The sequence below is a fragment of the Sediminibacterium goheungense genome (assembly GCF_004361915.1).
Classification (GTDB): Bacteria; Bacteroidota; Bacteroidia; order Chitinophagales; family Chitinophagaceae; genus Sediminibacterium; species Sediminibacterium goheungense.
The window spans coordinates 1,211,542-1,326,884 of the sequence record NZ_SNWP01000010.1; the positions used below are offsets into that span (position 1 = coordinate 1,211,542).

At 40.4% G+C, this 115,343-nt stretch carries 87 protein-coding genes and 1 pseudogene (2 of these 88 only partly in view); 27 read left to right on the plus strand and 61 right to left on the minus strand.

The annotated features are described in order from the left end of the window. Positions 1–14 carry the beginning of a hypothetical protein gene (locus tag BC659_RS05155; protein WP_133473596.1) on the minus strand. It extends 583 nt beyond the left edge of the window, so 14 of the gene's 597 nt are visible here — the first part of the coding sequence; it begins with the start codon at positions 12–14; the stop codon falls past the left edge of the window. 48 nt (positions 15–62) lie between these two features. Continuing rightward, positions 63–3,431: a methylmalonyl-CoA mutase family protein gene (locus tag BC659_RS05160; RefSeq protein ID WP_133473597.1), complete on the minus strand. Its 3,369-nt coding sequence runs from the start codon at positions 3,429–3,431 to the stop codon at positions 63–65. Between the two features lie 95 nt (positions 3,432–3,526). On the opposite strand from BC659_RS05160, the gene BC659_RS05165 reads away from it, so the two are divergent. Beyond that, positions 3,527–4,468, plus strand: a complete 942-nt coding sequence (locus BC659_RS05165; protein WP_133473598.1) for an aldose 1-epimerase — start codon at positions 3,527–3,529, stop codon at positions 4,466–4,468. A gap of 281 nt (positions 4,469–4,749) precedes the next feature. Here BC659_RS05165 and BC659_RS05170 read toward each other — a convergent pair whose 3' ends face one another. Next, positions 4,750–5,136 (minus strand): RidA family protein, encoded by a 387-nt coding sequence (locus tag BC659_RS05170; protein WP_133473599.1) that lies wholly within the window; start codon positions 5,134–5,136, stop codon positions 4,750–4,752. A gap of 67 nt (positions 5,137–5,203) precedes the next feature. Between BC659_RS05170 and BC659_RS05175 the strand changes: the two genes are divergently transcribed. The 4 genes from BC659_RS05175 (at position 5,204) to BC659_RS05190 (ending at position 8,450) form a co-directional block, all read left to right on the plus strand. Next, positions 5,204–5,827, plus strand: a complete 624-nt coding sequence (locus tag BC659_RS05175) for a 3-hydroxyacyl-CoA dehydrogenase family protein (RefSeq protein ID WP_133473600.1) — start codon at positions 5,204–5,206, stop codon at positions 5,825–5,827. Then, positions 5,824–6,498, plus strand: coding sequence for a tRNA (adenosine(37)-N6)-threonylcarbamoyltransferase complex dimerization subunit type 1 TsaB (gene tsaB, locus BC659_RS05180; RefSeq protein ID WP_133473601.1), 675 nt, complete (start codon positions 5,824–5,826; stop codon positions 6,496–6,498). Before BC659_RS05175 ends, tsaB begins: the two co-directional genes overlap by 4 nt. 113 nt (positions 6,499–6,611) lie before the next feature. Continuing rightward, positions 6,612–6,947 (plus strand): ArsR/SmtB family transcription factor, encoded by a 336-nt coding sequence (locus BC659_RS05185; RefSeq protein ID WP_133473602.1) that lies wholly within the window; start codon positions 6,612–6,614, stop codon positions 6,945–6,947. An 87-nt stretch (positions 6,948–7,034) separates the two neighbouring features. After that, entirely contained in the window at positions 7,035–8,450 is a 1,416-nt protein-coding gene (locus BC659_RS05190) for an MBL fold metallo-hydrolase (protein WP_133473603.1), read from the plus strand. 75 nt (positions 8,451–8,525) lie between these two features. Here BC659_RS05190 and BC659_RS05195 read toward each other — a convergent pair whose 3' ends face one another. The 13 genes from BC659_RS05195 to BC659_RS05255 form a co-directional block, all read right to left on the minus strand. Continuing rightward, positions 8,526–9,482 (minus strand): lysophospholipid acyltransferase family protein, encoded by a 957-nt coding sequence (locus BC659_RS05195; protein WP_281277230.1) that lies wholly within the window; start codon positions 9,480–9,482, stop codon positions 8,526–8,528. Between the two features lie 18 nt (positions 9,483–9,500). Further along, entirely contained in the window at positions 9,501–11,096 is a 1,596-nt protein-coding gene (gene nadB / locus BC659_RS05200) for an L-aspartate oxidase (RefSeq protein WP_133473605.1), read from the minus strand. Between the two features lie 121 nt (positions 11,097–11,217). Then, positions 11,218–13,227: a (E)-4-hydroxy-3-methylbut-2-enyl-diphosphate synthase gene (gene ispG / locus BC659_RS05205; protein ID WP_133473606.1), complete on the minus strand. Its 2,010-nt coding sequence runs from the start codon at positions 13,225–13,227 to the stop codon at positions 11,218–11,220. Between the two features lie 409 nt (positions 13,228–13,636). Next, positions 13,637–16,399: a glycoside hydrolase family 127 protein gene (locus BC659_RS05210; RefSeq protein WP_133473607.1), complete on the minus strand. Its 2,763-nt coding sequence runs from the start codon at positions 16,397–16,399 to the stop codon at positions 13,637–13,639. 23 nt (positions 16,400–16,422) lie between these two features. Then, on the minus strand, positions 16,423–18,093 hold the full coding sequence (locus BC659_RS05215) for a M1 family metallopeptidase (RefSeq protein ID WP_133473608.1): 1,671 nt from the start codon (positions 18,091–18,093) through the stop codon (positions 16,423–16,425). A gap of 124 nt (positions 18,094–18,217) precedes the next feature. Next, a complete protein-coding gene (locus tag BC659_RS05220) occupies positions 18,218–19,804 on the minus strand; it encodes a RagB/SusD family nutrient uptake outer membrane protein (protein ID WP_133473609.1) in 1,587 nt (528 codons plus the stop codon). A 23-nt stretch (positions 19,805–19,827) separates the two neighbouring features. Then, positions 19,828–22,782 (minus strand): SusC/RagA family TonB-linked outer membrane protein, encoded by a 2,955-nt coding sequence (locus tag BC659_RS05225; RefSeq protein WP_133473610.1) that lies wholly within the window; start codon positions 22,780–22,782, stop codon positions 19,828–19,830. A 303-nt stretch (positions 22,783–23,085) separates the two neighbouring features. Continuing rightward, positions 23,086–24,315: a multiheme c-type cytochrome gene (locus tag BC659_RS05230; RefSeq protein WP_133473611.1), complete on the minus strand. Its 1,230-nt coding sequence runs from the start codon at positions 24,313–24,315 to the stop codon at positions 23,086–23,088. Between the two features lie 87 nt (positions 24,316–24,402). Further along, complete coding sequence (locus tag BC659_RS05235; protein ID WP_133473612.1) at positions 24,403–26,190, minus strand: DUF885 family protein; 1,788 nt, start codon at positions 26,188–26,190, stop codon at positions 24,403–24,405. A 23-nt stretch (positions 26,191–26,213) separates the two neighbouring features. Beyond that, positions 26,214–27,458 carry an NAD(P)/FAD-dependent oxidoreductase gene (locus BC659_RS05240; RefSeq protein ID WP_133473613.1) on the minus strand — a complete coding sequence of 415 codons (1,245 nt, stop codon included), beginning with the start codon at positions 27,456–27,458 and terminating at the stop codon, positions 26,214–26,216. Positions 27,459–27,585: 127 nt separating this feature from the next. Beyond that, the gene (locus tag BC659_RS05245; protein WP_133473614.1) at positions 27,586–28,587 is read right to left on the minus strand and encodes a 4-hydroxyproline epimerase; all 1,002 of its coding nucleotides are present in this window, start codon (positions 28,585–28,587) and stop codon (positions 27,586–27,588) included. Between the two features lie 23 nt (positions 28,588–28,610). Continuing rightward, positions 28,611–30,200 carry an aldehyde dehydrogenase (NADP(+)) gene (locus BC659_RS05250; protein WP_133473615.1) on the minus strand — a complete coding sequence of 530 codons (1,590 nt, stop codon included), beginning with the start codon at positions 30,198–30,200 and terminating at the stop codon, positions 28,611–28,613. Beyond that, a complete protein-coding gene (locus tag BC659_RS05255; protein WP_133473616.1) occupies positions 30,184–31,128 on the minus strand; it encodes a dihydrodipicolinate synthase family protein in 945 nt (314 codons plus the stop codon). Before BC659_RS05255 ends, BC659_RS05250 begins: the two co-directional genes overlap by 17 nt. Before the next feature lie 650 nt (positions 31,129–31,778). Between BC659_RS05255 and BC659_RS05260 the strand changes: the two genes are divergently transcribed. After that, on the plus strand, positions 31,779–32,681 hold the full coding sequence (locus BC659_RS05260) for a helix-turn-helix domain-containing protein (RefSeq protein ID WP_133473617.1): 903 nt from the start codon (positions 31,779–31,781) through the stop codon (positions 32,679–32,681). Between the two features lie 92 nt (positions 32,682–32,773). On the opposite strand, the gene BC659_RS05265 is transcribed toward BC659_RS05260, so the two are convergent. From BC659_RS05265 to BC659_RS05280, 4 genes are all read right to left on the minus strand, one after another. Beyond that, complete coding sequence (locus BC659_RS05265; protein WP_133473618.1) at positions 32,774–35,062, minus strand: S9 family peptidase; 2,289 nt, start codon at positions 35,060–35,062, stop codon at positions 32,774–32,776. Between the two features lie 7 nt (positions 35,063–35,069). Beyond that, positions 35,070–37,646 (minus strand): alpha-L-arabinofuranosidase C-terminal domain-containing protein, encoded by a 2,577-nt coding sequence (locus BC659_RS05270; protein ID WP_133473619.1) that lies wholly within the window; start codon positions 37,644–37,646, stop codon positions 35,070–35,072. A 17-nt stretch (positions 37,647–37,663) separates the two neighbouring features. After that, complete coding sequence (locus BC659_RS05275) at positions 37,664–40,069, minus strand: glycoside hydrolase family 127 protein (protein WP_133473620.1); 2,406 nt, start codon at positions 40,067–40,069, stop codon at positions 37,664–37,666. A 159-nt stretch (positions 40,070–40,228) separates the two neighbouring features. Continuing rightward, entirely contained in the window at positions 40,229–41,392 is a 1,164-nt protein-coding gene (locus tag BC659_RS05280) for an aldose epimerase family protein (RefSeq protein WP_133473621.1), read from the minus strand. A gap of 186 nt (positions 41,393–41,578) precedes the next feature. On the opposite strand from BC659_RS05280, the gene BC659_RS05285 reads away from it, so the two are divergent. The 5 genes from BC659_RS05285 (at position 41,579) to BC659_RS05305 (ending at position 48,008) form a co-directional block, all read left to right on the plus strand. After that, complete coding sequence (locus BC659_RS05285) at positions 41,579–42,283, plus strand: NUDIX hydrolase (RefSeq protein WP_133473622.1); 705 nt, start codon at positions 41,579–41,581, stop codon at positions 42,281–42,283. Positions 42,284–42,366: 83 nt separating this feature from the next. Continuing rightward, positions 42,367–44,046, plus strand: coding sequence for a ribulokinase (locus BC659_RS05290; RefSeq protein ID WP_133473623.1), 1,680 nt, complete (start codon positions 42,367–42,369; stop codon positions 44,044–44,046). 26 nt (positions 44,047–44,072) lie between these two features. Continuing rightward, a complete protein-coding gene (locus tag BC659_RS05295) occupies positions 44,073–44,771 on the plus strand; it encodes an L-ribulose-5-phosphate 4-epimerase (RefSeq protein ID WP_133473624.1) in 699 nt (232 codons plus the stop codon). 26 nt (positions 44,772–44,797) lie between these two features. Beyond that, the gene (gene araA / locus BC659_RS05300; protein WP_133473625.1) at positions 44,798–46,288 is read left to right on the plus strand and encodes an L-arabinose isomerase; all 1,491 of its coding nucleotides are present in this window, start codon (positions 44,798–44,800) and stop codon (positions 46,286–46,288) included. Between the two features lie 34 nt (positions 46,289–46,322). Then, positions 46,323–48,008, plus strand: coding sequence for a sodium:solute symporter family transporter (locus BC659_RS05305; protein ID WP_133473626.1), 1,686 nt, complete (start codon positions 46,323–46,325; stop codon positions 48,006–48,008). A 175-nt stretch (positions 48,009–48,183) separates the two neighbouring features. Here the strand turns inward: BC659_RS05305 and BC659_RS05310 are convergent, their stop codons facing one another. The 6 genes from BC659_RS05310 to BC659_RS05335 form a co-directional block, all read right to left on the minus strand. Next, positions 48,184–48,843, minus strand: coding sequence for an HAD family hydrolase (locus tag BC659_RS05310; RefSeq protein WP_133473627.1), 660 nt, complete (start codon positions 48,841–48,843; stop codon positions 48,184–48,186). 83 nt (positions 48,844–48,926) lie between these two features. Next, complete coding sequence (locus BC659_RS05315) at positions 48,927–49,979, minus strand: ATP-grasp domain-containing protein (protein WP_133473628.1); 1,053 nt, start codon at positions 49,977–49,979, stop codon at positions 48,927–48,929. 9 nt (positions 49,980–49,988) lie between these two features. Next, the gene (locus tag BC659_RS05320) at positions 49,989–50,717 is read right to left on the minus strand and encodes an NRDE family protein (protein ID WP_133473629.1); all 729 of its coding nucleotides are present in this window, start codon (positions 50,715–50,717) and stop codon (positions 49,989–49,991) included. After that, positions 50,705–51,205 carry a DinB family protein gene (locus BC659_RS05325; RefSeq protein WP_133473630.1) on the minus strand — a complete coding sequence of 167 codons (501 nt, stop codon included), beginning with the start codon at positions 51,203–51,205 and terminating at the stop codon, positions 50,705–50,707. The genes BC659_RS05320 and BC659_RS05325 overlap by 13 nt, the downstream gene beginning before the upstream one ends. A 227-nt stretch (positions 51,206–51,432) precedes the next feature. Continuing rightward, positions 51,433–51,843 (minus strand): DoxX family membrane protein, encoded by a 411-nt coding sequence (locus BC659_RS05330; protein ID WP_133473631.1) that lies wholly within the window; start codon positions 51,841–51,843, stop codon positions 51,433–51,435. A gap of 14 nt (positions 51,844–51,857) precedes the next feature. Beyond that, a complete protein-coding gene (locus BC659_RS05335) occupies positions 51,858–52,325 on the minus strand; it encodes a YHS domain-containing (seleno)protein (RefSeq protein ID WP_133473632.1) in 468 nt (155 codons plus the stop codon). 284 nt (positions 52,326–52,609) lie between these two features. On the opposite strand from BC659_RS05335, the gene BC659_RS05340 reads away from it, so the two are divergent. Then, on the plus strand, positions 52,610–54,535 hold the full coding sequence (locus BC659_RS05340; RefSeq protein WP_162847357.1) for a PAS domain-containing sensor histidine kinase: 1,926 nt from the start codon (positions 52,610–52,612) through the stop codon (positions 54,533–54,535). On the opposite strand, the gene thrC is transcribed toward BC659_RS05340, so the two are convergent. From thrC to BC659_RS05405, 13 genes are all read right to left on the minus strand, one after another. Next, entirely contained in the window at positions 54,536–55,828 is a 1,293-nt protein-coding gene (thrC, locus tag BC659_RS05345; protein WP_133473634.1) for a threonine synthase, read from the minus strand. 9 nt (positions 55,829–55,837) lie between these two features. Continuing rightward, on the minus strand, positions 55,838–56,770 hold the full coding sequence (locus tag BC659_RS05350) for a homoserine kinase (RefSeq protein WP_133473635.1): 933 nt from the start codon (positions 56,768–56,770) through the stop codon (positions 55,838–55,840). 4 nt (positions 56,771–56,774) lie between these two features. Continuing rightward, positions 56,775–59,219, minus strand: a complete 2,445-nt coding sequence (gene thrA / locus BC659_RS05355; RefSeq protein ID WP_133473636.1) for a bifunctional aspartate kinase/homoserine dehydrogenase I — start codon at positions 59,217–59,219, stop codon at positions 56,775–56,777. A gap of 212 nt (positions 59,220–59,431) precedes the next feature. Then, positions 59,432–60,682 carry a threonine ammonia-lyase gene (ilvA, locus tag BC659_RS05360; protein WP_133473637.1) on the minus strand — a complete coding sequence of 417 codons (1,251 nt, stop codon included), beginning with the start codon at positions 60,680–60,682 and terminating at the stop codon, positions 59,432–59,434. 51 nt (positions 60,683–60,733) lie between these two features. Next, positions 60,734–61,804 (minus strand): ketol-acid reductoisomerase, encoded by a 1,071-nt coding sequence (ilvC, locus tag BC659_RS05365; protein ID WP_133473638.1) that lies wholly within the window; start codon positions 61,802–61,804, stop codon positions 60,734–60,736. 36 nt (positions 61,805–61,840) lie between these two features. Further along, entirely contained in the window at positions 61,841–62,431 is a 591-nt protein-coding gene (gene ilvN, locus BC659_RS05370; protein ID WP_133473639.1) for an acetolactate synthase small subunit, read from the minus strand. Positions 62,432–62,435: 4 nt separating this feature from the next. Next, on the minus strand, positions 62,436–64,172 hold the full coding sequence (ilvB, locus tag BC659_RS05375; RefSeq protein WP_133473640.1) for a biosynthetic-type acetolactate synthase large subunit: 1,737 nt from the start codon (positions 64,170–64,172) through the stop codon (positions 62,436–62,438). Positions 64,173–64,196: 24 nt separating this feature from the next. Then, a complete protein-coding gene (gene ilvD / locus BC659_RS05380) occupies positions 64,197–65,879 on the minus strand; it encodes a dihydroxy-acid dehydratase (protein ID WP_133473641.1) in 1,683 nt (560 codons plus the stop codon). A gap of 32 nt (positions 65,880–65,911) precedes the next feature. Next, the gene (locus BC659_RS05385) at positions 65,912–66,805 is read right to left on the minus strand and encodes a branched-chain amino acid transaminase (protein ID WP_133473642.1); all 894 of its coding nucleotides are present in this window, start codon (positions 66,803–66,805) and stop codon (positions 65,912–65,914) included. 370 nt (positions 66,806–67,175) lie between these two features. Further along, positions 67,176–68,288, minus strand: coding sequence for a 3-isopropylmalate dehydrogenase (gene leuB, locus BC659_RS05390; RefSeq protein ID WP_133473643.1), 1,113 nt, complete (start codon positions 68,286–68,288; stop codon positions 67,176–67,178). A gap of 9 nt (positions 68,289–68,297) precedes the next feature. After that, entirely contained in the window at positions 68,298–68,882 is a 585-nt protein-coding gene (gene leuD, locus BC659_RS05395; protein WP_133473644.1) for a 3-isopropylmalate dehydratase small subunit, read from the minus strand. A 16-nt stretch (positions 68,883–68,898) separates the two neighbouring features. Beyond that, positions 68,899–70,299, minus strand: a complete 1,401-nt coding sequence (leuC, locus tag BC659_RS05400; RefSeq protein ID WP_133473645.1) for a 3-isopropylmalate dehydratase large subunit — start codon at positions 70,297–70,299, stop codon at positions 68,899–68,901. Positions 70,300–70,368: 69 nt separating this feature from the next. Then, positions 70,369–71,571 carry a 2-isopropylmalate synthase gene (locus tag BC659_RS05405; RefSeq protein WP_246027083.1) on the minus strand — a complete coding sequence of 401 codons (1,203 nt, stop codon included), beginning with the start codon at positions 71,569–71,571 and terminating at the stop codon, positions 70,369–70,371. Positions 71,572–71,749: 178 nt separating this feature from the next. Here BC659_RS05405 and BC659_RS05410 point away from each other — a divergent pair, with 178 nt between their 5' ends. Next, positions 71,750–73,297, plus strand: a complete 1,548-nt coding sequence (locus BC659_RS05410) for a hypothetical protein (RefSeq protein WP_133473646.1) — start codon at positions 71,750–71,752, stop codon at positions 73,295–73,297. 1 nt (position 73,298) lies between these two features. On the opposite strand, the gene BC659_RS05415 is transcribed toward BC659_RS05410, so the two are convergent. Further along, positions 73,299–74,027: a hypothetical protein gene (locus tag BC659_RS05415; RefSeq protein ID WP_133473647.1), complete on the minus strand. Its 729-nt coding sequence runs from the start codon at positions 74,025–74,027 to the stop codon at positions 73,299–73,301. A 126-nt stretch (positions 74,028–74,153) separates the two neighbouring features. On the opposite strand from BC659_RS05415, the gene BC659_RS05420 reads away from it, so the two are divergent. After that, complete coding sequence (locus BC659_RS05420) at positions 74,154–75,737, plus strand: amidohydrolase family protein (protein WP_133473648.1); 1,584 nt, start codon at positions 74,154–74,156, stop codon at positions 75,735–75,737. Between the two features lie 87 nt (positions 75,738–75,824). Here the strand turns inward: BC659_RS05420 and BC659_RS05425 are convergent, their stop codons facing one another. The 15 genes from BC659_RS05425 to BC659_RS05495 form a co-directional block, all read right to left on the minus strand. Then, entirely contained in the window at positions 75,825–78,047 is a 2,223-nt protein-coding gene (locus BC659_RS05425) for a PAS domain S-box protein (protein ID WP_133473649.1), read from the minus strand. 94 nt (positions 78,048–78,141) lie between these two features. After that, positions 78,142–80,007, minus strand: coding sequence for a PAS domain-containing sensor histidine kinase (locus tag BC659_RS05430; protein ID WP_133473650.1), 1,866 nt, complete (start codon positions 80,005–80,007; stop codon positions 78,142–78,144). A gap of 130 nt (positions 80,008–80,137) precedes the next feature. Then, positions 80,138–81,922: an AMP-dependent synthetase/ligase gene (locus BC659_RS05435; protein ID WP_133473651.1), complete on the minus strand. Its 1,785-nt coding sequence runs from the start codon at positions 81,920–81,922 to the stop codon at positions 80,138–80,140. A gap of 49 nt (positions 81,923–81,971) precedes the next feature. Continuing rightward, complete coding sequence (locus tag BC659_RS05440) at positions 81,972–82,241, minus strand: 2TM domain-containing protein (protein WP_133473652.1); 270 nt, start codon at positions 82,239–82,241, stop codon at positions 81,972–81,974. 93 nt (positions 82,242–82,334) lie between these two features. Further along, positions 82,335–83,342 (minus strand): tetratricopeptide repeat protein, encoded by a 1,008-nt coding sequence (locus BC659_RS05445; protein WP_133473653.1) that lies wholly within the window; start codon positions 83,340–83,342, stop codon positions 82,335–82,337. Between the two features lie 10 nt (positions 83,343–83,352). Continuing rightward, positions 83,353–84,588, minus strand: coding sequence for a DUF1015 domain-containing protein (locus BC659_RS05450; RefSeq protein WP_133473654.1), 1,236 nt, complete (start codon positions 84,586–84,588; stop codon positions 83,353–83,355). Between the two features lie 55 nt (positions 84,589–84,643). Continuing rightward, the gene (locus BC659_RS05455; protein ID WP_133473655.1) at positions 84,644–85,585 is read right to left on the minus strand and encodes a phosphatase PAP2 family protein; all 942 of its coding nucleotides are present in this window, start codon (positions 85,583–85,585) and stop codon (positions 84,644–84,646) included. A 1-nt stretch (position 85,586) separates the two neighbouring features. Next, the gene (locus BC659_RS05460; protein ID WP_133473656.1) at positions 85,587–86,903 is read right to left on the minus strand and encodes a DUF4833 domain-containing protein; all 1,317 of its coding nucleotides are present in this window, start codon (positions 86,901–86,903) and stop codon (positions 85,587–85,589) included. Positions 86,904–86,933: 30 nt separating this feature from the next. Beyond that, a complete protein-coding gene (locus BC659_RS05465; RefSeq protein WP_133473657.1) occupies positions 86,934–89,495 on the minus strand; it encodes a DUF5686 and carboxypeptidase-like regulatory domain-containing protein in 2,562 nt (853 codons plus the stop codon). Positions 89,496–89,503: 8 nt separating this feature from the next. After that, positions 89,504–89,875 carry a GtrA family protein gene (locus tag BC659_RS05470; RefSeq protein ID WP_133473658.1) on the minus strand — a complete coding sequence of 124 codons (372 nt, stop codon included), beginning with the start codon at positions 89,873–89,875 and terminating at the stop codon, positions 89,504–89,506. Between the two features lie 3 nt (positions 89,876–89,878). Then, complete coding sequence (locus tag BC659_RS05475; protein WP_133473659.1) at positions 89,879–90,331, minus strand: phosphatidylglycerophosphatase A family protein; 453 nt, start codon at positions 90,329–90,331, stop codon at positions 89,879–89,881. Beyond that, a complete protein-coding gene (locus BC659_RS05480; protein ID WP_133473660.1) occupies positions 90,328–91,653 on the minus strand; it encodes an inositol-3-phosphate synthase in 1,326 nt (441 codons plus the stop codon). The genes BC659_RS05475 and BC659_RS05480 overlap by 4 nt, the downstream gene beginning before the upstream one ends. A 72-nt stretch (positions 91,654–91,725) precedes the next feature. Further along, positions 91,726–92,322, minus strand: coding sequence for a TetR/AcrR family transcriptional regulator (locus BC659_RS05485; protein WP_133473661.1), 597 nt, complete (start codon positions 92,320–92,322; stop codon positions 91,726–91,728). A 73-nt stretch (positions 92,323–92,395) separates the two neighbouring features. Further along, complete coding sequence (serC, locus tag BC659_RS05490; RefSeq protein ID WP_133473662.1) at positions 92,396–93,466, minus strand: 3-phosphoserine/phosphohydroxythreonine transaminase; 1,071 nt, start codon at positions 93,464–93,466, stop codon at positions 92,396–92,398. Between the two features lie 152 nt (positions 93,467–93,618). Continuing rightward, positions 93,619–94,263, minus strand: a complete 645-nt coding sequence (locus BC659_RS05495) for a DUF502 domain-containing protein (RefSeq protein ID WP_133473663.1) — start codon at positions 94,261–94,263, stop codon at positions 93,619–93,621. Between the two features lie 198 nt (positions 94,264–94,461). Between BC659_RS05495 and BC659_RS05500 the strand changes: the two genes are divergently transcribed. The 7 genes from BC659_RS05500 to BC659_RS05530 all read left to right on the plus strand — a co-directional run bounded on the left by BC659_RS05500 (position 94,462) and on the right by BC659_RS05530 (position 103,571). Next, positions 94,462–95,076: a TetR/AcrR family transcriptional regulator gene (locus BC659_RS05500; RefSeq protein WP_133473664.1), complete on the plus strand. Its 615-nt coding sequence runs from the start codon at positions 94,462–94,464 to the stop codon at positions 95,074–95,076. Positions 95,077–95,080: 4 nt separating this feature from the next. Further along, positions 95,081–96,424: a TolC family protein gene (locus tag BC659_RS05505; protein ID WP_133473665.1), complete on the plus strand. Its 1,344-nt coding sequence runs from the start codon at positions 95,081–95,083 to the stop codon at positions 96,422–96,424. A 20-nt stretch (positions 96,425–96,444) separates the two neighbouring features. Then, on the plus strand, positions 96,445–97,635 hold the full coding sequence (locus BC659_RS05510; protein WP_133473666.1) for an efflux RND transporter periplasmic adaptor subunit: 1,191 nt from the start codon (positions 96,445–96,447) through the stop codon (positions 97,633–97,635). A 63-nt stretch (positions 97,636–97,698) separates the two neighbouring features. Continuing rightward, positions 97,699–101,298 carry an efflux RND transporter permease subunit gene (locus BC659_RS05515; protein WP_133473667.1) on the plus strand — a complete coding sequence of 1,200 codons (3,600 nt, stop codon included), beginning with the start codon at positions 97,699–97,701 and terminating at the stop codon, positions 101,296–101,298. Positions 101,299–101,433: 135 nt separating this feature from the next. Then, complete coding sequence (locus BC659_RS05520) at positions 101,434–101,778, plus strand: GxxExxY protein (protein ID WP_133473668.1); 345 nt, start codon at positions 101,434–101,436, stop codon at positions 101,776–101,778. Between the two features lie 135 nt (positions 101,779–101,913). Then, positions 101,914–102,708 carry a TIGR00266 family protein gene (locus BC659_RS05525; protein ID WP_133473669.1) on the plus strand — a complete coding sequence of 265 codons (795 nt, stop codon included), beginning with the start codon at positions 101,914–101,916 and terminating at the stop codon, positions 102,706–102,708. A gap of 92 nt (positions 102,709–102,800) precedes the next feature. Next, positions 102,801–103,571, plus strand: coding sequence for a TIGR02757 family protein (locus BC659_RS05530; RefSeq protein ID WP_133473670.1), 771 nt, complete (start codon positions 102,801–102,803; stop codon positions 103,569–103,571). Positions 103,572–103,606: 35 nt separating this feature from the next. Here the strand turns inward: BC659_RS05530 and BC659_RS05535 are convergent, their stop codons facing one another. The 4 genes from BC659_RS05535 to BC659_RS05545 form a co-directional block, all read right to left on the minus strand. Beyond that, positions 103,607–106,414 (minus strand): outer membrane beta-barrel protein, encoded by a 2,808-nt coding sequence (locus BC659_RS05535; RefSeq protein ID WP_133473671.1) that lies wholly within the window; start codon positions 106,412–106,414, stop codon positions 103,607–103,609. 42 nt (positions 106,415–106,456) lie between these two features. Further along, positions 106,457–106,633, minus strand: a complete 177-nt coding sequence (locus BC659_RS16820; protein WP_162847358.1) for a hypothetical protein — start codon at positions 106,631–106,633, stop codon at positions 106,457–106,459. A 131-nt stretch (positions 106,634–106,764) separates the two neighbouring features. Next, positions 106,765–106,965, minus strand: coding sequence for a helix-turn-helix transcriptional regulator (locus BC659_RS05540; protein ID WP_133473672.1), 201 nt, complete (start codon positions 106,963–106,965; stop codon positions 106,765–106,767). Then, positions 106,962–107,405: a hypothetical protein gene (locus BC659_RS05545; RefSeq protein ID WP_133473673.1), complete on the minus strand. Its 444-nt coding sequence runs from the start codon at positions 107,403–107,405 to the stop codon at positions 106,962–106,964. The genes BC659_RS05540 and BC659_RS05545 overlap by 4 nt, the downstream gene beginning before the upstream one ends. Before the next feature lie 147 nt (positions 107,406–107,552). Between BC659_RS05545 and BC659_RS05550 the strand changes: the two genes are divergently transcribed. After that, on the plus strand, positions 107,553–107,861 hold the full coding sequence (locus BC659_RS05550; RefSeq protein WP_133473674.1) for a hypothetical protein: 309 nt from the start codon (positions 107,553–107,555) through the stop codon (positions 107,859–107,861). A gap of 257 nt (positions 107,862–108,118) precedes the next feature. Here BC659_RS05550 and BC659_RS05555 read toward each other — a convergent pair whose 3' ends face one another. After that, positions 108,119–110,644: a glycoside hydrolase family 9 protein gene (locus BC659_RS05555; RefSeq protein WP_133473675.1), complete on the minus strand. Its 2,526-nt coding sequence runs from the start codon at positions 110,642–110,644 to the stop codon at positions 108,119–108,121. 170 nt (positions 110,645–110,814) lie between these two features. Between BC659_RS05555 and BC659_RS05560 the strand changes: the two genes are divergently transcribed. The 3 genes and pseudogenes from BC659_RS05560 to BC659_RS05575 all read left to right on the plus strand — a co-directional run bounded on the left by BC659_RS05560 (position 110,815) and on the right by BC659_RS05575 (position 112,674). After that, positions 110,815–111,822: a fumarylacetoacetate hydrolase family protein gene (locus BC659_RS05560; protein ID WP_133473676.1), complete on the plus strand. Its 1,008-nt coding sequence runs from the start codon at positions 110,815–110,817 to the stop codon at positions 111,820–111,822. Positions 111,823–111,958: 136 nt separating this feature from the next. Further along, positions 111,959–112,345: pseudogene (locus BC659_RS17020) on the plus strand (GxxExxY protein). A gap of 125 nt (positions 112,346–112,470) precedes the next feature. Beyond that, the gene (locus tag BC659_RS05575) at positions 112,471–112,674 is read left to right on the plus strand and encodes a hypothetical protein (RefSeq protein WP_133473678.1); all 204 of its coding nucleotides are present in this window, start codon (positions 112,471–112,473) and stop codon (positions 112,672–112,674) included. A 70-nt stretch (positions 112,675–112,744) separates the two neighbouring features. Here the strand turns inward: BC659_RS05575 and BC659_RS05580 are convergent, their stop codons facing one another. Beyond that, positions 112,745–113,440 (minus strand): YjjG family noncanonical pyrimidine nucleotidase, encoded by a 696-nt coding sequence (locus tag BC659_RS05580; protein WP_133473679.1) that lies wholly within the window; start codon positions 113,438–113,440, stop codon positions 112,745–112,747. 164 nt (positions 113,441–113,604) lie between these two features. Between BC659_RS05580 and BC659_RS05585 the strand changes: the two genes are divergently transcribed. Then, on the plus strand, positions 113,605–114,303 hold the full coding sequence (locus BC659_RS05585; RefSeq protein WP_133473680.1) for an SDR family NAD(P)-dependent oxidoreductase: 699 nt from the start codon (positions 113,605–113,607) through the stop codon (positions 114,301–114,303). A 189-nt stretch (positions 114,304–114,492) separates the two neighbouring features. Beyond that, positions 114,493–115,343 carry the 5' portion of a UDP-2,3-diacylglucosamine diphosphatase gene (locus BC659_RS05590; RefSeq protein ID WP_133473681.1) on the plus strand. It continues 7 nt past the right edge of the window, so the window shows 851 of its 858 coding nt (coding positions 1–851); the start codon lies at positions 114,493–114,495; the stop codon falls past the right edge of the window.

A 115,343-nucleotide genomic window follows, 5' to 3' on the forward strand; every position in this document is an offset into this window, starting at 1 on the left:
AAACAAGCACGCATTGATCAGCAATTTTTGAGCATCTAATGTAGTAAATCTTTTCTGAAGCTTTACATATTGCGTCTGTACTGGCCACCTACTTCATAGAGGGCATGGGTAATTTGTCCGAGTGAACAATATTTAACCGTATCCATTAAAGCTTCGAAGAGGTTACCGTTTTGTTTTGCCGTTTGCTTCAGCCTATCCAGTGCTTCCGCAGATTTTGCTTCATTGCGTTTCCAGAAAGCATGCAGGTTCTGTATCTGCTGTTCTTTTTCTTCAGTGGTAGAACGGATCACTTCACCGGGTAATATAGTCGGACTGCCTTTTTTATTCAGGAAGGTATTCACTCCTATCAGTGGCAGTTCGCCGGTATGTTTAAGGGTTTCATAGTAAAGGCTCTCTTCCTGAATTTTATTACGCTGGTACATTCTTTCCATGGCCCCGAGTACACCACCTCTTTCACTGATTCTTTCAAACTCCATCAACACCGCTTCTTCCACGAGATCTGTGAGTTCTTCTACTGCAAAACTACCCTGGATAAAATTCTCGGTATTCGCAGATCCCAGTTCGCGGTTAATTATCAACTGTATAGCCATGGCCCTTCTTACACTTTCTTCTGTAGGGGTGGTAATGGCTTCATCGTAAGCATTTGTATGCAGACTATTACAGTTATCATAAATAGCATACAATGCCTGTAAAGTGGTTCTGATATCATTAAAGTCAATCTCCTGCGCATGCAGGCTTCTTCCACTCGTTTGGATATGATACTTCAGTTTTTGTGAACGTTCATTACCCTTGTATTTCTGTTTCATGGCTTTAGCCCAGATACGTCTGGCCACACGACCAATCACACTGTATTCAGGATCCATACCATTGCTGAAGAAGAAAGAGAGATTGGGTGCAAAATCATCAATATGCATGCCACGGCTCAGGTAATATTCTACATAGGTAAAACCATTGGCCAGTGTAAAAGCCAGCTGTGTAATGGGGTTTGCCCCCGCTTCTGCAATATGATAACCACTGATACTTACACTGTAAAAATTCCGCACTTTATGATCAATAAAGTAAGCCTGCACATCTCCCATAAGCTTCAGTGCAAATTCAGTTGAGAAGATACAGGTATTCTGTGCCTGATCTTCTTTCAGTATATCTGCCTGTACCGTTCCCCTTACCTGCGACAGGGCTTCTGCTTTAATTTTGGCATATACATCAGCAGGTAACACTTCATCACCTGTTAAGCCAAGTAAACGAAGACCCAAACCATTATTGCCTTCCGGTAATCTTTCAGGTGAAGATGGGTTATAATAAACAGGTTTAGGGGCCTGCTTGTATTTATGGGTAAGTACTTCTTCCACTTTACCCCATAAACCATTCGCTTCAATATATTTCTCGCACAACTGATCAATAGCTGCATTCATAAAAAATGCCAGCAGAATCGGCGCTGGACCATTGATGGTCATACTTACCGATGTTTTGGGATCACAGAGATCGAAACCGCTGTATAGTTTTTTTGCATCATCAACCGTTGCAATACTAACACCACTGTTACCAATTTTTCCATAAATATCGGGGCGTACAGCCGGGTCCTCACCGTATAAGGTTACACTGTCGAAAGCGGTTGAGAGCCTGATGGCAGGCTGCCCTAAGGATACATAGTGAAAGCGTTTATTGGTTCTTTCCGGTCCACCTTCACCCGCAAACATACGGGTAGGATCTTCACCCTGTCTTTTCAGTTCAAACACACCTGCTGTATATGGGAAGAAGCCAGGTACATTTTCCTGTAACTGCCAGCGAAGAATATCACCCCAGTCTTTGTATTTAGGTAATACTACTTTCGGAATGCGTGTTTTACTTAATGAAGTAGTGGTGAGTGGCTGCCTGATCACTTTATCACGCACTTTATATTCAAAGAAATCAGCTGCATACTTTTTAACCAGTGAAGGCCATTCTTCAATCAGTTGTTTACAATCGGGATGTAATTGTTTTTCGAAAGCATGTTTCACTTCTTCCAGTTCCCTGGCCAATGCATCTTTTACAGATGATAAGGTGCCGGTTATCTGGTACAACTTACTGGCAATTGCTACCTGTTCATTCACCCATGTATCATAAGAACGGTTATTATCTGCAATCTCTGCAAGATATCGAACCCTTTTGGGTGGTATGATCTGCGATTTGGTAGTGGTATCCTGCTTGTGGCCCGTTTTTGAAAAACTACCAAATACTACCTTGGTCTTTTGCTCAATAGAGAGCATGAGTTTTTCGAATAACGCATTTACACCGGCATCATTAAACTGTGCGGCAATGGTGCCTACAATCGGTAGTTCCTCATCTGTAGCAGTCCACAAGTTATGGTTGCGTTTGTATTGCTTGCGCACATCGTGTAAAGCATCCAATGCGCCGGCTTTATCGAATTTATTGATACATACCACATCGGCATAATCAAGCATATTGATCTTTTCAAGCTGTGAAGCCGCACCATATTCCGGTGTCATCACATACAAACTCACATCGCAGAAATCCAGTATCGATGCATCACTTTGTCCTACACCTGCCGATTCGAGGATAATAAAATCAAAAGCCGCCTTTTTACAGATATCAATCGCATCTTGCACATGTGCACTTAAGGCGGTGTTGTCGTCACGAGTAGCAAGACTGCGCATATAAGCACGCGGATGAGAGATTGCATTCATTCTGATCCTGTCGCCCAGCAAAGCACCCCCTGTTTTCTTTTTAGAAGGGTCCACTGAAATAACGGCAATGGTTTTGTCTTCAAAAAGTTGAAGGTATCTTCTTACAATCTCATCGGTAACCGAACTTTTACCTGCGCCCCCCGTTCCCGTAATACCCAAAACAGGAATCTTCACTGTCTCTTTTTCCTTGTCCCCTTGTTCCTTATTGCCTTGTTCCTTCTCCCCATTATTTTCTGCATTGGTAATATGCCTTGCAATGGTTCTGATGTCTTTCACTTCACCTAATGTCATGGGTTGGGTATATACACCATTACCGTTCAGGTTAAAATCGCACTGGCGTATCACGTCTTCAATCATACCCTCGAGCCCCATTTTCCTGCCATCGTCCGGGCTGTAAATACGCGTAATACCATAATGATGGAGTTCTCGTATTTCTTCCGGCAGTATGGTTCCACCGCCGCCGCCAAATATTTTTATATGTCCGCATCCATTCTGGTCGAGCAGATCGCGCATATATTTAAAAAACTCTACGTGCCCGCCCTGATAGCTGGTGATGGCAATGCCCTGCGCATCTTCTTCAATGGCACACTCCACTATTTCAGCCACACTTCTGTTATGTCCGAGATGGATGATTTCGGCTCCTTTCGATTGTAAAATGCGACGCATAATATTGATGGCAGCATCGTGTCCGTCAAAAAGACTGGCTGCTGTTACTATGCGTATTTTATGCTTGGGTTGGTACGACATGTCCTTTCTTTTCACTGAGTGGCAAATTTACAGTTTTCAGCCGAATGGTTAACAATCGTTAGTTTTTTGATGCCTAAGTTTACAAAAACATTCGAATGGCTTTCCATATACAAGAAGAAGGGATTGGCAATGAAAAAAAGCTGATATTAACGCAGGAACAGACTGGCACTAGCGCAGAAATTTTTTGTTTCGGTGCCTTATTGAATGCTTTTACGGTGCAATCAGGTACGGATAAGATCAATGTGATTGACGGATTTACAGATGTGGCCCATGCCAGGGCCGATATGAACAATGGCTTCAAAAGCGCCAAATTAAGTCCCTTCGTATGCCGTATGCACAAAGGCGCTTATCATTTTGGTGAAACGGATTATACCATTGAAGGTTTTTATTTAAACGGACATGCCATTCATGGTCTTTTATGCCATGCAGATTTTTCGATTATAGATAAAGGTGCTGATACCGATAAAGCCTGGGTAACACTACAGCACCAATACAAGGCAACAGATAAAGGCTACCCCTTTACCTATACACTGGTGGTTACCTGGAGCCTGTATGCCCATAACCGGTTAACAGTGAGTACCGTTGCCACCAACCTGCACAACAGTACCATACCTTTTTCAGATGGCTGGCATCCTTATTTTGCAACAGACAGCAGTATTGATGAATCATCTTTATTATTTAACACAGATAGAAAACTGATTTTCGATGCAGATTTATTGCCAACAGGTGCCGAAGAAAAAGATGACAGGTTTGTGAATGGTACTATATTAAAGGGTATTGAACTCGATAATTGTTTTGCATTACCTGCCAACGAAAAAGGCATCTGTGTACTGCAGGGAAAAAAAATCAGTATCCGTATAGAACCAGATACAGCTTATCCATATTTACAGGTGTATACACCGCCTCACAGAAAAAGTATTGCTATTGAAAACCTGAGTGCAGCACCAGATACTTTTAATAATAAAATCGGCATCCGTTACCTGGAACCGGGTGAAACAGCGGTTTTTAGTACGGGTTATCAGGTGGTGCTTTGGTAATTGAGGTTTTACTGAATGGGAATTTTTTTGCAGGTCCAAAGAACTCCTTCGGAGGAGAAGGGGGAGAGGGAGTTGGGAAAACCTGCCTAGCTGAATGTAAAACCCTGTTCCGAATCAAACAGAATAAAAGAGATAGAAATATGGAACACAGATTTTCATGATGATGATTGATCATGAAAATACTTGAAAATCATGAAAATCTGTGTTCTGTCAATACAGCTCCCCTTATTTCCTGATATGAATCGCTGAGACTTTATATACAAGAGAGTATGGGCTGATGATTATAAATCTACCACAGCAATCATGCTGATTTCTACATTTACATTTCTGGGTAAAGTTTTTACAGCCACGGTTTCGCGTGCAGGATAGTCGCCTTTGAAATAAGATCCATACACTTCATTTACTTCCGCGAAATGAGCCATATCACTTAAAAAGATGGTGGTTTTCACTACATGCTCAAAAGTAATATGCGCTTCTTCCAGTACCGCAGCCAGGTTCTGCATTACACGATGTGTTTCTGTTTTCAGGTCGCTGGTTAGTAGTTCTCCGGTGGCAGGGTCAAATGCTACCTGACCACTGAGGTATACCATACCATTGGCTTTTATGGCCTGGTTATAAGGACCAATGGGTGCAGGTGCTTTATCGGTTTTAATGATTTGTTTCGACATAGTCTCTTTTCTTTTGTGACCGGCAAATTGGTGTTTTTCTATCAACTCACCAACCTAAATTTGCGGTATGCAAATAGTGGTAAAAGCCTCTCCTCAGCAACAAAAAGCTTTTCTTTCCAAAACATGGCCTGCCGGCTGCCATATTTATTGGTATGGTACGGATACACTGCCTGAAAAAGCCGATGCATGGTTCGATCTTTCCTGTGAAGAAGAAGGACCCGCTTTTGCCACACGCACCCATACAATCGTCTTTGCCAATGCGGTATTGCTTACCAATGCTTCTTTACCTGAGCACTATGTGCGTATCAATGGCTGGCAGGGCTTTTTGGAAAGACCTGTACTAGAAATAGCAGCAACTGCCCATTTACAGGCTGTACAAGCCATTATGGATCAGCTTAACTGGACTTTTACTGTGGCACCCGATGAACCCGGAATGATTGCCGCAAGAATCATCGCCATGATTATCAATGAAGCCTATTTTGCATTGGGTGAAGAAGTAAGCAGCAAGTCAGATATAGATACGGCCATGAAACTCGGTACCAATTATCCTTATGGTCCTTTTGAATGGTGCGAAAAAATAGGTATCCAGCCTATTTATCGCCTGCTCACCATACTTGCTGAAGAAGATGAACGATACCAGCCTGCACCTGCCCTGGCTGCCGAATTTGCTGAATACAAAATAACTGCATGAGTTATATCCTGAATATAGATACGGCTACTGAAACAGCTGGTGTGTGTTTGAGCCATGATCAGGCAATACTGGCTCAATTGAGCAATACTGATCAAAAAAACCATGCTGCTTTTATTCAGCCTGCCATTGCATCTATCATGCAGGAAACCGATCTAAATCTTACAGATATTGATGCAGTTGCAGTAACTGCCGGCCCCGGCAGTTATACAGGTTTAAGGGTAGGTATGGCAACGGCAAAGGGTATTTGTTTTGCACTTGATAAACCACTTATTACCATCAATACCCTCGAAGTGATGGCACTTGCAGCCATAGAAAGTGCAGACAATGAAGTAACTGCTTTCTGCCCTTTAATTGACGCCAGACGTATGGAGGTTTTCACCGCCATCTATGACCATTCGCTGACTATGCTCCTCGAACCTCAGGCCATGGTGCTGGAAGAACAATCGTTTGCAGACTTCCTCGATAAAAACATTATGCTCTTCTCCGGAAGCGGCATGAAAAAATTAAGCAAAATTTCAGGTCACCCAAATGCACGTTTTACTGAAGTACAGCACCATGCCGCACAGCTCGCCAAATTAGCTCTTAAAGCCTTTAGTAACAAGCATTTCGCAGATCTGGCTTATAGTGAGCCCTTGTATCTGAAACCTTTTTTCGACACTTCAAAAAAATAAGGTTTCACGCATGTTTTCAGGTATATGAAAATTATACAATAAAACTATCAGGAAAGTCGTATCTTTATAAGTGCAATTTTAGTTTGTTAACCCCCCATCATAACTTAATTGTCATGAGTCAATCATTGCAATCCGTTGTATTAAACAACGGCAAAAATGCGATAAAGGTGGACTTCCTTCACACAAAGAAGGCTGCCCTTATCCTCCGTTCAATCAACCACAAGCTCCGACAGCAAATCATTAAATTACTTGACGATCATCAAAAAATGACGGTTACGGAAATTTATGTAAAGCTTCGCCTGGAGCAGTCTGTAGCCTCGCAACACCTTGCCATCCTCCGACGAGCCGGTATTGTAAGTACTACAAGAGACGGTAAATTCATCTTCTACTCCGTAAACTACAGTCGATTAACAGAAGTTGTTGGCTTTGTAGAATCACTGGTTGGTTGACAGTTTAACTGACATTACGCCTGTTTTTCCGTTATTGATAAGGGTCTGGCCTGATCCTTGGTCGTATCTTTGCCTAAACTCGCGAATATGTTTGTAAAACAATTATATACCAGCTGTTTAAGTGAAGCTGCTTATTATATCGAAAGTAATGGCATTGCTGCTGTTATTGACCCTATGCGCGATATTGAAGAATATCTGGCACTGGCCAAAGAGCGTAACAGTAAGATCCAATACATTTTCGAAACCCATTTTCATGCCGACTTTATCAGCGGACATCTCGATCTGGCAGCTGCCACCGGTGCCAGCATTGTATATGGTCCGGGTACAGAAACACGTTTTCCTGTGCATGTTGCCAGTGACGGTGAAATATTTGAAATAGGTAAACTCACTGTTCAGGTACTGCATACACCTGGCCATACACTGGAAAGTAGTTGTTACCTGCTGAAAGACGAGACGGGTAAAGACTATGCCATCTTTACTGGTGATACCCTCTTTGTTGGTGACGTGGGCCGACCCGACCTCGCCCAAAAAACCAATGAAATTACCATGGATGACCTTGCAGGTATGATGTACGACAGTCTGCAACATAAAATCATGCCCTTGGCCGATGAGGTGATTGTATACCCTGCACATGGTGCTGGTAGCAGCTGTGGTAAAAACCTCGGCCCTGAAACCTTCAGTACCATCGGCGAACAAAAAGCCGGCAATTACGCTTTACAACAACAGAGCAAAGAAGATTTTATCAAAGCAGTAACCGATGGATTGGCTGCTCCCCCGCAATACTTTCCCATCAACGCAAAAATTAATAAAGAAGGATACGATAACCTCGATGCCATACTCAGCAAAGGCATGACCGCACTCGATATTCCTGCTTTCAAAATAAAAGCCAAAGAACCCAACGTTATCATTGTAGATACCAGAAAAGCCAATGTATTTACTGAAGGTTTTGTACCGGGTTCTGTTTTTATTGGTCTCGAAGGCCGCTTTGCTGAATGGGCTGGTAGTCTTTTACCTTTTGATCATGAGATTCTGTTGGTAACAGAAGAAGGAAAAGAAAAAGAAAGTATTGTTCGACTCGCCCGTGTTGGCTTTGAAAAATTCGGCGGACACCTGGCTGGCGGTTTTAACAACTGGAAAAAGAATGATCAGCCAATCGATATGATCATCGATGTAGAAGCCGATGAATTGGCCATGGATATGCCTTTTGATGATCAGTTAGTGATTGTTGACGTAAGAAAAGTACCTGAATACGCAGACGGACATATTAAAGAAGCACTCAACATTCCTTTGGATGAACTGGCCGACCCCGGCAGTATGGCCAACCTCGAAGACAACCACAATATTTATGTTCACTGCGCAGGAGGCTATAGAAGTGTGATTGCTGTTTCACTCATGAAAAGACAAGGCATACACAACCTCAGAAATGTTGTAGGCGGCTGGGGTCAAATAAAAGAACTCTCAGATAAATTTACTTTCGAAAAATCGAAGGAAGTATTGAATTGATCGCAGATGTCAGATCTCAGATCTAATATCCCGTATGTGGTATTGTCATAAATCTGATATCTGCGATCTGACATCTTACATCTGCTCCACCATCAGGTGCTTGTACTTTTCGTATTCATGCGACCACTTCCATCTTCTATGGCTCCATAGATAGTTGGCAGGCATTTTGCGAACGGAGTCTTCAACTTTTCTTACCAGCAGTTGGGTAAGTACACCATCTGCATACTCGTTGGGTTCTGTGGTAATTAATTCAAAATCGAGACGGTAGTAGCCACGTTTTACTTTGTAAAAATTGGCATATACAATAGCTGTATGGTTCATTTTGGCACCTTTTTCCGGACCGCGCGCAAAGGGAGCAGGCTTGCCGAAGAAGTGGGTCCAGTAAGCTTTACCGGGATTACCTGGGTTCTGGTCTGCTACCAAACCAAGGGCATAACGGTTTTTGGCATAGAAGTGAAAATTGTTCTTGAACTCATTGGCCGGCACAAGTAAGGTGCCAAATTTTGTGCGCAGTTTATAAATTAATTTATCAAAGATTTTATTACTCAGGGGCATGTATACTCCTATAAAGGGAAATTTACTGTCCAGCGAAACACCCAGGTTCGCAAACTCCCAGTTGAAATAATGTCCTGCAACAATCTGTACATTCTGCTTGCCGGCATATAAATCATTCAGCACCTCGATATTTACCGTAAACCTTTTTCTAAAACTTGTTTCCGAAACAGAAAGCAGTTTAATGGTTTCAATAAAGCTGTCGATAAAATTGTGGTAAAAGTCTTTTGCAATCCTTGTTCTTTCTTCCACCGTTTTTTCAGGGAAAGCTATCTCAAGATTCTGGAATACTACTTTTTTACGGTAGCCGATGATATAATATACCAGCAAATACAACCCATCCGAAATCAGGTACAAAACCCGCCAGGGCAGTAAGGATAAAAGATAAAAAATACCGTAGACGATGGGGTACATAGGGATGTTTGATTTCTTGATCTTTGATTTCTTGATCTTTGATTTCTTGACTGAAAGAAAAATCAAAGATCAAGAAATCAAACATCATAAAATAATATTCTGCAGCAGGCTGCTTTTCGCCTGGTGATCGGTATTATAGTGCAGGCCTCTGCTTTCTTTTCTAAATTGTGCGCCTTTAACAATCAGGTATCCAACGGTAATCAGGTTTCTCAGTTCCGATAGCTGGGGTGATACTTTGGTGGTTCGGTACAGTTCTTCTGTTTCGGCAAATAAAAGATCCAGCCTCTTCATGGCTCTTTCCAAACGCACATCTGTTCTTACAATACCTACATAATCGCTCATGATCTGCTGTAATTCTTTCAGGCTCTGTGTGATCAGGATCATTTCTCTGGGGTCGGTGGTACCTGTGGTTTTCCAGTCGGGAATGGCATCGTTCCAGCGAATATTTTCTACCGCTTTGCTACTATCCAGAAAACAACGATGGCCAAATACCATAGCTTCCAGTAAACTGTTACTCGCCAATCGGTTGGCTCCGTGCAAACCTGTGCTGGCACATTCTCCGCAGGCATAGAGATGAAGAATCGAAGTTCTGCCCCATTCATCTGTTTTAATTCCTCCACAACTATAATGTGCTGCCGGGGCCACAGGTATCATCTGTTGCATTACGTCGATACCGATACTCAGGCATTTCTCATAAATATTCGGAAAATGATGGATAAATTTTTCTTTATCCATATGTCTGCAGTCGAGGTACACATGTTCAGTACCTGTTTTTTTCATTTCGCTGTCGATGGCCCTGGCTACAATATCACGCGGGGCAAGGTCTTTTCTGGAATCGTATTGTTCCATAAAAGCATCTCCGTTTTTATTGCGCAGGATACCGCCATCACCTCTTACCGCTTCTGTAATGAGGAAAGAAGGTGAAGTGCCGGGTTCATAAAGTGCAGTGGGATGGAACTGAATAAATTCCATATTCTCAATCCTGCCCTTGGCCCTGTACACCATGGCAATGCCATCACCGGTAGCAATTTTCGGATTGGTAGTGGTGCGGTAAGCCTGTCCGCAACCACCGGTAGCCAGTAAGGTTATTTTCGAAAGTATTTTTTCAATCTTATGCGTATGCAGGTTCAGTACATACACACCATAACAGGTAATATCGGTTGTTGATTTGGTAACCAGAAAACCTAAGTGGTGTTGCGTGAGTATATCTACCACAAAACAATGGTTCACCAGTTCTATATTCGGCACCTGCGATAGTTCTGCCAGTAAAGCACGTTCCATTTCCTGGCCGGTAACATCTTTATGGTGCAGTATTCTGTTTTCGCTGTGGCCACCTTCTTTGCCTAAACTGTATGCTCCTTTTTCATCCTTATCAAATTCAGCACCGTAAGAAATAATTTCCTTAATTCTTTCAGGTCCTTCCTTCACTACAATTTCAACGATATCCTTATTACACAAACCATCACCTGCAATAAGCGTATCTTCTATGTGTTTCTCATAGCTATCCCTGTCTTCATCCCAAACACCGGCAATACCACCCTGTGCATATTTGGTATTGGTTTCATCGGCCTGTGTTTTGGTGATAACCGTAACTTTTTTATCGGGAAAAAAACGTGCTGTTTTCAGTGCATAGGTTAACCCTGCAATACCTGATCCTATAACTAAAAAGTCTGTCTGCATAAATTATTCCTCTCTCTGCGTAACCCCAGCGTTCTCCTTTCTCTACAGTGAATCCTTGCTAAAAGCAAAGCCATGTTTCATCGCAGAGAACGAGAGATAACGGAGTTTACGCAGGGTTATTTTAGGGTGCGGGTTCAACCCAAGCACCATTTTCTTTTAAAATATTGATCAGTTCTTCCACTGCCACATCACTCTCTACATTTCTTTTTACCACATCCTTACCCTTATACAAGGTAATCTTACCTACACCACTACCCACATAGCCAAAATCGGCATCGGCCATTTCACCTGGGCCATTTACAATACATCCCATGATGGCGATTTTTACGCCTTTGAGGTGGTTGGTAACCGAGCGTATTTTGGCGGTGGTTTCCTGTAAATCAAATAAGGTTCTACCGCAACTGGGGCATGATATATATTCTGTTTTGGATATCCTCGTACGGGTGGCCTGTAAAATGCTGAAGGCGGTGGCATTTACAAATTGCTCAACAGATGTGTTAGAGAGGTAATTGCGCCCGCTTGTGTCTGCACCGGCAGCGGCAGCCTGCTCATAACTTTTAGTGCTCATGCCAAAACATACACCGTCGCCAAAACCATCCAGCAAAAGGGCACCGGCCTCTGTTGCAAAATGAATGAGGTGCTCATCGGTGGTTTGCCAGTTGCTGTCAACTGTGATGATAACCGGGTTCAGTATTTTTTTCTCCTGCATCTGTACAAACATTCGGCGTACAGAAGGCATTGCATGCTGATTGTTGCTACTCAAACAAAGTACGGCTGTTTTGTCGGCAGCCAGTTGCGCTAAAGCTTCATCAGAAGGAATGGTGCCATCATTGTAACAATCAATCATGACAAAATTGAGGGTTTGGCTTTTGTCTGTGCTGCTCAGGTATCCTTCTATATCATCAATCTGATAATATTTTTCCCGATCCTTGAGTTTTTGCCAGATGGGGGCATATACAATCACTTTCAATGTGCCGGGTAAGGCAAAATCGAGTAATTGGTCGCCGGTAAAAATATAATCGGCAGCTGTATCACTGATGTTCCATTTATCGGTGTCGGCATCATAGGTATACCCTACGCTTTGCAAGGTAGCAGGTTTTATCGTTCCGGCTTTACTCAGATCGGCTATTACCACCGGCACCTGTTTGCCACCGATATTGCTTACTTCAAAACTTTCTCGGCGCTGATAATTAAAGGGGTCGTAGGTTAATTTTTCGATGGCCGGAATATGATCATCGGTTCTTACAGGTGTGGTATACCGTTTCACCAGATCGCGGCAAACGGGTATTTCAAATTCGGGGTCCTCGGTTAAGCTTACCCTAACCGTATCGCCAATACCATCTTCCAGTAAAGTGCCGATACCTGCTGCACTTTTTACCCTGCCATCTTCCCCATCTCCGGCTTCTGTTACACCGAGGTGCAGCGGATAGCACTCTCCGAATTCTGCATCCATCTGTTGTATCAGCAGGCGGTATGCCTGTACCATTACCTGCGGGTTACTGGCTTTCATGCTCAGTACAATATTGTGAAAGCTTTCGTAACGTGCAATGCGCAAAAATTCCATGGCACTTTCAACCATACCCATAGGCGTATCACCATAACGGCTCATGATGCGATCGCTGAGTGAACCATGGTTGGTACCGATACGCATGGCGGTACCATGTTCTTTACAGATGCGTACCAGTGGTGTAAACTTCTCCTGGATTCTTTCTATTTCCTCTGCATAATCGGCATCGGTATACTCTATCAGTTCAAATTTCTTTTTGTCAACATAGTTACCGGGGTTCACCCTTACTTTTTCTACAATGCGGGCAGCTATTTCTGCGGCATTGGGAGTAAAATGAATATCGGCCACCAGGGGGGTCGTATAGCCCCTTTTACGGAGTTCATTTTTAATATGCAGCAGGTTTTCTGCTTCTTTTTTACTGGGAGCCGTTATACGCACCAGTTCGGCACCGGCTTCTATACAGCGGATGCTCTGTTCTACCGTTGCCAGGGTATCCATAGTGTCGGTAGTGGTCATGGTTTGTAAGCGTATAGGGTGGTTATTACCCAGTAAAAGATCACCAATACGCACTTCTCTGGTCTTCAACCGTTTGTACTGTGTAAGCGAATGACAGTATGCTTGCATAAATGAGATATGAGGTACAAATTTAACAGGAAAAGGGCAGAATGGTTGGGTGGGGTTTAAAAGGGGTTTAAGAGTAAAAAACGGCTTTATTACCACTTGGCAGATCCAAATCTACTGGTTGTACACCCACTGCAAACAGCCATTTTTCCCCAAAAAACAAGCAAAGCTAATTCGCTTATTATCATGGCTTTACTCAGACCAACAACACAGCAACAACATAGCATCAACACAGTTCAACACTAAAACAATGTTATGGAGTGTTAAAAAAATGTTTTAGATATGTTGTAAAACTGAATAAACCCCCTGCAGTGAGCAAAACTGAATGGGTTCTGACCCATAGATCAAAAAAAGCCTGCATTCCTACGAATACAGGCTTAACGATAAACGCCAAAACAAAATAGTTAATAGTCTATTGCTTCTCTTTAATCCATACAGCAGATGCCAGCGGTCTGTTCTGGATACGCTGTGGTGGTTCATTGGCTTCTGTGGGTAAGGTAGTAGTGGTGGCAGCTGGTACTTTACCATCAATACGGTTGGTTCTGGCATAGTTAGGTATGGCCAGTAAAGGACTGCCATCTTCCCACTGTCCCTTAATCACCAGCATACCACGCAGAAAATTATCTCTCCATTCTATGGCCAATGGTTTTTTGGTATCAATCGCTTTGTTGATGTCCTGTCCATCAGCTGTTTCCACATTATAAATCAATGGCCCAAAGCGTAAAGCTACACGGCCACGATTGGCTTCAATTCTATCATCGGCACGAAACTTCTGTACTTCCATGGGCATTTCCAGTTCTATTTTATCGCCTTTTTTCCAGGTGCGCTTCAGAGCCACATAACCCTTTTCGATGGTTACGGGTACAGGTTTACCATTTACTTTCAGGTATTTCAGTCCTTTCACTTCTTTGTCAGGTGTGTAGAGTTCGCTGGTAGTTCTGTTGGGTACGCGTACATATACGGTAAACTCCTTACTTACTTTCGGGTTCACGGTTATGCCTACCGCACCTTCCCATGGATAATTGGTTTTCTGTACCATTTCCACATCGGTTCCTGCCACACGTTCTACATTGATGGTACTACCGATATACATATTTACATAAATGCCTTTCGGATCGGTTACATAGGTCCAGGTGGGCACCATCAATAAAGTACGCGGAATATTACCTACACAACATGGACATACATGCCAGGGGTCTCTGGGTTGTGCTTCTGATAAACGATTGGTATAATAGAAATTCTTACCATCCAGATCCAGTGAACCCAGCAAGGCATTGTACATGGTTTCTTCATACAGATCCGCATATTTGGCATCATGATAAGCCAGGTTCATTTTATACTGGAAGAAAATTAAACCCGCACTGGAGCATGATTCGCAATAAGCATTGTTGCGCAAAGAATAATTCGGACCAAAACCTTCCGATGTTTCACCACTGCCAATACCGCCGGTGAAATAATATTTTTTGTTGATGAGGTTGTTCCATAAACTCATCACCGCACTCTGGTAATCTACATCACCTGTTTCAGCAGCCACATCGGCCATCGCTGAATAGTTGTAGGTAGCCCTTACCGCATGACCTACAGCTTCATATTGTTGCTGTACGGGCACATGGCTCTGGTCGTACTCGCTACCATTCTTACGGCTATCGAGCAGGTATTTAGCCAGTTTAACATAGCTATCGCCCCGGCCGTTTTTCTCCATATCGTTTACAAAACGACCAAAACGTACCAGCGCCTGTTCCATTTCCTGGTGACCATCGTACCATTCTTTCTGTCCCGGACCTGTTCCGATATTTTTTACCCAGCAGTCGGCCAGTTTTTTGGCAGCATCGTACAAACGCCTGTCTTTACCATTGGTTAAGGTATAGTGGTTAATAGCAGATTCTATAAAATATCCCGCTACATAACCTTCATGATCGCCTCGGTTACGTGGTGCCCAACGGTCTTTCCAACGGGTGGTATCGCGTAAGGTATAAGCTGTATGCAGGTATCCGTCTGGTTCCTGTGCAGCAAGAATAATGGGTATCCATCTTTCCAGTGCTTCTTTCATTTTTGCCTGAGCCGCAATAATTTCTTTATCACCTTGTGGGTCTACCATCAAGGCGATACAAATAGATTCCACGGTTTGGTGCACCCATGCATTCGAGAATACATACCCTTTATGGCGCTCATGTTTTTCACCACGCAGGGCCTTGGCGGCTTCAATAAAATTATCGAGACCTCCCTGACCAATGGTGAGGTCGGTACGTTCGTTCTGTGCAATACAATAAGGTATCCAGTTTACAATCATGGCTTTGGCACGATCGTTCCAGAGTTTATTGTCAATTTTATATTTCTTGGTATACACCACATCCAGTCTGTTCACGGGTGGCGGGTTGTGTACTTTTACTTTGATGCTAGATGTTTGAGACTGATTACCTTCTACAGCTGTCATTGCCAGTTCATAATCGCCTACCGCGCTAAAACTCGCCGTTGCTTTCAGATCAGACGGATTGCTGAACTGTACAGTACCCGGACCCGATACTTTTTTCCATTCCACTTTAGAAACCGGTGTAACCGATTTTACAGATGCATCGAGGTAGGTTTTACCATTGATGATTACATCACGGTCAATACCTGCCGACACCAATGGTTTGGGATTGGCTGAGTTGGGGCTTTTGTTCACCACCCATTCCAGTAAAGTAGTCACGCCACGGTCTGCAGAATCCAGATCAATACGCATACGTGTGGTGGTAATTTCTTTGAAGCTGGTGGTATTGAGTTGGTTATTTTCCTTGCCCATACCCTGTGCATTTTCTACCGGTACAAAAGCGGTACCATTCCAGTAAGAAATACGGTATTGTTCGGGCAAACGAACATTGTTGTTGAAGTTCCACCAGAACAGTGCTACTTCACTGGTGGTAACCGGCTCCTGCCATTCGTATTGTACCCATATATTGGCACGGGGAGGGCGGTTATTATTATTATTAAAACCACGGTTATTGGCGGTATTAACAGGTGTTTTCTGGTCATTCAACCCTTCTACACCAAAACCACCACGGCTGGAACTAACCTTCGCCACCAATGCCAGGTTGGGTTTACCCGTAGGCGATGTTTGTGCATGGGTTAAGGTTACCAAACCCGTTAACAGCAAAACCTGCAGTATTCCTGTTAAAACGAATCGAAATTTTTTCATGAATCTCCGAATTTAAAAATGAATTATTGTATGGGTACAGGGTCTACATAATACATATTCTTTACGCCATCCACTGTTAACAGCGAAAGTTCTGCTGCTGTCAGTTCAGTCGTCTTCCACACATCGGTGGGTAATAATTTTAATACAGTGTTATTGTTTTTTAATACGATCGGTAGGTTAAAACCCGGTATACAATTGGTATAACGGTAACGTGCGGTATTACCAGTGATTTGAAATTCGAATTTAGGTATCGTAATATTTCTCAGGTACTGATCAAATACTTTACTATAATCGAAACCGGCTTTGGCAGATATATAGTTTTCTACCTGTGTGGAAGTAACCGTCTGGTGATAGAAATCTTTATTCAGTCCACGAAGTATCTGCCTGAATTTTTCATTGTCGTTGATGCTATGTTTGATCGCATGTAAAAGGTTGCCACCTTTCGGATACATATCACCACTACCCTGCGCATTTACACCATAAGCTGTTGGTATAATCGGTTTATCGTTGCGGATACCTCTTCTGATACCTACATTGTATTCATTGCCTGCCTGCTCTCCGAAAATATATTCAATGAAAAGTGTTTCACTGTAATTGGTAAAACCTTCGTGCACCCACATATCGGCCAGGTCTTTCGAAGTAATATTGTTACCAAACCATTCATGACCACTTTCGTGTATCACAATAAAATCCCATTTCAAACCCCAGCCCGTTCCGGAGCCATCCCGCTTTCTGTAACCTGGCTGGTACCAGTTACCATAGGCAACTGCACTCTGGTGTTCCATTCCGGTATGCGGTACATCAATGAGCTGATAGCCATCTTCATAAAAAGGATATGGACCAAACCAGTACTCAAAACTTTTCATGGTATTGTGTACTTCCTTAGGGAGATAGCTTTTGGCTTTTTGTTCATTATAATCCAATACCCAGTAAGTAAGGTCGAGTTTACCTTTTTCACCGGTGTACACTTCTTTAAAGCTGATATACTTTCCGATATACGGAATAATATTGTAGTTGTTGATGGGATTGGTTACTTCCCAGCGATAGCTGGTAGTACCATCACCATGTTTTGTTGTTTTTTTCAACCTGCCATTACCAACGGCCATCAATGTATCGGGCACACGCATGGTGAGTGAGGCGCCTTTATCCGGTTCATCACTCTGGTGATCTTTACAAGGGTACCAGATAGAAGCACCGGCTCCACCCTGACAGGTGACAGTCATCCAGGGTCTGCCCAGTGAATCTTTGGTGAAGGTCCACCCACCATCCCAGGGAGCCCGGATGGCTTCGTGTGGGGTACCACTGTAGCGAATAGAGATTTTTCCGTTGGTACCTTTTTGCTGATTAGGGATTTCAATCATCCATACCGATCCTTCTTTTGTAAATGGATATTTTTTGCCGGATGCATCTGTTACCTCATCGATCTTCAATGGATCTTTCAGATCGATCTGCATTTTTGTGGTTCCGTTATTGGCTACTACCGTATAGCTAATGGTATTGGTACCTTTTAATGTTTTCGAAGTAAAATCAGGCTGTATTTCCAGGTCATACCTTGTAAGGTTCCACCAGGCTCTTTCAGGCGTAATGGTACCACGCAATGAATCTTTTTTGGTAAAGCCAGACTGGTTTTGTGCCTGCAACATTACTGTGGTACTCAGAAGGAAAACAAGTAGTAGAAGAAATCGGATTTTCATATGTTATGCTTTTCTCTGGTGAAGATAGGGAGGTATTTGAACAGCAAGACCTGCAATTGAACTGTTTGCAGGCCTTGCTATCACTTAATACCTAAAACCTAAACCTTATGAGAAAGAGACTTGATTAATAGCCTGGATTTTGTTTCAGATTGGTGTTGGTGAGCAGTGAGTTTGCCGGTATCGGGAAGATATTCCGGAAAGTAGCCGATGGTTTATGAGAGAACCAGCTCTTTCTGTGGAACACACCGAAACGGATCAGATCCTGTCTGCGTTTTGCTTCAGCAGCAAATTCCCAACCTAATTCATCCAGCATTCTTCCGAAAGGAATGTCAGCGCCACCTTCTACAGTCGTTTGTGCGCCATTGGCCCACTCACCATATGAGTAACTGCTACCCTGTTGTAACTGAGCAGCGGTTACCGTTGCTTTGGCTGGGTTGCTTGCAAAGTTGCGCTGACGAACCTGTGTAACGATGGTAGCAGCCTGTGCAGCATCACCGGTACGTAATAAAGATTCAGCTTTCATCATCAATACATCAGCATAACGCATCAGCGGGAAGTCTACACTGGATCCACCGCGCATACCTGCTTTGATTTCATATTTACCAATACGATAACCCTGGTTAGATGTACTTGATGCGATGCTGGTAACCGTTTTAACATAATCAATCACCAGTGCACCTGTAGTAGCATTGTACTGAGGGCCCATGATCCAAGTATCTCTCAAACGTCTGTCATCCGGATCATAGGTATCAATCCACTGTGGAACCGCACAGTTACCACCCCATGGCTGCACCTGCATTGGGTATACCAACTGCATCAGTGGATCCAGGGTTTTCATGTGCAGGTTACTTTCAGTAGCAAAAATTTCATCATAAGGAACCGCGAAAATGATCTCTTTTGAGTTTTCGTTGGTAGATGTGAAGTTCTCTTTGTATGTAGTGGTTAATGCGTATTGGTTTGAAGCAATGATATCATTACACTGCTGTATACATTCAGCCCATTTAGCAGTACCTGTATACACTTGTGCATTCAGGTATACACGGGCCAGAAAGGCTTTCGCGGCCCAACGCGTCATACGACCATAGGTTGCTTTAGATACCACAGGTGAAAGATTGGGAATGGCATCTGTAAATTCTTTCACTACAAAATCATATACCTGCTGACGTGTTCTCTGCACCGGTAAACTGGTATCCTTAAAGTCTGTTACAATGGGCACATTACCATGGTTATCTAACAACAGATAATAGTAATATGCCCTTGCTGCTTTTAACTCGGCAATGATGGCGTCTTTACCAGATGTAACAGGTATTTCACCTGATTCAATCTGGAACAATACCCTGTTGGCATTGTTGATACCGGTATAACAACGGTTATACAAACCATTTGGCTGACCCTGTGTGGGTGTCCAAACATGTTCATGCATACGGCGATAGGTACCACCATCTACCCATCCGTTCGGACGGGCAGGTGTTACGATCTGATCGGCCGCCTCTTCCTGCAGATCAAACAATGCCTGCCAGCTGGCAGTATTGGCACGTAACACTGTGTAAACTGGAGCAATCAGCGCGGGCACATCCTGTGCAGTGGCCTGGAAGTTTTGTGCCAGTAATTCAGAATATACTTCTTCATCCAGCTTTGTACAGCTATTCATTAACATGGTACCAGCCAGCGCTGCTGTAAGGAACCATTTATGATTATGATATTTTTTCATGATTTAGCGTTTCTTTTATCAGATTATAAGGTTACCAATGCTCCTAAAGTGAATGTGCGTGTAGTTGGATATTTATCACGGTCATCATTACCTGGTGCCAGTCCACTTCTGTTTACTTCAGGATCAATTCCTTTGTAACCAGTGATGGTGAACATGTTCAGACCAGATGCATAAATACGGAGTGATTTCACATATTTATTGCTCTTCAGTTTTACATTATAACCCAATGTGATGTTATCTATTTTCCAGTAATCACCATTCTCTATATAATGGCTCACATATGCCTGTGGATTGGTAAGTCTTGTTTTACCATACACTTTATCGAAAGCAGATAAGAGTACATTGTAGTTACCCAGAATCTGTGGCTGTGAGTTTTCATAGAACATACGCTGGAAGTTCAGTATCTGGAAACCAAAAGCACCACGCATCAATACACTCAAATCCCAGTCTTTGTAACGTACGGTATTGTTCCAGCCTGCATAGTATTTAGGTAAACCATTACCCAGAATTTTTTTATCTTCCTGACGAGCCTGGCTATATGGTTTGGGTTTTCCATCAGCACCCTCAATGATCCACAATCCATTGGCATCAATATCTACTGATCTGTAACCATGGAAGTTTCCGATAGGACCACCGATATCAACACGGTGCGTATAATCCTGAACGGGTTCTCCGGTACCACCTGTAGTAAAGAAATTGGCCGTGGTTCTGAACTGGTTATTTGATAAGCTCACCAGTTTATTGGAGTTGGTTGAGAAGTTTACACTGGTTTCCCAAGAGAAATCCTTCTTCTGAATGGCATTATAGTTCACCAATACTTCCACACCTTTGTTTTCCATCACACCCACGTTGGCGAGAATGCTGTTGAATAAGTAAGGGGGAACAGGCACGCTGTAGTTATAGAGCATGTCTCTGGTGGTTCTCTTATAAATATCAACGGTTGTGCTGAGTCGGCCTTTCAGGATGGAGAGGTCGATACCGAAGTTAATCTCTTCTTTTTTCTCCCATCTCAGATCCGGATTCGGGTTACGTACAGGAGACAGAGACTGAATCCATACACCATTATCCAGGAAACGTGTTCCATAGTTCAGACTGGTTTGTGATAAATAAGCATCGCTTGGCGCGATACCTGTCACACCAAAACCGGCACGTACTTTCAGGTCATGGATAAAGTTTACATCACGCAGGAAAGATTCGTTCTTTACACGCCATGCTGCTGATACAGCGGGGAAAGTACCCCATTTATTATTGGCACCGAATTTAGAAGAACCTTCACGACGTACACTCGCAGATAATAAATATTTATCACCGAAATTGTAGTTCACACGACCAAAGAAACCAATCAGTTTGCTGGAATTCTGGAAACTACTCATCGAAGCTTCCCCTCTACCCAAAGCATTACCTGCCTGAAGACGATTGTATGAATATTGATCGGTTGGAAAATCCCAGTTAGAAACAGAGAAGTCTTCATAACGCTGATCCTGGTAGCTATAACCAGCCAGTGCTACTACGCGATGTTTACCAAAGCTTTTGGTATAATCTACTGTAAACTCTAACAGATTGTCTTTGCTGGCACTGGTGCTTCTGGAAGCATTACCATTTCTACCGTTTTTAGTAGTAGATACGTGCTTCTTGGTTTCAGATGAACCAGACATAGATTCACTCTGCACATTGGCCACTAATAATTTGGCATTTAAACCACGGGCAATATTAGCCGTAACGCTTGCAGACAAACGTGTTTCCTGTGTTTCATTTCTGGCAATGGTTTCCATCAGGTATGCCAGCGGATTATCGTAGAAATAGATATTACGCTCTTTCCAACGACCCTGAAAATCGTAAATACTATCTGTTGGGTTGCGGATAACAGACTGACGATAGATATAACTGTTGAAACCACCATCATCATTACGCTGACGGCTGATTACATTCAGGTTTACTTTTACCTTTCCATCAAGCATGCTATGGTTCACATCAGCACGCAGTGTAAGCTGGCGGTTTACTGATTTGAGGAACATACCTTCCCAGTTACGATAGTTTACATTGGCGGTATAGCTGGTTTGTCTGTTACCACCCTGGAAAGTAAGGTTATGTGTTTGGCTGAAAGGGGTAGGTCTTGAAATGGTTTCAAACCAGTCTGTATTCAGACCATAATCAATAAAAGGATAGCCTTCTTTTCCAAACTGACGGAACTCATCCGCATTCAGGAAACGAGGGCGTCTTGCGATGGTTTGAATGCTTGCATATGTATTGTATTCTACAACAGACTTACCACCACCCTGAATTTTACGGGTTGTGATGAGGATTACACCATTGGTACCGCGTGTACCATAGATGGCAGCGGCTGAACCATCTTTCAGCACGTCAATTGACTCAATATCTTCCGGAGAAACTGAGTTCAGGTTACCGGGAACACCATCAATGAGTACCAGGGGCGCAGTAGAAGCATTCAAAGTAGTAATACCTCTTAACTGAATCTGTGTACCAGCAGTGGGTGAGCCAGAAGAAGTAGAAACGGAAAGACCGGCTACTTTACCTTGTATTAGCTGAGCAGCATCTCTCACAAAACCTTTTACAAAGCTTTCCTGTTTTACACTTGCTACCGCACTCGTAAGGTCTCCTTTTTTCTGGGTTCCATAACCTACTACCACTACCTCATCCAAACTATTGATGTCTTTATTGAGTTTTACTGTTAAAGCATTCTGACCTTTTACAGGAACAGAAAGCGTAACATAGCCCACAAAAGTTATATCCACTACAGCATCATCTGAAGGAACGGTAATACTGAATTTACCATCGGCATCAGAGCTGGTTACTGTTGTAGTGTTTTTAACCGTTACAGTGGCACCTTGAAGCGGAGCACCGGAAGAGGCGTCCGTAACAACACCCGTTACAGTTCTGGGAGGACTTCCCCAGCGGGCGTTTGCCGCATTTCCAATGAGCAGCAGAAGAAGCAGAAAACTTCCAAGTAGATTTTTCATACACAAGCGTTTTATTAAAGGTCAAATTGACACTTAAAAGTATTTTGTATGATCTACGTTTCAGGCTAATATTTTAACTAATACTAAACATATTTTAACCAGTTTAAAAAATATCGGTGAAATATTGATTATTAAAGGGTTGTGTCAATTATACACGTAATTGATTTTGAAGGATTTCCATGTAATTTTCAGTCGCGGGTAAGTTAATTACGGATAAACTAAGGTTAAAATCTGCAAAGCCATTTGACAAATACCCAAAACAGCGTATCAGATAAAACAAAAATATCCCGCCATAACCACCGGCTATTCATCCCTTACACTCTTCAGGTATTTCGAAGTGGCATCAGGATACTTTGCAATCAGGTGCGAACGAACAAGATTGGCGATACTACCTGCCTGCTCAGATTGGAGGCTGATTAATTTAGAAGGTATGGCGGGCATATGACAGTCGATGCAATTATTCACGATTGTGGCACCCAGCTTTGGTGCCATCTTACAAAACTTTGGACCGTTTTGCTGATGACAGCTCATACAACGGGTAGAAAAAACCTTCATGTCATTTCTTTCCATTTTATGCGGATCATGACAGGTGCCACAGGACATGGTTTCAACAGCACCTTTAAAACATTGGCTCTCCATCAATAACTGATACTGATTGCCATGTACATCCAGGGTAGCGGCTGATTGTTTAACCGTATCGGGTCTGTAGAAATCTTTTAAAAAATTACCCGGCTTGAATAAAAAAGGAGAACGCATGGGTTCACGCAAACCCGAATGACAGGTAGCACAATTCTCCATCTTCTGAATATTCGTAAGGTTTTTATAGGTAAGAATATATTTAGCCAGTTTCTCTGCAGGATGTTCCTGTTGATAGGCCACATGGGCCGCACCAGGTCCATGACAACGCTCACAATCAATACCGTAAATCACAGACTGCTTATTCAGCTGATCAATACGATAACCTTTTTCTTCCCGCATGCCGGTTCTTTCCACAAAAGAAGCATGACATTCAAAACAACCAATCGGTATTACGCGATCAAATCTCACTTTATCAGTCGGATAATTCGGACTGTTGACCCAACACTTGCCAATGACAGAATAGGTAACCGGCAGTTGATAGGCATTACTATCCTGCCAGTATAAAAAAGTCTGAGCCTTTCTTCCGGATCCAATCACAATATCAAATGGAAAAGAAGTTTTTTGCTGACCCGCTTCATAAGCAGTCTGAAAAAACTTTCCCTCTTTTTTTTCCATGACTACTTCCAGATCGGTGCGGTAATGAAAGCGGTTGCTATCATTATGAAAACTGCCTTTTATATTTTTTTCATCCGCAGGTGTTGTAGTGTTGTGGTGTGCTGTTTGTGCGTAAGCAGCTACTGTAGAAGCATGGCAACTTACACATGCTGCTGCGCCTGCATAACCCATGCCTCTGGGGTCGTTAAACAAAGGTTCTGATCGTTGTACACAATACTGGAATAGTATCGTTCCCGCTATCAGGCCAAGCAATATTTTAAACCATCGCTGTGTAAGCATATACAGGTAATCTTTGCAATGATACAGTACAAAATATAAAGCCTCCCTGATAGAATGAGAGGCTTTACAGGTATTTATTTCGATTACTTATTTTTCATTGTAAAATCTCCAGTTGGTCTTAAAGTCTTCTGTTAATGGTTGTCCGGTAAGAATGGCCCTTACCATTTCAACAGGCATGGCGTTCATGGTAATAACAGCATCATGGTACTGTTTGTATGTCATTTTACCGCTGTCTACCAATTCCTTTTTCAAGGCATAAAACTGTCTGCCTCCTGTTAAATAGGCCAATTGATAAAGCGGCGGATACCTGCCCGTGAAAGAACGGCGAACTTCGCCTTCTGCATTGGCTCTTTCATGTCCTACACGGTCAACCAGAAAATCAATACACTGCTGAGGTGTCCATTTTCCCATATGATAATTCAGGGAGAAAATAATTCTTGCGCAGCGGTGCATATGCCAGAACAACATACCAATTCTGTCTTCCGGTGTTTTTGCAAACTGCATATCCCATAAAATCAGCTCCCAGTAAAGCGCCCATCCTTCTGTCCAGAAAGGTGTACCAAAATTGCGGTAGGTTCTGTTACGCGAATTCATGAACTGCTGCAGGTTATGACCCGCTATCAATTCATGGTGCACGGTTGCTTTTGAAAAATGAGGGTTATTACCACGCATACTCATCATTCTGTCTTCATAGGCCATTGTATTCGTGGGATAAGAAATAATGATATCAGCACCTCCCAGAAAAAAAGGATTCACCAATTGACGCTCCGGCGACATCATATTCATGCCCCAGGTTTCTTCTGCCAGTGGTGGTATGGTAATGAGGTTATTCTTTTTGAGAAAATCTACAGACTCAGTATATAGTTTCAGAATCGCTTCAGGTTGTTTACCAGCAGGCACATAGAGATTTTTTACTTTTTCCAGTGCTGCTTTCCAGTTATCACCAAAACCCATTTCCCTGGAAGCTTTCAGCATTTCAGCATCACACCATGCAAATTCTTTATTCGCTATATCAATCAATTCTTCCGGTGTATAAGGAATCATTTCACGCTGCAACTGTTTCACCAGGTTATCCCTGCCGGCCTGCACACCCACAATACCACTGTTATCGGTAGCCGTAAGTCCACTGTTGGCTTTGCTTTTCCATACATTGGCATAAGCTGTTAAGGCTTCATCTAATGATTTATGTACCGTAGGCACCCACCAGGTAAACATGGGATCATAGCCATTGTAGAATTCAAATACGCTTAGCGCAGCCTGTTTAATATTATTGATCAATTCACCCGCTGTAAATACAGATTCAGGGTCGATTACTTTTTCTGCTTTCAGTTTGGTTTGAAGGTCCTTTATTTCAGCTATAATACCTGCCCATTCTTTTGCAACCAACTCTCCATTGGGTTGATGTCCTCTGCGGCGGCTTTGCTCCAGTGCATAAATTTTACCGGCAAAGGGCACCCATTTACTGATCTTTTTTACTTCTGCTTCTTCACTCTGCAATTGTTGCGCCCTGTCTTCCAGGTCGCGTTTAAAAAGAATATAATCCACCTTACATTCCTGAGAAAGTCCTTTGAAATTTACCGCTGCGAGTTTTTTCTGATACTCTTTCACCAGCTGTTGTAAGCGCTGGTTTCTTTCCGGCGACCCTACTGCTACCTCACCGCCACCACCAAAACCACCACCACCGCCTCTGTTAACGGCAGGCGTATAAAACCTGTTTAAGGTTCTGCTATCTGTCGCAAAGCCTTGTATAAGCGAAGGCATTTCCTGACAAGGAACATAGGCTTCTTTTGATACCTGTGCTGCCACTTTTTGTACACCTGTATACAGTGTACTTACTGTTAGCAGCAACAAAAAAGAATAGGTTTGTTTTTTCATATAGCTGTTTTGGGTATTGACAATTAATCAAATCGGGTGGGATCAAATGCTTTGATATCAATCGTTGTGTGTTGATGCGAAGCCAGTTCTGCAATCAGTTTACCGGTAGCAGGTCCAAGGCTTAATCCCATCATAGCATGACCACCTGCATATAACATGTTATCATATTTGGCACCATAACCAATATAAGGCAGCCCGTCAGGTGAACAAGGTCTGAAACCATACCATACTTCTTCCCGTTTGGGCATCTCCAGAGAGAGGCCGGGTAAATAGGCTGGTACCGATTCAACAATACCCTGTACCCGATTCATGTTTACCTGATCATTGATCGGTGCAATTTCCATGGTACCCCCAAAACGCAGATCTTTTCCCATGGGTGTAATGGCTACCCGGGCCTCACATAAAATGGCAGGTACCTGCAATTTGTTATGGGTATTTTTCTGTGTAAAAGAATACCCCTTACCTGGCATTAAGGGCAATTGTAAGCCTGCCATTTGTAATAGTGATGGCATCCAGGAACCTGCCGCCATTACAAATACATCCGCATCAATTAATTGATCACCTGCCTGTATGGAAATGATTTTATTCGCTTTTCGGTTAATCTGCTTAACCGGATTCCCGGTTACAAACCTTACGCCTTTCTGTGTGAGATAGTCAATAAGCTGTTGGTTCAGTTTATTGGGATAGAGATGTGCATCACAACGGTAATGTACAGCTCCCAATACATCCAACTTTACATCCGGCTCCAAAGCCTGCGCCTGTTCAGCTGAAAGCACTTCTACATCGAGGCCCATGGCCCTGGCTGTTTCTGCCATATGTATTTCTTCTTCCCCTACTTTTTCTGATTTGTAGTACATCATGATTCCCTTTTTTTCAAAAGCAAAATCAAAACCGGGAAGACCGCTGAGTTCTTCGTATAATTTTTTACTAAGGAGATTGATATCGGTTAATGGGCGGGCAGATTTTCTAACATTTGCTTCGTTGGCTGATCTGATAAACTTTAATCCCCAGTTAATCAATTGTCCACTCAATGATGGCTTAACATAAAAAGGGCTCTTGGAATTAAACATCCACCGAATACCCTGCGCAACAATGCCGGGTGCAGCCAAGGGCACAAAATGGCTGGGCACAATCATACCCAGATTACCATAAGAGCAACTGTCTGTGAGATCTGTTTTATCAACGACTGTCACATCAAAACCATCCTGTACCAGATAGTATGCTGAACTTAAACCAATAATACCTCCACCTATAATAACTGCTTTCATGTGTTTATCTCCATTGGTTTTAACCACAGTTCATATACCCCAAATAGGGATATTATTTGTCAATCAATACTTTAGTTTCAACAGTTTTTGAACTGGCTGAAATGTATTCATTCTTCCGTTCAGAAAATCAGATTACCTGAAACCCATGCGCGTATGGGTCTTCATCATCAATGATAATGGTATTATACCCCGTTACAATGGCCCAGCCTTCGATGCTTGGCACAATGGCAGGCTGACCATTTACAGTTGTTTCTGCTTCAATTCTTCCAGTGAAAGTGGAACCGATGATACTTTCATGAATAAATTCATCGCCTTTTTTCAGTTTCCCTTTCGCATACCATTGCGCCATTCTTGCCGAAGTACCGGTTCCGCAGGGAGATCGGTCTATGGCTTTATCACCATAGAAAACTGCATTACGTGCGGTAGATGATGATGACAATGTTTTACCTGTCCATAAAAGATGACTCAAGCCCTTGATATTTTCATTCTCCGGATGAATGAAAGTATATTTCTCATTCAATCTTTTTCTGCAAACACGGCTCCATGAAATGAGTTGATCAGCGGTATGATTTTCAATGCCGGTAAAATTGGTTTGCGGGTCTACAATAGCATAAAAATTTCCACCATAAGCAACATCTACTTTAATGGGACCGAGATCCGGACATTCCACTTCGAGATCAGCTGCATACAAGAAAGCAGGTACATTGGTTAGTTTTACCGACTTTACTTTTTTACCCTCCTGCTTGTATTCAATCAGTACCAATCCGGCAGGTGTTTCAATTCTGAGCTGACCGGGTTGTTTGGGTATTACCAATCCTTCTTCAATAGCGATGGTTATGGTTCCGATGGTACCATGGCCACACATAGGTAAGCAGCCGCTTGTTTCAATAAACAATACACCAATATCATTTTGCAGATCATGTGGTGGATACAATATGCTCCCACTCATCATATCATGACCTCTTGGCTCAAACATTAACCCCTTTCTGATCCAATCATATTCTGCGAGAAAATGCAGTCTTTTTTCCATCATGGAGTTTCCTTGCAGTAAGGGTCCGCCACCTGCTACAAGACGAACAGGGTTACCACAGGTATGTGCATCTATGCAGAAAAATTTTTTATGTGCCATTTTGTTAATCGTCAAATTGAATACTATACGATCGCGTCTCGGGTATATACACCGTTAACTTTACGCATGATACCGGCTTCGTTTGCATTCTGCAGGTAAACAGGCAATAAATGTTGTGGGCAGTCCTGGTAACAAACCGGACGAACAAATCTTCTGATGGCCTCCGTTCCTACGGAAGTAGTTCTGGCATCTGTTGTAGATGGGAACGGTCCTCCGTGTACCATAGCATGACAAACCTCAACACCGGTAGGAACATTGTTGAAGATGAGCCTACCTACTTTTTGCTGTAAAATATCAATCGTTGCTGTAAATGCAGTCAGTTCTTCGGTGGTACCGAATAAAGAACCGGTTAACTGTCCGTGTAAACTATTCAATGCTGCTTCGAGTTCTGTTTTATCCTCACAGATTACCAGCATGGAGCAGGGGCCAAACACTTCATCCTGTAAAGATGGGTTCACCATAAAATCAGTAGCAGACACAGCGAATAAGGTGGGACTTGCTTTATAAGATGTCGACTCATCGTTACCTGAATACAACTCTTTTACACCTGCTACCTGTTTCACTTTGTTACGGTCCTTATAATAACTTGTACAGATAGCCTGATTGAGCATAGTACCAGCCGCAGCGTTCGATAAAGCACTGACCAGTGATTCAGCAAAAGTATCGGCTGCCTGCGACTTGATTACAAATAACAATCCGGGATTGGTACAGAACTGACCAACACCCAAAGTCATGGAGGCGGCAATCGCTGCTGCTGTTTCATTGGTTTTAGCAGCCAGTGTTTCAGGTAAAAGCACCACCGGATTAATGCTGCTCATTTCGGCATATAACGGAATCGGTTCTTTTCTCTTTTGTGTAACAGTAGCATACAATGCCATACCTGCCCGGTATGAGCCGGTAAAACCAATGGCTTTTACCGCAGGTTCCATTGCCAGTCTTTGTCCCAGTGTAGCGCCTTCTCCATTTAAAGAGGAGAATACACCATCGGGCATACCGGTTTTTTTAGCAGCAGCCTGTATAGCAGATGCCATCAGTTCATTGGTACCCCCATGTGAGCTGTGGGCTTTTACAATAACCGGGCAACCTGAAGCGAGTGCCGAAGCTGTATCGCCACCAGCGGTAGAAAAGGCAAAAGGAAAATTACTGGCTGCAAATACAACTACAGGACCAACAGGTTGTAAAAGCCTGCGAATATCAGACCTCGGTAAAGGTTTCCTGTCTGGCAGTGCTGTATCAATGACTGCGTCGGCCCATGAACCTTCTCTCAGTAAAGCTGCAAAGAGTTTTAACTGATTCATGGTTCTGTCTCGCTCACCTGTTAAGCGTGCAAGTGGCAGGCCGCTTTCGAGATGGGTTCTTTCCAGTAAAGTATCGCCGATCTGTAAAATTTCTTCAGCAATGGTTTCCAGAAAAACAGCACGCTGTTGAAAACTGGTTTTACTGTAAATGCCAAAAGCAGCTACCGCTTTGGCGATAGCTGCTTCGATCTCTTCGTCTGTTGCTATATGAAATGATCCGGGAAGTGTTGCTCCCTGGAGGGTACTGAATGACTGATAGGTTTCAGTCCCTTTTTTGGTTGTATCGAATCCGATTACATTATGCCCATGCAGCATCCTTCTTATGTTTCAGGTTTAAATAATCTGGCAATACAGGACGTGCTGCCAGTGCTTTCTCAATAACAGCAGTTACTGCTTTCAATTCTTCACCTTCAAGTGGTAAACGTGGCGCTCTTACATGCGCTGTACCAATACCGGTATGTTGTGCAGCAAGTTTGATATACTGAACCAGTTTTGGATGAATATCCAATTCCAGCACAGGCAGGAACCAACGATAAATTTTAAGCGCTTCATCAATCATGCCTGCTTTCACCAAACGATAAATAGCAACGGTTTCAGCCGGGAAAGCATCCACCAGACCAGCTACCCAGCCATCGGCGCCCATACAAAGGCTTTCCATAGCCAGCGGATCAACACCGGTAAGCACACTGAAACGATTACCAAAACGGTTAATCATCCGTGTTACATTCGACACATCACGTGTTGACTCTTTTACTGCCTGAATATTTTTATATGGCATCATTGCTTCGAACATATCCAGTGTAACCATGATTTTATAATCAACCGGATTATTGTATATCATGATAGGTAGAGATGTATTCGTAGCTACCGCTTTGAAGTATTCTAAGGTTTCTTTACTATCTGCATTGTAACGCATGGGAGGCAATAACATCAATCCATCTGCACCATTCGTTTCAGAATCCTGCGCCAGCTGTATGGCCGCTTTAGTGGTTTGTTCTGCTATATTAATTATAACAGGAAAATCTCCGGGTACTATCTCTTTTGAAAAGAATAATAAGTCTCTTTTTTCTTCATTCGACAAAGAACTTGCTTCGCCTAAAGAACCACCAAGAATAATACCATCTACACCCGCATCCATCTGGGCTTGTAAGTTGATTTTGTACACATCAAAATCAACAGAGTCATCTGCTTTAAATGGAGTGAGTAGTGCCGGATAAACACCTTTCCATGTTACATTAGCCATACTGATTAATTTAATAAAAGCAAAACTAACAGGTAGTTTACAGTGCTTGTTTTTCTGTATTAATAAATTCTATACCGATTTTAACTGTTTTTATTGGTGTTGACAACAATCAGGTTATTATACCCATCGTAGAGCCTGATCCCTATGAAAACATTGTACCTTTTATCATTTGACTGAAAGAATAAAATACGGCAATTAACGATTGCGGAAGCATGCTTCGCCAAACTGTGTTACCGTTCATTATTACTACTTCAGTATTACTGACTGACACAACCTTTTTGACTTCGATTCAAGAAGGCTCATTTTCAGCCTTATCCGAAAATGTCATTCCACTACTGGTAGTAAAAGATACCTGATACTACACGTTTTTTCTCCACTCCCCGGATGCGGTCATGAAAATTAAATGCACCTGTTCAAATATATAAAAAAATAAACGTTATTTTGACACTAAATATACCCCATTGGAGTTATACGACAAATAATAAAATCAGTAGATTGATGGAAAATGGTGTTATGGTTAACAAATAGAGCTAAATTATATGTGAAAATTAAGCAGCACATCTAATATCTTAACTGTCTATTTATACTTTAACACAGACAAGAGATAATATTGGTTATTACTATGTCAGAATCTTGATAACCCCCTATCCATGAAAGTTTTACAGTTTACCATACCGGTTCCAGGTGATAAAAATATCATCGTACAACACGACCTCCTGCCGTATTTTTATCCGCATCTACACAGGCATGATGAGATCCAGCTTACCTGGATACAGAAAGGAGAAGGCACCCTTGTAGTCGATAATAACATGTACCCCTTTGGCCCTAACGAAATCTATTATCTTGGAGCCAACCAGCCGCATGTATTTAAAAGCGATCCCATGTACTTCTCGCCAAAAAGCAAAAGAAAAGTACAAGCCATAACCATTCACTTTAATCCACATGGCAAACTTGCCTCCCTTTTTGATCTGGCAGAAATGAAACATATCCAGACCTTTCTTCAGAAACATAATAATGGATTTGTAGTTCCTTCAGAGCAGGTTTCAGATATATCACATAAAATCCAGTTGGTGAGCAAAAGCTCAGGTACCGACCAGATGATTGCCTTTATTGATTTATTTAAAAAATTTACTTCCATACCGAGACTGAAAGAATTGTCGAGTATATCAAATCTTACTACTGTTAGCGAGCACGATGGTATCAGGCTGAGTCATATTTACCATTATATAATGGCGAATTATGCAAAAAATATTACACTGGAAGATGTGGCACAACAGGCGCATATGACACCACAGGCTTTTTGCCGTTACTTCAAAAAAAGAACCTTACACACATTTGTATCCTTCCTGAATGAAGTTCGTATCAATGAAGCCTGTAAGAAATTAACAACCGGCGACAGCGATAGTACCAGTATTTCAACTATCGCTTACAATTGCGGATTTAATACAGTTACGAATTTTAACCGTGTATTCAAAACTGTTATCGGGAAGTCGCCAAGCGAATATGTGGATGACTATTTCAGAAGTACTTATGAGGAAAATACCACTGTATAGCAAAGGCATGATCTATTAGCTTTTAGGCTTTAGCTAATTTGCTTCCACAAGCAAATCATCACTTTACCTGGAAAAGGCTAAGAGCTAAAAGCTTAGTCCTCCGTTGCCAACTCATCCGTATTTCGATCGGGCGGATCAACGCCTAATAAACTCTTCACAAAGAAATCTCTTTTCTTAGCGCGTCCATAAGGCCCGCCATCACTATGGCCCATACCGGGTACTGCCAGAAAATCAAATGTTTTCTTTGCTTTGATCAAGGCGTCTGCCACTCGGTAAGTTGACTCAGGGGGTACATTGGTATCTGCTTCTCCAACGATTAACAATAATTTCCCTTTGAGCTTATGTGCATTGGTAATATTCGATTGCTCGTCATAATGCTTCCCAATCGGATAACCCATCCACTGCTCATTCCACCATTGTTTATCTACCCTGTTATCATGGCAACCACAAGCCGATACAGCAGCTTTGTACCACATAGGATGAAACAATAAGCCTCCTAATGAGTTTTGTCCGCCTGCCGATGTACCATACAAACCTACTCTGGTAGTATCAGCCTGTGGATATTTTGCTGCCATAGCGCGCATCCAGGCGATACGATCGGGAAAACCTGCATCGGCAAGGTTTTTCCAGCATACATCATGAAAGGCTTTTGATCGATTGGCAGTACCCATACCATCAATCTGCACCACGATAAAACCGAGCTCTGCCATGCTTTGCATTTCACCAAATGCGGAAAAAGATTTTGGTACAAAAGCATCCTGCGGACCGGCATAAATATTCTCAATAATCGGGTAACGTTTTTTAGGATCAAAATCAGACGGGCGGCAGATAATACCCCAGATATCGGTTACACCATCCCTTCCCTTCGCATGAAAAGGTTCTGGCAATCTGAAACCAGCTGCTACATGTTTACTGATATCGGCCTTCTCCAGTTCCATCAGTTGTTTGCCATCTGATACACGTCCCAGCACAGAAACAGGCGCCTGATCTACCGTTGAATAAGTATCTACAAAATATTGTTTATCCGGCGACCAGGTTATACGATGGTTAAACCCGGGTTTGGTAAGCGTCACCATATTTTTCCCATCAAACCCAATACGGTAATAATGCAGGAAATAAGGATCTTCACCTTTGTTCATCCCACTTGCCTGGAACCAGATTTCTCTTTTCTTTACATCCACACTATCTACCGAACGGACTACCCATTCTCCCTTTGTAACCACATTTTTAATGGTGGCATTTTTGGCATCCACCAGGTAAATATGTCGCCATCCATCTTTTTCTGTAACCCATAAAATTTCTGAAGTCTCAGGAAGATAATAGGTGAAAATCCGCTGCTCATAAATAAATGTGCTGGTTTGCTCATCTACAATGTTACGCGTACTGCCATCAACTGCATTTACTTCAATGATCCTGAAACGCTGGTGACCACGATCCACTCTTTCAAACATAAAGTGATCATTGTCTCCTTTGTTCCAGTTGATTTTGGGAGCATCAAAGAAATCAATGATATCTGTTTTTACTTTAACAACCGCTTTATCCACTACTTTGATCAGGAACATTTCATAGGTTGAAAAATCATCTCCCGGTTGTTTATAAGGACGCTCTTTCATTTCGCCACGTGTGGTGCCTGGAACTGAAGTGAGCACATAATAAACAGGTTTATCCACTACACGTTTTATTTTGTAGGCAATCAGGTATTTGCCATCCGGCGACCATGTAATATCACCATAAGGCAATGCTGAAGTTCCGTCATTCGTGTATTGAACAGCAGGCCCTCCGCCCACAGGCTCCAGATAGATATTGTTATCTTTTACAGATACATTCCATTGGTTATCGGGCGATGTTCTGGCGCTTCTGTTACGCTGCCAGCGTCCCGCGACACGGGTTAGCGATGGATAGTCTGTTTTATCTACCGGTAAAGAATCAATTTTTGTGGTAGCATAAGTCGACAGGTCCACATCAAAAAATGTACGACCGAGAGATATAGCCAGTTTTTTTCCATCAGGATATAAATAAGCATTCCTGATAGGTAAACGGTTGGCTTCTGCAGCCTTACCCTGTACTGAACTGATGGCTGCAGCCATTTTAGCTGCATCAAATAACGGACGCTTTATATTTTTTACCGGATCAACATACAGGTATTCAGACTGGCTGTCGGGCATTGCATTCCGGTACCAAAAAGCAGAGGGACCGCTCCAGTTAGGTGTTACACTCAATTTGAATGCCGTTCGACGCGCCAGACTATCACGTTGATCTGCGACTTTATATCTTGTAAGCATCTCATTCCGGGAAGGGGCATAAGATGGTAAGGGCTTTTGCTGTGCAGTCAGTGTACTTATTACCGCAAACAAAGATGTTAAGAGTAACAACGGCTTCATTGGGTTGTTATTTTTTAGTGGGTATTCTTATAACAGTAATCGAATATTTGGGAAAACTGTGTACCAGTTTTTTAGCGCCGGAAGTTTTTCCAGTCGTCACTACCGGTACATATTTTTTGGGATCAGCAAATGAATTTTCTGCCGTTGTTTCATCAGAAGCAATGGTATATACTTTATAGGTACCAACAGCTTCTCCCGCACCCTCAAATTCGATTTCGGTTTCTATAGCGTCGTCATTACCATTTACCATCTTAACAATCAGATCACCTGTTTCTTTATCCTTGCCTGCAATACCGATTAATTTTTTGGGTTCAGTATAAGAAAGCAGCAATACATCATCCAGGTAACAATCTACTTTTTCATACCCTACTTCCAGTCTTATTTTATACCATCTTCCTGTTTCAATCGGTTTTGCCAATCTTTTAGTAGGTGATACATTGGCTACAGACCCTTCACTTACTATTTCAAATATGGTACTGTTATTCACCAAAGCACCAATATGTGCACGAAGCATTGAATTGGGGCCATTCACAGCAAATGGAATGATAAAGGCATTGGTACCCGATGTTTTTCTTGCTTCCAACTGCAGTGTATAGGTATCGAAAGACTTGTCTTTCAGTATCATCAATCTTTGTGCGCCCTGTGCTGTTTGTGCCATGGCTCCATCTTTCAACTGCCAGGAGCCCCTTACTGATTGCCATTCATCTGCTTTATTTACAAAATCACTTTTGTAAACCGTTTGTCCATTTTGAATCACTTCGATATTGCGATACTCTGTTTGTGTATCCCAGGTAGCCAAACCAATACCTCCTTTATTTCTGGCTTTCTTTACGGTTGATGGTTTCTGCTGTAACGATACGGTATAGTTCTCGTCTGACCGTTGTTCATTCATTAACTGAATGGTATAATATGATATACGTGCAAAGCTGCTATCAGCCTTATACTTGATAAGATTCACGGGCCAGTGCCTTGTATTTACATTTTCGAATAATGGAGCATAACTCGACATCTTTACCAGATCACCATTATTCTCCATACCCAATATATAAGCTGCATCATTCAATGCTGCCTGCATATTACCATTTCCTACGCCTGCATTGGTAGCATACTCACCTACATATACTTCATAATCGCCCCGTTTATAATTATCAAAGTGATCATAATTGGTGAAGGACCAGAATGCACTTTTATACGCATGTTCATCGGCTATATCAGTTACTTTGATACTATCCAGTGTACGACGGTTAATATCTCCGATACCCATACTCGATACAATTTTAATATCCGGGTATTTAGCCTTAATAGCTTCATGGAATTGATTGTATCGTTTCGCATACCAGGGACCATGTTGTTCGTTACCCACTTCGATATACTTCAGGGGAAACGGCTTCGGATGGCCATTCTGCGCACGAAGCTTACCCCATTTAGAAGTAACGGGCCCAACTGCATACTCAATCGCATCCAGTACATCATTAATAACAGTCTGTACTTCTCCATCACTTATAAATGTACCACTGCGGAACTCACAAGAAACACCGGCGTTGAAAACGTACAATGCATCTGCTTTAATGTCTTCACAAAACTGTAAATATTCATGATAACCAAAACCATCACTCGACCAGTATCCCCATACACTGAATGTACCAGGTCTGTTTTCAAGTGGGCCAATTGAATTTTTCCAGTTAGGGGCACTTTCTACATTTACACCCTCTACAAAACAACCTCCGGGCCAGCGAACGAAAGCAGGTTTTAAATCGGCCAGATATTGCGCCAGATCGGCACGTAAACCATTGGGTCTGTTTTTAAATGTTTTCTTTGGAAACAACGATACAAAATCAAATGAAATTTCACCGGTAGATTCCAACCTGAAAGCAAAACTCGATTTACCATCGGTTTCAGATGGTATCAATGTACAGGTATATTTTTTCCAGTCTTTACCATCAACGGATTTGAAAGTATGTGATGCTATTTCTTTTCCAGCTGATGATAATAAAACAACTGTTAGCGGACCTTTATAAGCCTCATTTGTTTTAGTATAAAAGCTAAGTGTATAGGATTCACCTTTTTTTGCGTTAATACCCCAGAAACCTTCATTAACGAAATAATCTTTTCCGGTTCCCGACAACTGTTCAACTGTAAGCAGTGCCGATTGAGGTGTTGCAGTTGTTAGCGGCTTTTCAGTACTAATGGTTGCATTTACTTTGGCATTGTCTCCCAGTGATAATTTCCAGTAAGGCATGGCAGTTTTAACAGGCCATGGCATGCGCCAGTCGCTCGCCCTGCCATTAAGGTTATAGTGAGGTTTTTTATCAGGGTTTGCATTCAGCATACCATTTTCTACAACAGAACCCGGAGGTATTCTGCTTTCCTCAAAACCGCGGTTCTGGATTAATTCAGCATATAAACCACCTTCCCCGCCGTGGCTGATCTCTTCAAAGAAAATGCCATGCAGGTTGGGAGATACTGTATTTTTTACCTTATCGGTATACACTTTCATAGCTGCACGTTCCTGTGCCACCGGGAAAGATGCTGATGCTAATAAGCATCCCATCAATACCGCACGAAAAGAATATTTGAATTGCATAGCTGCTTGCCTTTTTTTTATTTTACGATCCACTCATGTACACCTGTTGCATGATCTTTCGGTAAACGAATTTTCATTCGTATCGCTGTAGTTTTTACAGGTGTGAAACGAACTGTATTGTATTTATCTTTTGCATTTTCATAGGGGGCTGTTGCCTGTACAGGTACCCACTGATCACCTTGCTTGTATAAAAGTTCCCATGAGGCAGGAATCCGGCAACCGCCAAACGGGCTATCATCGTACCAATATACTTTTGATTCAGACACTGTTTGTTCCTGATCAAAATCGTATTGTATCCACTCTTCTGTATCTTTCTTGGGCCACCAATGCAGGTATAATGCCGATTTGTCTTCTGAGCTAGAAGGCTCGAACTGATCATTTAAGGCATTCAGCATCCTTGGATTATTGATAGAACCGCTGACTTTACTTTTTGAAGCTATTGTTGGAGCTGGCTTAGGACGTGCTGCCGATTCCTGATAAGGAATCCAGACAACCATTTCTCCCGAACCACGGTTATTCCATGAGTAATAAGGAATAGCTTTTACAGTCTGTTCTTTTTTTGATAACTCATCACTATTCAGTTGTCTGGTCGTAGCACTACCAGTACCATTGAGTAATAACACGCCATTCAGCAATTGTGGGTCGTAAGATTCTTTTAATGATGCCTGTTGAGGAACCACAATATTTTGTACGACTTTATCCGCATGATCAGGGCCTTCCAGACAGAATACGATCGGACCTCTTTGCAAGGCGAATTTGCCCTGGTCTTCTTTTATTTTTTCATTCGCCAGTACTTTCTCTATTTCCATCGGGAGGGTGAAACTTACTACATCTCCTTTTTTCCATGTACGGTTAAACACCGCATATCCTTTTTCAAGTGTATATGCTACGGGTTTACCATTCACACTGATTTCAATTTTTGTTACTTTCTGATCCGCAAAACGATATAAGTCACCTGGCACTGCTTCCTGTCTTGCCCATCCGGGTATTCGCACGCGTAAAGCAAAAGGAATTTGCTTTTCCGGGTTCACCACAATTTTTACGCCACCTTCCCAGGGATAAGCTGTTTCCTGTAAAATTTTTATTTTTCCGGCAGGCAATGTAACATCTGCTTCATTGGTCATGAAGAGGTTTACGTATACATTATTCTGATCCTGTGCATACACATAACCAGGAACCGAAGGCATAAAACGTGTGACGTTTGATATACAGCATGCACAACCAAACCAGGCGCTACGGGCATGTTGTCCCATAGATGCAAGTGGATTGGGATAAAAGAATTTTTTACCATCCTGTGCAATACCCGACAAAACGCCATTATAAAGTACACGTTCCATTACATCTATGTATTTGGCATCACCATGCAATAAAAACATTCTGATGTTCCAGTATACATTCGCAATAGAGGCACAGGTTTCTGCGTAGGCCGACATATTGGGCAGTTCGTAAGCTGCACCAAATGCTTCACCCGCACCGGTTGCTCCGATACCTCCGGTGAGGTACATTTTTTTTGTTACCACATCAGACCAGATATTGTCGATGGCTTTGATATAAGAAGCATCCCCGGTGAGTGCGGCCACATCGGCCATACCTGTGTACATATAGGCGGCACGTACTGCATGACCAACCGCTTCATTCTGTTGTACCACCGGCTTATGCGACTGGCTGTATTGTGAACCACGTACCTGACCATTTCCACGGATATCGAGGAAATATTTTGCAAGGTCCAGGTATTCCTTCTTTCCGGTTACGCGATACAATCTTGATAAGCCTGTTTCAATTACCTGGTGCCCCGGAAAATAAGGAGCTTTGCCATACAGAAAGTCCTTTACAATCAGGTCTGCATTTTTGGTGGCAATATTCAGCAGATTCTTTTTACCGGTAGAGAGATAGTGTGCTACCGCAGCTTCATATAAATGACCTGCATTGTACAACTCATGACTCAGATCAGGATCTTTCTCCCAGCGTTTCGGACTGATCCATGGATGCAGCTTTGCAGGCTTCATGGTACGGAAAGTATAGAGATAACCATCCGGCTCCTGTGCTTCTCCAATGATAGTAATTAAAGAGTCGATTGACTTATCCAGTGCAGGATTGGGTTTTACCTGCAATGCATAAGAAGCACCTTCAATCACTTTAAAAATATCAGAATCATCAAATGGGTATTCTGTTAATTTTTCCGGCGGCATTTTACCCGCTGCTTTCAGAAAATTATCTACACGACCTGTTTCTCTGCTTTTTTGTAATACGTACGGAATGGTAACTTCCGCATTGATATTAATGCGTGGCGCCCAGAACTGATCATGTACATGTACATGATTAAATGTTACGGGCTGAATAGGATAATCTTTAACCTGCGCTTGCAGGACAGATGCAGACAATAAAATACCTGCAGCAAAAAATACACTTTTGCAGTTACTCATTTTTCCAAAATTTATTTTTGATCTATTAACGGCTTTATTGGTAAAAGCCAGTTGTCATGCAGCGTTTAACTGTTTTCAAAAGAAATTCAGTCACAATAAAAATACTGCTGCGCTAACGCTTTTCATTTTCAGATATTAACCAATTCTGAGCCGATTTTGTTATTTCTGAACACCAAACTGATAAATGGTTGTTGTCTGGTATTTTTTCCCTGGCTCTAATGTTGTTGATGGGAATGAAAGCTGGTTAGGCGCATCTGGATAATGTTGTGTTTCAAGGCAGAATGCAGAACGGTGACCATATGCTTTCTGCTTTTTACCTATCAATTTACCATCCAGAAAATTACCGCTGTAGAATTGAATGGCAGGCTCTGTAGTATATACATCCATCAAAATACCTGTTACTGTAGAATATACGGATGCAGCTTTCTCCAATCCATTTGCCTGTTTTTTATCCAATACAAAATTATGATCGTAACCCAGACCGTTTTTGATTTGCACATGATCTGCATTAATCTCTTTCCCGATTTGTTTGGCTGTTCTGAAATCGAAAGGTGTACCTTCTACCGTAACAGGATCCCCTGCCGGAATCAATGTTGAGTCAACAGCTGAATATTTAGACGCATTAATGGTAAGCATATGATCGGTAATGGTAGTATCACCCTGTCCATTCAGGTTGAAATAGGCATGATTGGTAAGATTTACTACAGTAGGTTGATCCGTAGTTGCTTCATAATCAATCTTCAATTCATTGGCATCGGTTAATGTATAGATCACCTTAACAGTGAGGTTACCAGGATAACCTTCTTCACCATCTTTTGAAGTATAACTCAATTCGAGAGTATGGCCATCTTTCTGAACAGCATCCCATACCTGGTTATGAAAACCCATGGGTCCGCCATGCAGGCTGTTCACACCATTATTGGCTGACAGTTGATAGGTTTTACCATTCAATGAAAATTTAGCTTTAGCGATTCTGTTACCATAACGGCCAATCAATGCACCAAAATAGGTTTCGCTTCGGTTACGGTAATGGTTCAGGCTATCATATCCCAATGTGATGTCGGTCATGACACCGTTTTTATCAGGCACCACCAATGCCACTACCCTGCCACCATAATTGGTAATAGCAGCCTCAACACCGGATGCATTTCTCAGTATATACAGGTGTACCTGCTTCTCATTTACAGTAGCTTCATAGGCTGCCTTTAATGCAGTTGTATCAATTACTGCAGCTGATGGTTCTGTTGTATCTGCAGGCCTGGAAGTACATTGTACAAAGAGTGTGAGGACTGTGATTACGGCTAAAAAATGTAGCTTTTTCATATGATGCTGATGTGGTTTTGCAATCGGTATAAATATCGAATATTTCTATCCGGGCCGTCCCAAATTAGAAAAAAAATATTAATTGTAAAAAAAACACTTATTATTTTTTACGGATTACTTATATTTAATGCAGAGATTTGTGATTTAGAAAACCCATCTCTCAAGCTTTTGAGATAGTTTATTCTTATGGTCAGGTATCATAAACAGACACGTATATTGGTTGCCATAGATTGTATCATCTTTGGCTTTGATGGCAGCGAACTGAAGCTCTTGCTGGTTCAGCGCGGCCTTGAACATGAAAAAGGTAAATGGAGCCTGATGGGGGGCTTTATTCAGAAAGACGAGGACTTTGTAGAAGGTTCTGCACGTATTCTGAATGAGCTTACAGGTCTGGAAGGCGTGTATATGGAGCAACTCTATGCCTTTGGCGATGTAAACCGTGACCCCATTGAACGAACCGTTTCTGTTGCCTATTTTGCACTCATCGATATACATAAGTATGAGAAACAGTTGAATGAAGATTATCATGCAGAATGGTTTCCGATAAAAGATACGCCCAAACTCATTTTCGACCACCAGCAAATGGTGGATATGGCCAAGGAAAAGCTCCGTTATAAAGCCGCTTTCCACCCAATCTTATTTGAACTCTTACCTGAAAAATTCACGCTGCCACAGCTCCAGAGCCTGTATGAAGGCATTTTTGATTATCAGTTTGACAAACGAAATTTCAGTCGCAAACTTCAGTCTACCAAACTGCTGGTAAAACAAAAAGACAAAGACAAGGAGAGCTCAAAAAAGGGTGCCTTTTACTACAAACTCGATAAAAGACGCTATGCAGCTAACTTCCATGCCTTCCTGAACCTCATTCCAAACCCTGGAAACTTAAAATAACAGGAAAATTTCTTCCTGTTTTTTTTGTTTTCAATTTTTAAGTGTTAATTTGACACGAATTACAGAACGCATATTGCTTGCTAATGAAAAAAAACAACTACGTTATTGGGGTAGATTATGGAACAGACTCTGTTCGTTCGATCATTGTAAATACTACTTCAGGAGAAGAGATCGCCTCATCTGTACACTATTACAGCCGCTGGAAAAAAGGATTGTATTGTAACGCTGCTGAAAGTCAGTTCAGACAACATCCGCTTGATTATGTAGAAGGACTTACAGCAACCATCACAGATTGTTTACAAAAAGCAGGTCTGGCTGTTGCTGAAAATGTTCGGGCTATTGGTATTGATACCACAGGTTCTACACCGGTGGCAGTAGATGCAGCGGGCCAACCGCTGGCATTGAATCCTGCATTTGCAGAGAACCCAAATGCCATGTTTGTTTTATGGAAAGATCATACCAGTGTTCAGGAAGCCGCCGAAATAAACCTGCATGCAACTAAATTCGATACCAACTATTTACAGTTTGTAGGAGGTATTTATTCATCAGAATGGTTCTGGGCTAAATTGCTGCATATTCTTAGAACAGACAAAGCCGTTAGAGAAGCCTGTGTGTCATGGGTAGAACACTGCGACTGGATTCCCTTCCTGTTAACGGGCGGAAAAAATATTGCAGATCTTAAGAGAAGTGTTTGTGCAGCAGGTCATAAAGGTTTGTGGGCTGAGGCTTTCGATGGCTATCCGCCAAACGATTTCTTTACACAACTCGATCCGCTGTTAAACGGATTTACGGATTCGCTGGGTAAGCAAACCTATACCTCTGATCAGTCGGCAGGTACGCTTTCACCTGAATGGGCCCAAAAGCTGGGCTTACCAAATTCTGTGGTAGTTGCTGTAGGCGCATTTGATGCACATATGGGTGCTGTTGGCGGACAAATTGAGCCATACCATCTCAGTAAAGTAATGGGAACATCCACCTGTGATATACTGGTAGCCCCACAGACCGACCTGGGCGACAAAACAGTGAAGGGCATCTGCGGTCAGGTAAATGGTTCTGTTATTCCAGGCATGCTGGGTCTGGAAGCAGGTCAGTCGGCATTTGGCGATACTTATGCATGGTTTCGGGAAATGATTGTAAGACCGGTAAGACAACTAATAAAAGCATCTAACATACTGGACGAAACAACAGCCGCAGAACTGGATAAAGAATTATCCGACAAACTCATACCTTATCTTTCAGCAGAAGCCGCTAAACTCCCTTTACAGTTGGATGACGAACTGGCCATTGACTGGTTTAATGGCAGAAGAACACCAGATGCCAACCAGTTTTTAACTGGTAGCTTACATGGTTTAAATTTAGGGACCGATGCCACGGCTATTTTTAAATCGCTGGTGGAAGCCACCTGTTTTGGTGCTAAAATGATAGTGGATCGCTTCATCAACGAAGGGGTACCCGTTAAAGGGTTAATCGGACTGGGTGGTGTAGCAAAGCGTTCACCTTATATTATGCAGGTAATGGCAAACATTATGAATATGCCGATACGCATTCATAAAAGTGAACAGACCTGTGCATTGGGTGCTGCCATGTTTGCGGCTACAGCAGCCGGCTTATATGGAAAAGTAGAAGAAGCTATGGAACATATGGGACAAGGCTTTGATGCCGTATATACGCCCGATGCAGCCATCGTTCCTTATTATCAGCAACGTTATATACAATACCAGCAGGCTGGCGCTTACACAGAATCTAAAGCCCCTAAACAATAAGGAATCTGCTACTTTAAATGAATAGTATGTCTAAATATGATCAGCTAAAAAAAGAAGCATATGATGCCAATATGCAGTTACCCAAACTGGGATTGGTATTGTTCACGTTTGGTAATGTAAGTGTAGTTGACAGAGCCAACCAGGTTTTTGCCATTAAACCCAGTGGTGTACCTTACGAAGAGCTGAGTCCTGAAAAAATGGTGATTGTTGATTTTGATGCAAATGTGATTGAAGGAGCATTACGTCCGTCATCTGATACCAAAACCCATGCAGTGCTCTATAAACATTGGACTTCAATAGGCAGCATTGTTCATACCCATTCAACGTATGCAACGGCCTGGGCACAGGCTCAAAGGGATATTCCCATATTTGGTACTACGCATGCGGATCATACCACAGCTTTTATTCCCTGCGCACCTCCTATGAGTGACGAAATGATTAAGGGTGACTATGAAACAGAAACCGGTTTCCAGATTTTAAACTGTTTCAAAGAAAAAGCCTTGGATCCGGTTGAAACAGAAATGATGCTGGTTGGTAACCATGCTCCATTTACCTGGGGTAAAAATGCGCACAAAGCTGTTTATAATGCAGCAGTGCTTGAGGAAGTAGCCAGAATGGCTTATCTCACACTACAGATCAATCCGCAGGCCCCTGTTCTGAAAGATGCACTGATCAAAAAACATTTTGAAAGAAAACACGGCCCTGATTCTTATTACGGTCAATAATATTTATATCAACAAAGACAAGCACTATGATTAATCTGAAGCAACTGGAAGTTTGGTTTGTTACAGGGAGCCAGCATTTATATGGCGAAGAAACATTGAAGCAGGTAGCTGCCAATTCAACCGTCATTGCAGATGCGCTGAACAAAGCACAGGGTATGCCTGTGCAAATCGTTTATAAACCCACTGTAAAATCTACGGAGGAAATATTTGCCATTTGTCAGGAAGCTAATAATGCAACGAATTGTATAGGCATTATTACCTGGATGCACACTTTCTCTCCTGCTAAAATGTGGATTGCCGGCTTAAAGATCTTACGCAAGCCATTACTCCATTTTCATACCCAATTCAATCGTGATATCCCCTGGGCAACCATTGATATGGACTTCATGAATCTGAACCAGAGTGCGCATGGCGACCGAGAGTTTGGCTTCATCATGAGCAGGATGCGCATAGATAGAAAAGTTGTGGTAGGTCATTGGAGCGATGCTGAGTGTATTGATAAAATAAACGGATGGATACGTGCTGCTGCGGGCTGGCACGACTGGCAGGGTGCCCGCTTTGTTCGTTTTGGTGATAATATGCGCTTTGTAGCGGTTACCGAAGGTGATAAAGTAGAAGCTGAAGTTAAATTTGGTTACTCTGTAAATACCTATGGTGTTGGTGATCTGGTACAGGTAATGAATGAAGTAAGTGACAGCGATATAAATGCACTGGTTGATGAATATATAGCATCGTATACCCTGATGGATAGCTTACAAAAAGGCGGTGCTCAACATGCTTCCTTACAAACGGCTGCTAAAATTGAGCTGGGTATTGAACGCTTTTTGCAACAGGGTAATTTCAAAGGTTTTACTACCACATTTGAAGACTTACATGGTCTTGAGCAGTTACCGGGCATTGCTGCACAGCGTCTGATGGCCAAAGGCTATGGATTTGCAGGTGAAGGCGACTGGAAAACAGCGGCACTCGTTCGCGCCATGAAAGTAATGGGTAGCGGACTAAAAGGTGGCAACTCTTTTATGGAAGATTACACCTACCATTTTAATCCCGATAATAAACTTGTACTCGGTGCTCATATGCTCGAAATATGTGAATCGATTGCCGATGGCAAGCCCAGCTGCGAAATTCACCCACTGGGGATTGGCGGTAAGGCCGATCCAGTTAGATTGGTATTTAATTCCGGATCGGGCCCTGCTATCAATGCCTCTATTGTAGATATGGGTAACCGTTTCCGCTTACTGGTGAATGATGTAATGGCTGTTGCCCCCATCAGTAGTTTGCCAAAGCTGCCTGTGGCAAGGGTTTTATGGAAACCTTATCCGGATATGCAAAATGGTTGTGCTGCATGGATACTGGCCGGTGGCGCCCACCATACCTGTTATTCACAGAATATTACATCTGAACAGATGGAAGATTTCGCAGCCATGGCTGGTATTGAGTTTGTTTGCATCAACAACAACACCAAAATGTATCAATTTAAAAATGAATTGCGCTGGAATGATAAATTTTATCAATAAAAAGCGAAATTACGCATACCTAAACCACTAACTAATGAAAGGACTTGCCACTATTGACATTATTGTCTTTCTTTTTTATTTCATCATTGTAGCCGGGTATGGTTACTGGATCTACCTCAAAAAAAAGAAAACGACCATCGACACCAAAGATTTCTTTCTTGCTGAAGGATCATTGACATGGTGGGCTATTGGTGCTTCACTTATCGCTTCTAATATCTCTGCTGAACAATTTATTGGTATGAGTGGTGAGGGATTTTTTGTAGGTACAGCTGTTGCCGCTTATGAATGGATTGCCGCACTGGCACTCATTATAATCGCTATCTGGTTTATGCCAATCTACCTGAAGAATAAGATCTTCACCATGCCCCAGTTTCTTACCAACCGTTACAATGAAACGGTTGCATTAATCATGGCTGTATTCTGGCTCTTCCTGTATGTCTTTGTAAACCTTACCTCTATCCTATACCTGGGTGCTGTTGCGATCAATGGTTTGGTGGGTGGCGAATACCTGCATCTTATCATGGTATTACTGGCTGTTTTTGCACTGATTATTACACTAGGTGGCATGAAAGTAATTGGTTATACGGATGTTATACAGGTTGCCGTATTAATTATAGGTGGTTTGGCTACAACGTATATGGCTTTATTGATTGTGAGTGAAAAATTTGGATTCGGCAAAGATGTGATCGCTGGCTTTAACACTTTACTCAAAGAAGCACCAGATCATTTCCACATGATTCTTGAAAAACCCGGTCCCGATGCCACACAGGAACAGATCAACAAATACCTCGTGTTGCCCGGTATTGCTATGTATTTCGCAGGCCAGTGGATCGTAAACCTGAACTATTGGGGTTGCAACCAGTACATTACACAAAGAGCATTGGGTGCCAATCTGCAAACTGCCAGAACGGGTATTCTCTTTGCGGGGTTATTAAAATTAATGATGCCTGTGATTGTAATGTTACCAGGTATCGCCGCTTATGTGTTATATAAAAATGGTCACCTCCCTCAATTGGAAGGCGGTAGCAAGGATGGGGCTTATTCTGCCATTCTCAGTTTTCTACCAAGTGGCCTGAAAGGTTTATCCATTGCTGCATTAACAGCAGCCATTGTTGCTTCACTGGCAGGTAAAGCCAATAGTATTTCTACCATTTTCACCCTGGATATTTATAAGAAATACCTGAAGCCCGGTGCTGATGAAAAGAAACTGGTTTGGACAGGAAGGTTAACAATTTTCATCGCCATGATCGTAAGTGTATTATTTACCTGGAACGACACATTAGGCATCGGTGGTGAAGGCGGATTTACCTTTATCCAGAAATATACGGGCTTTATCAGCCCGGGTGTATTTGCCATGTTTATTTTAGGTATGTTCTGGAAGCGAACAACAGGAGCAGCTGCCATTGCAGGTGTGATCTGCGGTTTCGTTCTCTCCGTATTCTTTAACAACTATGCACCCGCATTACTGGGTCATGAAACCATTTTGTATACTGCCTATCCAAATGGAAAAGGTGGCTATGAAATCCCATTCCTGATTAATATGGGTTGGTCATTCTTCTTTACTATGGTAGTAATGATACTGATTAGCCTAGGTGGACCTAAAGTAAATCCAAAATCTTTTGTATTTGAAAAGGGTATGTTCAAAGTAAGTAACTCTGTACTGGTGTTAATCATCATTACTTTATTACTACTGACTGCACTCTATGTAAGATTCTGGTAATAAATAATACTTTCATAAATAATTAAGGGGGCCTAAGAGCCCCCTTAATTATTTCAGTTTGTTCCCTTCTTTTATCACCAGACTATCAAACCTTATCCTGCTTATTGTCTATAACGATAATGGAAAAAAGAAAATGGCAGATAGTAGATTTTATACTGGGTTTACCATTTGAGGGTTAACCGAGTAAGGGTAATAATGTGGTATAATCTTTTGCGTAAGTGATGATATTTGGGTATTGGCTGAATTCGTCTGCTGTATGCATGGTGGTTAATACAACAGCCTTCATGCCGGCATTCAGCGCCGCTTCCACCCCCTTGGGTGCATCTTCGAAAACAATACAGTCAGCAGGAGCACAGCCCAACTCTGCCGCTCCTTTTAGGTAGGTTTCAGGATCCGGCTTGCTATCTTTTACATTTTCTGCGCCAACAATTGAATCAAAATAATGTCTGATGGCGAGTCCGTCAATAGCAAAATCGATATTAAACAAAATGGCGGCTGAACCAATACCCATTTTGATCCCTTTCTGCTTTGCTTCTTCCAGAAAGGTTTCCAGACCGGGTAAGCCCTTAAGATGTGGTTTATACAGTTCCTGATATCTCTTTTCCTTTGCAACAGACATTTCATCCATTTGCTGAGGGGTAAAATGGTCAGGGCCAAATATTCTGATCAGCAGTTCAACATTCTTTCCATACATATGAGAAGCTACTTCCTCCCAGCTTAGGTTTGCTCCTAAATCTTTGGTTAGAATATCGTACCATACCTGTTTATGATAATGCATATCATCGATCATGGTACCATTCAGATCGAAGAGAAAAGCTTTTGCTGTATGTAACATATTTCCTTAAAAATTTATGCCCGCAAATTAACACATCAGCGGTACTTACAAATGGCAAATATTGACTAACCTTATACAAATTTTCAGGAAATATCTTTAACGAGTTGGGTATTGGCTTTCAACATGGCCAGACCTTCCTGTCTGCTCATATAAGGTACTCCGGCCTCATGATTCTGTTTACTGATTGTATACATGATAGCCCAATGACGGGTGATTTCTTTCCATGCAAAAAAAACAGAATGACGGGGATCGTACATGTGTGTGGGTTCACTTCCTGAACCATTGAGTTCTATAATAGAAAAATTTTTTCCTGCGCGTAATTCTTCAATGGTATGGTATCTCACATCCATTCTACCATAAAAGAAACCTTTGATTTGTTTGGCGAGCTCGTCTACCATCGTATTTAGTTTCTCATCGGCTAAATAGGTTACATCGATAAACTTAGCACCTCTGGCATGATTACCATAAGGTACCAGTAGTTTCCGCTCTTCTTTTTGCAAAACAAGTGTTAGTTCTTCAGGTATATTCTTTCTCAATACCGGCAGTTGCAGCAGAAATCTTTGATTCTGTTGTAATAATTCTTCAATGGTAGATGTTCCGTCTCCAATTACGGTTAAGAATTCCTTTCCAACTATACCTGTAATACGTCCATGTGTCTCATTGGGTAGTCGATAATAAAAAATACCCAGTTCATTTTCATAGGGTATGTATGCCTGTATCAGAAAATCCACTTTGCTTTTTCTTGCATAAGCCAGCAGGTCCTGATCATTCTCGAGTTTCTGAACACTCATTCCCCGCATACCAATATCAGGTTTTCCAATTAGGGGATATGAAACGGCTTTCGATCTTACCTTCTCCAGTACCTGAATAGCTGATGTGCCTGCTTCAAAAAACAGGGTTTCAGGATATGAGTTTTCGGGTAAAAGATCATAGATTTCTTTCTTACTTTCCATCAGAAATCCTCCGTTACGAATACCAGGATTGGCTGCATTTACATAGAAAAAAGCCCTTGCTTTTAAACATAACCAGAACCAATAAGGATAAAGTGGTGCATACAATACAGCAAAAGGCCAGTATTCCCAATGAAATATTTTTATCAGAAGCGGATGATAACTAAGCTTTTTAAAAAAGTGCATACATGGAAATTAGGCAACCGGATATTGCTGAACAAATGCCAGCCTTTCTTCGTTTTGTTCCTGATTAATAAGGTCTTCATATAGCATAATAGCCTGGCTACTTTCACATTCAATACTGGTTACGCTTACAGTAGCCATGGTATTATCTCTGTTCATGCAAATATCATTTTCGCAATCACCTTCTCCACCAAACAAATGAAAATTACGTATGTCTGTTACAGAAGGTTGAGGATACCGGATTAACCAGTTCCTGAACCAATGCTCTCTTTTTTGAATGATATCTGGTGCATACAAGGTAACCGATGACCAGATATGCGGCTGTGTGGTATCCATCTCTCTTATGTATTTTTCTTCTCCGCTCCACCTGCATTCATGTAAGCTTGCGTTTTCCCAGATAATGAGTGTAAAAGGCTCGATGCCAATGAGATTTATTTTTTTGAAAGCAGCAAAAGCACTGGTCTGTGACAGAATATCAAGGAAAATCAAACCACGACTCCTTCTATATGCTGCTGCAGGCTCATGCTTTATAAATCCACCATTTAATAGTACCATGGCTGTTCCTTTTTCAGAAACACCTATCCAGGTACCACCCGCCTGTGCATCTTTTGGAAATAAAATTTGTGTTTCGCCATACCTGGCAATAGAAGGCAGGATTGCCCTTTTCCGTATAACTTTTTCATCACGATTAGATGTAAGTAATACTTTATCACCTAAGGGAAGAAAGGTTACTGTACACATTTTTCCCTGTGTTTTATGGTAGAACTTGCAACACCAAATCCTTCCGGGAGCTGAATATCCGACAATTCTGCAACCCCTACCCTTATCAGGGCCATATGATGAACTGTATGCTCCAGATTATAAACCACCTCCCTGTAATAATTACTCTCAACAGTTATGGTTTCATTTGAAACATCATCATAACTCATTTCAAGCTGTATTTTTTTATCTGCACGCAACAGATCACCACTGATCTGATGCAATAAACGAATCGCCAGATTTTTATCTGTTTCTATTTGTTTATCCCTTTTTCTTCTTTCGTAGTTTACAGTTCCTGTTTCATATCCTTGTTCCAGACATTGAAAAAGCTCTACAATATGCCGAACATGCTGTCCAATGGTGGCATTAAACAATGACTTACTACAGGCTGTATATTGTTCAGGTGTGAGTTTATCCAGTGTTTCATGTAACTGTACAAACACATTTCGAATAGCTTGAGCAATTTGCATATGATTGGGTTCTTTACTTTTTATAACCGGAACCTAATGAATTCTAATTTACGTATTACTTTATCTACAGGTTTGGGGTTCCGATTGAAAAACCGCTTATTTAAGTGAAAATAACTTACTTTTTTTATATCCCTAAAAATTATCAGGTATCAATATCCACAGCTTTTTCGCCGACATATGTTATAGACTGACCGACAATAAGATCCTATGATGCCCTTTTGAAGCTATTAAGTTCTTCGGGAAGTTAATTTTTTTATACTGTTGAATAGCTTTTCCTTCTCGATCCATAGTAACAATATAGCAGCTACCCATACTATCAGTGCATATAGGAACAATAATCCATGATCACCCATTACTTCTATTCCCAAAACAAATACATGAGAAAGTAGTGCACCACTCATAATTCCTGCAGCAAAAAAAGCTCCGAACGGTGTGGTTGGCTTATACAAGATTAATAGGGATGCTACTAATTCAGCTATACCAGTAGCGTACCTTCCCCATGGCTCCATATTCATTTGCGAAAAAATATAAACAGATTCCGCAGAACCTGAAAATTTATAATACAGTGTCTGCAGCATAATAAGGGAAGCGATGATTCTCAATATCCAGAGAAAAATAGCAGATGATGGCTTTTTCATAATTTGTATATTAACTATTGAATAATTTTTTTCCAGGATAAATCGGCTTTTTGCTTTAATGCAGCTTCATCTTTATTCCAGTCTTTTAAGGTGTTGTTGAAAAACCGGTTATAAAAGAGATAGAGCTTATTATTCACTATTTTAAACGTTTCTGGGTCAATATCCACTTTTTCTCCTTTTGCACCCATTGCATAAGCACACCAACCTCCATATTCCGGCTCATAAACGGATGGATTTTTCTGGAAAAGTTCCTTATGCTCTGCAACAGAGAAGTAATAGGTAATTCCCTGATGTACTAATGCAAATTCTTTTTTGCCCTTTACAGCCCTTTTCTGCATAAAATAGGCTACCGGGTCATACCCCTGTATTGCCAATCCGCTTTCTGAAAGATTAAAGTGCTTCTTTCTTTCAGCCGCACCCTGACCGACAGCATAACTGGTAAAGAAAATGCAGATGACCAAGCATAAATGTTGAAGTTTCATAGCTTTTTATTTTAACGTTGTGTATAATAGCAGGTTTAGATACAATTGACGATCCTGATACCTAAGCCTTACAGCCCTGATAAAATTTATCTGCCCTCTCATTATGATCTTAAGCTATGTTTAATGGGTTTAGTCAACATATTTAGACTTCTTACTCTACTTTTAATTTTTTACCTTTAAAAAGCTTATCACTATAGCCATCCTATTTCATGAATCAGGAAACCAATAGAAAATATATCAGGTTAACCTCGGTCTTTGTAATCGGACTTGGCATAATTGTTATAATGGGATGGATTTTTAAAATCCAGTTATTTACCACTATTGTACCTGCTTATGTAAGCATGAAATTCAATACAGCGATTCTTTTTGTATTTACAGGTTTGATTCTGCTTTCGCTGGCTGAGGACCAATGGAAAATAACCAGCATCCTATTCAGTCTGATTCTTTTATTCGCAGGCGCATATACTTTTCTGCAATCCATCTTGCACTATAATGGAGGTATTGATGAGCTATTTATCAAAGATTATTATGTATCAGACGATGGCTCGTTCGCCCCGGGTAGAATGGCCCAAGGTTCATCTATTTCATTTTTTTTACTAGGCACTGGTTTTTTACTGATTAGTGCCCCAACAAAAAAAATGAATCTGATTGGGCAATACCTTTTTCATACAGTTTCCCTGGTTGCATTTATTGCCATTATTGGCTACCTGTTAGGCGTGCCAATTTTTTATAAGCTTTCGGCTCTTGGCTCTATGGCTATTCATACGGCGATTGCGTTTTTACTTAGTTCTGTGGCAGCTTCGTTGCTGAATAAACAATTAGGCATTACAGGGTTGCTAAACGGAAAAGGTGTGGGTAGTATCATGGCCAGACAATTGTTTCCAACACTTACTGTGGCCGTTATGCTCCTTAGCATTATCAGGATTTATTTACATCGCACCGGACTCATAAGTGTAGAATTCGGAATTGCTTTATTTGCTACTTCATTTATACTTGTAGGACTATTATTGATATCAATATCTGCACGTCAGTTAAACAGGATTAATATTAAAAAGAATATTGCTGAAGATCAATTATTGAATCTCAACAAAAACCTGGAAAAGATTGTAGAAGAAAGAACTCACGAATTATGGAAAAGCGAGCAATTATTAAAAGGTATTATAAATAATACGTCTGCTGCAATTTTTCTAAAAGATACTAACGGCAAATACATATTGGTAAACAAACGTTTCACAAATGATTTTGGTTTGACAGAAGAGCAAATTATAGGTAAAACAGCATTCGATATTTTCCCTGAAGAAACAGCCGCTAGACTTATCAGTAACGAAGCCGCCATTATTACTTCTAAAGAGGCCAATACTGCAGAATTGTCTATCACTGTCAGAGGTATTACAAAAACGATGCTTACCAATAAATTTCCTTTGATGGATGAGCAATCAACTGTTTTTGCCATTTGCGGAGTGGCCACCGATTTTACAGAAGTAATGAAATCAAGAACAGAGCAGGAGATACTTTCATTGCAGTTACAGCAAAAAAATCAGCAGTTACTCAATTTTGCGCATATCACTTCCCATAATCTTCGCTCACCCGTTAGCAATCTTAATTCTTTATTGTGGTTGTACAAAGAGAGTCAGACTCCTGAAGAAAAAGCTATTTTATTCGAAAAGTTTGAAACGGTAATACATAATTTATCAGAAACACTTAATGAACTGGTAGATGCTTTAAAAATTCAGGAAGACACTGGCAAAAAAAGAGAAACACTTTTATTTGAAGATATTTTTAAGAAAGTTAAAGAAAGTATGATCGGAAAAATTATAGAGACAGAAGCTGTTGTCAGTTATAATTTTACGAAAGCACCTGCCATAGAATACCCAAGATTATACCTGGAGAGTATTTTACAGAATCTGCTTTCCAATTCACTCAAATACAGATCTCCCTTGCGAACACCTGTTATTTTCGCTGAAACCCTGTTTGAAAATGGCATTTTAATACTCAGATTCAAAGACAATGGTCTTGGTATTGATATGAACAGGCACAGTGATAAGCTATTTGGATTGAATAAAACCTTTCACCGGCATGAAGAAGCCAAAGGTGTAGGGCTTTTTATCACAAAAACACAGGTTGAAGCCATGGGTGGTTCTATTACTGCAGAAAGTGAAATCGACAAAGGCACTAGTTTTATTATTTATTTCAATAAAAAAACAGTCTGACTACTTATTGAGTAACCATTCTTTCAGCGATGCAAAAGAGGCTTCCATTACAAGCGATTTCTTTTTTGCAGAAAATAATGGCAGAATTGCATCAGGTATTTCCGGCTCCTGTCCGGTAGCTGTTTTCACTGTATCTGGAAATTTAATGGGATGAGCAGTTTCAAGAATAATGCCTTTACTATCATCTGGTAGTGTTTTCTCCAGTGCCTTATAGGCGACTGCGCCATGAGGATCCATTAAATAACCATACGCCTTATAAACCTGATTTATACATTGCAGGGTTTCTTCATCGGTAACAGCGGCGCTTTTCAATACTGTACTTACAGCAAGCCCTTCTTTTTCAAACAACTCCATAATCCTGATAAGATTACTCGGATTACCAACATCCATCGCATTGGATAAAGTTGGAACAGTTGGCCTTGCTGTATGTATGCCTGTTTTGAGATACTGCGTTACTGTATCATTTATATTACAGGCTGCTATAAACGACTTTACAGGCAGCCCTGCATATCGCGCCAGTAAGCCTGCACAAATATTACCAAAGTTACCACTAGGCACAGATATCACAGGTGGATGTTCTTTATCTGACCATTGCTGCCATGCGAAAAAATAATACAACTGTTGTGGCAACCACCGGGCCACATTAATTGAGTTGGCCGAAGTTAGCTGAAGTCGTTGCTGTAGGTCAGTATCCATAAAAGCATCTTTCACCATTGCCTGACAATCATCAAAACTTCCTTTTATCTCAAGTGCAGTAATATTTTGCCCACAGGTGGTGAGTTGCAGTTCCTGAACAGGGCTCACTTTCCCAGATGGGTAGAGTATGATAACCTCTACTGCTTCTACACCAAGAAAACCATTTGCTACAGCTCCGCCTGTATCACCGGAAGTAGCTACCAGTACCGTGTTTTTTTTATGCTGATCTTTTGAAAAATAACCGAGACAACGACTCATAAAGCGAGCCCCAACATCCTTAAATGCAAGTGTTGGGCCATGAAACAGTTCCAATGCAGATACCTGATCATTTATGTGTACAAGCGGGAAGGAAAAATCGACAGCTTCTTCAACAATCTGTCTTAAAGCTTTTTTTTCAATAGTATTACCTACATAGGGTTGCATAATTTCATAAGCCAGTTCATTTTTATTCATCTTTCCCAGTTGGTTAATAAACGATTGGCTAAGCTTTGGCAATTGTACAGGAAAATACAAACCCTTATCCGGTGCCTGTCCACGAATGGTTGCCTCTTTGAAATCCACATCAGGCGATTGCCTGTTTAAACTATAATAATACATGAAATTTATTTAGGCTTTTATGATTTCAACTCCTGATGAATGTATAGTAGTTACATAAGTATGGTGATCCAAACCCAGCTGTTGGTATTCATCCTGCATCACTTTCTCTACTGCTATGGCTGTTGCTTCATCTTTACTCAACATAAAAATGGATGGCCCCGAACCAGATATGCCCCCTCCCAATGCACCTGCTTCCCTGCTTTTCTGTTTCACTGTATTAAAACCGGGAATCAGTATACTTCTTACGGGCTCTATTAATACATCTTCCAGTGAACGTCCTATCAACGCATAATCACTTTGCAGTAACCCACTTACAAGGCCAGCTATATTACCCCATTGCTTTATGGCATCTTTCAGGTAAACCTGTTTTTTTAAAATACTTCTTGCATCTGCGGTTCGTACTTCTATCTGTGGATGAACGATCGTAACAAATAATGGTGGAGCTGTGAGTGCAACAATATCTAACGGATGAATGGACCGGATCAATGTTACTCCTCCGTAAATACAGGGTGCAATATTATCTGCATGTTTCACACCCGATGCCAGCTTTTCTCCATTCATTGCAAAACGTACCAGATCTTCTTTACTGAATACACCATTCAGCAGGGTATTGGCAGCAACAACAGCCCCTGCAGAACTGGCGGCACTCGATCCCACACCACTACCAGGTTTTATATGCTTACGAATCGTTAGCTCAAATCCTACAGGTTGCGTTAATTCTTCAAGCATGGCCAGCAAAGCAGCTCCAGCTACATTTTTTTCAGGTTCTGCAGGCAACTGGTAATCATCTTTATTAATGATTGTTATACCCGGTTGTTCGGTTAAGCGAATCCACATTTCATCGTATGGCTCTTTTACGGCAAAACCGAGTATATCAAAACCACATACCATATTGGCTACAGTAGCTGGTGCATGTACTTTTATTATTTTTTCTGTTACCATATGATTAGATTCTCGCTACACGAATAATATCAGCAAATACGCCTGAGGCTGTAACATCAGCGCCTGCCCCGGCTCCCTTTATCACCAATGGCTGCTCAGGATACCTGTCGGTATAAAACAAAACAAGATTATCCTTACCATATAAATGATAGAAATCTGAGCTTGGCAGTATATGTTCTAATCCTACAGATGCCCTTCCATTCTCATAAGTAGCTACAAATTTTAATTTGGCACCTTCAGCTGAAGCTTTATCAAAAAGAGCTTTAAAATGAGGTTCCTGCTTAGCCATTTCTGTATAAAAATGTTCTACTGATCCTTCAAAACAGGATTGCGGCAGAAAATACCTGTTTTCAATCTGCTCCATCTCCATTTGCTGCCCGGCTTCTCTGGCAAGGATCATAATTTTACGCATTACATCCGTACCCCCTAAATCAAGTCGTGGATCTGGCTCTGTATACCCTTCGGTCTGTGCCTGTCTTACTACCTCAGCAAACGGTTTCGATCCATCATAATGATTAAAAACATAATTCAGTGTACCTGATAAAACAGCTTTTATCTTATTCACTTTATCACCACTCCGAAGAAGATCGTTGAGTGTACCTATCACGGGTAATCCTGCGCCTACATTGGTTTCAAAAAGAAAAAGTGCATTATATTCTCTGGCGAGTGATTTTAGCTGCTGATATTCATCATAAGCAGATGAACAGGCAATTTTATTACATGCCACAACAGAAATACTTTTTTCCAGTAGCCTCCCATATACTTTTGCTACACCTTCGTTAGCAGTAACATCTACAAATACACTATTCCGAAGATTTTTTTCCTGTATCTGTGCAACAAATTCATCAATACCTGAAACTGATGCAGATGCGAGAAGTGATTGCCATTCATCTAGCAATATACCCTGATCAGCTAAAAGGGCTTTCTTACTGTTCGCTATACCCACAACCCTTACCTGCAGATTTAACTGGTTCTGCAGAAATAATTGCTGTTGCTGTATCTGTGCGAGAAGCTTGCTCCCTACATTACCGGCACCTGCAATAAATACATTCAGCTGTTTATAGCTGGTTTCAAAAAAAACTTCATGTAGTACATTAATCGCTTTTTTAACGTCTTTTGTCGCTATAACAGCAGATATATTTTTTTCGGATGAACCCTGTGCAATAGCCCTGATATTGATACCGTTTCTCCCAAGTGACCCAAACATCTTACCACTTACACCAGGGTGGCTTTTCATTTGTTCTCCTACCAGTGCAACGATGGTAAGATTGGTTTCAACAACCAAGGGGTCTACTTTTCCAGTTTGAATTTCATAACTGAATGCATAATCAACTACCCGTTTTGCCTTTAGTGTATCTGCTTCATTGATGCCTACACATATAGAATGCTCTGATGAACTCTGGGTAATCAATATTACATTCACCTGTTCATTTGCCAAAGCTTCAAATAAGCGCTTTGAAAAACCCGGTATACCCACCATACCACTGCCTTCCAGACTTAACAAACTGATTCCGGTAATACTTGAGATGCCTCTTATAAAATCATTCGCTCCTTCTGTATGACTCTCAATAAGTGTTCCTTTTGCCGTCGGTTCAAATGTATTTTTAATCCACACCGGTATTTTTTTCAGCATTACCGGCAGTATGGTAGGAGGGTAAATAATCTTAGCCCCAAAATGAGAAAGCTCCATGGCTTCCTGGTATGAAATATGCTCAATGGGTTTTGCATTGGTTACGAGACGGGGGTCTGCTGTCATCATACCGCTTACATCTGTCCAGATTTCCAATGCAGATACTCCCAGTGCAGCTGCATATATAGAACCTGTATAGTCTGAACCACCCCTGCCAAGTGTAGTCGTATGACCAGCCAGGTTAGCGGCTATAAAACCAGGTATCAGATAGTATGTTGATGGATTTGCCTTAAACCAGGTGCTGATTCTCTCGTTTGTAATAGCAAAATCAACAGCCGCATTGGAATGATTAGAATTGGTCACAATCAGATCCCTTGAATCAACCCATTGTTGTTGTACACCCAATGATTCGAGTTTAGCAGCAATGATACGGGAGGATAAAAGCTCACCAAAACTTACTATTTTATCCTGTGTACGTAAAGAGAGCTCTTTTAGCAAATAAACACCATCACAAATACTTTCCAATTCATTACAATGTTGCTTTACCAGACTTAAAGTTGCACTCTGTTGTTGAATAGGAAGTAAAGACCTGACTGCCGTAAGATGTTTCTGTTCAAGCTCTTCTAATTCCGTTTTATAGGTATCATCGGCTGATGCAGCCAGCGACGCTATCTTAAGAAGTCTGTCTGTTACACCACCCATTGCAGAAACAACAACTGCAATAGCATGGTTATCTTTTTGTGACAAAATAATATCAATTACTTTTTGAATATTCTCAGCATTAGCTACTGAGCTACCCCCAAATTTTAAAACCTTCATAATATAATTTGAAATAAATAAAGAAATCAGGAGCCGTTTCTGAAAAAACAGCTAGAAGCCCATGGTATAATATTGAATGATTAACCCCCTTACAGGGTTGTTGTAGTGGTAATAATGATAGCAGCAACAAACAAGGTGATTGTCTGTTCAGAAATGATATATGTCTGCTTATAATTCATTACTCTATAAAATTAGTATATTTTTCCGATTTTTCAAACTAAATATCCGAAAAGATTATCCTGTTTACTCAGCTCAGTATAATTAATTTGATGACGATTCAGGTTATTGATGAGGTTATTATAATCCTGCTTTGATTTAAGTTCAATACCCACCAGTGCAGGACCCGTTTCTTTATTATGTTTCTGCATGTATTCAAATCGGGTAATATCATCATCAGGGCCTAATACATGATTTACAAATTGTTTTAGTGCCCCGGGTCTCTGCGCAAAACGAATCAGGAAATAATGTTTTAATCCTTCGTATTGTAATGATCGTTCTTTAATTTCCTGCATCCGGTCGATATCATTATTGCTCCCACTGATAATACAAACCACTACCTTTCCTTCAATATCAGCAGCATAATCATCCAATGCAGCTACCGAAAGTACGCCGGCAGGTTCTGCAACAATGGCGTCTTCATTGTACATTCTCAAAATCGTGGAACATACCCGACCTTCCGGCACAAGCGTCATATCGTCCAATACATCCTTACAGATATCAAACGTAATATCACCTACCTTTTTTACAGCAGCTCCGTCAACAAATCGTTCAATCTGGTCTAACAGAACGGGTTTTCCTGCTTTTAACGCCTCGGTCATAGATGGAGCACCTTCCGGTTCAACGCCTATGATTTTTGTGTTTGGTGAAAAGGTTTTGAAATAAGTTCCTACACCCGCACTAAGTCCACCACCACCCACAGGAACAAAAAGATAATCTACATTAGCCTGCTCTTCCATAATTTCAGCTGCTACTGTTGATTGGCCTTCAATAATACGGAGATCATCGAAAGGAGGTATGAATGTTAGCTGATGTTCTTGTGTATATTCCTTAGCAGCAGTTGCGCAATCATCAAATGTATCTCCGATAAGTTTCACTTCTACAAAACCCTCACCAAACATTTTTGTCTGGCTTACTTTTTGGTTAGGGGTAATAATAGGCATAAACACAACTCCTCTTACATTTAGCTTTTTACAGCTATAAGCAAAGCCCTGTGCGTGGTTTCCTGCGCTCGCACATACAACTCCTTTCTGAAGCTGCGCTGCGGGTAAGCTACTCATCATATTATAAGCACCCCTCAACTTATAAGAACGTACTATCTGAAGATCTTCTCTTTTCAGGTACACAGTGCAATTATAACGACGTGATAATGCATGGTTATACGTTAAAGGCGTTTTGTTAACTACATTTCGCAACCTTGCTGTCGCCTCGTGAAAATTCAGTATATGGGTTATTGTTGTGTTCATGTTTTCACTATAGGCCCTCTCGTTTTCAGAGAGGGCCTTATCATTTAGTCATTATGCTTCTACAGCTTCAGCTACTTTCTGGTTCTCAGGACGCAGACTTCTTACTGTCTTACCCGCCTGCCATAATTCGCTGTCACGTAATTCTTTTAATTCTTCTTCCAGCTTTTCGCGATAATCAGGCTTGCTGTTGCTTTCGATTGATTTTGCGGCTTCTTTACCTGCTGCTACACTTTCATAGAGTTCGGTAAATACTGGTAATGTTGCGTCCCTGAATTTCTTCCACCAGTCAAGCGCACCGCGTTGTGCAGTGGTTGAGCAATTAGCATACATCCAGTCCATGCCATTTTCGGCTACAAGCGGCATCAATGACTGTGTTAATTCCTCCACTGTTTCATTAAATGCTTCCGATGGAGAATGTCCTTTTGAACGAAGCACCTGATATTGTGCTGCAAAAATTCCCTGGATAGCCCCCATCAATGTACCGCGTTCTCCTGTAAGATCACTGTATACTTCTTTTTTGAAATCTGTTTCAAAAAGGTATCCACTTCCAATCGCAATTCCCAATGCTACTACACGTTCAAAAGCACGACCGGTAGCATCCTGAAAAATGGCATAGCTACTGTTCAAACCACGTCCCTGCAAAAACATACGACGCAGAGAGGTACCTGAACCCTTGGGTGCTACTAAAAAAACATCTACATCTGCAGGTGGCACAATACCAGTTTGTTCTTTGTAGGTTACGCCAAAACCATGTGAGAAATACAATGCTTTTCCGGGTGTTAAATATTTTTGTACAGTGGGCCATAACTTGATCTGTGCAGCATCACTCAACAAATAACAAATAATGGTACCACGATCGAGTGCCTCTTCGATTTCGAACAAAGATTCACCAGGCACAAAACCATCGCGCACCGCTTTATCCCAGCTTTTTGAATTTTTACGCTGACCAACGATTACATTGATCCCATTTTCTTTCTGGTTTAATGCCTGTCCGGGGCCCTGAACGCCATAGCCTATAACAGCTACTGTTTCATTTTTCAGTACCTCCTGTGCTTTTTCAAGCGGAAATTCTTCGCGGGTAACTACATTTTCTTCTACGCCGCCAAAATTTAATTTTGCCATGATGTTTGTTTTATAAGTTATTGTTGCTTGTTATAATTACATTGTAAATACTTCCTCTTGCTTACCTAAATACTCATTTTCAATCACTTCGTCACTTGGCTCTTTTGCCTCGAACTCTTTTATTTTTTCATGAAACCCACTACTGGCTTTTATAATAGCCACGCGGGCGCTTCGCACAAATTCAATCAATCCATGCGGTTCAAGTACACTGATCAGCCTGTTTGTTTCTTCTCTATGTCCACTTGTTTCGAAAATGGTATAATCTTTTCTGATTACGACAGCTCTTGCACCATATTCACGTAATAGCCTTTCCACTTTTACCTTTTCGGCGATTTCATCAGTTGAAACTTTGTACAAAGCCAGTTCCTGCCATACAATTTCATCGTTGGTATTGTAATAAGCTTTCAGTACTTCTACCTGTTTCTCAATTTGTCTGACAAGTTTCCTCACTACTTCTTCCAGCTCATCGATTACAATGGTAAACCTGTGAATACCTTCTACTTCTGACGGAGAAGTATTCAGGCTCTCGATATTGATCTTTCTTCTTGAGAAGATGATAGCAATACGGTTTAATAGGCCGATATGATTTTCGGTATATACGGTTATGGTAAATTCCTGCTTGCTCATACAATTATTTTAATCTGATTTCGCTTACGCTGCACCCTTGCGGCACCATGGGAAATACATTATTCTCCTTTCCTACCATTACTTCGAGTAAATATGAACCCTTATATAACAGCATGGCTTCAATGGCAGATCTTAGGTTGACTCTTTCATTCACCGAGTTCCCGGCAATCCCATATCCCTTCGCTACTGTTACATAATCGGGACTGGCTATATCAACAAAAGAGTAACGCTTATCATGAAACAATTGCTGCCACTGACGTACCATTCCAAGAAATCTGTTATTCAAAATCAGGATTTTAACATCAATCCCTGTCTGCATGATAGTACCCAACTCCTGTATCGTCATCTGAACACCACCATCACCAATGATGGCCACTACTGTTCTGTCTGGTACACCAAACTTGGCTCCGATAGCGGCGGGTAATGCAAAACCCATGGTACCCAATCCACCAGAAGTAATATTGCTTCTGGTCTCGTTAAACTTTGCATAGCGGCAGGCAACCATCTGGTGCTGTCCCACATCGGTTACCACTACTGCATCTCCATTTGTTAACTCATTTAACACCCTAATCACTTCCCCCATTGTCATCTCATCAGTATCAGGATGCAACTCATCAAAAATCACCTGTGCTTCTTCTTCCTGCTGGTAGTTTCTGAATTTCTCTACCCATGTCGGATATACTTTAGATTGTACAAGTTTGGTCAGTAGTGGCAATGTTTCCTTACAATCACCCCAAACTCCTACAGAGGCTTTTACGTTTTTGTCAATCTCAGATGGGTCAATATCGAGATGAATAACTTTAGCTTGTTTTGCATATTTATCAAGCCGGCCTGTAACCCGATCATCAAACCGCATTCCTATCGCAATCAATACATCACATTCGTTGGTCATTACATTCGGACCATAATTACCATGCATACCCAGCATACCCATGTTTAAAGGATGATCGGTAGGTAATGCACTCAAACCTAGAATTGTCCAGGCAGCAGGTATACCGGACTTTTCAATAAAACATTTGAATTCCTTTTCAGCCTTACCGAGTATTACACCCTGACCAAATACCACAAATGGTTTTTCAGCTTCATTAATCAGTTTTGCCGCTTCTTCAATGAATTCCTGCCGAACAATTGGTTTGGGTCTATAGCTTCTGATATGACTGCATTTGACATAACCCGTATAAGCAAATTTTTGAAGCTGTGCATTTTTAGTAATATCAATCAGTACAGGTCCGGGTCTTCCACTTTTAGCGATATAAAAAGCTTTGGCCAATACTTCGGGTATCTCTGTTGCATCTGTAATCTGATAATTCCATTTGGTAACGGGTGCTGTGATATTGATTACATCTGTTTCCTGAAAAGCATCTGTTCCCAATAAATGAGCAAAAACCTGACCTGTTATACATACTAACGGTGTACTATCTATCTGTGCATCAGCTAAGCCGGTAACAAGATTGGTAGCTCCTGGGCCACTGGTAGCAAATACAACACCTACTTTACCTGATGTTCGGGCAAAGCCCTGTCCGGCATGTATGCCTCCCTGTTCATGACGAACAAGTATATGTTTCAGTTTTTCGTGATAATCATACAAAGCATCGTAAATGGGCATGATCGCACCACCGGGATATCCAAAAATAGTATCTACCCCTTCTGCAATCAATGCTTCCAGTACTGCCTGTGAGCCACTTAATTCAGTAACCAGTTTTTGCTTTGTCGATTCTTTTGATACTGCAACTGCTTCCATCTTGTTTCAGTTATAATTATTTGATTATAATTCATCCGTTACGCAACCTTCTGATGCATCTTTAACTACCTGTGCATATTTAAACAACAAACCCTTTACAGCTTTTAGTGCAGGTCGCTTCCATCTTTTTTTTCTTTGTTCAATTTCAGCATCTGCTACTTTCAGTGTCATTTTTTTGGTTGCCACATTCAGTTCTATGATATCATCATCCTGTACCAATGCAATCAAGCCGCCATCATATGCTTCCGGTGTTATATGCCCTACAACAAATCCATGTGTACCACCACTGAATCGCCCATCAGTAATCAGTGCTACAGATTTACCAAGGCCGGCTCCAATAATAGCCGATGTAGGCTTCAGCATTTCAGGCATACCAGGTCCGCCTTTGGGTCCTACATAACGTATTACTACCACATCGCCGGGTTGTATCTTACCGGTATTAATACCATCAATCAATGCATGCTCACCATCAAAAACACGCGCGGGCCCCTCAAATAATTCGCCTTCTTTACCACTTATTTTTGCTACACTTCCTTTTTCTGCCAGATTTCCGTACAGTATCTGTAAATGACCTGTTGCTTTAACAGGATTTTCTAATGGATAAATAATTTTCTGTACATCAAAATCCAGATCCGGTACTACTGATAAATTTTCAGAAAGGGTTTTTCCAGTCACCGTCAGGCAATCACCATGTAATAAACCTTTTTGTAAAAGGTATTTCATTACAGAAGGCAATCCACCGTACTGATGCAGGTCCTGCATCAGGTATTTACCACTGGGTTTAAAATCTGCCAGTACCGGTATACGGTCACTGATTTGTTGAAAATCATCCTGTGTAAGTGTTACATCTACAGATTTCGCCATAGCGATGAGATGCAATACAGCATTGGTGCTTCCACCTAGTACCATGATAACTGTAATAGCATTCTCAAATGCCTTTCTTGTCATGATATCTTTAGGCTTGATATCTTGCTCCAGGAGGTATCGTATCGCTTTACCTGCATCTATACATTCCTGTTTTTTTTCTTCACTTAAGGCTGGATTAGATGATGAATAAGGCAAACTCATACCCAATGCTTCTATAGCAGATGCCATAGTATTGGCAGTGTACATACCTCCACAGGCACCGGCACCTGGGCATGCGTGTTGCACAATCCCTTTAAAATCTGCTTCCGATAAATTACCCGCAATCTTTTGTCCTAATGCTTCAAAAGCAGAAACAATATTTAAATCCTGTCCCTTATAATGTCCGGGAGCGATTGTACCGCCATATACCATGATGGCTGGCCTGTTTAAACGTCCCATCGCAATGAGTGAGCCTGGCATATTTTTATCGCAGCCCGGCAAGGCTATGATTCCATCATAATACTGAGCACCACAAACCGCTTCTATAGAATCGGCAATGATATCCCGGCTCACAAGTGAATAGCGCATTCCGTCTGTACCATTACTCATACCATCACTTACACCAATCGTATTGAAAATAAGTCCTACCAGATTATTATCCCATACACCCTGCTTTACCAGTTTTGCCAGATCGTTCAGGTGCATATTACAGGTATTACCATCATAGCCCATACTTACTACGCCCACCTGTGCTTTTGCCAGATCCTCTTCTGTAAGACCGATACCATAAAACATGGCCTGTGCAGCAGGTTGTGTAACATCCTGCGTAATTGTCCTTGAATATTTATTGAGTTCTTTCATATGATATTTTCACTGCGTTTACACTGAATACTTTAGTTATTGATTGTTTCAGCTGTATACTCTTTTTCTAAGACACAGTTCTTATATGCTTTCTGTAATTCACTTCCCAGACTATTTTCCCATGGTTGGGCGAAAGGAATATTATCCATTGATTCCAATGCTACTACTTCAGCTGCAGTACCACAATAGAAAGCACTATCAGCACCCCTCATTTCTTCTGGTTTGAATTTTTTCTCTACTACTGGTATACCTAATATTTCACACAAGTCTAAAACAGTAGCCCTTGTTATTCCGGGAAGAATATTACCTGCGGCAGGTGTGTATAGTACCCCATCTTTTTCAAAAAACACATTGGCACCCGGACCTTCTGCTACATTGCCCTCGATATCGAGTAACAGGGCTTCATCAAATCCATTGTCTTTGGCTTCCTGACAAGCGAGTATAGAATTTACATAGTGACCGGATACTTTTGCATTGATCTTGAATCCACTGGGGTTAGGTCTTCTGTAAGAAGATGTCATAATACGCATCTGGTTACTCAGGTAACCATTGGTCCATTCCCATGCTGTAATAGCCAGATAACTCTCCTTTCCTTTCGACAAAGACATATTGGGAGAACAAAGTACAACAGGCCGTATATAGGCATTAGTGAAACTATTTCTCTCCAGCAATTCATATGTTAAATCTGTAAGTTCTTGAGTAGAAACAGAAAAGGGAATACCCATCACTTCAGCAGAGTACCTTAAACGATCATAATGTTCTTTCGCTTTGAATATTTTTGTTCCATTTGCCGTTTGATATGAGCGTATGCCTTCGAATACGGCATACCCATAATGCAATGACTGGCTATACAAATCGATTTTTGCATCTGCCGCATTCATAAATGCCCCGTTGAAATAAAGTACTGTTGACTCGCCGTAATACATATTGTTTGTTTTGCTGTAAATAAAAAAACCCCGCCTTTTGGAGGCGGGGCTTATGCTAAGTTTTTTATTGCGATTACATAAGGGCTCCTCCTCCGTTTAGTACAGGGATAATAATGACAACCACAATAATAATTGTGTTAATGCTGTTGGCAATATTGATACTGTTTCTAAACATAGAGGGTAGCTCGTTGATAACGAAGATAGTCCCACCTCTCAGAAAAACAAAGAACTTTTTTATTTATTTTCCCAACCGTTCATTTTATTACGAACGATCGTTTGTTATTACTATGCCTTAAAAGCCAAGTGCGGCGCATACTCCGAAAGCATTTGCCGCACTTGTTACCCAATTAATATATCCTTAGCAATGGATTTATATAATCGTCGATTTATTCAAACTTGTATTCACTCCAACATCAGAATCTTTGTTTCTATCAATATGATCTGCTACCAGATCGCCAATAGCTGTAGTTGAATAATTATTAACCGGATCAATATCTTTTGATACAAATCCATTCAGCAAAGTCCATTCAACTGCTTTCCGGACAGCCATAGCTTCCTGTTGTAATCCGAAGTGATCCAATAACATAGCTGCTGAGAGTATAGAGCCGAGCGGGTTGGCAATATCCTTCCCTGCTGCCTGTGGATAAGATCCGTGAATGGGTTCAAACAAGGCTACCGTATTACCGATAGATGCTGAAGGAAGTAATCCCAATGAACCACTCAACACACTGGCTTCGTCACTGATGATATCACCAAACATATTTTCTGTTAAAACCACATCAAACTGTGCAGGATTAAGGATGATCTGCATGGCAGCATTATCAACAAACATATAATCGACAGAAACATCAGGATAATTGGCACTCAGCTGCTGTACTACTTTACGCCATAGTCTTGAAGTTTCCAGCACATTGGCCTTATCTACCAGCGTAAGTTTTTTTCTTCTTTTCTGTGCATACTCAAATGCAAGCTTTGTAATGCGTTCAATTTCTTCTACAGAATAAGTACATTCATCAACAGCTACTGTTCCATCAGCTTGTAGCTCTTTTTTCCCGAAATAAATACCGCCCGTTAGCTCCCGAAAAATCACAAAATCAACATTCTCTAATTGTTTGGCCTTTAAAGGCGACATATGTTGCAGTGCTTTATAAGTATCAATCGGTCTGATATTGGCGAACAGTTGCAGCACTTTTCTTAGCTTCAACAATCCCTGTTCCGGGCGAACACTAGCTGCCGGGTTATTATCATATTTAGGATCACCGATGGCTCCGAACAAAATAGCATCACTTTGTAAGCAGGTATCCACTGTTGCATCGGGTAAAGGGTTACCGGTTTGATCAATGGCAACGGCTCCCATAACGGCATAACGATAATCAAACTGGTGACCAAAACGTTTGGCTACCGCATCTAATACTTTTACAGATTGGTTGGTAACTTCAGGTCCAATTCCATCTCCTGGTATAACGGCAATCTTTTTATTCATAGCTCAGGTTTACACAAGTGTTTGTTCAAATATTTCTATCTCCTGTTTCATACTAATGAGGTAATCAATATCATCATACCCATTCAATAAGCAGGTTTTCTTATAACTATTAATTTCAAATGATTCTTTTTCACCTGTAGTATCAATCTTAATACTCTGTTCTTCCAGATTGATAGTCAGTGAAGATGTTACCGGCTCTGCAAAAATCTTTTGCAGAAAAGAATCTGTTACGGTAACAGGCAAAAGCCCATTGTTCAATGCATTGTTTTTAAAGATATCTGCAAAGAAGCTGGAAACCACCGCTGCAAATCCATAATCTTTTATGGCCCAGGCTGCATGTTCTCTTGATGAACCACAACCAAAGTTTTTTCCTGCAACCAGTATCTCTCCTGTATATATAGATTGGTTCAAAACAAAATCTGTTTTAGGTTGCTGTTCGTCATCATTTGCATAACGCCAATCGCGAAACAGGTTTTTACCGAATCCATCTCTTGTAGTCGCTTTTAAAAAACGCGCAGGTATGATCTGATCGGTATCGATGTTCTCCATTGTAATGGGAACAAATCTGCTTTGTATGGTTGTTACTTTATTCATTTTTTTAGCCCTCGACTTATATTAATTCTCTTACATCTGTTACTACTCCCGTAATTGCTGCTGCTGCTGCTGTTAACGGGCTTGCCAGCAATGTTCTGGCACCTGCGCCCTGCCTTCCTTCAAAATTGCGGTTACTGGTACTGATGCAATATTCACCGGCTGGTATTTTATCTTCATTCATACCCAAACAGGCACTACAACCGGCCTGTCTTATTTCGAATCCCGCTTCTTTGAATATTTTATCCAATCCTTCCGCCTGCACCTGCTTGGAAACCTGTTGCGAACCAGGCACAATCATCACCTGAACGGCTTCATTTTTTTTTCTTCCTTTAATCAATGATGCCACCATACGCAAATCCTCTATTCTGGAATTGGTACAGCTTCCGATAAATACATGTTGTATCGGCATTCCTAATAATGATTTGCCACTTTCCAAACCCATATACTGCAGGGCTTTCATAATATTATTTCTTTCCCCTTCATCAGGAATACCTTCCACTACGGGTACCGTTCCATTGATCGCAATACCCAGCCCCGGATTGGTTCCATAGGTAATCATCGGTTCAATGAGAGATGCATCGATATGAATTTCCTTATCAAATACTGCATTTTCATCGCTGTATAATGTTTTCCATTCCGCTATTTTTTTCTCCCATTGTTCACCTGAAGGGGCAAATTGCCTGCCTTTTAAATAGCTGAAAGTAATTTCGTCCGGTGCAATCATACCACCCCTAGCTCCCATTTCAATACTCATATTACAGATCGTCATCCGGGCTTCCATGGATAATGACCGTATAGCCGAGCCTGCATATTCAACAAAAAAACCTGTAGCACCGCTGGCCGAAATCTTTGAAATAATATAGAGAATGATATCTTTTGATACCACTCCTTTATTCAACGTTCCTTCAATATTGATACGCATCAATTTGGGACGGGTTTGCATCAGACATTGTGATGCAAATACCATTTCCACTTCACTGGTACCGATTCCGAATGCGATGGTTCCGAAAGCACCGTGTGTAGATGTATGACTGTCGCCACAAACAATCGTCATACCCGGTTGCGTAATTCCCAATTCAGGCCCGATTACATGAACAATACCCTGAAAAGGATGACCCAGACCATATAATTCAATCTGGTGTTTTTTACAGTTTTCAATGAGTTGCTGTACCTGTAAACGCGACAGCTCGTCTTTGATAGGTAAGTGCTGATTCAATGTGGGCACATTATGATCGGCTGTTGCCACGACCTGATTGGGACGTAAAACAGAAAGTCCCCGCTTTTCAATGCCTTTAAAGGCCTGGGGACTTGTTACTTCATGTATGAAATGTTTATCAATATATAATACCGACGGGCCTCCGTCGATCTGTTTGACTACATGTTTGTCCCAGATTTTTTCAAATAATGTCTTCGCCATACTTTCTGAATAAGTGCCTGGCACTGATGTGCCAGGCTGAAAAATTAAACCTATGCTGATGAGAAAATCCTATGCCATTGCAGGTTCAGGCGTATAAGCCTTTGCCATTGCATGCAGATCACTTTCCTCTACTTCTTTTTTTCTGTCTGCTACCTGTAAAAAAGACTGATATAAAATATCAATATCATTGCGGTTATACTGGTAACCCAACTTCTGAAAACGATGTGCCAGTGCACTTCTACCACTTCGGGCGGTTAATACAATTTTACTTCCTTCTGCACCCACTTCTTCCGGATTGATGATTTCATAAGTTTGTGCATCTTTCAAAAATCCATCCTGATGAATGCCGGATGAATGAGAAAATGCATTTGCACCAACAATGGCCTTATTAGGTTGAACAGGCATACGCATAACATCAGAAACTTCACGGCTGATAGGATTTAACTGCTGCGTTTGTACCTGTGTATAAAATCCTAGATCTTTATGCTGCTGCAATATCATAACCACTTCTTCCAATGAGGTATTACCGGCTCTTTCACCCAATCCATTAATGGTACATTCTATTTGTCTTGCTCCATTAATGACGCCTGCTATGGCATTCGCTGTAGCTAGGCCCAGATCATTATGACAATGGCAGGATATTACCGCTTTATCGATATTGGGTACATTGTTTTTCAAATAAGCAATTTTCTCTCCATATTGGTGTGGCAGGCAATAACCTGTTGTATCAGGAATATTGACAACGGTAGCACCAGCTGCAATAACCGCTTCAATAACCCTAGCCAGGTATCCGTTTTCGGTACGGCCTGCATCTTCAGCATAAAATTCTACATCATCGGTAAAATTGCGGGCCAATTTCACTGCCTGCACTGCCCGGGTTAAGATTTCATCCTGCGTAGCATTGAACTTCGCTTTTATATGGTAGTCTGAAGTACCGATACCCGTGTGAATACGGGGACGTCTGGCATATTTCAGTGCCTGTGCTGCCACTTCAATATCTTTCTGTACGGCCCGGCTTAGACCGCACACTGTAGCATTTTTAACTGCTTTGGCAATTTGCTCTACCGATTCAAAATCGCCGGGAGATGAAATAGGAAAACCAGCTTCTATAATATCTACACCCAATGCTTCCAGTTTAAGGGCCAGTTCCAGTTTTTCCTTTGTATTGAGTTTACAACCCGGCACCTGCTCACCATCGCGTAATGTGGTATCGAAAATATAGACCTGCTGACCCATCTCGTCTTCTTTTTTATAGTTAGGATAAAAAAGCAAGCTGAAGGATTTTGTTAACGATTGCCTGTATTAACAAATCATCAGCCTGCTTATCTTCGAATATAGATGAGTTATTAAGCGGTTTCAGATCAAAATTGATGTTATTTTACACTGCATAAACGGCTCATATTCCCGTAAAAACCTTATCAATAAAGGATTTTTATTCATCAGATTTACCATGCCTAACCGTAGTACCGATACCCTTTTTCAACTGATTCAGTCCCTCGAAACGGCTGAAAAACGGCATTTTAAGCTGCATATGAAAAGTCATGCGGGCGGTTCAGGCGATCTTAAAGTGGTTCAGTTATTTGATGCTATGGATAAAATGAAACAGTATGATGAAGAATTACTGCTTAAAAAACATCCCGGCATACAGAAAACACAATTATCTAACCTGAAAGCACGTCTTTACCAGGAAGTACTCACCAGTTTGCGGTCTTTGAAAAAAGAAGAAAATATTGACCTGCAATTACATGAGCAACTTGATTTTGCCCGTTTACTATACAATAAAGGTTTATACCTCCAGAGTCTCAAAATACTTGACAAGATTAAAGAGCTGGCCCGTACCCATCAGCAGGTGACTTATATTTTACAGGTTGTTTTCCTGGAGAAAAAGATTGAAGCGCTTCATATTACCAGAAGTATGCAGGACAGGGCCGAAAAACTCAGTGCTGAATCAGCAGAAATCAATAGTCGGTTACAACTGATTGGTCAACTATCTGACCTCTCTTTATTATTATACAGCTGGTATATACAGCATGGTCATGCCAGAAACGAAAAAGACAGGGAAGAGGTTGATAAATTATTTAAACAGGATTTACTGGAGCAGGTAAAAAGCTGTGATGGCTTTTATGAAAAACTATATCGTTACCAATGCTATTGCTGGTACGGTTTTATCGTTCAGGATTTTTTACTGTATTACCGGTATTGTCAGAAATGGGTAGATCTTTTCAATCAGTCACCCAAAATGATCGAAGTAGAAACAGCACATTATATAAAAGGTATGCATAACCTGCTGAGTGCTCATTTTGATTTACGAAACCATAAAAAATTTGAAGAAGCTATTCAGCAGTTTGAAAAATTTACACATGAGCCTGTTGTCCAGGAAAACCATAATAATCTGATCCAGACTTTTTTATACCTCTATACTGCCAAGTTGAATAAACATTTCATGGAGGGTACTTTTACAAAGGGGCTGGCATTGGTTCCTGAAATTGAAGCAAAGCTGAAGGAATATGAGATTTATCTCGACAGGCACCGCATTCTGGTATTTTACTACAAATTTGCCTCTCTTTATTTCGGTTCCGGCGATCATGAAAAAAGTATTGATTACCTGAATAAAATCATCAACTTAAAAGTCGACTTGCGTACTGATCTTCAGTGCTATGCACGTTTGCTTCATCTGATTGCCCATTATGAACTAGGCAATTTCGATCTGCTTGAATACCTGCTCAAATCTGTCTACCGTTTTATGGCCAAAATGGAAAACCTGAGTACGGTTGAAGTAGAAATATTCTCCTTTCTTAAACAATCTTTTAAACTTACCCCACGCCAATTGAGGCCACAGTTTGCATTACTGCTGAATAAACTGAGACCTTTAGAGAAGAACAGCCTTGAGAACCGTGCCTTTATGTACCTGGATGTTATTTCCTGGTTAGAGAGTAAGATGGAAGGGAAGCCGGTTCAGGAAATAATCAGAAAAAAATATCTGGATGCACAAGTTTGATTTATTTTTCTTTTAGTCCATATTGTTGATTGATTTGATCAATTATTTCTTTACTTTTTTCAATAAATAAATCATAGCGTTTGAATAATTGATCGGAAGGAATCAGAGCTTCGCACATTAGTTTTCCTCTTGCTGAAGTGATTAACTGATAGCGATTATCTGAATCAGATTGATCATTAATATTTTCAAAAAGAAAATCCAATAATCTTTGCTGCGCATTGAGCCAGCCACCTTCTGAAGATTTAATCTGTGGCAAAGCTTCCTGATATAAATAAAGAATATTCTGTAACAAGGCATCATTCTCTATATAACTCAGTCTACCACTTGATTTAAACCCTTCATAACGACTCATATTAGGCCTAAGCCATACATTACTTTTTATCGTTCGCATAATACCGGAAAAAGTGTCTTTATCAGCAGGCTTATCTTTATTCAAAGAAGAAAGATATGTATACATCGTATCAAAGTCTTTAAAGCTTCTAACAACTTCTGCCGTTTCTTCTATATCTTCCTGGAGATCACTCTTAAGACCTAATAAAAAAGATTTTACCTGCTTCTGTTCTGTTCTGTGCTCACTCCAGCCATGGAGCCATATACTTAAGCTAACCGCAAATACAATAATCAATACTTCTATACCAAACTCTTTAAGTTTATGCATAAATCCATGCTCCTTACTCGTCCATATTTTATACACTTTTTTTGTGTGTTTGATTACTTCCTGATCTGCCATAATATCACTTTTTGCATATACAATGTAATACGGATAATTGATTTATAATTGAAAATTATATAATCTATTTAAATTATCAATACTGCGTTACATATTTCCTATTTTCATTCCTCAATTCTTACTGCCATGAAAAAAACATTGCTGCTTTGCCTGTCTTTTTGCTTTAGTATTTTTATTCTGTATGCCCAGATTGCTAAAGCACCGGAAGTAAAAGATGGCGACGGCCCTTACACACAACTCATTATCCGAGGTGTTACTTTAATTAATGGTACCGGCGCTCCCCCGCTTGGACCCATGGATATTGTGATTGAAAACAATCGAATCGTACAGATTCAGGGTGTAGGCAGCCCTGGACTACCCATCAACCAAAACAGAAGACCTGTATTAAAAGCAGGTGGTAAAGAGCTGAACTGTGAAGGCATGTATGCTTTACCCGGATTAATAGATATGCATGGACATATTGGCGGTACTGCACAGGGCACACCTGCAGAATATGTGTTTAAACTATGGATGGCACATGGCATTACCACGATTCGTGATCCTTCAGCCGGAAATGGTTTGGAGTGGGTACTAGAACACAAAAGAAAAAGTGCTGCGAATACCATCACAGCGCCCCGAATTTTTGCATACACAGCCTTTGGTCAGGGTAACAGAAGTGCTATTACCAATGCCGAACAGGCGCGTAACTGGGTCAGGGAAAATGCTAAAAAAGGGGCTGATGGTATCAAATTTTTCGGTGCTTCTCCTGAAGTAATGGATGCGGCTGTTCGTGAAAATAAATTATTGGGACTACGCTCAACTGCTCACCATGCGCAAACAGATGTAGCCCGCTGGAATGTGCTTAACTCAGCAAGAGCAGGTATGACAAGTATGGAACACTGGTATGGTTTGCCGGAAGCATTATTCACGGATAAGACCCTACAAAACTATCCTGCTGATTATAATTACAACAATGAACAACACCGCTTTGAAGAAGCCGGTAAATTATGGAAACAGGCAGCACCGCCTTATTCCGAACACTGGAACAAAGTAATGAATGAATTGATTTCACTAGACTTTACCCTTGACCCTACTTTTAATATTTATGAGGCCAATCGCGATCTTCACCGTGCAAGAAGAGCAGAATGGCACGAAGACTATACCTTACCTTCTCTCTGGAAATTCTATGAACCAAGTTACCAGAGTCATGGCTCATACTGGCATAACTGGGGTACTGAGCAGGAAGTAGAATGGAAGAATAATTACAGGTTATGGATGAGTTTTATCAATGAATACAAAAACCGGGGCGGACGTGTAACAGCAGGCTCCGATAACGGTTTTATCTATCAGACCTATGGATTTGGTTATATCCGGGAACTCGAACTTTTGCGTGAGGCCGGATTTCATCCTTTAGAAGTTATACGTTCTGCAACTTTATATGGCGCTCAGGCACTGGGTATGGAAAAAGAATTAGGCAGTATTGAAGTAGGTAAACTGGCAGATATTGTTATTGTAAATGCGAACCCGCTAAAAAATTTACAGGTACTGTACGGCACAGGTGCTATTGAGCTTACCAAAGACAATAAAATTGTTCGGACAGGTGGTGTTCAATTTACCATTAAAGATGGTATTGTATACGATGCCAAAAAATTACTGGCTGATGTTAAGAAAATAGTTGATGCTGAAAAAGCTAAAACAGGTTGGAAACTGAAACAACCCGGCATTGAATAAAACTAGTAACAACTGATTTTTTGATATACCAAGCCACAGGTTCACAGATAATTTTTTATCTGTGAACCTGTGGCTCTTTATAGGTAACTACTTAACAATGAGGATATCATTCGTAATCGGATACTCAATTTTTACTTTACAACCATGGCCGGGTGAAGATTGAATATTAAGTTTACCTGCATACAATTCAGTCCTGGTTTGAATATTGTTCAGCCCTATCCCACTTCTTTTTTGCTCGGTATCAAAACCTTTTCCGTCGTCGATAATGGACAGTCGGATTTTTTCTTCCCGGTATAATTCTATTACCACCTGTTTAGCTTGTGCATGCTTGACTATATTGTTCATCTGCTCCTGCACAATACGGAAAATATTCAGTTTAAATTCATAACTGATATCCTCTTCATGAAAATTATCATAGAAAAAATCAAGCTGTATGGTATTTGCCATATGAATATCTTCTAATAGCCCATCAATAGCTTTACACAAACCAAAATCTTTTATCAAAGGTGTAACGAGCGCTTTCGATAGTTTACGGATTTCTTCAATGGCATTATAAATAAAACCTGATGATTGTTTTAACAATGCTTCTGCATTACCTGTTCCTTTTTCTATAGTAGCAATATACATCATCGCTACGGTTAACTGCTGGTTTACATTATCATGCAACTCACGGCTTATTTCGTACCGCTCTTTTTCCTGTACCCGTATTACGGCTTCTGTAATTTCCTTTTGTCGTGCATTACGTTCTTCTTCCAGCTTTTTTTCCAGTTTTATTTTTTCTGTTACATTATTCGCTAGTGCGATAACAGCTTTTTTTTCTTTGAAATATAATTTCTGAGAATACACTTCCATAAAAAGAGCATCTCCATTACTCTTTTTATGCTTCCATATTATCTGATGTACATTTTCCGAGCTGTCATTTTTTAGATTGTTTACAAACAATTTATACTGTGCGACCTCTTCTTCTCCTTCACGAAGATCGAGCGTTTTTAATCTGAGAAAATCTTCACGTGTATATCCATATTCACGTTGGGCTGTATCATTTACTTCCAGTATTTCATATGTTTCTATATCCCAGATATAAATCGACATAGGATTATTAAAGAACAGGTTTCTATACCGTTCCTCAGATTCTTTAATGGCTTCTTCCGCTTTTTTCTTTTCCGTTACATCTCTTGAATTAGAAACAATACCTTTTACAGCTGGGTCGTTGAGTAAATTAGTGAGTTTTGTTTCCAACCATCTCCATTCTCCCTTAGCATTTTTAAACCGGAAATATTGTATCTCATGGTAGTCTGAGTTTTGAATGAAATCAAAATGCCGTCCGATTTGATTTAACTCATCCGGATGGATAAAATCAAAGACAGATTTACCTATAATTTGTTCTGATGTATATCCAAGTACCTGTTCTACACTCGGACTGGAAAATGTAAAGATGGCATTCTCATCCAGGATCTTGATCATATCTGACCCGTTCTGTACCAATGATCTGAATCTTTTTTCACTATTCTGAACCTGTAGCTCTGCTAATTTTCTTTCAGTTATATCCTGCATGGATCCGATCATTCTAACCGGTTTGCCATTTTTATACAGCAGATATCCCTTGTCTAAGACATAAGCACTGGTTCCATTTGCCCGCTGAAAACGATATTCATCACTCCATAGTTCTCCACTGTTGCCCGCACAGGTGTTCAATAATCGCTTTACGACCCCATCTCTTTCTTCCGGATGGATTTTTTCTGACCAAAACCCAAGATCACTTTCATCATCAGGTAATTCATAACCAAAAAGACGCTTAAGATTTTCTCCTGCCCATAATATGCGTTGGCTGCTGATATTCATATCCCAGACAACATCATTGGTTGCTCTGGTTACAAATTTGTATCGCTCATTACTTTCAGTTAAGTTTTCAAGACTTTTTTTACGTTCAATACTGTATTGTATTGACTTGGCAAGTAATTTTTCATCAAATTCCCCTTTTATCAGATAATCCTGTGCCCCGCTGGCCATGGTTTCCAGCGCTATTTCCATATCAATTAATCCCGTTAAGACAATAATAGGTATGGAAGCTGCATATTCATTAACAGATTCATAGGATTGTAATCCGTTACTATCCGGAAGACTAAGATCCAATAAAACAAGGTTTATTTCTTCTTTTTGCAATGCCTGTTTTGCTTCTGTAGCACTCACTACTTTAATTAGCCGATGAATCGGTAATGAAGTGGTCTTTAATAGTTCTTCCAGAAGAAACAGATCTCCGGGATTATCTTCCACAACTAATATTGACAATGCGTGCTGACTATCTGACATGGCCCGCCATTTGAATAATTGAATATTTCAGTTCTCTCATGTGTTGTAATAACAAGATACTAAACATTTAAAGAAGGAACGTACGATCGTTGTTTTATATTCTCTTTGAAATTGAAAAGAAAAAAGTACTCCCTTTTCCCGGCTCCGACGACACCCATATTTTTCCCCCATGACGCTCAACAATCTTCTTGCAAATAGCAAGCCCGATACCTGTTCCGCTATATTCAGTTCGGCTATGTAAGCGCTGGAAAATAACAAATATCTTTTCATGAAATGATGCATCAATTCCAATACCGTTATCTTTTACCGCAAAAATATATTCATCTTCATTTTCCTCAAAACTCATCGATATTTCAGGTGCCTGATTCCCATGGTATTTTAAAGCATTACTCACCAGATTCTGGAATAACTGAAATAGCTGTGTTTTATTAGCCTTTACCACCGGCATTTTCCCAATATGAATTACAGCTCCTGTTTCTTCACAGGTTTTATAAAAAACATCTTTTAACGTTGCGAGAAGTTCTCCTGTATCGGTTTCCTGAAATACTTCGGCACTTGATCCAACTCTTGAGTATTCCAATAAATCCATGATCAGCGTTTTCATTCTTTCAGCACCATCTACCGCAAAATGTATATACTGATCTGCTGTTTCATCTATTTTTCCTTCATACCTCTTCCTGAATAGTTGTAAAAAACTGGTTACCATTCGTAATGGTTCTTGTAGATCATGCGAGGCCACATAAGCAAACCGTTCGAGTTCAACATTGGAATTTATGAGTTCATCAGCTCTTTTTTTAAGCCGGTTGTTTAACTCAAGTAACAGTGATTCAGACTCTTTTCTTTGTGATACATCCTGAGTGGCTCCGATCATTCTTTCGGGATTACCTTCTTTATCTCTAATAATATAACCTTTATCGAACACATAAGCATATGTTCCATTCGCTCTCCTGAATCTATACTCATCTTCCCAGTATAATTCTTTCGTTTGAAATAAAATATACTTTCTTTTTTCCAGCATATTTTGTAAATCAGCAGGGTGTACCCTGTCTATCCAAAAGTTTTTTTCATGTGCAGCTTCTTCGATTTCGTATCCAAAAATATTTTTGAGACCATCTCCTACCCGAAGTACTTCATCTTTTTTTATGTCCCAATCCCAAATAGCATCGTTTGTTGCTTTTGCTACATAATGGAAACGTTCATTTGTTTGGAGCAGAATCGCCTCTTTTTCCTTGGCTTCGGTTATGTCATGTACATTTATGATAACACCAATTATTTCTCCATTTTCTTTTAATGGCGCATATCGTATTTCTACAATTATTTTAGGGTGTTCTGATGTAGAAGGAATTTCAACTATGTTTTGACGGATTGCGCCATTTAACACATCAGCATACAACTGTTTCAGGTATGGAAGCCTTTGAGGATCGGCACTATCAAATATTGACCTGCCTTTTTCAAACGGAACACCTAATAATTTCCTTGATTTCTCCTCGGTTACTTTATTAAAATTGATAATGTTAAGATCTTTATCCAGAACAATAAAAAGTTCATTGGTGTTATTCAGGATTACACGCATATTTCTTTCGGCAGTGCGTAGTTCCTCTTCGCGTTTTTTTAATTCTGATATATCATGGATAATCGTAAAGGTTTTTTGCTCATTACCTTCTTCACTAAATATGACAGATGAAACCCAGATAGGGAATTTTTCCCCGTTCTTTTTGATACCTATCAATTCACAAACTACTTTACCGCTTTCCTGCCTCTTTTTCAGATGATCAACCAGACCAGGCGAATCAATATCTATAATTTGTTTTCGACCTACGCCACGAAATTCTTCCTGAGTATACCCAAACATCTGGCATGCGGCTGCATTTGCATCCAGTATCGTGCCATCTGTTTTGGTAAGAAAGAATGCATCCATCGCATTTTCGATCATTACCCGATAAACGCCCGTATCAGTCATAATTGGTATAAATTATTAAATACTACAATGATTCTTATTTAACTAATAAATAAATCCCACTGTTATTCAGGATATATATCCTTATTCTAATCCTTATACTATTTGCTACTGGGGCGATTAACAAAATGCATCAGGCATAAATATGTTCTATTGCTGCTTTGAATTTCTCCATGACTACTTTTCGCTTCAAACTCATTTTAGGTGTCATTTCACCTGTGTCAATCGTCCATTCCTGTGGCAGTAATTCAAATTTTTTTATCTGTTCTACATGGTTAAAATAACCATTATAGCTTTCTACCAGTTCACGATATAAGTCTAACACTCTTGGATGATGAACAGCATCTTCATTTGTGGTATAATTAATTCCTTTTTCTCTCATCCAATCTTTCAAAGTAAGGAATGAAGGTACAATCAATGCAGCTACAAATTTTCTTTCTGAACCTATTACCATTATCTGTTCTATAAAAGGACTTTCTTTTAATTTATTTTCTATGGGTTGTGGTGCTACATATTTTCCTCCACTTGTTTTGAACAGTTCTTTTTTCCGGTCGGTAATTTTCAGAAACTTTCCATCTTCTAGAATACCGATATCCCCGGTATGTAACCAGCCATCAACAATTGCTTCAGCAGTGAGATCCGGTCGCTTATAATATCCTTCCATTACACTGGGACCTGCTACACAAATCTCTCCGTCTTCGGCTAGTTTTAATTCTACCCCATTGATTAAGGGACCGACTGTACCAAATTTTGTAAGACCTTTACCCTGTCTGTTTACACTGATCACAGGACTGTTTTCTGTTGGTCCATAACCCTCATAAACCGGTATTTTAGCTGCATTGAATATGCGCAATAATTTCACCTGACAGGCCGCTCCTCCTGTTACAATAAAAGATACATTACCTCCCAGTGCTTCTCTCCATTTACTAAAGATTAATTTATTAGCCAATGCAAGTTGCATATTGTACCACAGGCCTCCACTTTTTAAATTATCATACTGTTCCGCAAGGTCTACAGCCCAGAAAAATAATTTTCGTTTAATCCCTGTCAACTCATTTCCCTTGGTCATAATTCTTTCAAACACTTTTTCGAGGAGACGAGGAACTGTTGTAAAACCATCAGGTTTAATTTCCCTTAGATTGTCTCCGATGGTTTCCAGACTTTCTGCATAATAAATGCTAATACCACTAAACAAGTAGATATAAGTAACCGTTTTTTCGAAAATATGATTTAAGGGTAAAAAGCTGAGAACTTTCGATTCGGGCGCATCATTAAAAGGAAAACTTTCTTTTGAAAACTGCAGGTTTGAGTAAATATTTCTGTGACTCAACATTACACCTTTAGGTGTACCTGTTGTTCCTGATGTGTAGATAATGGTAGCCAAATGTGAAACAGGAATGGTTTTACTGATTTCACTTATCTGCTTTACGGTTTCAGGTGTAGCAAGATCTGTTACTTCGGTCCAATGTCTTGCCCCTTCAATTCTATCAAAAGTATAAATGGTTTTGATAGATGGCACTTTTGCAGCCACCATTTTTGCTTTCTCCAGCAATTCAGCAATACTCACAAATAAATACTGCACTGCCGCGTCGTTCAAAATAAATTCCAATTCTACAGGGCTTGTTGTTGGATATACAGGAACGAGAATAGCACCAATTTGCTGACAGGCGAGATCTGTAAAAATCCATTCGGGCCTGTTATTGCTGATAATTGCAATTTTATCACTCGATTCCGGTGTAATATCTCTCGCACTAACACCCAACTGCACTAAACCAGCGCTAAATCTGTTTACCGTATCTGCTACCTGTTCTGTGCTATAGCTTACCCACTGTCCGTTTTCCTTTGCAGCTAACATATCCCTTTTAGGAAAATGCTGTAACTGATGCTGTAAGCAATCAAAAAGTCTTTTTACAATCATATGGCAATCATTCAAATAAAGTAAAACACTTCAGACAACTATATTATTATTACTTCTTAAGTTTCTCATATTCTTCCTCAGCGAGATCACGAACACTACCATTATAGGCATTAAAATACTGAAATCCCAATGCAATGCCCCAGCCCAACATAACCCAAATTGGCCAGGGAGTACCTACAAAGCCCGTTATTCTTCCGATCCTAAACCACCAGATTGCCCATAAAAAAGCTATAATCACAATGTAGGCAAATAAGCTTCTTTTAAAAGAAGCTCTTTTTTTAGCTATACGCCAAAGTCTTTCATCTTTCTGGCTCTCCATAAAAGCAATTTAGAACATTGAATTTAAGCAAAAAAGCCCACAAATAAAAAAGCCCGCGGCAATAGCTACGGGCTTTAGACAATATTTTGACTACTATTTTGAAAAATAGTACTGACCAACCGGCATTTTAAACAGCCGTGTTTTCTGATAGGATTCGAAAGCGGATGCTTCTTTCGGATGTGTATTTTTCCATACATTGAAAGCGTCCTGATTTACAGGTTCAACAAACAACCATTGATTATAGGCTTCAAATAGACCCTCCCGTATAAAATACTGTTGTTGATTAAACAATGTGAAAGGAAATTCGGTATTTGTTTTAAACCAATCCAATACCCATTTTGAGCGGATGGAAGTACTCGTTTCAGGTTGAAAACCAACTGTTACCGTCGGAACTATTTTTTCCAGTATCTGTAATGCATTTTTTTCAAACACTGACGGATTATTTTTGAGCTGCTGAGGTATAATTGCAGGTAAAAAGAGTTTTTGCCATGCATTCAGTACAGCCTTCTTTACATCAGTTGTTCTTTCTGTAAAACTTTCGAGGTTTACAAAAATCTCTCCATACAAGGCCACACGTATCCAGTTAGCCGTTTTACTGTAATATATACAGGCATTATAATAATTATTGCTGTAATTCGGATCGGCCTTTATTCCTTTTTCCCATTGTTCTATAGCCTCACCTGCAGCATTATCCATGGCAAGTAATTCGCCCAGCTCGTTATAAATAATAGTACTATTAGGAAACTTTTTTAAAGCGGTCTTATACAATTTAATACCCTCTTTATATGATGCAGTTGCTTTATAGGAAAGACCCAGTATCTGAAATACCTGCTCATCTGCATCTGCTCTTTCTGTGAGTATTTTACCAATCTGTATGGCTTTGCCGAAGTCTCTTTTCAGGTAACAGGCATATGCCAGATCTTTCTGAATAGAAATATCCGCGGGTGCTTGTTTGGCAGCTGTTTCCAGAATAGCAACAGCATTGTCGAAATCGCCCTGCATTAACATAGACTTGGCTGTTTCCTGTAATTTCTTTCCGGGTTCCTGAGCAATTACTGTAAAACTTATCAATAGGAAGATTACCGATATAATAATTCGCATAACTGTATTTTTAGTCCGCTATGAGGTGCGTCAGCAGTCCATCACGCAATTTAGGTTCAAACCAGGTACTTTTTGGAGGCATCACTTGTCCACTATCAGAAATATCAAACAGCTGATCAATAGTTACCGGGTATAAACTGAAAGCCGCTGCAAAATCACCGCTATTTACTTTTTTCTCCAGTTCCGCCAATCCTCTGATACCACCTACAAATTCAACACGGGTATCGGTTCTAGGATCTTTGATGTCTAATAATGCATCCAGCACATGATTCTGCAATACAGTCACATCCAGGATACCGATGGGATCATCCGTATAAGTAGCAGGTTTTGCCTTCAAGGTATACCAGTTTCCTTCCAAATACATGCCAAACTCATGTAATGCTGCTGGTTTTACGGCTTCTGCACCTTTTAACTGAATATCAAAATTTTGTTTCAGTGCTTCTACAAAAGCTGTTGCCGTCATTCCATTTAAATCTTTTACTACCCGGTTATAATCCATGATTTGCAACTGAGCTGATGGAAATAAGGTAGTAAGAAAATAATCAGCCCCGGGACCAGCTTCTTTGCCAAGCGATTTACGCACTTTAGCCGCAGAAGCAGCCCTATGGTGACCATCTGCTATATAGGTATAAGGAATCTGAGTCTCAAAAATTTTCGTGATCTGATCGCATGTATCTGAATCATTTACTATCCAGATCGTATGCTGAATTTCGTCGTCTGCTGTGAAATCATATACAGGAGATTTGGTTTCTTTCCATTTTTCAATTACCTGATCTATCGAATCATGACTTCTATATGCCAGAAAAACATTACCTGTTTGTGCGCCGGAAATACGGATATGATTGATCCGGTCCAGTTCTTTTTCAGGGCGCGTAAATTCATGCTTGCGTATGATATCGTTCTCATAATCATCGATACTACTTATACAAACAAGTCCTGTTTGTTTACGGCCGTTCATAATTAACTGATAGATATAATAACACTCTTTTGATTCGCGAAATAATACTTCACGTTTCATGAATGCATCCAGATTTGATTTTGCCTGTTCATATACCTCCTGGGCATGAATATCTACCGAATCAGGTAAATCGATTTCACTTTTAGTAATATGAAGAAATGAACTTGGGTTTCCTTGTGCTTCAATTTTTGCTTCAGCACTACTTAGTACATCATAAGGTCTGCTGGCCACCTGTTTTGCCAGTTGTGGTTGCGGGCGTAATGCCCTGAAGGGTTTAATAATTGCCATTGTACAAATATCCGTAAATAATTATAAAAGAAACGTTATGAAAGATTTACTTCGGCTATTCTATTACACGTGCATACCTGTCAATAGCATTTTTAACGGTTTTTTGCCTGTCTGAAAACCAGAAGAATAGAAAGATGCCTACGATGGCACATGTGATACCTGCAAGGACATCCAGCACGTAATGATGGCTTGTATATATCGCTGAAAACCATATACCAAACATGATAACAGCAAAGAAAATATTTACCCACTTTAATTTGAACTTCAACCCGTAGTATAATACTATCAATGGATAAGCCGAGTGTAAGGAAGGCATAGCAGCAAATACATTGGAGCTTTTCTCATATAACGATTTAAAAATCGTAACCCCAAAGTATGTATCAAACCTTTCCAGACCTGCTGTATTTCCAGGAGTACTGGCTTTAAATAAAAAACCATATTCTTCTACATACCAGGGTGGTGCAGCAGGATAAACATAATAAATAATAAAGCCAATGATATTTACCAATAGAAAAGTCAATGAGAATTGTAAAAACCATTTTCTATTTTTAAAAAAGAGAAATGCTGCAAAACCTAAGGGAACAGGAACCCAACTCAGATAAAAAAAACCTGTTAAAACATCTAACCAGGTTTGGCTATTGGCACGCCAATATTCATTTGGCGTCAATAATTCAGTTTCCTGAGAAATACCAAAAAGTTTTTTTTCTGTGCTATATAAATCATTGATATGCACTTCCTGATAGAGATAGTTAGGGAAGGCCTTCATAAAATCGAAAATGATCCAGAAGACAATAAATATTGAAAATCCCAGAATAAATTTTCTTGTGATTGCTGAAAGATAATAACATGTATTAAATAAGATAACCAGACTTAGTTGATCCTGTTTATATCCGATCAGCCATACACTTAGCAATAAATAGAACAAGGAAACAGCCGTAGTAATCAGCAAGTGCCTTACTGAAAAAAAAGGTTGTTTTGCTATTGATGGACCTGTCATATCAGGGTTTGAATCTTTGCATTACTTCTTTTCCGGTTTGCTCATCAATACCCTTCATTTCCATGTAAACCACATTCGGCGACCAGAAAGTTCCTCCATCTACTTTAATAAATATCCGGTTTAATATTGCCTGCTGATTATTGATGGTTGTGTAAACCCTGTATTGATTATCCTTTGGAGATCGCATCAGGTATAAAGGACGTTTTTTATAGGAAACAAAATGAAGTTTATAAGAGTCTTTAGCCAGCATTTGAGACTTTATACCATATGCAAAAACCCGCTGTATATAAGATAGTTCCTTTTTATGCCCTCCTTCAGGATAACGGATCCAGAATACATGTACCGGATCATCTTCATCCAGTTCTCCATTTTTATTATAGTTCAATTCACATATAATAGTATTTGTATTGGCTGTTCTTTGCAGGTAAAAAAGTTGTTTGCTATTTCCTTTGGGTACAGGGAAAGTATCCTGAGGGTCGACCACTGTTTTATAATTTACAGATGGTTTTTCTTGTTGCGCATAACTACTATTTGATGGAGTTAGTGCTGCCATAAATAAGAAAAAGGCTATAATAGCAGGTACTCCGATAGTTTTTGGTACTTTCAGTAAAGCATCTTTGGCATCCAGTGCTTTCTTCGAACTGCGCAGTCTGCTGATAGCAGTAAGATTCGTTAATACTGCCATTAGCGTGAGGGGTAAAGTAAATATGGACATTGTTTCTAGTACATGAAATTTCACTCCACTAATATACCATTTCCAGTCGCCTCCCAGATATTCGCCTGCTATACCACAGGCAATAGCCGAAACACCTATTAATACAACCCGTTCCGGTCTTTGCATCAATCCATCCTTACATTCTATGCCCAACCCTTCTGCTCTTGCCCTTGTATAGCTTACCATCATAGAGCCTATCATAGCTATGAATGCAAATAATGAACTAAGAAAATAATGATGGGCGATCAGGTAATAGCAAATACCCAGAAACATAATCAGCTCACTATATCGGTCAAGCACAGAATCGAACATTGCACCAAATGACGAACTCATTTTGCCCAACCGGGCCACCTGACCATCAAGCATATCAAAAAGCCCGGCAAAAAGCACCAGCGCACCTGCCCAACCCACATATGATAAATCGCCACGATTACCTCTTTCACCACCTTCAATAAAGATTACCGCCACTCCAATATTAAGTACAAACCCAATCATGGTAACCATGTTTGGCGTAAGCCCCATTTTAATCAATCCTTTTACAAAGGGATCAATTACTACGTAAATAGCTTTCTGCAATTTTATTCTTAAAGGAACTTTTTCCATGATATTCTATGATGCAAATTAAATACTAAATCAGAAATCAAATTTAAAACGCGCCCTAACGCCCCATGTACTGATATTTGGATTCTCCTTATAATTAAACCTGCGAATAAGGTCTACCCTGAAGAGTTTGAAAATATTTCCAATACCCACACTTCCTTCTATATACGGCTTTTTACTCAGTGAGAAAGTAGTTGGCACACCCAGTGTTGTCGGAAACTTGATTAAATCAGGATTTTTATCCGGATTATTCTGATCACGTATACCACCGTAAATAATTTTCATACTTAATAGCTCGCGGAGCTTCAGCTTTTTCAACAAAGGAATACGGTTAAATATCAACCCGTTAAAATGATGATCCAATAGAAGCGTAGCATAATGATCACTTACAAACTCCTGAAAATTCATAAGATTATAAGAATTCAACTGGTAGGCATAGGTCTGATTAGCGCGGTGAACCGTTAATAACTGGTAAGGAGCAGAACCAAATGTATACCCTCCTTCTACTACCACATCACTATAACCCAGCTGCGACATAAACACCCTTTTTTCAACGCGTAGATTGATATTCTGGTAATTGTATTCGCTTTTGAAGAGGCCTTTTACACCGGCTGTAAAACGAAGTGTGAAAATGGGATATTTATTAATAATAGGTATCCTGAATACTTTACCCTGATAAAATTGCTCCTTTGGTGCCCAGCGCACCTGTGCAGAAAACTCAGAAGTATTAATAGAAGGAATATTTACCACATTACCATTTACAATTTTATTGTACACGATAGAGCCTGCTGGCGTATGACGCCAGTTGCGATAGCCTAATGTAAATGACAATCTATTTTGTAATTCATGCACATATTCGAGTTTGAATATATCGTTGTAAATCCATTTATCATTATTACCCCGCTTGAAAGAAAGGAAAAAGTTGTCTTCCTGAACAAATTGTAATTCCTGACCAGGAATTTTTGTGTCGTGCTGGTAACTTGCCCTTACAAATTTCAACGGGAAGGTATAGATGGATTTATTATTCAATGAATAGGTTGTTCCAAAAAAGTATTTAAACTTTTCATCTTTAAAACCATATGCACCATAGGTTTCAAAATAGATACGCTTGCTTAGCTTGGGTGTTGTTCTGCCTCCCAGCCGAAGTTTGAATCCTTCTACCGGATTAAATCCATAGAATGCTGCAGCCGGACCTACTTCAAATCCACCACCACCTACAGATGTATACCCTGAAAAAAGAAAAGTTGCAATCGCCATAGTTCTGCGGAACGAGGGCATTTTCTCCAGGCTGTCGATATTGGAATAAATTTTCGACTCGGTGCCCGTTAATGTATCATGCCTGTTTTTTTCCCAGAAACTATCAGGGAGTTTATCAATTTTATCGCTTTGTTTCACAAGGGAAGGTCCGTCATATAAAGTGTCGGCCCTTGCCTCATTAATGCGGTAATTTTTAAATGAGACCGTTCTTTCACCAAAGAAACCGCCACTGGCACCTTTTGTAGCAGCTGCTTCTGCCATAACATTGCTCTTGCTCAGGTGATAGCGACCATCGGGATTTTGTTCAAAATCAAGATCGATACGAAGTTCCCGCACAAAATTCAGGTTCACATTTTTACTCAGGAACATATCCAGTTTCTGTACTGCATAATTACCGTCCAGTGTGATATACATGGTACCACGAAACAAAAGATCATTGGTATTTCTTGGCGTGAAATACATTTTAATCAGTTTTTTTCCACTTTCGTCTGTTACTGTATCGCGGATATAAAACATATAAAATGTAGGGGCCAGATCGGCAATCGGACTTAAAAACTGATACGTAAAGAGAGGTATATTATCATCATAGATATCTACATCCATGATTAATCTGTTGAGATACTGACTCACGCCATCATTATCTATATATTCACCATAATTCACCCTTTTCTCTCCTCTGATGATAGACTTGGTTTTTTCCGGCTTTTTACGGTAGTATTTCTGCGTAAGTTTTTCCTCCAGATATACTGGTAATAAGGTTTTACCCTGCAGTTTGGTGGTGTCTCTGTTTTCAAACAAAAACTGGTACTTACGCAACATTCTGCTGTTAGCGAGTTTTTCCGGAACGCTGCTTAGCGATACTTCCAGTTTTTCGTACTGATCATATTCCACATAGTCATATTTCTCGGGTCTGTTCAGAGGTTTATTATCAATAACCCTTCTGATGAGGTCGACAGCAGGATTGTTTTTATTCCGGTATTTAGCACGTTTATTAGTAGAAACGGTAACATTATTGATGGCCTTCGGATCTGTTTCCAATTCAAAATCAATCACCTGTTCTTTTCCAGGTATAATTGTTTTCTGCACATTCAGATAACCTACATAGGAAGCTACTATAATATTAATACTCCCGGTTGAACGTAATGTAAATTGACCCAGACTATCTGTAACCGTACCACGGCCACCTTTAAATACCACGCTCACGTATTGTAATGGTTGTTTACTGACTGCATCTACAACCGTTCCTTTAATGACTGTTTGTGCCATACTTTGTACAAAGCCAAGAAGAATCAATATTCCTATCATTCCCCACCTTACAACAGCTCTTTTACTTTTCATTTTTGTTATTATTTGAACACGAATTTTTTTTGTAACAGATAATTATAGGTAAACCCTACAATAAGAGATACGATAATTTTTGATACCAGGGGGGTAAGTCCTACATATTCCTTTACCACAAATACACCTCCGGATACAAGCAATAGATTACCCATCCATACTAACAGGTATTTAAAAGCCTGCCGGGTCATTTTACCATGCAATGCATCAAATACCCATACCCTCCCCAGTAAAAAATTGGTAATACCTCCCGAGACGGTTCCTGTAATGCTTGCTGCCAGATACCAGCAGTTGAATACTGCTGTCAATACAATAAAGACAGCAAAATCAACAATAGTAGCAGCTAATGAAGCAGCTTGTGCTTTTACAAAAGTAACCATCAATCAAAAAATATTTAACCACATAATTGTGTGTAATATCAGGTTGGCATATACACCGGCTAATATATCATCCATCATTACCCCCCATCCGCCAGGAAGCATTTCTGTTTTCCTGATCAACAGCGGTTTAGTAATATCCAGTAACCGAAACAATATAAACCCGGTTACTATATAGGGTAGTGTAACCGGAACAAATAACAGGCTAATCATCATTCCAGCTACTTCATCAATCACAACCCTACTACTATCCTTGCCCCAGTTGTTCTCAACTCCTTTGGCGACCCATACACCCAAAACCGTAACCGCAATGGTTATTGCCAAACTTTCCTGCTGATAAACCCCTTTTGCCGATAATAAGTACCAGGGCACACAACACAAAAGTGCTGCAATGGTTCCTCCACCTTTGATATATCCGATGCCAAAACAACTGGCTATTATTTTCTGCAAACCTATCATAGTGCTTCTACCAGATCCTGGTAATAGTCGAGACCAAGATGCGTAATCAAATCTTCACCCATCATATGACGCAGTGTGTTCTGCAGCTTGATCAGCTGTTTGAAAATATCATGTTCAGGTCTTAGCCCCGGTGCTGTTTGTGGTGATTTAAAATAAAATGATAACCACTCCTGTATGCCGCTCATATTCGCTCTTTTTGCCAGATCCATAAAAATGGCCAGATCCAATACAATGGGTGCTGCAAGAATAGAATCGCGACATAGGAAATTAATCTTGATCTGCATCGGATAACCCAACCAGCCAAAGATGTCGATATTGTCCCAGCTCTCTTTATTATCTCCATGTGGGGGATAATAATTGATACGAACCTTATGGTACAAATCTCCATACAGTTCAGGGTTTATTTCAGGTTGGAGGATATCTTCCAGTACACTCAACTTAGATACTTCTTTGGTTTTAAAATTATCCGGATCATCCAATACCAAACCGTCTCTATTACCAAGAATATTGGTTGAGAACCAACCCCTGATTCCCAGTGCTCTGGCATGTAAACCTGGCGCAAGAATCGTTTTCATAAGGGTTTGGCCTGTTTTAAAATCCTTACCACCAATGGGTGTAGCTGTTTCTTTAGAAAGTTCTATCAGAGCAGGGATATCACATGTAAGATTAGGCGCTCCATTTGCATATGGCACACCGATTTTTATGGCTGCATATGCATAGATCATACTGGGTGAAATAGCAGGATCATTGTTCTTCAAACCTTCTTCAAATGACGCAACCGTTTCATGAACTGCAGAAGGTTCAATATATTTTTCTGTTGACCCACACCAAACAATTACTACACGATCGCAACCATTGTCTTTTTTAAACTGTTGGATGTCATTGATTACCTCATTAGCCAGATCCCATTTTGTGGCAGCTGATTTAATATGTGTGCCATCCAGGTTCTTTACATAAGATTTATCAAACACTGCCTTCATGGGCTTGATGGCTTCCAACTCGGGTTTGATCGTATTGAGCAATGATGGCTCCAGCACTTTCGCATTCATGGCCGCCTCGTATACATTATCACTGTAAACATCCCAGCCCCCAAATACTACATCACTTAAGGGTGCCAATGGAACAAAATCTTTAATGAGTGGATACCTGTTTTCCGTTCTTTTTCCGAGACGGATATTACCCATTTGCGTAAGGGCGCCAATGGGCTGTGCCAGCCCTTTATTTACTGCTGCAACACCTGCTATGACCGTGGTTGCCACTGCACCAAGACCCGGAAGCAGTATTCCCAGTTTTCCATTTGCTGGCTGTATTTGTTCTTTCATGCATGAATTTTTCTCGATTATTAAATAATGTCCGTCCAGTCTGAGACTGGACGAGACGAATGAACTCCATTTTTATTTTTTTAATCCTCTTACCATGATCGTTATCACGGAATCAATTCTGGTTTCCAGTTTAGGATATTTATTTCCGGCAAAAAGATCCCGCTCCAGCCCTCTTAAAGAACTTACAATGATCATAGGGAGTATATCGAGTTCTTTTTTTATAGCCGAGCTGAATTCTCCGTTTTTAATACCAAAGCTGAGTATATCTGTTACCAGTTTCACTTCCTGTTGGTCGTACTCTGTATGCAGGTGTTTCATACAACGCATATTTTCCTGCATTTCGCCACGTACAACCTTATATAGATTTGATTTTTTTTGAAGTGCCTTTATTTTGGTAATGGTGAAAGCCCTGAGTTTATCTTCGGCTGAAGCCGATTTTTCAGCTGCTTCCCGGGCATCATGAAATACTTCGGTCATCTCTTTGCTAATGACGGCGTCAAATATCTCTTCCTTACTGCAATAGTAATAATACAGGGTACTCTTCCCTTTTCCCATAGAACGGGCAATATCTTCCATAGTGGTTTTTTTCAAACCAAACTGTTGGAATAGCTTTTGTGCTTCTTTGAGAATGTCGTCTTTTACGATCTCTTCTTTTGCGGACAATATCATTTTTTCGACCAAAATCGTTTTTCGGTCCAAAAGTAGGTAAATTTCGGAACAGCCTGTAACCGCTTATATAAAATCAGCCTTTTCGGCGTGCAAAATCCTGCATTAATGAACAGATAGCTTCTACGCTGCTTTGATCCAATGCGTTATACATACTAACCCGTATACCGCCTACGGTTCTGTAACCTTTCACCCCAATCATACCTTCCTTTTTACATTCATCCAAAAAAACTGGTTCCAGTGCCGGATCATTCAGAAAGAAAACCGCATTCATAAGACTGCGATCCTCTTTTGCGACGGTTGGTGTAAACAGGGGAAGGCTATCGATGGTCTGGTACAAGAGATTGGCTTTTGCCTGATTTCTTTTCTCCATTTCAGGTAAACCACCTTCCTGTATAATCCAGCGAAGGGTAAGCATGCTTACATATACGGCAAATACTGGTGGCGTATTCATCAAAGAGCCGGCTGCAATATGTTTCTGATAATCCATGATGGTGGGGATACGGCGATTCACTTTTCCGAGTACATCTTTCCTTACCACCACCATATTCACCCCTGCTGCACCCATATTTTTCTGAGCACCTGCATAGATGAATGCAAACCGATTATAATTAGCAGGCCTGCAAAAGATATCACTGCTCATATCTGCTACCAACGGCACACTGGTTTCGGGGAATTGATGCCATTGTGTTCCTTCTACTGTATTATTTGATGTTATATGGAGGTAACTTGCCGCCTCCGGAATGCTGAATTCCTTTTGAATATAGGTGTTCTGCCTATCAGCACTGTCGGCAACGATAGTAACTTTTCCAAACAGAGCTGCTTCGGTAGCTGCCTTTTTACCCCAGATACCATTGATATGATAGGCAGCCGTTGCCTGGTCATCCAGTAAATTCATGGGCACCTGCATAAACTGCGTAGTAGCACCGCCATGCAGAAACAATACATCATGATCATCTCCCAAATCCATCAGTTGCTTTACAGAGGCAATGGCTTCATCCAACACAGCCTGAAAATGCGTGGTTCGATGGCCAATTTCGAGAATAGACAATCCTGTTCCATTAAAATCTAGAATCGCCTGTGATGCCTGCTCCATAACGGTTTGCGGCAGGACAGAAGGCCCTGAATTGAAATTGTGAAGTTTCATGTTGCTTGCTTGAGCCTGCAAGGTAGGAAAATAGCAAATAGCGGATGGCGAATTGCACATAGGTTATAGCAAATGGATCATGGCTAATAGTTTATGGCCCTGATCCATGATTAATAGTTATCGGCTATAAGCCATGAACCATATGCCATAAGCTATTCATGTACATCTGTAACACCGCCTGATACTGTGTATTTCATAGCATCTACTGCACTTACATCTTTCAGAGGTTTGATGCGATCTTTGGGAACTATATAGGTAATACCTGAAATGGCATAGGAATGTGGTACATAAACCGTTACGTGATCTTTCATACCAAACTCTTCTGAAGAAAGCTGTGTAATAAAACCAATACGCCACACATCAACAGCATCAACATTTACAAGAACCGGTTTATCAAATTTCTTTTTATTTCCCGCAAAAGCTTCAAGAAAATCCTTTACGGATGAGTAAATAAACTTGATGCCTGGCGTTTTTTCCAGTACGGTATCCAGTAATGTAACCAATCTGCCCACCACAAAGAGCGAAGAAATCCAGCCTACCACTAATACCAACGCAATCACAACTACAAAACCCAATCCCGGCAGGCTTTTCAGGTTTCCGGCAGCATCTTTTTCAAGCAGATCGGGGAATAAATTGTAAATGATATTGGGCAGAAAACCATCGATCCACCTGAATAAACCGATCACTACCCAAAGTGTGATACCAATAGGTGCCAGCACAATGACCCCCTGAAAGAAATACTGTAATAGCTTCTTCAGGTAGCTGCGCATCGTGGCTTTCATCTCGGTTTGGCCCATCTGTTTGAATTTCAATGTAAAGTAACTAAGAAAAAGACAATCGAACCTTTTTATGACTAAGCAGTGAGAAAAAACTAACAATTATAAGTATTTCATTCATCCTTTTTATACGCCGCTTAACGAAGATTTAATCCAAAAAAAACATGGAAACTTTGGTAACGATTAAAGTTTCCATAGTTTTGCGCCCGAATTAAGCGTATGGAAACACAAGAACGAATACTTACCAAAGCACATGAATTATTCATGCGCTATGGCCTGCGCAGCGTGAGTATGGATGAGATTGCCAATCACCTGGGCATGAGTAAGAAAACAATTTATCAGTTTTATACCGATAAAGATGCATTGGTAGAAGGCGCTATTGATATTGAAATTCAACGAAGTAAGAAAGATTGTGTATGCACTCGCGACCAGAGTGAAAACGCAATCCATGAAATCTTCCTCGCATTAGATATGGTTCAGGAGATGTTGAAGCATATGAATCCATCGCTGATGTTCGATCTGGAAAAATACCATCCAAAAGCCTATAAACAGTTTCTGGAACACAAGAATAAATTCTTTCTTGAAATCATCAGAACCAATCTGGAATGGGGTATCAAAGAAGGGCTTTACCGGGAAGATATCAATATTGAATTATTAACACGTTTCAGATTGGTGACTATGTTTTTAATGTTCGACACATTAAATTTTCCGATCACCAAGTTCAGCCCAGGGCAGGTAATTACAGAGATCACAGATAATTTTCTGTATGGGCTGGCAACTTCAAAGGGACAAAAATTGATTCAGAAATATAAGCAACAAAGACTAAAAAAGTAAACCTATGAGTAAAAGAAAGATTCAAAGCATGGTTTTACTGTTGGGGCTGGCAATTAGTACAATTACCTACGCTCAGAATTCTGCAAGACATGAATTTTCCATTCAGCAATCTGTGGAATATGCCTATAAAAACAATGTGCAGGTTAAAAATGCCTTGTTGAATATTCAGGTACAACAGCAAACCAACCGAGACATTACCTCGGCTGCATTACCTACTGTTAGTGGTAATTTATCTGGTAATGATTATTTGCAACTTCCGGTTTCCTTATTACCCGGCGAGTTTTTTGGTAGTGCGCCCGGCACTTTTATACCGGTTCGTTTTGGTGTAAAATACAATGCTTATGCTACCATACAACTCCAGCAGTTATTGTTTGATGGTCAGGTATTTATTGGCTTACAGGCACGTAAAACTTCGATCGACTTTCAAACCAAAAATAAAGAAGTAACGGAAGAGATGATCAAAACAAACATCCACAAAATCTATTACCAGTTGGTGGTAAGTAAAACACAGATCGATTTACTGGATGCAAACATCAACCGCCTCAGTAAACTGGAACATGATACCAAAGAGCTGTATAAAAACGGCTTTGCAGAGAAACTTGATCTGGATAAAATTTCCGTTCAGGTGGCAAATCTTCAGACAGAAAAACTGAAAGCATTAAACAGCATTGACCTGGGTTATATGGGCTTAAAGACTTTACTAGGCATGCCTGTTACTGATACTTTGATATTAACAGATAAGTTGAGTGAGGATCAGATCAGTCAAGATTTTACCCTGGACACTGCCTACAACTATGCAGACAGAAAAGATTTTCAGTACCTCAGTCTGGGAAAGAAATTAAATGAGTTTAACATCAAACGTTATCAGTTAAGCTACCTGCCTACTGTATCACTTTCAGGTTCTTATACCAAGAATGCGCAACGTAATAAGTTCGACTTCTTTGGTAAAGGCGACTGGTTCACCACCTCATTTATCGGATTAAACATTGCAGTTCCCATATTTGATGGTTTTGCAAAAGATGCACGCATCAAAAAAGCGCGCTTTGAGTTAAAGCAAACTGAAAATCAGTTAGACAATCTTAAACTCTCCATTGATAATGAGGTTGCCCAGTCGAGGGCAAATTTCAAAACAGCCATTGCTACCATGAATTTCCAAAAGAAAAATATGCAGTTGGCTGAAAATGTTTATAACCAGACCAAAAAGAAATATGAGGTAGGTACCGGTTCCAATACAGAGATCACTGCAGCACAAACAGATCTGGTAACCGCACAAACCAATTATATCAGTGCCCTGTACAGCGCTATTATTGCCAGGGTTGATTATTTAAAAGCTATCGGAAAATTATAATGACCAATAAACCTAAGTATATGCAAAAAATATTCTCTATCGTAGTGCTGACCTCAGCAGTTTTTCTCGCCTCCTGTGGTGGAAGCGAGGGTACTGGTGCAGCCGCAGAACAAAAAGCAAAGCTCACAGAACTTAAAAAACAAAAAGAAGGTATAGAAGCGGAGATTAAAAAACTGGAAGCTGCTATCGCCAAACTTGATCCGGCTTTTGCTAAGCCTGAAAATGCCAAACTTGTGGCTTTTACAGCAATAGCACCTGAAACCTTTACTCATTATATTGATTTACAGGGTAAGATTGAATCAGAAAACATTTCCTATGTTACCCCACGTGGTGGTGGCGGACAAGTAAAAGCTGTCTACATTAAAAGAGGTGATGTTGTAAAGAAAGGTCAGCTGGTACTGAAATTAGATGATGCCTTACAGCGCCAGAGTGTTCTCGCTGCAGAAAAAGGACTTGAAACATTAAAAACTCAGCTTTCATTTGCGAAAACATTATACCAGAAACAAAAAAATCTCTGGGATCAGAATATTGGTACCGAGGTACAGCTGATTACCGCAAAAAATAATGTAGAAACTTTAGAGAGTCAGTTAAAAAGTGCTGAGGAACAAGTGAAAATTTCCAGAGAGCAACTGCTATTTACTTCAGTATACAGCGATGTGGATGGTGTAGCGGAAGATGTAAATATTCGTATTGGCGAATTATTTGCAGGTGCCGGCCAGATTAAGATCGTAAATACCAGTAACCTGAAAGTTACCACAGAAGTTCCAGAGAACTATCTTGACAGAGTTGGTAAGGGTTCTAAACTGAAAATTACTTTGCCAGATATTAATAAATCTGTTGAAACTGCCGTATCCGTTTCAGGTAAAATTATCAATCCAATCAGTCGTAGTTTTTTCATTGAAGCTAAACTTCCTAACGACAAAGACTTCAGACCCAACCAGATTGCAATGGTACAAATTCAGGACTATACGCTGACCAATGCCATTATTGTACCCATCAATACTTTACAGAACGATGAAAAGGGAAAATACGTGATGGTAGCTTCTAAAGAAGGCGGTAAACTGGTAGCAAGAAAGAAAATGGTAACTGCGGGTGAGTTCTATGGTGATAAACTGGAAATTAAAACCGGGTTACAGGCAGGCGACCTCGTAATCGTAGAAGGTTACCAGAGTTTGTATGATGGCCAAACCATTACAACCAGCAGTAAGTAAGCATAAAGCATCAGAGGTCAAATGACTCTGAATGCAAGATTCAAGATCAATTAAACTAATTGTATGAGTGCTTTAGAAAATATAAAAGGTAAGTTCAAGGAATTCGGACCTACTACCTGGAGTATCAAAAACAAAACATCCATCTACCTGATGATGTTGTTTGTGAGTCTCGCCGGTATATTCCAGTTCGTTACTTTACCCAAAGAACAGTTCCCGGATATTGTCATCCCTACTATTTATGTACAAACCGTATACGTAGGTAACTCTCCGAAGGATATTGAAAACCTGGTAACAAGACCCATTGAAAAACAGATTAAGGGTATTACCGGTGCCAAGATTAAAAAATTCACCAGTACTTCTCAGCAGGATTTCTCTGCGATTATGGTGGAATTTGATACAGATGTAAAAACAGATATTGCATTACAAAAAGTAAAAGATGCGGTAGACAAGGCTAAACAGGATTTGCCTAACGACCTTACGCAGGAACCAACGGTTCTGGAAGTAAGCTTTAGCGAACAGCCGATCATGTATGTAAACCTGAGTGGCGACTACGATCTCCCGCGATTGAAAAAATATGCTGATGACCTGAAAGATAAACTGGAAGACTTACCACAGATCAACCGTGTTGATGTTGTAGGTGCGCCTGAAAGAGAATTTCAGATTAATATCGATAATTACCGCATGCAAAGCGCTGGTGTAACATTTGATGATATCAGTGCAGCTGTTCAGCGTGAAAACGTAGATATCTCAGGAGGCTTGCTGGAAGTGGGTACTATGAGACGTAACCTGCAGCTAAAAGGTCAGCTCAAAACAGCATTTGATATCCAGCAGATCATCGTAAGAAACAGCAATGGCGCCCCTATCTATCTGAAAGATATTGCGCATGTGATTGATACCATTAAAGAAAAAGACAGTTATGCCCGTCTGGATGGTAAAAATGTAGTTACCCTGAACATCATTAAAAGAAGCGGAGAAAACCTGATTGAAACCAGCGATGGTGTAAAGAAAATTGTAGAAGAAGGTAAGAGTGTAATCTATCCTACGGATATGAAAGTGGTCATAACGGGCGATCAGAGTATTCAGACAAGAACCTCTTTTAACGACCTTGTTAACTCTATTGTTATTGGCTTCGTGTTGGTATTGATTGTACTGATGTTCTTCATGGGTGTAGTGAATGCTTTCTTTGTGGCACTATCAGTACCATTGAGTATGTTCGTTGCTTTTGTATTCTTACCGGGTGCAGACCTGATTGTAGGAACACACGTAACACTCAACTTCATCGTTCTTTTCGCCCTTTTATTCGGATTGGGTATTATAGTAGATGATGCTATTGTGGTAATTGAAAATACCCACAGGATATTTATTGAAGGGAAAGGAAAACTTAGCACAGCATTCTCTGCAAGGATTGCTGCCGGTGAGGTATTTATTCCGGTATTGGCAGGTACGCTTACCACGCTGGCACCATTCTTCCCACTGCTGTTCTGGCCAGGTATCATTGGTAAATTCATGGTGTACCTCCCTACAATGCTCATATTCACATTGGCAGCATCGTTGGTGGTAGCTTTTATCATGAACCCGATTTTTGCCGTAGACTTTATGAATCATCCTGAGGGTGAAGAGAAAGAAGCGAAGAGTGCTATCTTTAAAAAGAAAGGTTTCTGGATAGCGATTGTACTCGGTATCCTGCTTGATGTAATGGGCGCTACTTTCTGGGGCAACCTTCTCCTGTTCTTTATGATACTGGTGGTATTTAACCGCTACGTTTTAGATGATGCCATTCATAATTTCCAGAATAAGGCTTTACCCTGGATCATGAGTCATTATGAAAGTCTTTTACGCTGGGCATTGAATGGCTGGAGACCTGTACATTTATTGTTGGGTACCATTGCTTTATTCTTTATATCGTTATTCATATTTGTAGGATCGGTTGGAAGCGGACGTATTCCGGTTACTTTCTTTCCGAAAGGAGATCCTAACCAGATTTTTGTGTACCTCAAATTACCCGTTGGTACAGATGTGAAGTTTACAGACTCTATAACCAGAATACTGGAAGGTCGTGTAAACAAAGTATTGGGTACTGAAAATGGTAAAAAGAATCCAATCGTTGAAAGTATCATCAGTAACGTAGCTGTGGGTGCTAGTGACCCTACATCGGGCGACAGAAGTACAAGAAGCGAATTAGGAAGGATACAGGTATCTTTTGTAGAATTTGAAAAAAGACACGGCGTTTCCACCAGACCTTATCTGGATCAGATACGTGCTTACATGAAAGGTATCCCCGGTGCAGAGATCAGTGTTGACCAGGAAAATGGTGGGCCTCCCACAGATCCTCCTATCAATATTGAAATTGCCAGTGAAGATTTTGACGCCATGATTAAAGGTGCTACCTCACTCAAAAATTACCTTGATTCCATTCAGGTTCCGGGTGTAGAAGAGTTGAAAATGGATGTTGACCTGAAAAATCCGGAAATCACATTGGTGGTAGACAGACAAAGAGCGCTTATTGAAGGTGTATCTACTGCACAGATCGGTATGGAAATACGCACTGCTTTATTTGGTCGTGAAGTATCGAAAGTGAAAGAAGGAAAAGAAGAATATAAAATTCAGTTGCGTAACCTCGAATTACAACGTAAGAGTTTAACAGATCTGTTGAATATGCGTATCTCTTTCCGTGATATGGCTGCCGGTGGTGCCGTAAAACATATACCGATCAGTGCATTGGTAAAAGTTGAACCAACCAGCACATTGGGTAGTGTAAAAAGAAAAAATCAGAAACGATTGATTACACTACGCTCCAATGTTTTAACTACAGAAGGTTATAATGCGACAGCTGTAAACGCTGAACTCACCAAGCATATTGCTGACTTCAAAGGTTTACCTGATGGCGTAACGATTAAACAAACAGGTGAAGGTGAGCAACAGGCAGAAACTGGCGCATTCCTTTTCAAAGCATTGTTGATTGCATTAGGTTTGATTTTACTGATCCTGGTACTACAGTTTAACAGTGTAAGTAAACCGGTTATTATTTTAACGGAAATCATCTTTAGTGTGATTGGTGTATTCCTTGGATTCAGTATTACAGGTATGGAAGTATCGGTGCTAATGACCGGGCTCGGGATTGTAGGTCTGGCTGGTATTGTGGTGAAGAATGGTATCCTTGTAATTGAATTTGCGGATGAACTGAGAGCAAGAGGCATGAAAACAAAAGAAGCCGTGATAGAAGCAGGTAAAACACGTATCATACCGGTACTGCTAACCGCTCTTGCTGCGATACTGGCTTTCATTCCAATTGCAGTTGGTTTCAATATCAACTTTATTACCCTGTTCTCTGAATTGAATCCAAGAATATTCTTTGGTGGTGATAACGTAGTATTCTGGAAGCCATTAAGCTGGACCATTATTTTTGGTCTTGCCTTCGCCTTCTTTATGACACTGATTATTGTACCGGCGATGTACCTGATTGCTGAGCGTTTACGCAGACCTATGCGTAGAATGTTTGGCGGTAAGTGGATCAGTTTTATGGGTATTCCACCGTTAACGATCATCTTCCTCTTATTGATGGTAGCTACTTTGATCAGAAACAGGATAGCAAGGAAAAAACGTGAGAAACGTTTGAAGAATGTATCAACCGTGAACCAGGCGTTTACAGGCAGCTGGTTCTAAACATAGTTTACAGTTGGTTTTTGGTAATAATCCACGCCGCCCCTGTTCTCAGGGGCGGCTTTTTTTACCGGAAATACTAAGCACTTTTCAAATACATCTGTGTACCCCTGTGTATTCTGTGGTAATACAACGAATATGAACAAGTACAACCAAATAGATTATCCTTCGCAATCATTGAGCGATCAGTTAATTGGCATTGGCATGGAGATTCACAGACTTCTTGGCAAAGGTTTTTTAGAAATTGTTTATAAAGACGCTTTTGAATACGAATTGAGAAATCAGGGTATCACATATGAAAGAGAAAAAGAATATTCAGTTACCTATAAAAACATCATTTTACCACATAAATTTTTTGCCGATTTTGTTATTGATAACTGTATTATTTTAGAAATCAAATCAAAATCCGGGAAAATTGAGCAGCATCTGGCACAAGTATTAAATTATCTTGCAGTGCCGAAGTTGAAAGTAGGGTTGTTGTGAAACTTCCATGAAAAATCATTGCAATACAAACGAATCATATTATAATCTGTGAATCTGTGGCTGATTTTTCGCCACAGATTCACAGATTACTGTAATAATTATTTCAAATTAACTACTTATATTAAAAAAGAACTCATGAAACAAAACCATGAAATAGATTATAAGATTTACGGGGAGGAAATGCAATATGTTGAGATTGAGCTTGATCCGAATGAAACCGCGATTGCAGAACCGGGCGCTTTTATGATGATGGAAGACGGTATCCAGATGGAAACCCTCTTTGGTGATGGGAGTAAACAGCAAGGTGGCCTATTAGGCAAACTACTCAATGCAGGTAAGCGTGTTCTGGTGGGTGAAAACCTGTTTATGACCGCTTTCACCAATATTACTGGCGGCCTCAAAACGGTAAGCTTTGCTTCACCTTACCCAGGTAAAATTATACCCATCGATCTTTCCCGTTTTCAAAACAAAGTCATTTGCCAGAAAGATGCTTTTCTCTGTGCGGCTAAAGGCGTTAGTGTGGGTCTTGAATTTCAACGTAAACTGGGTACCGGTTTGTTTGGTGGTGAAGGTTTTATCATGGAAAAACTGGAAGGAGATGGCATGTGTTTTCTTCATGCCTGTGGTCATGTTGTACAAAAACAACTACAACCCGGCGAATTGCTGAAAGTAGATACCGGCTGTATTGTGGGCTTCACTTCAGGCATTGATTACGATATTCAGTTTGTTGGTGGCATAAAGAATACCATTTTTGGCGGTGAGGGTTTATTCTTTGCTACCCTACGCGGACCTGGCATTGTTTGGATACAAACTTTACCCATCAGCCGTTTGGCTGGCCGTATACTTGCTTATGGCACTTATAACAGAAAAGAAGAAGGCAGTATCCTGGGAGGGATCGGCAATATATTAGACGGGGATGGATGGAGATAAAATGAGCTTATGGCGTATAGTTTATAGTATTTAAAGCTATATGCTATGAACTATAAGCTACACGCCATATACTCATCCGATTAATCATAATTATGATCAATAGTACAGTTTCTTTAAAGGATTTTTTTGATAAGAAAGTCATACAATACAATCAACCTTCCTTTATTAAAGACGATCCGATAATTGTTCCACATTTTTTTTCAAAAAAACAGGACATTGAAATTGCCGGTTTTTTTGCTTCCATTTTTGCCTGGGGCAACCGTACAACTATTATTAAGAAGTCTTTTGAGTTAATGCAACTGATGGGCAATGCTCCTTATGATTTCTGTCTTCAACATACAACCAATGATCTCAAATCATTGCTCCATTTCAAGCATAGAACATTTAATGCAACTGATCTTTTATACTTTATTGCCTTTCTCAAATTACATTATAGCAGCTACCATTCTTTAGAAGAAGCTTTTATGCCTACCTCAGCAACTGATATGGAAAGCCGACTCACTTATTTTCATAATTATTTTTTCTCATTACCCGAAACCCCTTCCCGTACTAGAAAACATATTGCCACCCCTTATAAAGGTTCATCCTGTAAAAGGTTGAATATGTTTTTACGATGGATGGTAAGGAAAGATAAAGCAGGTGTTGATTTCGGCATCTGGAAAAAAATCAAACCAGCCGATTTAATTTGCCCGATTGATTTACATGTAGCAAGGGTTGCCAAACGTTTTCAATTATTGGATCGGAAACAAATGGATTGGCTGGCCGCTATTGAATTAACAAATTATCTGCGCGAACTGGATCCTGCTGATCCTGTGAAATATGATTTTGCTTTATTCGGATTGGGCGTCATCGAAAAATACTGATTGCATACCCCTGGTCCGGAGCAGGGGTATAAAAATCAGAAGAAGAACAGACTTTGTCTACCTCCTACCTTACCTCCGGCTCCTTTGCCTGCAGCACCAAAACTTCTGATATTATAGGTGAAGGTGAGCATGAAATAGCGCTGAAGAATATTTACCTGCCTGTCTGTTATATAGTTTTCAGCTGAAAAACGGAATACCGATCTGTTCTGATTCAATAAATCAGATACTGAGAACTTCAGCTGTGCTTTATCATCTTTCATAAACAGATAAGTAAGTCCGGCATTCAGTAAAGCCACTGTTTTTTGAACACCAGGTGCAGTCTGAGAATTATAACGGTGATCGAGTGTCATTTCCCAGACAAATTTCTTAGGTACTCTGATTACAAGATCAGTATTAATATTCTGACGCTCTACTTTCAGGTCACGAAAATTCGAGCTCTCATAATAGGCATTGTTCACCCCTCGGTTATAGGAAATATTCCATTCAATTTTATCATTCCAGTTGATGCCACCCCGTACAAAGGGACCAAAATCGATATTCTTCACATAACTCTTTTTTGAGTTGATGATCAGGAAGTTGCGGGTATAGTTAAGATTATATCCAGTTCCTACCTGAAAGCTGAATGTTTGATTGACTTTGTATTGTTTATTGAAATAAAAGTTGGTATAGAAATTATGTATGCCATCTGCATTTACCGGCATGGTCGTCTGTACGCCATTCGCTGCAATTTCTCTGCTTCTCACCACACCATTGTTGCTGATATTTCCTCCCAGATAGGCACTGATAAATAGCTGCTTTTGGGTAACATTCTTGAAGAAATTCAGGTTAAATCCATGAGACAGCGCAGGTTGCAGATCAGGATTGCCTTTATTAATGTATAATGGATTGGTATTATCAGCCACCGGTTGTATATCACTGATACCCGGAGGGTTCACATTGGCATTATAACTCAGGTTGAATTCTTTCCAGCTGATATTGGCACCTGGGATGATATAATTAAAATGTTGATCAAGTTTTTGGCCAATGGATACATAACGGTTGTTCAGGTCGAGCCATAAAAAATTGACGGTAGCCGTTACACTAAGTTTCTTATATCGGTAATTTAAGCCACTGGAAATATTGTTTCTCCAGCTCGTTCTTTCCAGGTGATTTGTAAGTATAGTATTTAACTGATCATATTTACCACTTCCCGCATCCTTATTATAGGTAGCCAGCGCGTCCTTATTTTCAAAAAAGGTCATGGCATAACCTAAGCGCCAGGTAAGATCTTTGCTAAGTGGTTCTGCATAGTTAATATTGGTACTGGTTGAAAAATTAGCCCGTTCCTGATCACGCAACTGATCAATGGTATTGCTACCTGTAGGGAAGAAGGTATTCAATACATTGTTAAACTGATCCGTATTGGTTGTATTGAGACTGATATTATTGAAAAGATTTAAGTTTCTCCCTTTTTTCTTAAAGTTTTTAAAATAACTCAGTGTATGGCCATAACCCAGGTCTTTCCCTTTTACAGCCTGTAGGTTATTACTTGCATTTAATGGTCCATCAACACTGCTGTTAGTGGTAATATTCGTTAAGCGATCGCTATTGGTATTCGTTACCGTTAAGGTTGGTCTGAACTCCATACGTGAAGTAGTATCGATTTTCCAGCGAAGTCCAAAACCCAAACGATGGCTTTTTGCATATTGTACTTCCGATCTGTTGGAGCGACTGGTTAAAATGGTATCACCCAGAAACTGTTGTCGGTTTTCCAATTCAGTAATATCGTTTCTGGTTCTGCCATAGAAATACTGCGTATTGAGGGTAAGTCCTTTTTTAAATTCGTTATTCAGGTTAAAACCGATACCTGCAGATTGTTGTATACCCTGTCCGGTACCACCGAATGATATACCATTTACGTTCAATCCACCATTGCCATTGATTGAGATGGAATTAATACCGCTTCTATCGAAACCACCCAATGAGCGTATATCATTAAAGCCAAAACCCGCTTTATTCAGGTTATTACTGAAGCCCAATACACTTACCTGTAGTGTATCGCGGAACATATTTACAATACCACCAGCTTCATAACGGTTTGCATCTGCTTTACCGGCATAGGCTTTACCAAACAAGCCTTGTTTGATCGCTTTCTTCAATTTTAAATTGATCACCTGTCCAACATCGGCTTTTGCTTTATCCGGATTCAGGTCAAGCTCATCTTTATCGTCCGACACCTGCACTTTATCGATGAGGTTAGCGGGTAAATTTCTGGTGGCCATTTTGGGGTCACCACCAAAAAAGTCTTTACCATCTACCATGATCCGGTTTACTTTTTTGCCATTCACAGTAATATTACCATCTGCATCGAGTTGTACTCCCGGTAATTTTTTCAACAAATCTTCTACTAATGCGGAGGGAAGTGTTTTAAAAGAAGCGGCATTAAATTCAATGGTATCTTTCTTTACAACCACAGGTGGCCTTTCTGCATATACCAATACTTCTTCGAGTGTATTGGCATGATTGGGTGTCATGATAATTGTGCCTGCATCGAAGAGTGGAGTATCTTTCGTAAGTTTAAACTCTTTCCTTGTAACTGCATATCCTGAATAAGATACTATCATCCGAAGATCAATATCCAGCGGGAGACCACTTACTTTGAATTCGCCTGATTCTATACTTAATCTATACGTAACCAGCACCGTATCTGCCGCTTTAAAAACAGAAACCGTGGCCAGGTTCATGGGTTGTTTAGTGGCTGAATCGATAAGTTTACCGCTTAGTGTGCCTGAATTATTTACCTGTGCTGAAACAAGACCAGTGAAAAACATGCTTAGTATAAGCATGAAAATTTTGTTACGCATGATGATGCATTTCTCTTTACAATTAATAATGGGAAACCTATTTTAAATGCAGAGGTATAAACCGTTGGGTAAACCAATCCATTCAAAACCGGCTGTTTCCGGGCTTATTTTTTTTCCGGTGCAGGAAGGCTGCTTACATAAGCTAATGATACCGATCAATGCAGCAGTTGTTAGCAACAACAACAGCATGAGAGGTTTCGATTTTCTGATGTTAAGCATAAGATTACTTTTCCCCCTCTCGCTTTTGCCTCAGATTTACTTCCAATGCAAGAAGAGAGAAAGCGGTTATTTACTAAACTCCATTTAAAGAGTTCTGTTACACTAAAAGGTTGGAAAACGAGATAAATTTTTTAATCTGTTTCTTCCAGTTCAAAAATTTCTTCTACGGGTACGCCGAAAAGACGGGCCATTTTAAGTGCCAATACGGTTGAGGGCACATATTTACCCGATTCCATGGTATTTATGGTTTGGCGGCTTACAGCTATTTTTTTGGCCAGATCATCCTGTGTAAGATTGTGGATGGCCCTTTGCACTTTGATCTTATTCTTCATATACTGGCTTTATTATACTGATACAATATATACCGGAACCGTAAAATAAATATAACCAGGGCGGTAAACATATTATAGGTTAGCACCTGAAAAAAGGCACTGCCATATACACTTAAAATACTGATTATCAATACTAAGTAATTTGCATACACAGCCCATTGTAAGGCTTCGAGACGAAAAAACTGAATGGCTTCATCCTCAATTTTTTCTTTGGAAAAAGCTATGAAAATAAGACTCACTATGAGTCCGATAGCAGCCAGTTCATCCGTAAAATTATGACTGGAGAAAAATTCCAGACTACTACTTTTAATCAGTTTAAACTGTAGCCATGGGGCATTGTATTCAAAAAATAAATTTGCAATACCAAGGGTTAGAAAGGGTATCAATAAAATCCAGCCGATACGCTGAAAGTTATGAGGGAATAATTTTATCTGTTTCATGGTAATCTTGTTTTGATACTGCAAACGTAAAGTGTAATGTTCATTTTGTCAAATTTATTTTACATTTTGTAATAAAATTTTAACAATTTGTCAGTTTAATAGCCTGCTAACCAATTTCCCGACCCAGAAACATCAAAGCGTAGTTTTTTGAAGAGATGGGTACCTTTAAGTATGATTGAAGAAAATGAACTGGCAGTTATTGAGCATTATTCCACAGAGGAACTGGTTCGCTATATACAGCGGTTGGTTGCTGAAGACTTTCCAAAACTGGTACAATTGCTTTATCGCTTAGACATCAGTGAAGCCAAACTCAAAGAAACCCTCGCTCTTCAAAAAGATACAGACGCTGGTATATTGATTGCACAAATGATTATTAACAGACTGGCCCAGAAAAAAAAGTCAAGAGAAGAATTTGCCAGAAAAAACTGGGATGGGTCTGAAGAGGAAAGATGGTAATATTATAGCTAAATAGAATAAGAAAATTATGGATTTGTTTGCTCCCGATCTTAGTTTAATCGCTTGGTCTCTTTTGTGGACAATACACCTGATTCTTTGTGTCATAGCTATCAGTAAGCTTGCTACTGACACATCGATAAGATTTCTGCTTAAGCTGGTATTCTTAATTGGCATTATACTTATTCCGTTTATAGGATCATTAACATTCCTTAGATATCAACGTAAAACCATTCTTAAAAAAGCAGAGGGCGGGGTTGTTACAAACGATCAATAGTACAAAAGTCGTACCCCTTTGCTTTCAGCTCTTTAATCATGGAAGGAAGATGTGCATAGAGTTTATCTTTTCTTCTAGGGTCTGTACCAGCATGTATCAAAAGTATAGCGCCATTTAAAGTATGTTTTACTTCAAAAGATCTGAGAAGGTCTATTAGTGCTTCACTTGATTTATAAGAAGCACCCATTTCGGGCCAGGTATAATCTGCATTGGTACGTGTACCGGGTGTAAAACTGAATAGTTTAACCCGCATTTCAGCAAACCATTTTCCCACTCGTTTATTCCACCATTCATAGGGTGGTATAAAATATTCCTGTCGGTTGTTATTCCATAAACCAAGTGCGTTCATAGCTTCTACATTATTATAGTAATCATTTTCCAATGAGTCTCTTGTTACCAGCATACTATCTCTGTTCTTCCAGTCATTGTATAAAATATGCTGATCGGAATGCGGACCGAGATAATGTTTTTGTCTATATAGTTCTTTGATAAAAGGTTGATATGCTCTTTTACGATACAACCTGCCCGTAAAAAAGAAAGATGCTTTTACGTGTTCATCAACCAAGGTTTTTTGAATAAGCGGTAAGCCTTCCGCATATTCATCTGCCGTAAATACAAAAGCTATTTTCTTTCGGGTTGAATCACCCCTTAACAATGCCCTCGATTCAGTAATTGTATGGAGATCCGCTTTATAATAATCATCGGTGTGCCAACCTGGTATCGGATTAACTTCAGCTTCTTTAGCCGCCAGTAAATAAATCAAGGAAGCCGTTCCATCCATTGTTGGTTCATTCGTACTATAATCACCATAATCATCATGGTATACTGCAAGATCACTTTGAAAGGCTGCATATTCATCAGGCTCATTCAATTGAATACCGATGAGGTTTTTATAAATTGCTGTATATACAGGCCCATCAACAAGCCCGCCATCAATCGGGTACTGTTTTAAATGTGTAAAAGCTGAGTGTGGGTCAACAGGAGTATCACCCCATGATGGTAATCCATACACCATACTTGTTCCCCATGGATTACAGCCAAATAACCAGTCGATATTGGCCTGCTCCAGTTCGGTATAACTATCATCACCTGTCATTTTCCGATAAGCCAAACATTGAATCGCAAAAGAAGTGGTTAAATTATTACTGCACCAGATAAAGGGTATCCCACGATAAAAAGCATTTTGCTTCGCTTTGTTCCATACTGCTTTAATCCCTGTCTCGTAAAAATCATGAATGGTATCTCTTTGCGGTTTAGGTAAGTCATTTGCCAATACTGCATGCCCCAGGTTAATAAAAGGATACCATTCATAATGATGTGCCGTATCTTTTCCCAGCCAGGGTGTAACCGGTTCCTGTCTGGCATAAGTATAGGCATCCAGCAGCATTGCTTTTTGCTTTTCGGGATTAGCTTGGTAAATACTTGCAGCAGCGAGTTCCATATCATCGACCCAATTACCCTCTGCATAGATATAGGGTGATTTTACCGATGCAGTTTGTGCTACTCCCGGCATTTTCTTTCCATATGCATAAGCTGCCAGCGATTTCTGATATAAGTTTTTAGACAGGCCGGCATCGGTTTTCTCATATACTTTCGATGCCAATGCAAAAGTGCTTGCAAATTTACCGGCCGTTGATGCCACACCTGTTGTGGCATTCATGAATTTACCCCTCACCTGTGGTTTACCTGAAACAAAATATACCGGGCGCTCTATACCACGACCATAATAATTGGTATCTTCTTTGGGTATCCGCATTTTCATATGATCCCTATCATCACCCAACTGATTAAACATGATATTATCTGATGGGTTCATTTTCAGCAACCAGTCCAGTCCCCACTTTGCCTCATCTAAAATATCGGGTACATTATTTTTCCCATCCAGTCCATTGGCTGTTTTCGTATCAGTAAACACATGACCATACTGCTGATAAGCTGCCAGCAGATGCCATGTAGCATTGGCTGATGTGGTGGTATACTGGAGGTAATCACTGGCATCATGCCACCCACCACTTACATTCACATAACTGCTGTCGGGCATCGGACCGTATAAAGTATATCCATCGCGTGTATGGCAACTGTCTTTCAGAAAGGGATTAAAACCACTTCTTTGCTGACGCATGTAACGCAAACAAAAATCAGCGCTGCCTTTGTAAACATCTTCATCAATCTTAAACGCAGGCGATACGGTATTACCTGCTTTCAGAAAATAACGTCCGGGCTTTATAAAGGAAGTAAAACGGATACGCGAAGTTTGGTTAAAGGGGCCATAAGAACCAAATGGCTGTAACCCAGTAATTCTATAAACGGTTTGTTGTGTAGCAGCATCAACCAGATCCACAAAAGCAGGCAGTTTGTTTTCTTTACTGCACCATACGGCTACCTTAGTTCCCTCAGGTGTATACCCCAGTTGATTGATGCGAATCCAGTTTTGCTCTCCTGTTTCTTTTTTAAATGAGAAACATATAATCAGCAATAAGATACCTGTTAGTAAGAATATTCTTTTCATATGGTTATTTTGGGCGCTTAAAGATACCTTTTACCTTGCTTTCTACCTGTTGAAACGATAGAGATTATTATGCGCTTACCATCAAAGAATTTGTATTCGGAGAGAGAATAGATGAAGAAAAGCTTGCGGAGAGATTTTTAAGCTATTTTCGCCCCTCAAACGATTGAACTATGAAACTGGTTTCTTACTTAACGGATGGCCGTGATCAACTTGCTTTTCTGGTAGATGGATATTTATATGACTGTGATCTGGTACACCCTGAACTACCGAATAGTATGAATATGTTTTTGCATTATTGGGATGATATGTTTCCCATTGCGCAAAAAGTAGATGCTGCCATCAAAGATGGAAGAATCAGTAAAGAAAAAGGAATCGCAATTGATGATCAACAATTGCTGTCACCGGTACCCTTCCCTACTTCCTGCCGGGATGGTTATGCCTTTCGCCAGCATGTGGCCGCAGCAAGACGCAATCGTAAGGTTGAGATGATTCCTGAATTTGATCAGTACCCCATCTTTTATTTTACCAATCATCATAGTATACAGGGGCCCGGCGATATTCATTGCATGCCTGATCATTTTGAGAAACTTGATTTTGAACTGGAAGCTGCCATTGTTATTTGTAAGAGCGGAAGAAATATTCCTGCAGAAGAGGCAGATCAATACATTGGTGGCCTCATGATTATGAATGACATGAGTGCACGCAGACTACAGATGGAAGAAATGTTACTGAACCTTGGACCCGCTAAGGGAAAAGATTTTTCAACGGTAATTGGTCCATGCCTAGTTACACTCGATGAACTCGAATCGTTTGAAATACCTGCCAAACCGGGACATACCGGTAAAAACTGGAACCTGGGCATGAAATGCTGGGTGAATGGCATTCAGGTGAGTGAAGGGAATGTAGGAGATATGGACTGGACCTTTGCAGAAATCATTGAGCGTTGCGCCTATGGTGTTCAGTTACATCCGGGTGATGTAATTGGTAGTGGCACTGTTGGTACAGGCTGCTTCCTTGAGTTAAATGGAACGGGCAAGCTGCATGATCCGAATTATCAGGAACAATGGTTACAGCCCGGAGATGTGGTTAAGATGGAAATTGAGGGTATTGGTGTATTGGAAAATACCATTGTAAAAGAAGATACCGACTTCTCTATTTTAGCTAAAAAGAAGCTATAAAATCAGGTATTTATACGCTATCATTTGGTGGATAGGATTTGATATTTTAGCCGTGCAACCCTGTGCTTTCTTTGCTTTCATTTTATGAAGACTAATCACCACAGAGAAAGGAGAACGCAGAGGTTTCGCAGGGTCTATGAATAAATACGAACTAAACAGGGTCGGTGGTATTATTTTGAGTGCTGCGATTACTGTACACAAAGAATTAGGACCAGGTATATTGGAATCAGCATATGTAATTTCTCTGGAAAGGGAACTATTATTAAAAAATCTACACACCAGAACCCAGGTACCTGTAGAACTCACCTATAAAGGTGCGCAATTAGGCAAAGTGTAGGTAATTGACATACTAGTTGAGAATGAAATCATTATTGAAGTAAAATCCGTTGAAACCCTCAACCCTATTTTTATCGCTCAGCTTATCACATACTTAAAATTATCAGGAAAAAACCTAGGCTACCTTATCAACTTCAATTCGCTTTTGTTAAAAGATGGCTTCAAACGGATAGTACACCAATTCTAACCCTGCGTAACCTCTGCGCTCTCCTTTCTCTGCGGTGAAAATCCTCTCTTTACAGACCATTTTTAACAAAATTCTCATGAAAATTCAGTATATTTACGTTAGACACACACTTAAAAATTGTTCATATGAAAAAAGTAATTGTACTCGCTATGGCTGCTTTCCTGGTTTCAGGTACTGTATTTGCCGGTGGTGACCATAAGCACGATGGTAAAAAATGTGCCAAAGCAAAAGAATGCAGTAAAGATGCTAAAGAATGCTGCAGCAAAGACGCTAAAAAAGAAACCAAAGAAGTAAAAAAAGAAGCGAAAAAAACAACCGCTAAAGCTTAATTGGTCCTATCTGATATAAAAAAGGATACCATAACCGGTATCCTTTTTTATTTTGTTCCTTAAGATATCCTTACAATATATCTTCCAGTTGTTTCAGGTGATACACTGTATAGGTAGGTTTGATATGGGCTTCAATATTCAGGTGATTCACAAAAACAGTATCCATACCGGCATTAATACCTCCCTGTATATCTGCATCCAGGTTATCACCAATCATGATACTTTCTTTTTCACTGGCGCCTGTTTGTTGAAAAGCATAATCGAAAATTTCTTTATTGGGTTTGAGGCTGTTGCTTGCTTCCGAGGTAACCACCACTTCAAAATAAGCATGCAGACCAGAGTTTTGTAGTTTATTATGTTGTACTCTCTCAAATCCATTGGTTACCAGGTGCATCCGATACCCTTTCGTTTTGAGGTAGTCGAGAATTTCAAATGTATAAGGAAAGATGGCTTTTTTGGAAGGGAGCGTTTCCAGAAACTCCAAAGACATGGTTCTGGATAACTGCTCATCTGCCAGCTTATAGTCCAGTAAAGACAACCACATTCTCTTCCAGCGTAATTCATCTTGTTTAATAAATCCTTTTGTATACCTGTCCCATAATCTTTCGTTATGGTAACTGTAACGGGTAAAAAAATCATCAAAATCATCAATCCCCCTGTCTTTTAATGCATGACGCTGATAAAGATCCTGCAGGGTGGCTTTGGCATTGGTCTCAAAATCCCAGAGCGTATGATCAAGATCGAAGAAAATATGTTTATACTGCATATTCAAATGTAATAACAAGTTAGCTGACCTAAGCAGCTTATATAAAAAAGCAAGTCTGTCTTACTTACTATGATATATAAATACCGGTATTAAGATTTTTTGATAGATAATAAGAATGAGATCAGAATAAATGTTTTATTTCGTATCTGTAAACAACACCTACTATGAACGTAATTGTAACAGGCGCATCCAAAGGAATCGGGAAAGCGATAGCCACTCAGTTTGCCAGGGCAGGATATCAGTTACTAATTTGTAGCAGGGGCGAAAAATCTTTGTATGATACGGTCGATGAATTACAAACCCGTTTTCCGGAAGCTGTGATTGCCGGTAAACCTACCGATATGGCAGATAAAAACGAGGTATCAGCATTTGCTGATTGGTGTTTACAAAAAGGCACCCCGGATATCGTCATCAATAATGCCGGTCATTTTATTCCAGGTAGTGTTCATAATGAACCTGAAGGGTCACTGGAAGAAATGCTTCAGTCTAATTTATTCAGTGCATACCATCTCACACGAAAAGTTTTACCTGCCATGATGCAGGCTGGCCAGGGACATATTTTCAACATCTGCTCTATTGCTTCACTACACGCCTATGCCAATGGTGGTAGTTATAGCATCAGTAAATATGCGCTGGCTGGTTTTAGCCGGAACCTGCGCGAAGAAATGAAACCACATGGTATAAAAGTGACCGCGGTATATCCCGGTGCTGTTCTTACAGCCAGTTGGGACGGATTTGATATTGATCCTAAAAGAATCATGGAAGCAGATGATATTGCCAAAATGGTATATGCCGCCAGCCAGCTCTCACCTATGGCAGTTACAGAAGATATTATACTTCGCCCACAGTTGGGAGATCTGTGAGAACAAAGAAACTGAGAATATTCTGAGTATAATAAAGAATTGGGATCGGATATTGTATAATTCATAACGCTCCAGGCTGTTTCTTACTCACTACTCACTGCTCACCACTCTCATAGAGTAACAATTCCTTCATCTCCCGCTAACATTCTGTTCATACTACCAAAGCAATTTTGCTAAACTCCACAGTGTATGGACAGACGTACTTTAGATGTGGTGGTGGTGAGCGATCTTCATTTAGGCACTTATGGTTGTCATGCCAAAGAAATTGTTAATTACCTCAAAAGTATTCAGCCGCAAATACTGGTGCTGAACGGCGATATCATCGATATCTGGCAATTCAATAAGCGCTACTTTCCTGTTTCACATATGCAGGTAATTAAAGAGATCATGCATCTCTTAAGCAAGGGAACCCGTGTAATCTATATTACCGGCAACCATGATGAAGCATTACGACGTTATTCCGATATGCATATGGGTAATTTCCAGCTGACGGATAAAGTAGTAATGGAAATTAATGGCAAAATGACATGGATCTTTCATGGCGATGTATTTGATGCTACAACAAAAGGTAGTGCCAAATTGCTTGCAAAGCTGGGCGGACATGGCTACGATTTATTAATTCTCATCAACAGCCTGATCAATCGCTTTCTTAAACTCATGGGAAAAGAAAAAATGAGTTTTAGTAAGAAAGTTAAAAACAGTGTGAAAAAGGCTGTTTCCTGGATTGGAAATTTTGAGCAAACAGCTGCTGAGCTGGCTATTGAGAAAAAGTATGATTATGTGATTTGCGGACACATACATCAGCCACAAAAAAGAATCATCAGTACAAAAGATGGGGCCGTTACTTATCTCAATAGTGGCGACTGGATTGAAAACCTTACTGCCCTTGAATACCAGCATAATGAATGGACTATTTATCAATACGATGAAAAGCAGTTTGCCACCACTACTACACCCATCGTAACCATGGAAAAAAAATTACCCCAATTAAATGTGGTAACAGATGAAGTGGCCTTATTTATTCACTCTTTAGTCGTGCA

Coding starts and splice junctions, on each gene's coding strand:
- BC659_RS05480 (WP_133473660.1), bottom strand. CDS start 91,653: ATGAAAGAACAAATACAGCCAGCAAATGGAAAACTGGGAATACTGCTT.
- BC659_RS05190 (WP_133473603.1), top strand. CDS start 7,035: ATGTTTGTAAAACAATTATATACCAGCTGTTTAAGTGAAGCTGCTTAT.
- BC659_RS05185 (WP_133473602.1), top strand. CDS start 6,612: ATGAGTCAATCATTGCAATCCGTTGTATTAAACAACGGCAAAAATGCG.
- BC659_RS05435 (WP_133473651.1), bottom strand. CDS start 81,922: ATGATTGTAAAAAGACTTTTTGATTGCTTACAGCATCAGTTACAGCAT.
- ilvA (WP_133473637.1), bottom strand. CDS start 60,682: ATGAACACAACAATAACCCATATACTGAATTTTCACGAGGCGACAGCA.
- BC659_RS05295 (WP_133473624.1), top strand. CDS start 44,073: ATGTCTAAATATGATCAGCTAAAAAAAGAAGCATATGATGCCAATATG.
- BC659_RS05470 (WP_133473658.1), bottom strand. CDS start 89,875: ATGGTTACTTTTGTAAAAGCACAAGCTGCTTCATTAGCTGCTACTATT.
- BC659_RS05240 (WP_133473613.1), bottom strand. CDS start 27,458: ATGAAAGCAGTTATTATAGGTGGAGGTATTATTGGTTTAAGTTCAGCA.
- BC659_RS05215 (WP_133473608.1), bottom strand. CDS start 18,093: ATGAAAATCCGATTTCTTCTACTACTTGTTTTCCTTCTGAGTACCACA.
- leuD (WP_133473644.1), bottom strand. CDS start 68,882: ATGAATAAAGTAACAACCATACAAAGCAGATTTGTTCCCATTACAATG.
- BC659_RS05270 (WP_133473619.1), bottom strand. CDS start 37,646: ATGCAATTCAAATATTCTTTTCGTGCGGTATTGATGGGATGCTTATTA.
- BC659_RS05385 (WP_133473642.1), bottom strand. CDS start 66,805: ATGTATTACGGCGAGTCAACAGTACTTTATTTCAACGGGGCATTTATG.
- BC659_RS05340 (WP_162847357.1), top strand. CDS start 52,610: ATGGGATGGATTTTTAAAATCCAGTTATTTACCACTATTGTACCTGCT.
- BC659_RS05445 (WP_133473653.1), bottom strand. CDS start 83,342: ATGCGAATTATTATATCGGTAATCTTCCTATTGATAAGTTTTACAGTA.
- BC659_RS05175 (WP_133473600.1), top strand. CDS start 5,204: ATGCAAATAGTGGTAAAAGCCTCTCCTCAGCAACAAAAAGCTTTTCTT.
- BC659_RS05250 (WP_133473615.1), bottom strand. CDS start 30,200: ATGCTGCATGGGCATAATGTAATCGGATTCGATACAACCAAAAAAGGG.
- BC659_RS05315 (WP_133473628.1), bottom strand. CDS start 49,979: ATGCACTTTTTTAAAAAGCTTAGTTATCATCCGCTTCTGATAAAAATA.
- BC659_RS05275 (WP_133473620.1), bottom strand. CDS start 40,069: ATGAGTAACTGCAAAAGTGTATTTTTTGCTGCAGGTATTTTATTGTCT.
- BC659_RS05575 (WP_133473678.1), top strand. CDS start 112,471: ATGAAAAAAGTAATTGTACTCGCTATGGCTGCTTTCCTGGTTTCAGGT.
- BC659_RS05280 (WP_133473621.1), bottom strand. CDS start 41,392: ATGAAAAAGCTACATTTTTTAGCCGTAATCACAGTCCTCACACTCTTT.
- BC659_RS05305 (WP_133473626.1), top strand. CDS start 46,323: ATGAAAGGACTTGCCACTATTGACATTATTGTCTTTCTTTTTTATTTC.
- BC659_RS05540 (WP_133473672.1), bottom strand. CDS start 106,965: ATGAAGAATAAGATCAAAGTGCAAAGGGCCATCCACAATCTTACACAG.
- BC659_RS05265 (WP_133473618.1), bottom strand. CDS start 35,062: ATGAAGCCGTTGTTACTCTTAACATCTTTGTTTGCGGTAATAAGTACA.
- BC659_RS05580 (WP_133473679.1), bottom strand. CDS start 113,440: ATGCAGTATAAACATATTTTCTTCGATCTTGATCATACGCTCTGGGAT.
- BC659_RS05545 (WP_133473673.1), bottom strand. CDS start 107,405: ATGAAACAGATAAAATTATTCCCTCATAACTTTCAGCGTATCGGCTGG.
- BC659_RS05350 (WP_133473635.1), bottom strand. CDS start 56,770: ATGGTAACAGAAAAAATAATAAAAGTACATGCACCAGCTACTGTAGCC.
- araA (WP_133473625.1), top strand. CDS start 44,798: ATGATTAATCTGAAGCAACTGGAAGTTTGGTTTGTTACAGGGAGCCAG.
- BC659_RS05555 (WP_133473675.1), bottom strand. CDS start 110,644: ATGAAAAGAATATTCTTACTAACAGGTATCTTATTGCTGATTATATGT.
- BC659_RS05510 (WP_133473666.1), top strand. CDS start 96,445: ATGCAAAAAATATTCTCTATCGTAGTGCTGACCTCAGCAGTTTTTCTC.
- leuC (WP_133473645.1), bottom strand. CDS start 70,299: ATGGCGAAGACATTATTTGAAAAAATCTGGGACAAACATGTAGTCAAA.
- BC659_RS05260 (WP_133473617.1), top strand. CDS start 31,779: ATGAAAGTTTTACAGTTTACCATACCGGTTCCAGGTGATAAAAATATC.
- BC659_RS05415 (WP_133473647.1), bottom strand. CDS start 74,027: ATGGCAGATCAGGAAGTAATCAAACACACAAAAAAAGTGTATAAAATA.
- BC659_RS05330 (WP_133473631.1), bottom strand. CDS start 51,843: ATGAAAAAGCCATCATCTGCTATTTTTCTCTGGATATTGAGAATCATC.
- BC659_RS05460 (WP_133473656.1), bottom strand. CDS start 86,903: ATGGAAAAAGTTCCTTTAAGAATAAAATTGCAGAAAGCTATTTACGTA.
- BC659_RS05520 (WP_133473668.1), top strand. CDS start 101,434: ATGAACAAGTACAACCAAATAGATTATCCTTCGCAATCATTGAGCGAT.
- BC659_RS05440 (WP_133473652.1), bottom strand. CDS start 82,241: ATGGAGAGCCAGAAAGATGAAAGACTTTGGCGTATAGCTAAAAAAAGA.
- BC659_RS05310 (WP_133473627.1), bottom strand. CDS start 48,843: ATGTTACATACAGCAAAAGCTTTTCTCTTCGATCTGAATGGTACCATG.
- BC659_RS05290 (WP_133473623.1), top strand. CDS start 42,367: ATGAAAAAAAACAACTACGTTATTGGGGTAGATTATGGAACAGACTCT.
- ilvD (WP_133473641.1), bottom strand. CDS start 65,879: ATGAAAGAACTCAATAAATATTCAAGGACAATTACGCAGGATGTTACA.
- BC659_RS05170 (WP_133473599.1), bottom strand. CDS start 5,136: ATGTCGAAACAAATCATTAAAACCGATAAAGCACCTGCACCCATTGGT.
- BC659_RS05515 (WP_133473667.1), top strand. CDS start 97,699: ATGAGTGCTTTAGAAAATATAAAAGGTAAGTTCAAGGAATTCGGACCT.
- BC659_RS05495 (WP_133473663.1), bottom strand. CDS start 94,263: ATGGGCCAAACCGAGATGAAAGCCACGATGCGCAGCTACCTGAAGAAG.
- BC659_RS05425 (WP_133473649.1), bottom strand. CDS start 78,047: ATGTCAGATAGTCAGCACGCATTGTCAATATTAGTTGTGGAAGATAAT.
- BC659_RS05255 (WP_133473616.1), bottom strand. CDS start 31,128: ATGGCTAATGTAACATGGAAAGGTGTTTATCCGGCACTACTCACTCCA.
- BC659_RS05505 (WP_133473665.1), top strand. CDS start 95,081: ATGAGTAAAAGAAAGATTCAAAGCATGGTTTTACTGTTGGGGCTGGCA.
- BC659_RS05585 (WP_133473680.1), top strand. CDS start 113,605: ATGAACGTAATTGTAACAGGCGCATCCAAAGGAATCGGGAAAGCGATA.
- BC659_RS05455 (WP_133473655.1), bottom strand. CDS start 85,585: ATGACAGGTCCATCAATAGCAAAACAACCTTTTTTTTCAGTAAGGCAC.
- BC659_RS16820 (WP_162847358.1), bottom strand. CDS start 106,633: ATGCTTAACATCAGAAAATCGAAACCTCTCATGCTGTTGTTGTTGCTA.
- ilvB (WP_133473640.1), bottom strand. CDS start 64,172: ATGGAAGCAGTTGCAGTATCAAAAGAATCGACAAAGCAAAAACTGGTT.
- BC659_RS05235 (WP_133473612.1), bottom strand. CDS start 26,190: ATGAAAAAACAAACCTATTCTTTTTTGTTGCTGCTAACAGTAAGTACA.
- BC659_RS05410 (WP_133473646.1), top strand. CDS start 71,750: ATGCCTAACCGTAGTACCGATACCCTTTTTCAACTGATTCAGTCCCTC.
- BC659_RS05450 (WP_133473654.1), bottom strand. CDS start 84,588: ATGGCAATTATTAAACCCTTCAGGGCATTACGCCCGCAACCACAACTG.
- BC659_RS05320 (WP_133473629.1), bottom strand. CDS start 50,717: ATGTGTACAGTAACCTTTCTTCCCTTAGGTGATAAAGTATTACTTACA.
- BC659_RS05485 (WP_133473661.1), bottom strand. CDS start 92,322: ATGATATTGTCCGCAAAAGAAGAGATCGTAAAAGACGACATTCTCAAA.
- BC659_RS05285 (WP_133473622.1), top strand. CDS start 41,579: ATGGTCAGGTATCATAAACAGACACGTATATTGGTTGCCATAGATTGT.
- nadB (WP_133473605.1), bottom strand. CDS start 11,096: ATGCAGACAGACTTTTTAGTTATAGGATCAGGTATTGCAGGGTTAACC.
- BC659_RS05160 (WP_133473597.1), bottom strand. CDS start 3,431: ATGTCGTACCAACCCAAGCATAAAATACGCATAGTAACAGCAGCCAGT.
- BC659_RS05230 (WP_133473611.1), bottom strand. CDS start 24,315: ATGCTTACACAGCGATGGTTTAAAATATTGCTTGGCCTGATAGCGGGA.
- ilvC (WP_133473638.1), bottom strand. CDS start 61,804: ATGGCAAAATTAAATTTTGGCGGCGTAGAAGAAAATGTAGTTACCCGC.
- BC659_RS05465 (WP_133473657.1), bottom strand. CDS start 89,495: ATGAAAAGTAAAAGAGCTGTTGTAAGGTGGGGAATGATAGGAATATTG.
- tsaB (WP_133473601.1), top strand. CDS start 5,824: ATGAGTTATATCCTGAATATAGATACGGCTACTGAAACAGCTGGTGTG.
- leuB (WP_133473643.1), bottom strand. CDS start 68,288: ATGAATAAAAAGATTGCCGTTATACCAGGAGATGGAATTGGACCTGAA.
- ilvN (WP_133473639.1), bottom strand. CDS start 62,431: ATGAGCAAGCAGGAATTTACCATAACCGTATATACCGAAAATCATATC.
- BC659_RS05530 (WP_133473670.1), top strand. CDS start 102,801: ATGATCAATAGTACAGTTTCTTTAAAGGATTTTTTTGATAAGAAAGTC.
- BC659_RS05420 (WP_133473648.1), top strand. CDS start 74,154: ATGAAAAAAACATTGCTGCTTTGCCTGTCTTTTTGCTTTAGTATTTTT.
- serC (WP_133473662.1), bottom strand. CDS start 93,466: ATGAAACTTCACAATTTCAATTCAGGGCCTTCTGTCCTGCCGCAAACC.
- BC659_RS05220 (WP_133473609.1), bottom strand. CDS start 19,804: ATGAAAAAATATCATAATCATAAATGGTTCCTTACAGCAGCGCTGGCT.
- BC659_RS05560 (WP_133473676.1), top strand. CDS start 110,815: ATGAAACTGGTTTCTTACTTAACGGATGGCCGTGATCAACTTGCTTTT.
- BC659_RS05535 (WP_133473671.1), bottom strand. CDS start 106,414: ATGCGTAACAAAATTTTCATGCTTATACTAAGCATGTTTTTCACTGGT.
- BC659_RS05325 (WP_133473630.1), bottom strand. CDS start 51,205: ATGCAAATTGCTCAAGCTATTCGAAATGTGTTTGTACAGTTACATGAA.
- BC659_RS05525 (WP_133473669.1), top strand. CDS start 101,914: ATGAAACAAAACCATGAAATAGATTATAAGATTTACGGGGAGGAAATG.
- BC659_RS05165 (WP_133473598.1), top strand. CDS start 3,527: ATGGCTTTCCATATACAAGAAGAAGGGATTGGCAATGAAAAAAAGCTG.
- BC659_RS05430 (WP_133473650.1), bottom strand. CDS start 80,007: ATGACTGATACGGGCGTTTATCGGGTAATGATCGAAAATGCGATGGAT.
- BC659_RS05500 (WP_133473664.1), top strand. CDS start 94,462: ATGGAAACACAAGAACGAATACTTACCAAAGCACATGAATTATTCATG.
- BC659_RS05245 (WP_133473614.1), bottom strand. CDS start 28,587: ATGGCACATAAAAAATTTTTCTGCATAGATGCACATACCTGTGGTAAC.
- thrA (WP_133473636.1), bottom strand. CDS start 59,219: ATGAAGGTTTTAAAATTTGGGGGTAGCTCAGTAGCTAATGCTGAGAAT.
- BC659_RS05335 (WP_133473632.1), bottom strand. CDS start 52,325: ATGAAACTTCAACATTTATGCTTGGTCATCTGCATTTTCTTTACCAGT.
- ispG (WP_133473606.1), bottom strand. CDS start 13,227: ATGCAAGCATACTGTCATTCGCTTACACAGTACAAACGGTTGAAGACC.
- thrC (WP_133473634.1), bottom strand. CDS start 55,828: ATGTATTATTATAGTTTAAACAGGCAATCGCCTGATGTGGATTTCAAA.
- BC659_RS05225 (WP_133473610.1), bottom strand. CDS start 22,782: ATGAAAAATCTACTTGGAAGTTTTCTGCTTCTTCTGCTGCTCATTGGA.
- BC659_RS05475 (WP_133473659.1), bottom strand. CDS start 90,331: ATGATAGGTTTGCAGAAAATAATAGCCAGTTGTTTTGGCATCGGATAT.
- BC659_RS05210 (WP_133473607.1), bottom strand. CDS start 16,399: ATGAAAAAATTTCGATTCGTTTTAACAGGAATACTGCAGGTTTTGCTG.